The 111,283-nt window shown below is 41.0% G+C and carries 98 protein-coding genes, 3 tRNA genes and 6 pseudogenes; 53 read left to right on the plus strand and 54 right to left on the minus strand.

Annotated features, from left to right (window positions below):
• Positions 1-80 precede the first annotated feature (80 nt).
• Positions 81-533, plus strand: a complete 453-nt coding sequence (locus AACQ38_RS10065) for a hypothetical protein (protein ID WP_339367038.1) — start codon at positions 81-83, stop codon at positions 531-533.
• Positions 534-1,149: 616 nt separating this feature from the next.
• Complete coding sequence (locus AACQ38_RS10070; protein WP_165578032.1) at positions 1,150-2,967, plus strand: DUF4209 domain-containing protein; 1,818 nt, start codon at positions 1,150-1,152, stop codon at positions 2,965-2,967.
• Positions 2,968-3,513: 546 nt separating this feature from the next.
• Here AACQ38_RS10070 and crtB read toward each other — a convergent pair.
• The 12 genes from crtB to AACQ38_RS10130 form a co-directional block, all read right to left on the minus strand.
• Complete coding sequence (gene crtB, locus AACQ38_RS10075) at positions 3,514-4,440, minus strand: 15-cis-phytoene synthase CrtB (protein WP_165578033.1); 927 nt, start codon at positions 4,438-4,440, stop codon at positions 3,514-3,516.
• Complete coding sequence (locus AACQ38_RS10080) at positions 4,437-5,918, minus strand: phytoene desaturase (RefSeq protein WP_165578034.1); 1,482 nt, start codon at positions 5,916-5,918, stop codon at positions 4,437-4,439. The genes crtB and AACQ38_RS10080 overlap by 4 nt, the downstream gene beginning before the upstream one ends.
• Positions 5,911-7,086: a lycopene beta-cyclase CrtY gene (gene crtY / locus AACQ38_RS10085; protein WP_165578035.1), complete on the minus strand. Its 1,176-nt coding sequence runs from the start codon at positions 7,084-7,086 to the stop codon at positions 5,911-5,913. Before crtY ends, AACQ38_RS10080 begins: the two co-directional genes overlap by 8 nt.
• A gap of 113 nt (positions 7,087-7,199) precedes the next feature.
• The gene (gene fni / locus AACQ38_RS10090) at positions 7,200-8,231 is read right to left on the minus strand and encodes a type 2 isopentenyl-diphosphate Delta-isomerase (protein ID WP_112872308.1); all 1,032 of its coding nucleotides are present in this window, start codon (positions 8,229-8,231) and stop codon (positions 7,200-7,202) included.
• Positions 8,232-8,253: 22 nt separating this feature from the next.
• Entirely contained in the window at positions 8,254-9,156 is a 903-nt protein-coding gene (locus tag AACQ38_RS10095) for a polyprenyl synthetase family protein (protein ID WP_165578036.1), read from the minus strand.
• Between the two features lie 156 nt (positions 9,157-9,312).
• Complete coding sequence (locus AACQ38_RS10100) at positions 9,313-10,800, minus strand: carotenoid oxygenase family protein (protein ID WP_165578037.1); 1,488 nt, start codon at positions 10,798-10,800, stop codon at positions 9,313-9,315.
• Positions 10,801-11,159: 359 nt separating this feature from the next.
• Positions 11,160-11,489, minus strand: a complete 330-nt coding sequence (locus tag AACQ38_RS10105) for a hypothetical protein (RefSeq protein ID WP_011148427.1) — start codon at positions 11,487-11,489, stop codon at positions 11,160-11,162.
• 911 nt (positions 11,490-12,400) lie between these two features.
• A complete protein-coding gene (gene fghA, locus AACQ38_RS10110) occupies positions 12,401-13,249 on the minus strand; it encodes an S-formylglutathione hydrolase (protein ID WP_165578038.1) in 849 nt (282 codons plus the stop codon).
• 122 nt (positions 13,250-13,371) lie between these two features.
• The gene (locus AACQ38_RS10115) at positions 13,372-14,481 is read right to left on the minus strand and encodes an S-(hydroxymethyl)glutathione dehydrogenase/class III alcohol dehydrogenase (RefSeq protein ID WP_165578039.1); all 1,110 of its coding nucleotides are present in this window, start codon (positions 14,479-14,481) and stop codon (positions 13,372-13,374) included.
• 25 nt (positions 14,482-14,506) lie between these two features.
• On the minus strand, positions 14,507-14,665 hold the full coding sequence (locus AACQ38_RS10120; protein WP_165578040.1) for a hypothetical protein: 159 nt from the start codon (positions 14,663-14,665) through the stop codon (positions 14,507-14,509).
• 144 nt (positions 14,666-14,809) lie between these two features.
• Positions 14,810-14,953: a hypothetical protein gene (locus tag AACQ38_RS10125; protein WP_165578041.1), complete on the minus strand. Its 144-nt coding sequence runs from the start codon at positions 14,951-14,953 to the stop codon at positions 14,810-14,812.
• A gap of 35 nt (positions 14,954-14,988) precedes the next feature.
• Positions 14,989-15,243 (minus strand): hypothetical protein, encoded by a 255-nt coding sequence (locus AACQ38_RS10130; protein WP_242685556.1) that lies wholly within the window; start codon positions 15,241-15,243, stop codon positions 14,989-14,991.
• 842 nt (positions 15,244-16,085) lie between these two features.
• Here AACQ38_RS10130 and AACQ38_RS10135 point away from each other — a divergent pair.
• The 5 genes from AACQ38_RS10135 (at position 16,086) to AACQ38_RS10155 (ending at position 23,307) form a co-directional block, all read left to right on the plus strand.
• Complete coding sequence (locus AACQ38_RS10135) at positions 16,086-17,294, plus strand: ABC-three component system protein (RefSeq protein WP_011148421.1); 1,209 nt, start codon at positions 16,086-16,088, stop codon at positions 17,292-17,294.
• A 2-nt stretch (positions 17,295-17,296) separates the two neighbouring features.
• On the plus strand, positions 17,297-17,779 hold the full coding sequence (locus AACQ38_RS10140) for a three component ABC system middle component (protein ID WP_165578043.1): 483 nt from the start codon (positions 17,297-17,299) through the stop codon (positions 17,777-17,779).
• Between the two features lie 2 nt (positions 17,780-17,781).
• On the plus strand, positions 17,782-19,767 hold the full coding sequence (locus AACQ38_RS10145; RefSeq protein ID WP_165578044.1) for a DUF3732 domain-containing protein: 1,986 nt from the start codon (positions 17,782-17,784) through the stop codon (positions 19,765-19,767).
• A gap of 197 nt (positions 19,768-19,964) precedes the next feature.
• Complete coding sequence (locus AACQ38_RS10150) at positions 19,965-20,837, plus strand: phosphorothioated DNA-binding restriction endonuclease (RefSeq protein ID WP_165578045.1); 873 nt, start codon at positions 19,965-19,967, stop codon at positions 20,835-20,837.
• Between the two features lie 829 nt (positions 20,838-21,666).
• Positions 21,667-23,307 carry an SIR2 family NAD-dependent protein deacylase gene (locus tag AACQ38_RS10155; RefSeq protein ID WP_165578046.1) on the plus strand — a complete coding sequence of 547 codons (1,641 nt, stop codon included), beginning with the start codon at positions 21,667-21,669 and terminating at the stop codon, positions 23,305-23,307.
• A gap of 75 nt (positions 23,308-23,382) precedes the next feature.
• On the opposite strand, the gene AACQ38_RS10160 is transcribed toward AACQ38_RS10155, so the two are convergent.
• The 6 genes and pseudogenes from AACQ38_RS10160 to AACQ38_RS10185 all read right to left on the minus strand — a co-directional run.
• On the minus strand, positions 23,383-23,661 hold the full coding sequence (locus AACQ38_RS10160) for a helix-turn-helix domain-containing protein (protein ID WP_207631831.1): 279 nt from the start codon (positions 23,659-23,661) through the stop codon (positions 23,383-23,385).
• A 388-nt stretch (positions 23,662-24,049) separates the two neighbouring features.
• Positions 24,050-27,166, minus strand: a complete 3,117-nt coding sequence (locus AACQ38_RS10165) for a type I restriction endonuclease subunit R (protein WP_165578047.1) — start codon at positions 27,164-27,166, stop codon at positions 24,050-24,052.
• Between the two features lie 25 nt (positions 27,167-27,191).
• Positions 27,192-28,346, minus strand: coding sequence for an AAA family ATPase (locus AACQ38_RS10170; protein ID WP_165578048.1), 1,155 nt, complete (start codon positions 28,344-28,346; stop codon positions 27,192-27,194).
• Between the two features lies 1 nt (position 28,347).
• Positions 28,348-29,589, minus strand: coding sequence for a restriction endonuclease subunit S (locus AACQ38_RS10175; protein WP_207631832.1), 1,242 nt, complete (start codon positions 29,587-29,589; stop codon positions 28,348-28,350).
• Positions 29,586-31,142, minus strand: a complete 1,557-nt coding sequence (locus AACQ38_RS10180; RefSeq protein ID WP_165578049.1) for a type I restriction-modification system subunit M — start codon at positions 31,140-31,142, stop codon at positions 29,586-29,588. Before AACQ38_RS10180 ends, AACQ38_RS10175 begins: the two co-directional genes overlap by 4 nt.
• A 313-nt stretch (positions 31,143-31,455) precedes the next feature.
• Positions 31,456-31,704, minus strand: a pseudogene (locus tag AACQ38_RS10185) (tyrosine-type recombinase/integrase); the annotation flags it as partial.
• 1,230 nt (positions 31,705-32,934) lie between these two features.
• Between AACQ38_RS10185 and AACQ38_RS10190 the strand changes: the two are divergent.
• From AACQ38_RS10190 to AACQ38_RS10220, 7 genes and pseudogenes are all read left to right on the plus strand, one after another.
• Positions 32,935-33,129, plus strand: a complete 195-nt coding sequence (locus AACQ38_RS10190) for a hypothetical protein (RefSeq protein WP_165578050.1) — start codon at positions 32,935-32,937, stop codon at positions 33,127-33,129.
• A gap of 15 nt (positions 33,130-33,144) precedes the next feature.
• Entirely contained in the window at positions 33,145-34,023 is an 879-nt protein-coding gene (locus AACQ38_RS10195) for an integrase domain-containing protein (protein ID WP_165578051.1), read from the plus strand.
• A 3-nt stretch (positions 34,024-34,026) separates the two neighbouring features.
• Positions 34,027-34,227 (plus strand): helix-turn-helix transcriptional regulator, encoded by a 201-nt coding sequence (locus tag AACQ38_RS10200; RefSeq protein ID WP_036773792.1) that lies wholly within the window; start codon positions 34,027-34,029, stop codon positions 34,225-34,227.
• On the plus strand, positions 34,224-34,847 hold the full coding sequence (locus tag AACQ38_RS10205; protein WP_113024704.1) for an ash family protein: 624 nt from the start codon (positions 34,224-34,226) through the stop codon (positions 34,845-34,847). The genes AACQ38_RS10200 and AACQ38_RS10205 overlap by 4 nt, the downstream gene beginning before the upstream one ends.
• Positions 34,828-35,724 (plus strand): annotated as a pseudogene (locus AACQ38_RS10210) (primase-helicase zinc-binding domain-containing protein); the annotation flags it as partial. The gene AACQ38_RS10205 and the pseudogene AACQ38_RS10210, both read left to right, overlap by 20 nt.
• Before the next feature lie 51 nt (positions 35,725-35,775).
• Positions 35,776-36,858 carry a helicase RepA family protein gene (locus AACQ38_RS10215; RefSeq protein ID WP_339367039.1) on the plus strand — a complete coding sequence of 361 codons (1,083 nt, stop codon included), beginning with the start codon at positions 35,776-35,778 and terminating at the stop codon, positions 36,856-36,858.
• A gap of 462 nt (positions 36,859-37,320) precedes the next feature.
• Positions 37,321-37,554, plus strand: coding sequence for a helix-turn-helix domain-containing protein (locus tag AACQ38_RS10220; RefSeq protein WP_165578053.1), 234 nt, complete (start codon positions 37,321-37,323; stop codon positions 37,552-37,554).
• Between the two features lie 188 nt (positions 37,555-37,742).
• Here the strand turns inward: AACQ38_RS10220 and AACQ38_RS10225 are convergent, their stop codons facing one another.
• On the minus strand, positions 37,743-38,957 hold the full coding sequence (locus AACQ38_RS10225; protein WP_165578054.1) for a tyrosine-type recombinase/integrase: 1,215 nt from the start codon (positions 38,955-38,957) through the stop codon (positions 37,743-37,745).
• A gap of 165 nt (positions 38,958-39,122) precedes the next feature.
• Positions 39,123-39,199: transfer RNA gene (locus AACQ38_RS10230), tRNA-Arg, on the minus strand.
• Positions 39,200-39,395: 196 nt separating this feature from the next.
• Here AACQ38_RS10230 and folD point away from each other — a divergent pair.
• The 8 genes from folD (at position 39,396) to AACQ38_RS10270 (ending at position 46,053) form a co-directional block, all read left to right on the plus strand.
• On the plus strand, positions 39,396-40,271 hold the full coding sequence (gene folD, locus AACQ38_RS10235) for a bifunctional methylenetetrahydrofolate dehydrogenase/methenyltetrahydrofolate cyclohydrolase FolD (protein ID WP_011148411.1): 876 nt from the start codon (positions 39,396-39,398) through the stop codon (positions 40,269-40,271).
• Positions 40,271-40,483 (plus strand): ribosome-associated protein YbcJ, encoded by a 213-nt coding sequence (ybcJ, locus tag AACQ38_RS10240; RefSeq protein WP_011148410.1) that lies wholly within the window; start codon positions 40,271-40,273, stop codon positions 40,481-40,483. Before folD ends, ybcJ begins: the two co-directional genes overlap by 1 nt.
• A 1,097-nt stretch (positions 40,484-41,580) precedes the next feature.
• Positions 41,581-41,997: a DUF2170 family protein gene (locus AACQ38_RS10245; protein ID WP_207631833.1), complete on the plus strand. Its 417-nt coding sequence runs from the start codon at positions 41,581-41,583 to the stop codon at positions 41,995-41,997.
• 20 nt (positions 41,998-42,017) lie between these two features.
• A complete protein-coding gene (locus AACQ38_RS10250; RefSeq protein WP_112872168.1) occupies positions 42,018-42,701 on the plus strand; it encodes a PspA/IM30 family protein in 684 nt (227 codons plus the stop codon).
• A 65-nt stretch (positions 42,702-42,766) separates the two neighbouring features.
• Positions 42,767-43,429: a YjfK family protein gene (locus AACQ38_RS10255; protein ID WP_165578055.1), complete on the plus strand. Its 663-nt coding sequence runs from the start codon at positions 42,767-42,769 to the stop codon at positions 43,427-43,429.
• On the plus strand, positions 43,430-43,867 hold the full coding sequence (locus AACQ38_RS10260) for a DUF350 domain-containing protein (protein ID WP_011148406.1): 438 nt from the start codon (positions 43,430-43,432) through the stop codon (positions 43,865-43,867). It begins immediately after the preceding gene.
• Between the two features lie 12 nt (positions 43,868-43,879).
• Positions 43,880-44,767, plus strand: coding sequence for a DUF1190 domain-containing protein (locus AACQ38_RS10265; protein ID WP_109791865.1), 888 nt, complete (start codon positions 43,880-43,882; stop codon positions 44,765-44,767).
• A gap of 119 nt (positions 44,768-44,886) precedes the next feature.
• The gene (locus tag AACQ38_RS10270) at positions 44,887-46,053 is read left to right on the plus strand and encodes a glutathionylspermidine synthase family protein (protein ID WP_011148404.1); all 1,167 of its coding nucleotides are present in this window, start codon (positions 44,887-44,889) and stop codon (positions 46,051-46,053) included.
• Between the two features lie 224 nt (positions 46,054-46,277).
• On the opposite strand, the gene AACQ38_RS10275 is transcribed toward AACQ38_RS10270, so the two are convergent.
• The 8 genes from AACQ38_RS10275 to AACQ38_RS10310 form a co-directional block, all read right to left on the minus strand.
• Positions 46,278-47,108, minus strand: coding sequence for a nucleotidyltransferase domain-containing protein (locus tag AACQ38_RS10275; RefSeq protein WP_011148403.1), 831 nt, complete (start codon positions 47,106-47,108; stop codon positions 46,278-46,280).
• Positions 47,109-47,113: 5 nt separating this feature from the next.
• On the minus strand, positions 47,114-48,340 hold the full coding sequence (locus AACQ38_RS10280; RefSeq protein ID WP_011148402.1) for an RtcB family protein: 1,227 nt from the start codon (positions 48,338-48,340) through the stop codon (positions 47,114-47,116).
• A 1,543-nt stretch (positions 48,341-49,883) separates the two neighbouring features.
• Entirely contained in the window at positions 49,884-51,674 is a 1,791-nt protein-coding gene (locus tag AACQ38_RS10285) for an acetyl/propionyl/methylcrotonyl-CoA carboxylase subunit alpha (protein ID WP_240002216.1), read from the minus strand.
• Positions 51,671-53,284: a carboxyltransferase domain-containing protein gene (locus AACQ38_RS10290; RefSeq protein WP_165578056.1), complete on the minus strand. Its 1,614-nt coding sequence runs from the start codon at positions 53,282-53,284 to the stop codon at positions 51,671-51,673. The genes AACQ38_RS10285 and AACQ38_RS10290 overlap by 4 nt, the downstream gene beginning before the upstream one ends.
• Before the next feature lie 17 nt (positions 53,285-53,301).
• Positions 53,302-54,060: a LamB/YcsF family protein gene (locus AACQ38_RS10295; protein WP_165578057.1), complete on the minus strand. Its 759-nt coding sequence runs from the start codon at positions 54,058-54,060 to the stop codon at positions 53,302-53,304.
• Positions 54,061-54,164: 104 nt separating this feature from the next.
• Entirely contained in the window at positions 54,165-54,827 is a 663-nt protein-coding gene (pcp, locus tag AACQ38_RS10300) for a pyroglutamyl-peptidase I (RefSeq protein WP_011148398.1), read from the minus strand.
• A 9-nt stretch (positions 54,828-54,836) separates the two neighbouring features.
• The gene (locus AACQ38_RS10305) at positions 54,837-55,853 is read right to left on the minus strand and encodes a DUF979 domain-containing protein (protein WP_165578058.1); all 1,017 of its coding nucleotides are present in this window, start codon (positions 55,851-55,853) and stop codon (positions 54,837-54,839) included.
• Positions 55,853-56,581: a DUF969 domain-containing protein gene (locus AACQ38_RS10310; protein WP_011148396.1), complete on the minus strand. Its 729-nt coding sequence runs from the start codon at positions 56,579-56,581 to the stop codon at positions 55,853-55,855. The genes AACQ38_RS10305 and AACQ38_RS10310 overlap by 1 nt, the downstream gene beginning before the upstream one ends.
• 444 nt (positions 56,582-57,025) lie before the next feature.
• On the opposite strand from AACQ38_RS10310, the gene AACQ38_RS10315 reads away from it, so the two are divergent.
• A complete protein-coding gene (locus tag AACQ38_RS10315) occupies positions 57,026-57,688 on the plus strand; it encodes a GntR family transcriptional regulator (protein ID WP_445260621.1) in 663 nt (220 codons plus the stop codon).
• A gap of 351 nt (positions 57,689-58,039) precedes the next feature.
• Positions 58,040-58,276: a cell morphology transcriptional regulator XreR1 gene (gene xreR1 / locus AACQ38_RS10320; protein WP_011148394.1), complete on the plus strand. Its 237-nt coding sequence runs from the start codon at positions 58,040-58,042 to the stop codon at positions 58,274-58,276.
• A 272-nt stretch (positions 58,277-58,548) separates the two neighbouring features.
• On the opposite strand, the gene AACQ38_RS10325 is transcribed toward xreR1 (AACQ38_RS10320), so the two are convergent.
• Positions 58,549-59,190, minus strand: coding sequence for an HD domain-containing protein (locus AACQ38_RS10325; RefSeq protein ID WP_165578080.1), 642 nt, complete (start codon positions 59,188-59,190; stop codon positions 58,549-58,551).
• Positions 59,191-59,304: 114 nt separating this feature from the next.
• Here AACQ38_RS10325 and AACQ38_RS10330 point away from each other — a divergent pair, with 114 nt between their 5' ends.
• The gene (locus AACQ38_RS10330; RefSeq protein ID WP_011148392.1) at positions 59,305-60,294 is read left to right on the plus strand and encodes a GlxA family transcriptional regulator; all 990 of its coding nucleotides are present in this window, start codon (positions 59,305-59,307) and stop codon (positions 60,292-60,294) included.
• Positions 60,295-60,305: 11 nt separating this feature from the next.
• Here the strand turns inward: AACQ38_RS10330 and AACQ38_RS10335 are convergent.
• From AACQ38_RS10335 to xreR2, 3 genes and pseudogenes are all read right to left on the minus strand, one after another.
• Positions 60,306-60,464, minus strand: a pseudogene (locus tag AACQ38_RS10335) (CcdB family protein); the annotation flags it as partial.
• The gene (ccdA, locus tag AACQ38_RS10340) at positions 60,465-60,683 is read right to left on the minus strand and encodes a type II toxin-antitoxin system antitoxin CcdA (RefSeq protein ID WP_165578059.1); all 219 of its coding nucleotides are present in this window, start codon (positions 60,681-60,683) and stop codon (positions 60,465-60,467) included. It abuts the pseudogene before it with no gap.
• A 166-nt stretch (positions 60,684-60,849) separates the two neighbouring features.
• Positions 60,850-61,059 (minus strand): cell morphology transcriptional regulator XreR2, encoded by a 210-nt coding sequence (xreR2, locus tag AACQ38_RS10345; RefSeq protein WP_011148389.1) that lies wholly within the window; start codon positions 61,057-61,059, stop codon positions 60,850-60,852.
• 149 nt (positions 61,060-61,208) lie between these two features.
• On the opposite strand from xreR2, the gene xreR1 (AACQ38_RS10350) reads away from it, so the two are divergent.
• Positions 61,209-61,445, plus strand: a complete 237-nt coding sequence (xreR1, locus tag AACQ38_RS10350) for a cell morphology transcriptional regulator XreR1 (protein WP_011148388.1) — start codon at positions 61,209-61,211, stop codon at positions 61,443-61,445.
• A 285-nt stretch (positions 61,446-61,730) separates the two neighbouring features.
• Here the strand turns inward: xreR1 (AACQ38_RS10350) and AACQ38_RS10355 are convergent, their stop codons facing one another.
• A complete protein-coding gene (locus tag AACQ38_RS10355) occupies positions 61,731-62,927 on the minus strand; it encodes an aspartyl protease family protein (RefSeq protein WP_165578060.1) in 1,197 nt (398 codons plus the stop codon).
• 379 nt (positions 62,928-63,306) lie between these two features.
• On the opposite strand from AACQ38_RS10355, the gene AACQ38_RS10360 reads away from it, so the two are divergent.
• Entirely contained in the window at positions 63,307-64,296 is a 990-nt protein-coding gene (locus AACQ38_RS10360) for a glycosyltransferase (protein ID WP_113049684.1), read from the plus strand.
• Positions 64,297-64,349: 53 nt separating this feature from the next.
• Here the strand turns inward: AACQ38_RS10360 and uriH are convergent, their stop codons facing one another.
• Entirely contained in the window at positions 64,350-65,300 is a 951-nt protein-coding gene (uriH, locus tag AACQ38_RS10365) for a uridine-preferring nucleoside hydrolase UriH (protein WP_011148384.1), read from the minus strand.
• 265 nt (positions 65,301-65,565) lie between these two features.
• On the opposite strand from uriH, the gene AACQ38_RS10370 reads away from it, so the two are divergent.
• From AACQ38_RS10370 to AACQ38_RS10385, 4 genes are all read left to right on the plus strand, one after another.
• Positions 65,566-66,321, plus strand: a complete 756-nt coding sequence (locus AACQ38_RS10370; RefSeq protein ID WP_165578061.1) for a helix-turn-helix transcriptional regulator — start codon at positions 65,566-65,568, stop codon at positions 66,319-66,321.
• Positions 66,322-66,553: 232 nt separating this feature from the next.
• Positions 66,554-67,858, plus strand: a complete 1,305-nt coding sequence (locus AACQ38_RS10375; RefSeq protein WP_113026264.1) for an NAD(P)/FAD-dependent oxidoreductase — start codon at positions 66,554-66,556, stop codon at positions 67,856-67,858.
• A gap of 64 nt (positions 67,859-67,922) precedes the next feature.
• Positions 67,923-68,291, plus strand: coding sequence for a cupin domain-containing protein (locus AACQ38_RS10380; RefSeq protein ID WP_165578062.1), 369 nt, complete (start codon positions 67,923-67,925; stop codon positions 68,289-68,291).
• A 152-nt stretch (positions 68,292-68,443) separates the two neighbouring features.
• On the plus strand, positions 68,444-69,937 hold the full coding sequence (locus AACQ38_RS10385) for an aldehyde dehydrogenase family protein (protein ID WP_109791861.1): 1,494 nt from the start codon (positions 68,444-68,446) through the stop codon (positions 69,935-69,937).
• A gap of 81 nt (positions 69,938-70,018) precedes the next feature.
• Here AACQ38_RS10385 and AACQ38_RS10390 read toward each other — a convergent pair whose 3' ends face one another.
• Entirely contained in the window at positions 70,019-71,116 is a 1,098-nt protein-coding gene (locus AACQ38_RS10390; protein ID WP_011148379.1) for a Fic family protein, read from the minus strand.
• Positions 71,117-71,351: 235 nt separating this feature from the next.
• Between AACQ38_RS10390 and AACQ38_RS10395 the strand changes: the two genes are divergently transcribed.
• Complete coding sequence (locus AACQ38_RS10395) at positions 71,352-71,615, plus strand: type II toxin-antitoxin system ParD family antitoxin (protein ID WP_040148927.1); 264 nt, start codon at positions 71,352-71,354, stop codon at positions 71,613-71,615.
• Complete coding sequence (locus tag AACQ38_RS10400; protein ID WP_165578063.1) at positions 71,612-71,917, plus strand: type II toxin-antitoxin system RelE/ParE family toxin; 306 nt, start codon at positions 71,612-71,614, stop codon at positions 71,915-71,917. The genes AACQ38_RS10395 and AACQ38_RS10400 overlap by 4 nt, the downstream gene beginning before the upstream one ends.
• Positions 71,918-71,985: 68 nt before the next feature.
• On the opposite strand, the gene AACQ38_RS10405 is transcribed toward AACQ38_RS10400, so the two are convergent.
• Entirely contained in the window at positions 71,986-72,645 is a 660-nt protein-coding gene (locus tag AACQ38_RS10405; RefSeq protein ID WP_112872169.1) for a response regulator transcription factor, read from the minus strand.
• Positions 72,646-73,218: 573 nt separating this feature from the next.
• Here AACQ38_RS10405 and AACQ38_RS10410 point away from each other — a divergent pair.
• The 6 genes and pseudogenes from AACQ38_RS10410 (at position 73,219) to AACQ38_RS10435 (ending at position 77,221) form a co-directional block, all read left to right on the plus strand.
• Positions 73,219-74,712 carry an APC family permease gene (locus AACQ38_RS10410; RefSeq protein ID WP_113026258.1) on the plus strand — a complete coding sequence of 498 codons (1,494 nt, stop codon included), beginning with the start codon at positions 73,219-73,221 and terminating at the stop codon, positions 74,710-74,712.
• Positions 74,687-75,283: a DUF3156 family protein gene (locus AACQ38_RS10415; RefSeq protein ID WP_202926172.1), complete on the plus strand. Its 597-nt coding sequence runs from the start codon at positions 74,687-74,689 to the stop codon at positions 75,281-75,283. Before AACQ38_RS10410 ends, AACQ38_RS10415 begins: the two co-directional genes overlap by 26 nt.
• 87 nt (positions 75,284-75,370) lie before the next feature.
• Positions 75,371-75,766 carry a DUF6088 family protein gene (locus tag AACQ38_RS10420; protein ID WP_011148368.1) on the plus strand — a complete coding sequence of 132 codons (396 nt, stop codon included), beginning with the start codon at positions 75,371-75,373 and terminating at the stop codon, positions 75,764-75,766.
• Positions 75,759-75,884, plus strand: coding sequence for a hypothetical protein (locus AACQ38_RS10425; RefSeq protein WP_255562325.1), 126 nt, complete (start codon positions 75,759-75,761; stop codon positions 75,882-75,884). The genes AACQ38_RS10420 and AACQ38_RS10425 overlap by 8 nt, the downstream gene beginning before the upstream one ends.
• An 80-nt stretch (positions 75,885-75,964) precedes the next feature.
• Positions 75,965-76,846, plus strand: a pseudogene (locus AACQ38_RS10430) (nucleotidyl transferase AbiEii/AbiGii toxin family protein); the annotation flags it as partial.
• 12 nt (positions 76,847-76,858) lie between these two features.
• Complete coding sequence (locus tag AACQ38_RS10435) at positions 76,859-77,221, plus strand: hypothetical protein (protein WP_165578064.1); 363 nt, start codon at positions 76,859-76,861, stop codon at positions 77,219-77,221.
• Here AACQ38_RS10435 and AACQ38_RS10440 read toward each other — a convergent pair.
• The 10 genes from AACQ38_RS10440 to AACQ38_RS10485 all read right to left on the minus strand — a co-directional run bounded on the left by AACQ38_RS10440 (position 77,189) and on the right by AACQ38_RS10485 (position 88,026).
• Positions 77,189-78,637: a pyridoxal phosphate-dependent decarboxylase family protein gene (locus AACQ38_RS10440; RefSeq protein WP_011148366.1), complete on the minus strand. Its 1,449-nt coding sequence runs from the start codon at positions 78,635-78,637 to the stop codon at positions 77,189-77,191. The genes AACQ38_RS10435 and AACQ38_RS10440 overlap by 33 nt on opposite strands.
• Positions 78,638-78,661: 24 nt before the next feature.
• Positions 78,662-79,963: a SidA/IucD/PvdA family monooxygenase gene (locus tag AACQ38_RS10445; protein WP_165578065.1), complete on the minus strand. Its 1,302-nt coding sequence runs from the start codon at positions 79,961-79,963 to the stop codon at positions 78,662-78,664.
• Between the two features lie 2 nt (positions 79,964-79,965).
• The gene (locus tag AACQ38_RS10450) at positions 79,966-80,931 is read right to left on the minus strand and encodes an ABC transporter substrate-binding protein (protein ID WP_165578066.1); all 966 of its coding nucleotides are present in this window, start codon (positions 80,929-80,931) and stop codon (positions 79,966-79,968) included.
• Between the two features lie 10 nt (positions 80,932-80,941).
• Positions 80,942-82,069 (minus strand): NAD(P)/FAD-dependent oxidoreductase, encoded by a 1,128-nt coding sequence (locus tag AACQ38_RS10455; RefSeq protein WP_165578067.1) that lies wholly within the window; start codon positions 82,067-82,069, stop codon positions 80,942-80,944.
• A 2-nt stretch (positions 82,070-82,071) separates the two neighbouring features.
• Positions 82,072-83,565 (minus strand): methionine--tRNA ligase, encoded by a 1,494-nt coding sequence (locus tag AACQ38_RS10460; protein WP_011148362.1) that lies wholly within the window; start codon positions 83,563-83,565, stop codon positions 82,072-82,074.
• Positions 83,566-83,567: 2 nt separating this feature from the next.
• Complete coding sequence (locus tag AACQ38_RS10465; RefSeq protein WP_011148361.1) at positions 83,568-83,936, minus strand: cupin domain-containing protein; 369 nt, start codon at positions 83,934-83,936, stop codon at positions 83,568-83,570.
• Positions 83,933-85,300: an aspartate aminotransferase family protein gene (locus tag AACQ38_RS10470; RefSeq protein ID WP_165578068.1), complete on the minus strand. Its 1,368-nt coding sequence runs from the start codon at positions 85,298-85,300 to the stop codon at positions 83,933-83,935. The genes AACQ38_RS10465 and AACQ38_RS10470 overlap by 4 nt, the downstream gene beginning before the upstream one ends.
• A gap of 1 nt (position 85,301) precedes the next feature.
• The gene (locus AACQ38_RS10475; protein ID WP_165578069.1) at positions 85,302-86,627 is read right to left on the minus strand and encodes a lysine N(6)-hydroxylase/L-ornithine N(5)-oxygenase family protein; all 1,326 of its coding nucleotides are present in this window, start codon (positions 86,625-86,627) and stop codon (positions 85,302-85,304) included.
• Positions 86,628-86,679: 52 nt separating this feature from the next.
• Positions 86,680-87,639 carry an LLM class oxidoreductase gene (locus AACQ38_RS10480; RefSeq protein WP_165578070.1) on the minus strand — a complete coding sequence of 320 codons (960 nt, stop codon included), beginning with the start codon at positions 87,637-87,639 and terminating at the stop codon, positions 86,680-86,682.
• A gap of 237 nt (positions 87,640-87,876) precedes the next feature.
• Complete coding sequence (locus AACQ38_RS10485) at positions 87,877-88,026, minus strand: hypothetical protein (RefSeq protein WP_158538194.1); 150 nt, start codon at positions 88,024-88,026, stop codon at positions 87,877-87,879.
• A gap of 13 nt (positions 88,027-88,039) precedes the next feature.
• Between AACQ38_RS10485 and AACQ38_RS10490 the strand changes: the two genes are divergently transcribed.
• From AACQ38_RS10490 to AACQ38_RS10525, 8 genes are all read left to right on the plus strand, one after another.
• Positions 88,040-88,978, plus strand: a complete 939-nt coding sequence (locus AACQ38_RS10490; RefSeq protein ID WP_109791852.1) for a LysR substrate-binding domain-containing protein — start codon at positions 88,040-88,042, stop codon at positions 88,976-88,978.
• 500 nt (positions 88,979-89,478) lie between these two features.
• On the plus strand, positions 89,479-90,102 hold the full coding sequence (locus tag AACQ38_RS10495; protein WP_011148356.1) for a glutathione S-transferase family protein: 624 nt from the start codon (positions 89,479-89,481) through the stop codon (positions 90,100-90,102).
• Positions 90,103-90,316: 214 nt separating this feature from the next.
• Positions 90,317-91,762 carry a 4-hydroxyphenylacetate 3-hydroxylase family protein gene (locus AACQ38_RS10500; protein WP_011148355.1) on the plus strand — a complete coding sequence of 482 codons (1,446 nt, stop codon included), beginning with the start codon at positions 90,317-90,319 and terminating at the stop codon, positions 91,760-91,762.
• A 479-nt stretch (positions 91,763-92,241) separates the two neighbouring features.
• On the plus strand, positions 92,242-93,810 hold the full coding sequence (locus AACQ38_RS10505) for an alpha/beta hydrolase-fold protein (protein WP_207631834.1): 1,569 nt from the start codon (positions 92,242-92,244) through the stop codon (positions 93,808-93,810).
• A 104-nt stretch (positions 93,811-93,914) separates the two neighbouring features.
• A complete protein-coding gene (gene phoA / locus AACQ38_RS10510; RefSeq protein WP_165578072.1) occupies positions 93,915-95,357 on the plus strand; it encodes an alkaline phosphatase in 1,443 nt (480 codons plus the stop codon).
• A gap of 328 nt (positions 95,358-95,685) precedes the next feature.
• A complete protein-coding gene (locus tag AACQ38_RS10515; protein WP_165578073.1) occupies positions 95,686-96,906 on the plus strand; it encodes an MFS transporter in 1,221 nt (406 codons plus the stop codon).
• Positions 96,906-97,148, plus strand: a complete 243-nt coding sequence (locus AACQ38_RS10520; protein WP_255562340.1) for an aspartate/glutamate racemase family protein — start codon at positions 96,906-96,908, stop codon at positions 97,146-97,148. Before AACQ38_RS10515 ends, AACQ38_RS10520 begins: the two co-directional genes overlap by 1 nt.
• A 222-nt stretch (positions 97,149-97,370) precedes the next feature.
• On the plus strand, positions 97,371-97,637 hold the full coding sequence (locus AACQ38_RS10525; RefSeq protein WP_041380391.1) for a DUF1435 family protein: 267 nt from the start codon (positions 97,371-97,373) through the stop codon (positions 97,635-97,637).
• 52 nt (positions 97,638-97,689) lie between these two features.
• Here AACQ38_RS10525 and AACQ38_RS10530 read toward each other — a convergent pair.
• From AACQ38_RS10530 to rsmC, 3 genes are all read right to left on the minus strand, one after another.
• Positions 97,690-97,776: transfer RNA gene (locus AACQ38_RS10530), tRNA-Leu, on the minus strand.
• A gap of 68 nt (positions 97,777-97,844) precedes the next feature.
• Positions 97,845-97,931 (minus strand) — tRNA-Leu (locus AACQ38_RS10535).
• 164 nt (positions 97,932-98,095) lie between these two features.
• Positions 98,096-99,112, minus strand: coding sequence for a 16S rRNA (guanine(1207)-N(2))-methyltransferase RsmC (gene rsmC / locus AACQ38_RS10540; RefSeq protein WP_011148349.1), 1,017 nt, complete (start codon positions 99,110-99,112; stop codon positions 98,096-98,098).
• A gap of 130 nt (positions 99,113-99,242) precedes the next feature.
• On the opposite strand from rsmC, the gene AACQ38_RS10545 reads away from it, so the two are divergent.
• From AACQ38_RS10545 to AACQ38_RS10565, 5 genes and pseudogenes are all read left to right on the plus strand, one after another.
• The gene (locus AACQ38_RS10545; RefSeq protein WP_011148348.1) at positions 99,243-99,656 is read left to right on the plus strand and encodes a DNA polymerase III subunit psi; all 414 of its coding nucleotides are present in this window, start codon (positions 99,243-99,245) and stop codon (positions 99,654-99,656) included.
• Positions 99,625-100,071, plus strand: a complete 447-nt coding sequence (gene rimI, locus AACQ38_RS10550) for a ribosomal protein S18-alanine N-acetyltransferase (RefSeq protein WP_011148347.1) — start codon at positions 99,625-99,627, stop codon at positions 100,069-100,071. Before AACQ38_RS10545 ends, rimI begins: the two co-directional genes overlap by 32 nt.
• A gap of 156 nt (positions 100,072-100,227) precedes the next feature.
• Positions 100,228-101,817, plus strand: a complete 1,590-nt coding sequence (gene prfC / locus AACQ38_RS10555) for a peptide chain release factor 3 (RefSeq protein ID WP_011148346.1) — start codon at positions 100,228-100,230, stop codon at positions 101,815-101,817.
• 386 nt (positions 101,818-102,203) lie between these two features.
• Positions 102,204-102,581, plus strand: a complete 378-nt coding sequence (locus AACQ38_RS10560) for a BON domain-containing protein (protein WP_113049676.1) — start codon at positions 102,204-102,206, stop codon at positions 102,579-102,581.
• Positions 102,582-102,776: 195 nt separating this feature from the next.
• Positions 102,777-103,694, plus strand: a pseudogene (locus AACQ38_RS10565) (patatin-like phospholipase family protein); the annotation flags it as partial.
• A 141-nt stretch (positions 103,695-103,835) separates the two neighbouring features.
• Here the strand turns inward: AACQ38_RS10565 and AACQ38_RS10570 are convergent.
• From AACQ38_RS10570 to AACQ38_RS10585, 4 genes and pseudogenes are all read right to left on the minus strand, one after another.
• Positions 103,836-104,017: pseudogene (locus tag AACQ38_RS10570) on the minus strand (RNA-guided endonuclease TnpB family protein); the annotation flags it as partial.
• A gap of 144 nt (positions 104,018-104,161) precedes the next feature.
• Positions 104,162-104,779, minus strand: a complete 618-nt coding sequence (locus AACQ38_RS10575; protein ID WP_011148342.1) for a hypothetical protein — start codon at positions 104,777-104,779, stop codon at positions 104,162-104,164.
• A 485-nt stretch (positions 104,780-105,264) separates the two neighbouring features.
• On the minus strand, positions 105,265-106,287 hold the full coding sequence (gene ppxB / locus AACQ38_RS10580; RefSeq protein ID WP_011148341.1) for a photopexin PpxB: 1,023 nt from the start codon (positions 106,285-106,287) through the stop codon (positions 105,265-105,267).
• A gap of 93 nt (positions 106,288-106,380) precedes the next feature.
• The gene (locus tag AACQ38_RS10585) at positions 106,381-108,075 is read right to left on the minus strand and encodes a fucose-binding lectin II (protein ID WP_011148340.1); all 1,695 of its coding nucleotides are present in this window, start codon (positions 108,073-108,075) and stop codon (positions 106,381-106,383) included.
• A 324-nt stretch (positions 108,076-108,399) separates the two neighbouring features.
• On the opposite strand from AACQ38_RS10585, the gene AACQ38_RS10590 reads away from it, so the two are divergent.
• A complete protein-coding gene (locus AACQ38_RS10590) occupies positions 108,400-109,293 on the plus strand; it encodes a hypothetical protein (protein WP_165578075.1) in 894 nt (297 codons plus the stop codon).
• A gap of 215 nt (positions 109,294-109,508) precedes the next feature.
• Here the strand turns inward: AACQ38_RS10590 and AACQ38_RS10595 are convergent, their stop codons facing one another.
• Entirely contained in the window at positions 109,509-110,471 is a 963-nt protein-coding gene (locus tag AACQ38_RS10595) for a fucose-binding lectin II (protein ID WP_011148336.1), read from the minus strand.
• Positions 110,472-111,283 lie beyond the last annotated feature (812 nt).

Below are 111,283 nucleotides of genomic sequence, written 5' to 3' on the forward strand. Positions count from 1 at the left end.
GTAGCTTTGTAATGGAGTATCAATCGGTTTCAATCTGATCTGAAATCTGAGTATAAGTGACTGAGTATGAAATGGTCGCAATGGCAGAGCGTATTGATACATCAAAAACAATGTTTGGTCCTGTTGGAAAGGTCGAGAAACACCTGCCAGTAACAGCTCAAGAATTTAACACGCTGGAACAAGCTGCTGCTCACATAACCGAATATGGTTTCTGCGTCCACGATTACACAATGAGTGCCTGTGAAAAATATCGGGATTGTATTAATTGTACTGAGCAAATTTGTGTTAAAGGCGATTCTGACAAACTGGATCGTATGAAAGAACGGCTGGAGAGAACTCAAAAACTGCTATTCAATGCTGAAAAGGCGGTTGAAGAAGGAGATATGGGAACTGACAGATGGCTGACATATCATCAGAAAACGGCATCTAGGTTGCGCGAACTTGTAAGCATTTTGGAAAATCCAGAGATCAAAGATGGCGCGCAGGTAAAATTGCGAGGTAATAGACTTCAGTCAATTACGTCGTGTTGCTGAGAAAAAAACTTTAGAAATAATTAGTAAGAATAGTTCTGATAATAAAGAAGAAGCTTCGATACTAGAAGATTTGACGAAAATGCTTGGAGGTGGTTTTGGCTAAACATCTCAGCGATCGTAAATCTTATTCGCGGTTGGGAAGATTCTAAACTTACGTGGTCAGCGATCTGCTCTGAAGCACAACCACTAATTGGAAAGTTACCAACTAGGCAATCACTTAATGCTCATGATGCTATTACGACCGCGTATCAGACAAAAAAGGATGCATTAAAAGGGAAAGCACCGAAAAAGCCTCGTCCTGCTAGTTTAAATGCAGCGGCATCGCGCATCGCAAATTTAGAGGCTGAATTAGCAGAGTTGAAAGAGCAGAATCGTAAATACAAGCAACTGTTTGTTGTTTGGCAATATAATGCCTACAAGTATGGAATGAAGGAATCACAGCTTAATATGGCAATGCCTAAGATAGACCGTGAACGTAGCGATAGAGAAAAACGCTAGTAAAGATATGCAGTGTGGCTAGTCTAGTTATCTGTTAGTAATATTATTTCGATTCACGTGTTCAAATTTTGTGTGCTACTACAATGGATAGATCTGAGTTTTAAACAGTGAGGAAAATATGGAAGATTCATTGCAGTTAACTCGTAAGTTATTTATAGAATGCAACTGGAGTTATGACGTCTCTCCAGAAGACCATTATGGATACTTTTCTATCATGAGCAGTCTACAAAAGTCCGCAAAAGAAATGATGGAGGCAGAGAAGACAGGGCACTCTAAAGTTCTTGAGCTACTAGCACGTGCAGCATCAATGATGCTGACAGCGAGTAGCCTAAATGAGCCATTTACAGCCTACTTTCAATTGGTTAATGTGGGGCGGTCTGCTTTACCTGAGGACTTTTCGGAAGAAGAGCTGGTATTTTTCGAAGACATTTTGAACGATGTTAATGAGCCATACTTAAAGGCAAGGCTAGCTGATCTGTTATGGTTATTAAGAAAACCTAGAAATCCTGATTATGCAAGGGCCGCAATAGATTCGTATATTGCTAACATTATTGATGACGATTCTTGGTATCGAGGTGTAAACGAATGTTGGGAGCGTGCTGCTCGTTTATGCATACAAATCAAAGAATTTAACCGGTTGAATGAAATTAAGGAAAAACTATTCTCAGCTTTTCTTTTTGAATATCCAAGAAACAAGTTTATGTCGCTATCGATTGCAGATTTATTGGATAAGCTAAATATCGATAATGACTTCAAAGAAAATATAGCTTCATCACTCCATAAGAAGGCAAATGATTTAAAGGAAAATGGTGATTTCCATTCTGCTAGATCATATTTTGAGTTAGTGTCAAAAAAATACCGGCAATGCTCTAACGAGAAAGGTCGGCTGGAATCTCTCATTGCAATAGCTGAATGCTTCGAACTAGAGGCTGATTCACGAGCTAGCGACAGTAATGTAGTCGCCAATTCTTTCTATGAAAATGCTATACAAGCATATCGCAGAATCCCTACTAAACATCGAGATACTTATGGTATTGAGGGAAAGATAACAGAAATTCGTACAAAAATGACTATATCGGGTCAAGCTTCACTAGGAGAAATGGATATGGTTAAAATACCAGGTATAGACATCTCTGAAATAATCAAATCATCTATTGAGCATGTTGCAGGAAAACATAGCCCTGAAGAAGCGCTGAAGTATTTCACAGGCTTGTTTTACGGGGCTGAATATAAAAAGCTTGTCGTAAGTGCGAAAAAAACCATTCAAAATAGTTTTTTTAGTAATCGATTTGAATCAAGTTATATGAACAGTGATGGGCGCGTCATTGCAAGAACACCTGCGATGAATCTGCGTGCTGGTGAAGATGATCCAGCAAATAAAGCTGCATTGCATAGACAAATTCATCAGCAATTTTCCATTCAAGTTCAGCTTGTAGTCGAAGGCCAAATAATGCCAGCGTTAAGGCAATTATGTATGGAGCATAGGGTAACAAAGGAGTTAATGGTATCTATTTGTCATTTTTCACCTATCGTTCCAAACGACCGAGTGAACTTATTGGGGGACGCTCTCTGGCTGGGCTTCGAATACGAATTTGGCTCCGCAATTCATTTGCTTTGCCCACAGATCGAACACATTGTACGATCACAATTAAAAGAGGTTGGCGCTCACACAAGCAACATTGATAAAGACGGTATAGAAAATGAAAATGGATTAAGTACGCTGATGGAGTTGCCAGAAGCTGTGCAAGTTTTTGGGGAAAATTTAACCTTCGAAATTAAAAGTATTTTCACAGAATCGCTTGGATATAATCTGCGTAATCAAGTTGCTCACGGGTTATTGAACGATGATGCATCGTCATCAATAGCTACGGTTTACGCATGGTGGATGATTCTTAGGTTAGTCATACGCTCAATTATTCATGGCAACATAAAATGAGAATAGCATAGTTTATCCGTGGCGATTCAGTAAGACTAAAGGTGCGACTGGACTACTTATTCGTGGTTGTGGCTATAAGCGCAGCATGCCCTGGAAAATTTGGTATTTTACAAAGACAAAGTGAATATTAGGAACGGGTATTCAGCATAATCCCATCTCCTTAGCTGATGTGTAAATTTTATTCCATTGGATTGCTATAAACATTACTAGAATCTTTACGAATTAGAAAAATTATTCTTTAATGCATTGAATAACATGAGTTTATTTTTATTTTATTTGTTCTGTGGTAAACAGAACCGTTTTGGAGTTATCTTTTTTATTTATAAAACAAATGGTTATCATATTTCCTTGTGATAATCATAGGCCGTTGGAGTACCTATTGCGAGCCTGACTAATCCTTACCCAGTAATGGGTTTGAACCTCGAAAGAGGAAGGGAAGTGCAGCATGTCAGGAAAAGGCTGGTTGCGGGGAAATAATTTACTTTGCGCCAGCCACTTTTGTTTTACATAAATAGATGTTCTTTTACCACAAAGTGGAGTTAATTTTTAATGAGGTCGCTGCCACAATTTGGGATCGCGAGGCGTTGTTATCGCCACCCGAGATATAAGCGCCTTCATTGCGCCAGCCATTAATAAGCTAACCTTCTCTCCACGATTAGTTCTTTGTCTGCATTCCCAGGCCCGTACTCCTGCTTGTTGCACTTTAATGCCGATTTCACGATAGATACCATGAGCAGAAGCGATGACCCAGGCTGAACGCAAAGGTAAACCAACAAGCCCTGTCAGAGCGGAGGTATAATAAGACTCCGCTTCTACAATCAATCGGGATGCCACCCGAGCTAGCGCAGGACGGTTTTCGGTATAAATAAGTGTGTCTGGCATTAGCCCTTCTTGGTGAAGCCATTCTAGCGGAAGATAGCAACGCCCGGCCTTCGCATCCTCAATAATATCCCGAGCAATGTTAGTTAACTGAAAAGCAATTCCTAGATCGCAGGCCCGATCCAGCACACTCGCCTCGCGAACCCCCATAACCCTTGCCATCATCAGCCCAACCACTCCCGCGACATGGTAGCAATATCTCAGAGTATCATCCAATGTTCTGTAAGGTTCACAGAGTACATCCATTGCGAATCCTTCCAGATGTTCGAAGGCCTGTTGCTGAGGGATTTCATTACTCAGAGCTACTGTCTGAAAGGCTGCAAAAGCAGGTTCGGTCATCGGCAAACCGTCATAAGCCTGCTTTGTCAGGTATTGCAGCATTTGAAGTTTCTCGCGGGCGCTATACTTATCAACACTGCTTATTTGTCTCCCCAGCTCTTGCCCGTCTATTATATCATCACAATAACGGCACCAGGCGTACAGCATCATTGTGCTGTGTCGTGTTGCTGTATCGAAAAGTCGGGTGACACTGGCAAAACTTTTTGAGCCTTGCTCCATTATCTGAGTAACGTGTTTAAGTAGCGCAGGATTCATCTAGCGATATCCTCTAACATCAATGTGGCTGTGGCTTTTGCTGATCCAATCACGCCGGGAATACCTGCTCCAGGATGCGTGCCTGCGCCGACGAGATACAGATTATCAATGCGGTTGTCCCGATTGTGTGGTCGGAACCAAGCGCTTTGTGTCAGCAACGGTTCAAAGGAGAAGGCCGAACCGAGATGGGCATTGAGTTGGTCACGAAAATCAAATGGGGTAAAAATACGATGAACGACTAACTGCTTGAGCAGACCGGGCATATAGTACTTTTCCAGATACGCGAAAATACGGTCACGTAAGCGTGGCCCCTCTATATCCCAGTTTAAATTAGCTGTCCCCAAATGTGGTACAGGGGCCAGAACGTAGTAACTTGCGCATCCTCGGGGAGCAAGGGATGGGTCAGTAACAGAGGGGGCATGGAGATAGAGTGAAAAATCCTCCGCCAGTCGGTCATGATAAAAAATATCTTCGATGAGTTCCTTATAGCGTGGACCAAAGCAAACTGTATGGTGGGCTAATTGCGCATGGTGATGGTTCAGACCGAAATAAAGCACGAACAGTGAGTTGCTCATTCGTTTACGCACCAGTGTTCGAGCGCGGGCTATTCCGACCGGATGCTGACCCAACAGGTGCTTATAGGTATGAATAACATCGGCATTTGAGGCCACAACGTCACATGTCATATTTCGTCCATCAGTTAATTGGACACCTGTGACCCGATTGCCATGGGTGGTGAAACGTTTTACCTTTGCATTAAGCTCAATTTCTCCACCAATGTCAGTAAACAATTTCACCATTGCTTCAACCAGGGCGCTGGTTCCTCCACGCGGAAACCAGACTCCCCATTCTCGTTCCAGTGCGTGGATCAAAGTATAGATAGAAGATACAGCAAAGGGGTTACCTCCTATCAGTAGCGAGTGAAATGAAAATGCCTGGCGCAGGCTCTCATCCTTGATAAAGCGTGCCACCTGACTATAAACACTACGCCATGCGTGTAGACGTATCAACTGTGGAGCCGCACTCAACATGTCGCGAAAAGAGAGGAAGGGCACCGTTCCAAGTTTCAGGTAGCCTTCATTAAAGGCTTCCCGGGAATAGTCCAGAAAGCGTCGATACCCGTTAACATCTCTTGGATTGAACGTATGGATTTGTGCTTCCAGATGTTGCTGATCATTGTCGTAATCAAACATCTTACCCGACTCCCAACAGAGCCGATAAAAAGGGCGTACGGGAAGTAAATCGACGTAATCAGCCATACGTTTACCAGCCTGGGTAAACAATTCTTCAATGACATTGGGAGCGGTGATTACGGTGGGGCCGGCATCAAAGGTGAACCCCTGTTCCTTATAAACATAAGCGCGTCCACCTGGTTTATCCCGTTGCTCCAAAATACATGTCGGAATCCCCGCAGACTGGAGCCTTATTGCCAGTGCCAGCCCACCAAAACCAGCACCAATTACCAGCGCTTTAATCATAATAAAAACCCTGAAGCTTCTTGTGTTGTTTAAACATTGCCTTTAGAGCACCCTTTATCGGCACTGGTGGTTTACCTATGAGAATCCGGGCCTTGTCGACGGAATTAAGTTGCTCCGCATAAAAACGTGCAATCAGATTTGGGGAAAGTTGATAGAAACGTTGCATTACCTGCCAACGTTGTTGTGGATCCCCAGCGAGGAAGAGCATGCGATTTAGAAGACGGAAAAAGCGCTGGTGTTGCCACTGTTGTCGTGCGTAATCCCTGAGGGTAATGAATAAGGAGGTATCGGTAAGCTCCGGCAGAGCAACAATACGATCTGCCAACCGAATGGCGTGTGGCAGAGAGTAGCCTGTTGTGGGGTGAAACAAAGCTGCACGTAACCCACAGGTGGGCTGTCCTGCTAGCTGTGCCCAGAAAGAGGTAAAATCTCCCGTAAGTGTAATTGGAAGACAACCGCTCTCTTCTCGAATGAGTTTACCCAGTTTCCATCCATGTTTCTTCGCGTACTCTGCGATAGTAGCCTGCGACAAAGCCTTATCAGGTGGCCCCCGATCAACGTAATGAGTGTCCTCTATCAGCAGACGAGTTGAGGAGAACGGCAGGACATAGATAAATCGATAACCTGTATCCTGTCCCACACTAGTATCCATTAAAATCGGGTGGGTTAAAGAGTGCGACTCTTCCAGCTCCCATTCCTGACCAAAAAATGCCTGGGTGCCACTCCCTATAAATGGTCCTGGTTGCCAGCCTCTCCCATCAATGACTGCGCCGGCACTTAGAGACGAGCCGTCCTGTAAGTAAACTTTCTGTGGAGTCAGCTCCTGTACCAATAAACGAGTCTGTATACGTTCGCCCAAATATGCATGGAGTATGCTTGCAAAGTGTTGGGATGTGATACTGAAATATGAATGTGGCAATGTGCGTTGAAATGCTGGAAAAATGACGTCGTAACCTGACCAGCGATAGGTAATCAGCGGTGCTATCCACTCATGTTCCGCCTCAGTAAGATCATGTTGATGAAATGACCACGTGTGATTGCCTCCTATTGTTTCTGTGTTTTCAATAAGCAACACTCGCAGATGTGGTTTACACTGCTGGAAACGCATTGCGATCAGTCCGTTGGCCAATCCTCCTCCCACCAGAATCAGATCCCAGTCGTACATCATTTTGTTGATCCTCCGACAATCACACAGTTATTAACCTCATCAAGAGTCATATACATCACGGAAATTCGTGTTTGTTGAAAGAGATTAAAGATATTCAGTCATAGCGGAAAGACTCATGTTGGTAGCAAAACAGCTGTACGCAGCGCAGCAATATCGGCGCTCCCTGTGCAAAAGCAGGCGACTTTTATCTGCTCAATAATTAATTGGAAATGTTCTATAACTGCATCTGTGGAGAGGGCTGCACTATGTATGACGGCAGCGGCTTGGCCGACCAATTGTGCCCCCATGCAATAAGCTTTGGCGGCATCAACACCATTTCTGATACCGCCAGAGGCGATCAGTGGCATATTTGGAAGTGCCTCGCGTATTTCACGCAGTGCTGTCGCGGTCGGAATTCCCCAGTCAGCAAATGCCATGGCCAATGCGCGATGATACGGTGTGGATGCGCGTTCTGCTTCAATCGCTGCCCAACTGGTTCCCCCAGCCCCGGCTATATCCAGCATACTGACGCCCGCTTCTGCCAATTGGCGTGCGACAGGAAGCGATAAGCCTGAACCTACTTCTTTAACAATTATAGGAACCCCAAGTTTTGTTACGAGTTGTTCAATAGCATATAGAATATGGCACCAGTTACGATCTCCTCCCTGTTGCAGCGCCTCCTGTAGCGGATTCAGATGGATAATTAGAGCATCGGCTTCAATCATCTGTACTGCTCGCAGAGCATAATTAAACCCGCGCTCGCCACGAATTTGGGCTGCCCCGAGATTAGCGAAAAGGAGAATATCAGGAGCTATCTGGCGTAGTGAGCGACTAAGCCCATCGTTTGCTTCATTTTCAAGAGCAACACGTTGCGACCCGACTCCCATTGAAATGCCCAGTACTTGAGCTGCCTCTGCAAGATGATGATTAATCGCATGAGCACGATGAACCCCTCCAGTCATAGAGCTTATGAGCAGTGGTGCCTGCAAAATTTTTCCAAAGAGGGAACACTTAAGATCTATACTGTCTAGATCCAATTCTGGCAGAGCACAATGCTGAAATCGCCACTCAGCAAACCCCGTACTTACTTGGGACTCCGTTTGAGGAGGACGGAATATAATATCCAGATGCTCATTCTTACGCTGAGTGTGATCGATCTTTTTCATTTTTTTCGGGCCAAGGTTGAAATTAATTAAACATCGCAATATTTTTATCAAACCAGTGTCGTATAAAATATCGTGAAGCTAAATTTCTGCGATACACTATTGCCAAATATTTATCAATGTATCTGATGTGCCTGCGTAATTGTTTATGCACTTTAGATTTTCCGAGCAGCGTAACCATTGTTAACTTTTCCTTATCCTGATACATATCTTTCCCTGTATTATTCAGGTCATCGCTCAAGTCATCCAGTAATTGAAACGCTTGCCCCAGATGTTGTGATACATGACGCAATGCCTGGCGAATTATATCAGGTGCATTCACAGCAATTGCCGCTAACTGAAATGTTGTGTCGAACAGCAAACCCGTTTTTAAATCGTTGGTGGTAGCAATGGCATGATAATTACCAGCACATAATGTATTGTTCAGATCGCGAAACTGCCCTTGGACAAGACCGTTTAAACCCACTGCATGGGAAAGTATGGCGACAGCAGCAGATTTATCGTATTCAGAAAGGTTTGTTTCTACAATGAGGCCAAAAGCCCGGCTCAGCAAGGCTACAGCCGCTAGGATCGCTACACTTTCACCATACTGCCGATGAATAGCCGGGCGTCCGCGTCGATACTCCGCATTATCCATACAGGGAAGATCGTCTAAAATTAATGAGGCGGCATGCACTATTTCAATTGCAGATGCCAGCTGTAGAAAGTCAGTCTTCCAGGGATTTTCTCCAAGATCCAGGACTATGAGTAGCAATAAGAGGGGGCGGATACGTTTTCCAGACACCAATGTACTTTCTCGCATGGCTGCGCAGACTTTATCATCTGGGGCTCCTGAAGGAAGTACCAGTTCTAGGTGTTGTTGTAGTGCACTCTGTAGCTCCAGTAATGTCTCTTCGTAATTCATAGCTCGTGCAGTACTGACGTTCATAAATATTTCCCGAATCACGTAAATAATTTCACTAAGCCATTTGAAAAACAATGATAAGCTTATATTACAATAGGCTTCAGGCTTATATACCCGTTATACCCGTCATCTTTCAAGTTGCCTCTTTGTTGGCTGCACTCGCTCACCCCGGTCACATCGTTATCTATGCTCCCGGGGATTCACTCCCTTGCCGTCGCGATGCATCTTGAAATCCATAGGGTATAGCATAACTTCATTTATCCAGCAGTGATGCATTCCCATTGGAATATGGTGCGGCAAACGTAATCTGCACACCATTGAGAGATCATCAGCATTTAAAACTACGATATCTGTACAGTGCAATTTTTCGACATAAACCTTAAAAATAAGCCAACCATCATCTTCTTTAACAGCACCCGGTTTGGCTACAAAAACAGGTTCTTCCGGCAAATCATTATCAAAACTGTGGCTTAATACACGCTTATCAAAACAATCAAATTTAATTATTGATCTCCCTTCACTGTCAGAATTCCCCCAACAAACGAACCAGGCATATCTGTACTGTCTACCACAGACTGTAGGGTTTATGGCTGGGAAATCAGTATTCCCCCTGAATAAAATTTCTTTATCAACATTCCCGGATGCTGTGCATAAAGTAAAACGACAAAGTTCTGAACTATTATTTTTAAATATATTCTGTGTAAATACTGGGAATGACCGCCAAAATGAGGCGTCGAAAATCACATTCCCATCGGCATCTTCATAACCATTTGCAAAATGAAAAATAAATCCAGGAACTGCATCATAGAATTTCACATCATGGCATTTTCTTGAAACTAAAAGAACCCGGCCATCTTCACTTTCACGTGAATTCATGGATGCAATGATGCTTTCATTGCCAATTACATTGCTCAACTTAAGATTTATATGCGGCCCACCTAAAAAAAATAAAAAGTAATTTTTTGTCACTATGAAATCGTGAATTAAATACCTTTTCTTAAGCGAAATTTTGCGTATAACCATCATATCGCCGGCACTGTCTATTTTGTATAGCGTTAACTTAGATCCAATACCATATGTCACACCAAATCCATATAAATTATCATCATTTGGTATTTTTTTAGGATGTGCTGTAAATGGTACTTCACGAAGGTTAAGTTTGGGAAGGAAAGAAAATCGTGCTTTTAGCTTTCCAGAAAAGTCATATTTTGAAATTGTCTCAAGAGTTACCGGATTAATTAAATGTGGCATCCCTCCTTCCCACAACGCCAGAAGCTTATGAGAATGATATACAATATTTGTATTTGCCGGATTTTTAATAATAAAAAATCTCATCCTGAGTTTTAGTTTTTTGGGGACGGTTCCAACCGAGCGATACAGTAACCTTTGAGCTTCTTCCTCTTTTAAGTATTCCTTTGTTAACACATGTCTGTTTCTATAGAATATCCCATTATCACTGAACGTTACTTTAAATATCATTCCATCCCCATCAAATGGATGATTATAATATTCGTCTCCCCTATGCAGGCGACCGGGACCAATTCTAAAGAAAGTACCTTTTAACTCTGAAGGAGCCTCTCCCTCAATAGGAACTAATTTTGAATCAAGTTCCTCCAGCTGAGATTGAAAGGGATTAATATGGTTTTTCGATAATACAACGTCGCTCAAGCCTTCACCTCTATATTTCCAACCGAATAATAGGTAATGATTTAATACCGGAGCTCTATAAGAAGATATAACTATACTAAAATAACAGTACTTTATTGAAGATGAACAGAACTATTTTTTTCCAAAGGGATTTTTGTAACTGAAATCACGAAGAAGAATTTTTCTATAACTATAAACAGTAACACACCTTTGATGTGATGGCGTACATGTAGAAGGGTGACTGAAACATTAGGAGCAACGCCAGATAAATGTGTACTCAGGCTTGGAATGTGAGAGAGTGCAAGCATGAACTGTCCCCCAAATGTTAGACTTCAATCCGTACATAGGGGGACAATTTAAATATGGTGGGTTTGTATGTATTACGAGATATCAATCAAACCAAGATCATTGCTTAATGTCGTACCACTGATATTGTAGCTGGCAAGTACTTGACTTCCTTTTTTGTATAAAAAAGCTTTACGGGCTTCATTATCATTTCCCCATACTACAAATACATGCATAAAAACTGTTGAGCCATCAGGAACGCCAAGATCGCCAGGGTCAACAGTATCTGTTAATCCAAGAGTAATATTATTACCTTGCTGACTTAAATGCTTTTCACCGTCGCCATCCATATAACTAAATTGGATTCTAGCAACGAATCCACCTGAGTTTTTAAGACTCATCTTGCCAATTTCTTGCAATGTCATTACAGTCTCCTTTTGAGAAAAAACTAATAACATTTAGCTATTCAAATAAGTAAGTCGTCTAAGATGTGTTAAATAAAAAATAAATCTTAACGAGTGAAATAAATAACACATTAAAACCACTAGGACAAATAATTGTTATGTGTGTTTTATAAAAAACAAAAATTATTTTAACAAGTACCAGAATAAGTAATTTTCTTTCATTAGATATGTAATATGGTTCCTATTTTTTCTTTATAACACAATAAAATGAGATATTTATTTTTATACAAAATGACTTTATTGTTTTGATTAGTAATGATTTCAATTTATAATGTTTTTTTATAATAGTAATTGCAACATCATGACGCTGTGAATAAATGATTTCGTATTTATTTAATGAATTATTAGATATTTTTCCATCTTGATTTTTTCTCAGTCGATTATTTCATTAGTTTATGACAATAATTTATCTCTTAATGCTTAATTAAAATCTGTATATTTTTATAAATAAGTGAAAATGACTTTATCTAATACTATAAGATAATTTTTTTGATTTAAAAATAATTCATTAAGTGTTTAGTATCCCAATGTCTGACGTTGGCGATTATTCAGTTTATTCATAAAGAATCTTATTTTCCATTTTGTCGCCGATGAAAAGTCTGTTTCCTAATATCATCTGCCTTTTTAAGTTGTTCAAGTAACTCTTCATAAAGTTGTTGCAGGGGGTTGATGGGATGCCGCTGGAGAACTCACTTCAAATCAGCGGCCTACTTTACAGGATTGACCCAAAGTAAATAGAGTAAAAAATTTCTTTAATACCTTATTAACGTAGGTTTTTTTGTCTGAATTTGTATCAAATCGACTAAATGATCACCCGTGTATTGGTTTAGTCATCCTTTTATCGTAAAAATATTAATGGATTCGTATGTAATTTATTGATTATCAATACAAATCTCCTTCAATACATTGGCATGATATGCGATATGTTCACCGATAAAACTGGCGACGAAATAGTAGCTATGATCATAACCAGTGCGCAGGTTCAGTGTGTAGGGATGTCCTGTGTTTTCGCATACATCCTTCAGCAGTTCAGGACGCAGTTGCTCTTCAAGAAACGGATCATCGGTACCGATGTCAATTAACATATGCAATGGCTCGGCGTTATTAGCCAGCAGCTCGATTGTGTCATAGGCTTTCCATGTGTCACGATCTTCGCCCAGATAAGCGCGAAAAGCTTTTTCTCCCCAAGGAACTTGAGAAGGAGCAACAATCGGTGAAAAGGCCGATACGCTGTGGTAACGATCTGGATTGCGTAGTGCGATCATCAGTGCGCCGTGGCCTCCCATCGAATGACCACTAATGGCCCGAGCGGTTGTTACCGGAAAGTGTGCTTCAATCAGTATTGGTAGCTCTGACACCACATAATCATACATACGGTAGTGCGGCGCCCAAGGATTTTGTGTTGCGTTGAGGTAAAAACTGGCTCCCTGACCTAAATCATAGGCGTCATCATCTGCAACTTTCTCACCACGAGGGCTGGTATCTGGGGTAACGAGAATAATACCCTGTTCGGCAGCGTAGCGTTGAGCGCCTGATTTTGTGATGAAATTCTGCTCATTACATGTTAGACCTGAGAGCCAATACAGCACCGGTAATTTCTGATGTTCAGCCTGAGGAGGAAGGTAGACAGCAAAATTCATGGTGCAGTCAAGCACGGTCGATTCATGCTGATAAACATCCTGCCATCCCCCAAAACAAGTGTGGCGTTCAATCCTCTCCATTCTTTTTCCTCTGTAAAACCTACCTACAGGTTTACTCATTTGACGGTAAACCTAGGGTTATCGTTTCCTGTTTTATTAAAAACCGCCTGTCACAGCACGGTTTTTAACTCCCGTAAAACAGCTTAGTAATGGATGACTGTGCGAATGGATTTTCCCGCATGCATTAGATCGAATGCTTCATTAATGCGTTCGAGCGGCAAGGTGTGAGTAACAAAAGGTTTTAACTCAATTTCACCTTTCATTGCCTCTTCCACCATTTTAGGCAACTGACTGCGGCCTTTAACACCACCAAAGGCAGTGCCTCGCCACGAACGACCGGTAACCAGTTGGAATGGTCGGGTTGATATTTCCTGTCCTGCACCGGCCACACCAATAATCACTGATTGCCCCCAGCCACGGTGTGTGCTTTCGAGCGCAGCACGCATCACATTGACATTACCAATACATTCGAAGGTATGATCCACTCCCCATTCCGTCATCTCGATAATGACTTGCTGAATAGGTTTGTCATAATCATTTGGGTTCAGGCAGTCGGTTGCACCGAACTGCCTTGCCAGCTCAAATTTTGCCGGATTTGTATCGATGGCAATGATCTTGCCTGCTTTTGCCTGACGAGCGCCCTGGATAACGGCAAGGCCAATGCCGCCGAGCCCAAAGACGGCAACGGAATCACCGGACTGTACTTTAGCGGTATTATGCACTGCACCGATGCCGGTAGTGACACCGCAGCCTAGCAGGCACACTTCTTCATGATTTGCTTCCGGGTTGATTTTTGCCAGTGATACTTCGGCTACGACTGTATATTCGCTGAATGTGGAGCATCCCATATAATGATAAATAGGCTGCCCTTTGTAGGAAAAACGGGTTGTGCCGTCCGGCATTACACCTTTTCCTTGAGTTGCCCGTACGGCCACACACAGATTGGTTTTTCCTGATTTGCAGAACAAGCACTCTCCGCATTCTGCGGTATAAAGAGGGATAACGTGGTCACCGGGTTTGACGCTAGTGACGCCTTCACCAACCTCAACGACTACGCCAGCGCCTTCATGCCCGAGTATGACAGGAAAACCGCCCTCTGGATCATCCCCTGACAGGGTGAAGGCATCCGTATGACACACACCGGTATGACTGATTTTGACCAGCACTTCACCGGCTTGGGGCGGGGCTACATCGATTTCAACGACTTCAAGGGGACGGCCCGGTCCGAATGCAACAGCAGCTCTTGATTTCATAAGCTCTCCTTCTGAATAGACAGTGCTACGCGTTTGCGAATATATACCCGTCATCTTTCAAGCTGCCTCTTTGTTGGCTGCACTCACTCACCCCGGTCACATAGTTACCTATGCTCCCGGGGATTCGCTCCCTTGCCGTCGCGATGCAACTTGAAATCCATAGGGTATAGATTAATAAAGTCAATCGGGTTATCAGCGAAGATATTTTTGTAATAGTTTGTTAAGAATATGATTTCGCCTCTGTAGAAATGGTACAAAAATTTTAACATTAATACATGTTTTTAAAATAGCGTACTAGAGATAATTGGGAAACTATGATTTGTCATGGTCACAGATGTCCTTTCAGGAAAAGGCGGGTTGTGGAGAAATAACCTAACTTTGCACCAGCCATTGCGAGTTCCATAATATCCAACATATTCCTACGGGTTGGCAAAGTATCGGCTAAGCAATGAAGTTCTTGGAAGTTATTCACTGAACAAGCCCTCATAAATAGAGGGCCTATATGTATTACGCAACATCGATCAAGCCGAGATCATTATTTAATGTTGTACCACTGATAACATAACTCGCAGTCGATTGACTTCCTTTTTTGTATAAAAAAGTTTGACGAGCTTCATTATCATTTCCCCATACTACAGACACATGCATAAAAATCATCGCTCCATCAGGAACACCAAGATCGCCTGGGTCAGTAGTTTTTGTTGCGCCAAGATTAATATCATTACCTTTATTACTTAAATATTTTTCACCGTCGCTATCCATATAACTAAATTGGATTCTAGTACTACAGCCGTAGATACCAGAAAGTTGCATTTCCCTTGATACTCACAACTCTGAGAAACCGCATGAATTAAGCTTTTCTATGAGTGTCTTTTCTATTGAGAGAAGTAAGTACGGCTGTAGTATTAGGACCCATGCTTATTTTCGCTAACATATTGGCACATATTGTTGTGCCAGCTCATCACTGGTACTGGAAGCTGGCAGAGTCGGAGAACAATCACAGAATACTGAAATCATTTATGGCTATTGACACTAATGGTCATTACCACATAACTGAAGATATACCCGTCATCTTTCAAGTTGCCTCTTTGTTGGCTGTACTCACTTACTCCGGTCACATAGTTATCTATGCTCCCGAGGATTCACCCCCTTGCCGCCGCGATGCATTTTGAAATCCATTGGGTATATTATGAAATATAAAGGCAGAATTTACTTCGGTTATCTACGTTATTCCCACTCCTCCAAGTTTACGTGATGGGAGATGCCTCAGAAATTACTTCTGGTTCGAGTGCTGCCATTGACATTAAAGTTATAACATTACTACCTACGTTGATGAGTATGTCTGTAAGAAGATAATATCAGACCTGACAGAGCCAAAATCGGTGATAAGTTGGTTATATGTACCAGTAGTAGTGGATGCTAAAGTCTACTGCAGGAGATATCTATGACCAACCTAGGAAACATATTAACAATAATGTATTGCATGTTGTATTAATCTGAGTTTGAATATCTTTCTGATTGTGGTGAGGTTTAGTTTTTGTCCATCCACATAAGTTAAGTAAGTAGTTTTTCAATGGCTTTTGTACAGAATGTGAAATAAGCTAATGATTACCCAAGATGCTAGTTCAAAACTTATCGGTTTCCTGTATCAGTTCGAGCGTGCCTTATATCGCATATTCTCAAGTGAACATAATTCTGTTGTATTTGGGATAGAAACAGTAGATGATGTGGTAGAGGAGGCTATATTAGCTAGTGGATTACCAAGCATTACTTTCGAACAGGATAAACATAGTTTAGATACCAGAGCTCAGCCTTATCAGGACAGTAGCAAGAATTTGTGGCATACCTTGCATATCTGGCTGGATGCTATGAAAGTAACCCGTGAAAGATATGACGAAGTTACCTATTGTTTAGTCACGAACCGAATTATTGATAAAAAAAATCTTGTAGTATTTCTTTCTGAAGCGAAAAGTGAAGAGCAGATTAATACTGCTTTAGCAATGTTAAAAGAACAGGCGAAAAAAATTACGGGGAAAGTTAAATCTATTGCAGAGGAAGTGTTAACTTATTCTGATGAAGAGTTAATATTCCTGATTAAAAATATAGAACTTCTTGATAGTCATGGAACGGCTTCTGGTATTTCCCCAAAGGAAGCTACAATTCAGTTACTACATTTACCATCTGAAGTAAAGGAACATGGAGATAATATCTATCAGACGTTGTTTGGATTTATGATCGACAAATGTAATACTGCTTGGAAAGTTAAACAACCTGTCGAGCTGACTAAAGAACCTTTTGCTAATCTCTTGAATTCTGAAATAAGTCTAATTAAACGTAAAAACTTTACTGAGCAACCTTTTTTCCAAACCGCTTTCAAAAATTATCTTAAGCAAGATAATGCAGAGCATTTATTTATCAAACAACTTCAACATATTGATATAAGTACAACGATGTGTAATCGAGCATTAGAGCACTATTGGGCATTTTATGCTGAAAGGGTCAGATTACAACAGGCAGGTGAAATTCCTCTTTCAGCATGGCGAGCCCGTGATGATGTACTTTATAATCGTTGGTTACAAATTAAAGATTGCATTGAACTTGGACTGGAATCAGAAGGAAATAGCCAAAAATTGAATATGTTGAAGAAAATTTATACTGATACAACGGATCCCAATTATACGGCTTCACTGGCTGGTCAACGAACTGAGAACCTTTATTTTACGACAGGAAATTACCACGATTTAGCCAATTCCCCTTCAAAGGAAACATTTATACACTGGCATAATGATTTCCTGAAGATTAAGGAGAAATAATTATGATTTATAAAGATAGCAATATAATTAATAACAGTTCACTCGCCTGTTTTCTGCTTGTCTATTTTGTAGAACAATATGAGAGCTGTTCTGTGAATGATGATCATCCTGATTTAATGAAACTATTACTTGTACTTCCTATTGTATGGCATAAAGTCAGTCGGGAATCAATCAAAAAAAAGAAAAGAACAACACCTCTAATTGCCGTAGTACAGGAATCACTTTTGATTAAATCTAACTTAGCGCAACGTGTTTCAGAATATGCAGGAGCCTCCATTCAGGGGCTGAATTTAGCTGTTTCCTCTGGTTTGCTAATGCGATTGATTGAACACGGTGAAACGCGGTTTGCAACAAACTTCTCAAAATGGCCGGGAGGAATAAATAAGTTGCTTCCTAAAGAAATGGTTCAAATCATAACACGATTGGCAAACTGGTTTTCTTGTGTAGATACACCTTCCATTTATCGTCTTCTTCTGGGTAACTAATTATGAAATTCACTATTGATGCATTAATACTTTGGCCTGTTAATCCCAATAATAATCTTCGGGTAATCCCCTTTAAAAGCGATAAAATAAATATAGTTCATGGGATTAGCGGCACAGGAAAATCATCAATTATATCAATAATTGATTATTGTCTTGGAGCAAGCAAGTGTGCTATTCCTGTAGGTATTATTCGAGAGTCTGTTATGTGGTTTGCGATTAAAGCTAATATTCGAGGGTATAAATATCTTATAGCAAGGAAAACACCCAGTAAAAGATCGGTTAGCAATGAGTACCATCTTTCCCCTTATCCTGAAGAACTTCCTTTGACTCTTACTTCAACTCATTCAGATGCTGTTTTTAAAAATAAATTTAATCAACTTGTTAATCTGACTGATCTCCCTCTGTCTGAAAATAACGAAAAAACTGGATTTGATGGAAGAGCTTCCTACAGAGATATGGCTGCTTTTAATTACTTGCCACAACATATTGTGGCTAATCCATATACTCTATTTTTTAAAGCCGACTCTTACCAGAATAAAGAAAGACTAAAAAGGGTAATGCCGTTTGCATTAGGCATTATTGATCGTCAATATATGATTAGAGAGAAAGAGCGTATAGATATACAGAAGCAGCGAGATTCACTATATAAACAGCAAGAGGTAAACAAAAAAGCGTTGTCAAGTTGGGCTTTTGATGTTGATCGCCTATGGAAGGCATGTGTGGAATTGGGGTTATTATCAGAAACAGAAAATCAGGATACTGATGCTAAAGTAAAATCATTAAATTACATTAATGATATATATACTGAAGGGCGTATCGGTGATCTATTGGGTACTCCTAATTATGAGTATACCAATAGGCGTTTAAAAGCACTTGTTGCTCAAGGAGAGGAGATCCAACAGCATATTGATACATTACGGATCCAAATCAGAAACTATGAGCAACTATTTTCCAGAGGTCAAGATTTTACACAGGCAATACAGAAAGAAAAAGAGCATATTGTTGGATTTGACTGGCTTAAGAATAATTTGTCTCCAGGAGGTGAATGTATCGCATGTGGATCAAAAACAAATATATTATCAACAGTTGTTGATAATCTTGAAAAACAAATTTCCCGGATTAACTCTATCTCCGAGGTTCTTTTTGAAAACCCCATAGCAGATAAAGAAATTGATAAATTAAAAAAAGAATTACGAATTCAGCAAGATAAACTTCAAAAAATCCGCAAGGAAAAATTTAATCTAGAAAAAATAGATAAATCTACCAACAATTCCATGAATAAAGTATATGTTTTAATTGGGCGTATCCAAGAAACATTATCATCACTTAAAAAAGTAAATAACACTGATGATATAAGTGAGAAAATAAAAGAATTAGATGATCAATTCAATGAAATAGAGAAATTCTTTTTTCAGTCTAATAAAAGCAGAACAGAATATATTGTTTACCAAGAGATAAATTCACTTATAGAAAAGTATGCTGATAATTTTAGGCTTGAACGTCGAGGCAATATTAAACTTGACAAAAATGAGTTAACATTATGTTTTAATGTAGATAATGATAGAAGAAATGAATTTTTATGGGAAGTCGGCAGTGGAGCTAATTGGATGGGATATCATTTATCTGTCTTTTTAGCTTTGCATGAATTTCTATCTCATAAAGATCGTACTCGTCTTCCTCCGTTTAGCTTTTTAGTGATTGATCAGCCTAGTCAAGTTTATTTCCCTAGTGCTGCTTCCGGAGATAATATATTAGATGTAATGGCAGAAGATGAAAGTCTCCAGATAACCAGACAAAATGATGTTGTCGCTACACGGAGAATTTTTGAAATGTTGGCAGTCGCAATTGAAGAAAATAACTATTTTTTTCAAGTAATAGTGCTTGAGCATGCTGATGAATCAATATGGGGGCAAGTAAAAAATACATGTGAAGCCGCGTGCTGGAAGGATGAAGGAGATGGCTTGATACCTCGCTCTTGGAGTTTGTAATATAATCTACTCTAGGATTTTTCTGAGTAAGAGCAAAGGATATCTAACTTTAATGTTAGATATCCCAGACTGCTGACAAACCTAGTTTAATATAACCGGGTTTGTTGGCAGTATGAATACTCAGCATCAACTAAGTATTGAACTTATTCACTTTTGCGAGCATGATCGCAGTTCATTCACCAGTTTAGCTAATAGTTATGACTTCACTCGCAGCACTGCAAACAGCGATATCAAAACTCACCGTCTGGCGTAAAGGCGATCAACGCGCACCACATAAGCCATTACTGCTATTGTATGTGTTGTCTGAGTACAAAAAAGGTCATGGGCAATTGTTTAAATACGGTGATGAAATCCATCAACCACTATTACAATTACTCACTGATTTTGGCCCCAGCCGCAAAGAACACTATCCTTCAATGCCTTTCTGGCGTTTACGGAGAGATGGCTTTTGGGAACTGAAAAATGCAGAACATTGCACACCACGTCGGGGAAGCAAGGAACCGCCAAAACGAGAGCTGATTGAGTATCAGGTTGCCGGAGGTTTTGATTCAGACAGTTTCCAGTTACTGCGCCGTCAGCCTGCGCTTGTTGATGAACTGGCACAACAGATCCTCAATGAACATTTCCCTGAAAGCGTTCAGGTAAGTCTGGTTGAGCGACTAGGTTTTGATATTAACAAGAGGTTAAATAGCCGTGATCCACGTTTTCGTGATGTGGTTTTACGCGCTTATCACTACCGCTGCGCCGTTTGTGGCTATGATTTACGTCTGGATGGCTCTCTGGTCGGTCTGGAAGCCGCCCACATCAAATGGAAACAGTTTGGTGGCCCTTGCCTTGTGGAGAACGGTTTGGCACTTTGCACACTTCATCATTCCGCTTTTGATAGAGGTGCAATCGGCGTAGACGAGAATCTGAAGATTAAAATTTCTGATGGGGTCAATCGTAGTCCGGTTGTTGAGCAATTGTTCTGGGCCAGAGATGGCGAAAGCCTTTATCTTCCGCGTAATCGTCAGTACTATCCGGCAGATAGATTTATTGAATGGCATCAGACTCAGGTGTTTAAGACATAGATAAAGTCGATTTGTGTTGCAGGTATTAACCGTCTAGGTATTTTGATGTTTAGATGGTTATATCATGCGCTTTTCTCCAAATCTCTCACATTATCTCTCCCGCCCTTTTCCATCCCATCTGAATAACTCCATACCACTGTAATATCAATCCAAATCGTATGAGTTTGTCTCGATATATGAACAGGACTTTACTCCAAAGTTACCGACATGGTGGTCTTTTCGGAGCTAAAGAACGCATAAAATGGGAGATGATACATCACATTATTTTCGCCGTACCCAAAAGCAGAAAACGTCATATTGAAATCTACGAAAGCTTGTCAATCCCCAAGATAAAACTCATGTCAGTGAAAGAAATTAATCAGCAATATAAAGAATGGGGGCTTTCTTATTATTTAAATCGATGAGAAAGGTAAGCTACAGTAATATTGCATAAAAATAATCATTGAACTATATCTTGCATTTGATTCTTTCTTATTCAGAGTAGTTCATTACCCACTCTTTATTAGAGTTTTGGTTATCCTTGGATAAACTCATATATGTGTCTGCCATATAAAAGAGGTTGTCAAACTTTGTGCTGATAGTATCATTATGGTATTACTTTCTCTGAGTCAATATATTGCACCTTAAAATAACAAATTGTTACTATGTAACAGGAATTTATTTCATAAATTAATAATCATCATTATTATAACATTGGTTTATTTTTTAATCGCCAACATATCTCACAAATTAAGTAAGCTCTGATCAAAATATTAGAAAAAGTGATTTAATATGTTTTACTATATGCAGTATACCAGTGGTCGGCTGATCTTTATGAAAAGGGCTTAAAATGTCTGACTCTATTTTTAACTTTAAAAATTATCCAATAGTATTTATTGGATCTGGAATGTCTAAAAGATACTTGGAAAATTCTCCAACATGGCCTGAGTTGCTGGAAGAATACTGGAATAAAATTGATAACAATGGTCAAGGTTTTTATAATTACTTATCGGAAATAAAGGATAAATATAAAGAAGAACAAAATGACTCTGATTTAAATCATAAAGTATATTCGGACGCAGCAACTTACATTGAAAAAAAATTCAAGGAATTATTTAATTCAGGGAAAATATCATTAGAAGGATTAACATCAAAAAGAGTTTTTGACGAGGATATATCACCATTTAAATATTCTTTATGTCAAAGATTCAAGCAAGATAAATTAAGACAAAATATTAAAAAAGATGAACTTGAATCATTTAAGAAGTTTTTAAAAAATGCAAAAATGATTATTACAACAAATTATGATTCATTTATTGAAACACTTTTGTCAGAACAAAATGTTGAACCTAAAATGTATATTGGCAATGAAGGTTTTTTTGATGATACTATTGGATGGAGTGAGTTATATAAAATACACGGAGATATAGAATTACCTAATTCAATAGTAATTAATAGTTATGATTATGAAAGATATGATGATAAATCTATACTGATTAGCGCAAAAATATTGTCAAGCATGATAAAAAGCTCGATAATTTTTATTGGATATTCATTAACAGATAGAAATGTAAAAAAACTACTGACTGATTTTTCTTCACAACTTCCGAAAGAAGACAAAAGAAAATCTGCTGAAAGAATTATTTTTATTGAGTTTAAAAAAGATGAAATGGATATTATAAAAACACATAGAACAGATGATAAATCACAAATAACGTATACATCTATAGAAACAGATAATTATAAAAAGATATATGATGAAATAAGTAATATAGATGAAGGGTTGCCGCCATATGATATTCTTAGATATCAAAGGGTAATAAAGCAACTTATACTAGAAGAGGGGGAAAAAGGAAATCTAGGTAGTATATTAGTCACACCTTCTGATTTGGATGAATTAGAGAAACATGCCAATTCTGGTAAAAATTTAGTTGTTGCCTTAGGTGATAAACAACTTGTTTATATTAGAGTAAAAGAAATGGAATATTTAGAGGATTATATCTTTGATAAAAGTGAAATACCAAATAAATCAGCTATTGAATTTCTTATCGATTGTCCTCCTCATGCCAGAACTCCTTTCTCAAAGTTAATAAAATCTTGTGATTTCCATAATATAAAAATATCAAAAAAAGAAATGAAAAAAATAGAAACAAGAATAAATATGCATGGAAAAATAGATAACTTAGTTAAATCTGTTAATCTGGATAAAAAATACTCAAGTATTGGGTTTAGATCAATTGAAGATATCAAAGCCGAGAACTTATTAAAAAACAAAGAATTATTGGTTATAATAAAGAACATAAAATCAATAAGTAAAAATGAATTAAGGAAATATATCCAAGAAGAAGCCTTTCCATTATTTAAAAGAAGTGGAAAGGATGATCATTTAAAATCAAACTTAAGAAAGTTATTTTTAGCTTTTGATTTATTCATACATGGAGATGTAAGTCTAGATTTATTAAAACAAGGCGACTTAACTTCTCTTAACTAAAAGAAATATTCTAACTATCAATTGGTGGGGGCTTAGTACCCCCACAAGAAAATATCTTTTTAATTCAGGCTATTGTTAGTCAAATTCTTTTCTAGCCTTTCGCTCAATAAGCTGACCGTACATATCAAAATACCGACTCGGCCAGATTTCTGAGGGATGGATTCCGAGATAATTCGCAATTATCCATTCACCTTTAGGCCAAGGCCGACTGGGCGTATTGGCTAATGTAGATGAACTGACTCCCGCTTCACGAGAAACAGCCGCTAAGATTGTTCCACGCTTACGTAATACAGCAATTATATTCGCTTGATGCCAGCCATTTCTAACATTATTTATTCCTGTTATCCTTTCCATTAATTAATATTGATGGTGGCGATTCAGACAGTGTTCGTGGACAGGGTAATTATGACCGGCAAGGCTAAGCCTTTCCTGCCTGAACCACCATTGCAAGCGATGGGATCTTTGTAGTAACAGGTTAATACGTTATCGATTAGATTTGTCGGGGCCAGCTTTTGTTTGATGGTAAAAATAGCTTCATAAAAATTCACAATAATTACAGTCTGTTGTGGTGTCTAAAACTATTAAGACGCATCAATTTGTGAGCCGAGGAAAGGTGAGATAATGATACAAATGGAAGAGGGAAAAATAGCGTATTAACCATCTAAACGCCAAGGTGTTTAGATGGTTGGTAAGTGGCTTATAATAGCTAGTAGTAGATCGACTGTTGTATATTAGCTCACACCTATATTTGCCCACCTACACCTTTAAACTTCTCAACAAATGCAGCAATTTTCTGGAAAACAGCCTGTTTTTTCGTTCTGTATTCCGGGTTAAGTGGACTTAACTTAGGTAGAGTGGAATTGAGCTCTGTGCCGTTTTCACTTGCATATTCTCGTTTTAATGATGCTGTAATATAGCGCTTAGCCGCATCTTCATTTAATTTCTCCGAGCTAATTAACTCTTCTGCTTCACGTTTTTGTTCAGCTTGAGCAAATTTGAAAAATTCATCAATAATACTGGCCTTGTCGATAATTTCGTCCAAGTTAGTTTGATTAATGAAATCAACAATTAAACTTTCTTTTGCTCGATTGCCAAGGCTGGAACGAATTAAACGGCGAACTTCATCAATTAATTCTGCCTTATTTTTATTCTTTTTATTGTTTTCAAAAATCAACTCAAGAATGTAATCTAAATTAATTTCCTGCGATTTGAGCAAGTCCACTTCAAAGACGACATCATCCCAGTCAATAGTAGATTTATCTTTCTCGTTAGACGACTTTTCACGGCGTAACCAATCACGCGTATCATTATAGGTTGAGCGATAATCTTGAATAGTACGCTCAGTTGGCATCTCAATCGCTTGCATCGCGGCGATATCTTCATCACTCAGGTAGTATTTAGCCTTAAATGCCTCAACAGCCTCCGGATTACTAATATCTACATGTTGTAGAGCCTTTAATCCTGCAAATTCATCATAGTTTTGCAGTACATTCTCCGTACGTAAATATTCACCAAATAGTTTGGCAAAGTCCTTTTTATCTTGTTCTTTAACAATATCATCAGGGTTAGGAAAGCGTCTTTGTAGCTCTGTCACTACCTCTAAAAATCCGCGACGTGCTTCGCCGGTGATTAAATCGGTAAAGCCTTCCATGTATTCTTTATAGCTTTTTTCCAGCACTATGTTTTTGGTGTTTTTATCACCAAATAAAGTGATAGCCTCAACCGTAGTCTGTTCTAAATCACGGAAGGTGACGATATTGCCAAAGGTCTTCGTGGCGTCATAAATACGGTTAGTACGTGAAAAAGCTTGCATTAGGCCGTGGTAACGCAGATTTTTATCGACAAATAAAGTATTCAATGTCGGCGCATCAAATCCTGTTAAGAACATGCCAACAACAATCAGTAAATCTACTTCTTGATTTTTCACTCGCTTAGCGAGGTCTTTATAGTAGTTTTGGAAACCTTTACTATCTACACCAAAATTCATTTTGAACGCTGCATTATAATCATCAATGGCTGCGCTTAAAAATTCTTTGGCACTGCTGTCCATTGCGGTGAGCTCAAAACTTTCATCAATAAGCTCACCAATAGCATCTTGCTCTTCATTAGCGGCGAAAGAGAAGATAGTGGCAACATTAAGCGGTTTTTTATTTGCTTTATTTTCTTCAGTCTCTTTTTGTAAATGCTTGAACGCTTCATAATAAGCTTTGGCGGCATCCACGCTACTGACAGCAAACATGGCATTAAAGCCTTTGCCGCCTGCTTGGAGACGATGTGTTTTTTGCCTGAAGTTATTTAAAATATACTGGGAAATTGCACGAATACGAACGGGATGTAAAAAAGCTTGCTTGTTTTCTGCCGCTGTTAACTTTTTCTCGTCTTGTTCGGTTTCAATGGACTTAAACTGTGGTCTTACATCGTTATAATCAACTTTAAACTTCAATACTTTTTCATCACGAATGGCATCGGTAATCACATACGAATGTAATTCTCGGCCAAATACACTACTGGTGGTGTCTGCTCCTAAAGCATTTTGCGGGAAAATTGGCGTGCCCGTAAAACCAAATTGATAATACTTTTTAAATTTCTTCTTTAGGTTTTTTTGTGCTTCACCAAACTGGCTGCGGTGTGCCTCATCAAAAATAAACACTACTTGCTTATTGTATATTGGTAAATCGCTTTCACTTTTTATTAAGTTATTAAATTTTTGAATGGTAGTAACAATAATTTTATTGTCATCTTTTTCAATATTCCGTTTTAGCCCTGCGGTACTTTCCGAACCATTAACGCTGTCAGGCGAAAAACGTTGATATTCTTTCATGGTCTGGTAATCCAGATCTTTACGATCGACCACAAAAAACACCTTATCGATAAAATCCAACTCAGTAGCCAAACGCGCCGCTTTGAAACTAGTTAAGGTTTTGCCTGACCCCGTGGTATGCCAAATGTAGCCACCACTTTCAGTATTACTCCAATTTTTAGCCTGATATGCACTTTTAATTTTCCACAAAATACGTTCAGTAGCCGCTATTTGATAGGGGCGCATCACTAATAAAGTATTGCTAACATCAAATACAGAATAATGAATTAACACATTCAGCAAGGTATTTTTCTGAAAAAATGTGGCTGTAAAATCTTTTAAGTCTTTAATCAGCGTATTATCAGATTTGGCCCAATTCATGGTGAAGTCAAAACTGTTTTTATCACGCTTGGTAGTATTGGCAAAATAGCGCGTGTCTGTACCGTTTGAAATCACAAAAAGCTGTAAGTATTTAAACAGCGAGTTTTCTGTATTAAAGCTTTCTTTACTATAACGATGCACTTGGTTAAAGGCTTCACGAATAGCAACTCCGCGCTTTTTAAGCTCAACTTGTACCAATGGCAGGCCATTAACCAAAATGGTTACATCGTATCGATTCGCTTGCGCCCCTGTTTGCTTGAATTGCTTAATGATTTGTACTTTATTACGGGCAATGTTTTTCTTATCCACGAGATAGATGTTCTCGATATGTCCATCATCAAAAACAAAGTCGTGGATATAATCGTTATGAATTTTACGAGTTTTATCTATGTTGTTATCGCTGGGCTTATCTAAGTATTGCTCAACAAAGCGTTGCCACTCACTTTCTGAAAAATTAACATTATTCAGTATCTGCAGTTGCTCACGCACATTGGCCAGCATGTTTTGGGGCGTGTTTAAGCCAGAAACATATTCATAACCTTGGTTGACTAAATCGTCGATTAATTCCCGTTCTAAATCACCTTCGCTTTGGTAGGTTTCATTTAGCTGCAATTCCTTAGTGTATTTATCCAGTACGATAAAGTTATTTGATTCAGCAACAGTTTTGTATTCGTACATACTTCACCTATAAATTCGATTCACTCTAATTTTCTGCCTGTTGGAAGCGGTACATAGTGTTAATTTCATTAACCAGATAGCGCAAAACACGCTTGTCATCTTCCGTAAGCTCAGCGACTTCTTCACCTGCATGTTTTGAATGACTAGAGATATTAATAATCCTGGCTTCATAAGGGTTAGGTCTGCCATCATCGGTTTTTGGCAATAAATCACCCCACTTTTTATAGCCAAGAAAAGTAGAGGTTTTTTCTAATATATTTCTTAGAAAGTTGAAGTGATACTTGCTCAATTGACCGTTTTCAATGGCTTTTTCGAGTTCTGACTTCAGATAAAGATGATATGAAAATGGTGAATCATTCGGTTGGATTGCTAGCTGATATGTGCCATCTTCATGCTTTGTCAGCCTGTATTTCTCAAACCATTTCTTTTTATAGCTTTTATCATCACTGTTTAGCTCATTGTGTAGCACGTTATAGAAAAGAGGGTTATGCGTCGTGATGATGAATTTAACGTTAGACTCGTTAGATTTAATAAGTTGAGCAAGATGTACTGCCAACTCAATCAAATGGTTTTCATCTAACGAGCTCACAGGATCATCAATAAAAACGTATTGCAATTGATTAAACTGATCTGTTTCTCGCTCACCGGGTTCAGCAACATTCAGCACGCTTATTACTTGCTCAATCAGTGTGTAAAACATACTCCAGATAAAGTTGCTTTCTTCGCCTTTTGATATTTTGACATTTTCAGTTGGTGCTTCATTACCACGTTCGAAAGAAAATGTGACCTCCGAACTATTTTCGCTAAAATGTGGAGTTAATTTTTCATCCGTATAGCGTTGAAAGTTAGCAATGATATTCCGATCTTGCCCTTGGTCTTTCAGCACCCAGTCTGTAAATGAATTCGGCTGGATTTTGAGTTTAGGCTCGGTATTCTCAGATAAGTCGTTATCCCAGTAAAACAAGTCTTCGGTAAAGGCGTTGTAATACAAAAAATTAATACGCGTCAATGATAGTCCTTCATTGTTGCTACTTTCATCATTATCAATTTTTGGCGCAATTAGTTGTTTAAATTCCCGCGAAAGCCGGGTTTTACCCGTACCATTAAAGGCATAGATCAGTTGTACTTTCTTGTTGGCATCTTTTAGCTGCTGGGCTATTCCCGTTAGCGTTTTGTTCATATCATGCCTCTACCTCTGGCTTAGGGAAATTCAACAGCAGATCGCGATAATATTCATATTGCTTTTGACGTAATTCAATTTCACGAGGCAAACCTTCGCTAATGGAGTTAGTTAGAGCGTCGAATTTATCTAAGGTAGAGACGATACGAGCTTGCTCGGCTAGTGATGGAATAGGAACAAGAATTTTTTCTAGATCACTCTTTGAGACCCTACGAACCTTTGTTCCGGTAATATACTTTCTTTTCTGCGCCTGAAAAGCTTCCGTTTGAAAATAGTAGGCTAAATATTTAACGTTTTGTTCGTTCCTGAACAATATCATATCGCCAGAAATAGCAACTTGACCACCCAGCCATGCCAGCGGTTTCACAACATCCTCATCATTTTCGGAAGTTGTCGCAAGCAAAAGGTCATTCTCATTAGCTTTTCTCAGTTTTTTAGCTAAATTTTCAGATACATAAGTGAAAGTTATATCAGATGATAGACCATATCTGGTGTAGATTTGCCCATAATGTATAGCTGGAAATCCCTTTTCAATGAAATCTTTTTTTTGCATTCCATTGCCACGGATAAATTCACCAACTTCCCCCAAAGCCTTCCACTCCACCTCACCTTTTCCAAAACTTAACAATTGGTCGCGATAGTAGCTGTATTGTTTTTTACGTGCGGTAAGCTCAGCGGTAAGCTTAGCGGTAAGCTTAGCGGTAAGCTCGGTAAAGGCGTCTAAAATGCGGACGATTTCGGTTTGGATATCGAGTTTTTTAGGAATAGGAACAACAATTTTAGCTAGATCGTCCTTTGAGACCCTACGAACCTTTGCTCCGTTAATATACTTTCTTTTCTGCGTTTGAAATGCTTCTGTTTGAAAATAATAGGCTAGATACTTAACGTTTTGGTCATGCCTGAACAACATCATATCGCCAGAAATAACAGCTTCACCACCCAGCCATGCCAGCGGTTTCACAACATCTTCATCATTTTCTGAAGTTGTCGCAAGCAAAAGATCATTCTTGTTAGCTTTTCTCAACTTATTAGCTAAATCTTCAGAAATATAAGTAAAAGTTTTGTCAGCTGATAGGCCGTATCTGGTATAGATTTGTCCATAATGAATAGCAGGGAATCCCGTTTCAATGAAATCCTTTTTTTGCATTCCATTGCCACGTATAAACTCCCCAACTTCCCCCAAAGTCTTCCACTCCACCTCAACACCTTCAAGCAATTTCTCCATAAAACTCATATTGCTCATGCTTTATTCTCCGTGCCTTCAATTTCAGCAACAATGGCATCAATATCCATCCGAAGCTGGTCAATTTTTTTAACGGTGGTCTTTAATTCGGCATTGAGTTTTGTAATATCAATTACTTCGCGGTTGTCTCTAGCTTCGACATAGCTACTCACCGACAGGTTGTAATCGTTAGCGGCGATGGCTTCAAAACTGACTGATTTTGCTAAATGTTCAATGTCAGCTTTGCTATCAAACATCTGCATAATTTGTTCGATATGATCATCGGTAAGTATGTTGTTATTGGTTTCTTTTTTAAACAGAGTGCTTGCATCAATAAACTGAGTAGTGGTGTCGGTTTTGTGTTTAGACAGCACCAGAATGTTGACAGCAATGGTCGTGCCAAAAAATAGGTTAGGCGCTAATGAGATCACGGTTTCAACATAGTTGTTATCTACCAGATATTTGCGGATTTTCTGCTCAGCTCCACCACGGTAAAAAATACCCGGGAAGCAAACAATTGCCGCGCGACCTTTGCTGGATAAGTAACTCAATGCGTGCAGAACAAAGGCAAAGTCGGCTTTGGACTTCGGCGCTAATACGCCAGCGGGAGCAAAGCGGTCATCGTTGATTAGCGTTGGATCATCACTGCCAATCCATTTCACCGAATACGGTGGATTAGAGACGATGGCATCGAACGGTTTGTCATCACCAAAATGCGGTTCGGTTAAAGTATTGCCCAACATGATATTAAACTTGTCGTAGTTAATGTTGTGCAAAAACATATTCATACGCGCAAGATTATAGGTGGTATGGTTAATCTCCTGACCAAAGAAACCGTCTTCAATAATGTGGGCATCGAAGTGTTTTTTGGCTTGTAATAGCAGAGAGCCCGAACCTGCGGCGGGATCATAGATTTTATTCACGCTGGTTTGCCCGTGCATGGCGAGCTGAGCGATTAGCCTGGAAACGTGTTGTGGTGTAAAAAATTCACCGCCTGATTTACCTGCATTGGCGGCATAGTTAGAGATTAAAAACTCATAAGCATCACCAAACAAGTCTATTTTGTTACTTTCAAAGTGACCAAATTTAAGCCCTGCCACGCCTTTCAAGACTGCGGCTAAGCGGGTGTTTTTATCTTTAACGGTATTACCTAAACGGTTACTGGTGGTGTCAAAATCGGCAAAAAGACCCTTAATCTCGGCTTCAGATGGGTAGCCGTTGGCTGAGCTTTCAATAGCGACGAAAATGCTATTTAAGTCTTTGTTTAAGTTATCATTTTTATTAGCATTTTCGGCAATATTAACAAACAGTTGGCTTGGGTAAATGAAATAGCCTTTGGTTTTAATGGCATCATCTTTAATATCGTCAGTGATAACATTGTCTGAAAGCTCGGCATAGTTAATGCTCTCATCACCGCCTTCAATGTAGTTTGCAAAGTTTTCACTTATAAAGCGATAAAACAGCGTACCTAGTACGTACTGTTTGAAATCCCAGCCATCCACCGAACCTCTCACATCGTTAGCAATTTGCCAGATTTGACGCTGTAGTTCGGCGCGTTGTTGGGTACTTGTCATTGTGAAACTCCACTTTTAATACGTTTTTGAATGGCCATCGGCCCATAATCATCCCAGTATTATAACGAGTAAAGACGTTCTAATCATTTTGAATCGCGACAAGTTTAGTCGTCATCTCTGGGTCATTTTGGGCTGCTTCCAACCTGATGCGCTGCGCTTGTCTTCTCGATTTACCGGGCTAATAAATTAATCCGGTAAATCGGAGAGCTGAAAAATGCCTACATTAAGAAAAAATTACTTTTCTGGCAGGTTATCCCTTGTCAGTTTTGGCAGCCATTCGATAGCAGTACCAATATTCAGGTTACTACGAATCATCATAGCCAATACGCTTAATAACCTGATTAATAGCAGCTTCACTCATTGGCTTACCCGCATCGTTATGACCGGGGAAAACGTATTTCCTGCTCCCTGTAATCTTGTGCAGCTTGATAAGAATGGCTTTAACCTGATTTGATAGCGGGACGATGTGAGGGTGACGCATTTTCATTCGTTCAGCGGGTATTTGCCAGATATCTTTATCAAAATCGAATTCAGTCCATTCTGATTCTCTCAATTCGATGGTATTCCGGTAAGTATAAGCAAAGGAGAGCTTAACTTTGCGTATTTACTGGGGTTTTATGGGATTTGCGCCCTACAGGATTCGATATAAAAACATATCATGTTGATTATAAAAATATATGTTTTATTCAATAAATATACATACCCCCAAATGTACCCCCAATTAAAAAATCATTATTGTCTTTCATGTAAGAAATTGAGTTTTAAATAAAAATTAACACTTTTGGTTATCAAGTGTGATTTTTAGCCATAGTCCTTCTAAGTTACATGGCTTTATTACATTTGGGATACAAAATAGATCTATGGTTTTTTCTAATTCTCTTAGTTGACTTGTTAAATTTTTTAACAAGTCAACTAAGAGAGGACAAGCGTAGCGCGTCAGCTAGAAAATGCCCATGTTATAGTCATCAATAAGCTGATTTCGTCAGCGTATCTAATCAATAGTCTAACTAACTGATTAAATTATCTGTTCCCTATTGCTACGTGTTACATCCTGCGCTAACCTTGTTACACTTATATTGCTGTCATCGACAGCCGCCAATGTTTCCGAGGGATCTGTGAGGAAACGCTTTCGAGTGATCCACTATTGCTGCCATTGACAGCACTCAATGCTTCTAAAAGGTCTGTGAAGAAGCGCTTTCGAGCGACCATACCTAAAATTCTCCCTGATCTGAAAAGAGAAGGCCGTCAGATAGCATGAGGCTGATAACCCCGCTTATCCTTTGAGAGTGGGGATCGCGAAATGAAAGCGATGAAGGTGCATTTATACATTTAACTCACTCACGGGTCTTCTATCCCGGAGGAAGCGAGTTCTTCTTATATCCAAGCGTCAGACAGGACAGCTTTAGCTGCCTTTCGCTCTAATGAGATTAAGCCACGAGTTTAGCCTCATTTCATTTACGTAAGCTAAAGTACTCGGTTTGCTTGGCTCACACCTTAACTAACTGCTGCCTGAGTTATCAGGCGGTCAGGTAGGCTATTTCTCAATATCAGCATATTGCGACAGTTTTACACTACTACGGGCAACACTTTGCTATGCCATCAGGCATCAGCAAGCACCTGCCCTGCTTCTGTTTACTGACTCCGATGTTCAGGCGTCACTTTTCGCCGGTTTACCGCTGAAAGTGACGCCGCCGCATAAAGGTAATATCCACATTACAGGCGTATGCCTGCTCAACAAATCAGTGCTTCTGTCACTGCTAATTAAGATTAAAACACCATCAAAAAGGAGAGCTTGACGATACCGAGGCTGGCTTTTGCCAGAGGGGATAACCTGCCTATGCAGGCGGCAGTACAGCGTACTCAAACCGATACCCCACAATACCTCAACAGCGTTCACTCTGGCGCACAGGTATCGTTCAAGGGCAAAGCAGATAACCCCTGTTTTGTCAGAACTGTCGCGCGCCAGAGATTTAATGTTATCAGGTGAAAAATAAGGAGTGATATGAGTCGATTAGTCAGGGAAATGCAGACCTTTGCCCGGCAGGCTGGAGGCAGTCATAAAACCTGTCATGACCGCATTCGGATAGCGAGGCGGCTAGGTGAGTTTTTGTTGAAACTGAATATTCAGGTGAAAAGCCTCAACTATTTAAAGACCAAACACATTGAAAGTTATATCCATGCCCGACTGTCTCAGGGCATAGCTAAACGCACCCTGCAAAATGAAATGTCGGCGCTCCGTCATATCTTTCTTCTGGCAGACCGGACGAAGTTAAGTACCTCTCCCCGATTGAATAATCAGGCATTGGGACTGAGTGGTGCCAGTCGTGCAGGGACAAAACAAGCCATTCCTGATGTACTTTTTCAGGCAGTTTATCAGAAAGCAGCAAAATACGATGCCGGACTGGCAATCACCCTCCAGCTTACCCGTTTGATGGGGCTACGTTCTCAGGAAGCCGTTCAGTGTTGTGCTTCGTTGAAAAGCTGGCAAAAACAGCTTAATCAGCCAGAGCCTAAGCTCCATGTAGTTTTTGGTACTAAAGGCGGCCGCCCCAGACAAACTCGTGTACTGAATGTGGACGCAGTGAAAAAAGCGGTTGATAAAGCCATTGAAATTGCAGAACAGCGCGGCGGCAGGCTGATTGATAAACCCGATCTCAAACGAGCGATGAACTACTGGCGTGCCCATACCGCTCATCTGGGATTAACCGGCTGTTATGCCCCACATAGTTTGCGCTACGCATGGGCACAGGATGCGCTGAGGTTTTACCAAGAAAGCGCTTTTACTCGTCAGGAAGCCAGGGCTTTAGTCTCAATGGATTTAGGTCACGGTGATGGTCGCGGGCGTTATGTTGAACGAGTTTACAGTCAAAAGGAGGATTGAGAAATGGCAGAGACAACCTTAATACGTCTGGCGGATGTCATGAAAAAAGTCGGTTTAAAGAAATCATGGATTTACCATTTGATGCAGCAAGGGGAATTCCCTAAATCTGTCAGTCTGGGAGCACGCTCAGTAGCATGGGTAGAAAAAGAAATTGATGAATGGATTATCAATAAAATCAACAACCGCGAGGAAACACAGGGATGAGTCTGAATGAGGCTTTTAACCTTAATTATAAGTTGATAATCAGTAAATTACTGAGGTATAGTTCACGCGCTGCGGCAAAATCCGCAGCCGGAGTTAGCGTTCCGATTAACATGATGGCAGCATTACACGCCTGTTTTAGGCTATTCAATGCTGGTGCTTTTGTACACCTGTTGTCTATGGTGGCTCAGGCAGGGGCTTCGAAAGAAGCGCCGGTTTCCATTGTGTCCGGTAACGCTAACCCTGTCTGGGCTGCCACCCTTGAGGTTAGCGTCTCTGGTGGTAGCGATAGTTCGCACACAATGGAGGCTGCCTTATGGCTATACCCCCTCTTAACCTCTACCTATCACCCCAAGACTGGCTATTTTATCTACAACGTCAGCTATTCTCCTGTTCTAAGGCTTTTTCTCTGGCAGGGGTGTTTTATGCATGATTACCGCCCTGAAAACTCAGAAGAAGTACTCGACCATTGCCGGGCACTTATCAACAGTATTATTGAGCAAAATAATCTCGCATTTAAGGAAATCCTGACTTTCGTTTTATGGGAACGTATTGAACTGCTCAGTAAAATGCTGGTTGGAGAAACCACAGAGGAGGAAAGCCATGCCCTCCTTCATTTCTGATATTGTCCGGCAATCCTGCCACCGCTGGCCCGCGATCCTGTCTCAGGCAGGCATTGTTGTGCCCGCCAATAATCGTCATGGGCCTTGTCCCATGTGCGGTGGGAAAGACCGGTTCCGATTTGATGATAAAAACGGTAATGGTACATGGATTTGTAATCGGGCTAAATGCGGTCATGGAGATGGACTGGATTTATTGGCAAAATTTAAAGGTTGTCAATTAATTGAGGCGGCAAGGTGGATATCTGAGTTGTCAGAACTCCCGTCAACGGCGCCAGCCAGAAAAAAAGCCTCTGTTATTCAAGTGCCGATTGCTGAACGGGTCAATTCGTTATTAAATCAGTGTATTAAGGGCGCGAGCCCTTATTTAATTCGCAAGAGTTTAGCTGAACGCGTTTTTTTGTTCCCACCGGCTTACTGTCAAAAAACAGGCAATGTGATTTTTCCAGAAAATACACTGGTGTTACCACTAGTTAATATTGCAGGAGGATATTGCGGTGCCCAATTGATTCACCCTGACGGCAGCAAGCGATTATTACCCGGCAGTCAGTTAAAAGGGGCTTTTGCTGTTGTCCATGAACCCGATTCTTATGATGACATTATCATCACAGAAGGTTATGCCACTGGCTTATCACTGGCCGTTATTAGCCGAAACAGTACAATCTATGCCGCCATTTCCGCTAATAACCTGCTCAATGTAGCAAAAGCGCTTAAAGCGCAACATCCGCAAGGTGTTTTTATTATCGCAGGGGATAATGATGTTGATGCAGATGAAAAAAACACAGGAAAAATTAAGGCAGAACAGGCCGCGAATGCAATACAGGGAAAGGTTGCACTGCCACCAACAGACTATCAAGCTGACTGGGATGATTACCGTAAGCAATATGGTGATGAAGCAACCCGAGCAGCCTTTTATCACCAGACCGGTAAAATCACCGGTTCCCTTTCTGTGACTCGTCTCCCCACGACCTACAGCACATCATTACCTTTACGCAGAGGTTCTGAGGGCTTTGATACTCATCAGGATTATCTGATCAAAGGTCATTTGCCCAGTAACGCCTTAGCCAGTATTTACGGCCCCAGTGGTTCTTATAAATCTTTTTTGGCGGTGTCCTGGGCATGTCATATCGCCACGGGTAGAGCATGGGCAGGTAAACGCGTCAATCGGGGAGCGGTGGTTTATGTGGTCGGTGAAGGTGGTCTGGGAGTTCCGCGTCGTATCCGGGCATGGGAAAGCAGCCTGAACGATAACAGCCCGATAGATGCCCTTTACCGTATAGACTGCCCGGTGTTTCCTGCTAGTCAGGAAAGTGCTGAGCAAGTGATTTGTGCAGCGAAAGATGTCGAACAGGAAACCGGATTGCTTGTCCGTCTGATTGTACTGGACACCCTCGCCCGCTGTTTTGGCGGCTCGGACGAAAACACCGCTAAAGATATGGGCGCATTTATTCAGGGTTGCGACTATATCAAAGCCAAAACAAACGCCACCGTGCTTGTTGTGCACCATTCCGGCAAAGACCAAGATAAAGGCGCAAGAGGCTCCAGCGCCTTTCGGGCAGCACTGGATGCGGAGTTTAATATCCGCCGTGAAAATGATAAAGAAGCGCTGATATTAAGCTGTACCAAAATGAAAGATGCTGATGAACCGCCACAAGTCGCTTATGACCTGTATCCGGTCAGCATTTGTATTGATGAAGACGGTGAAGAGATTACCTCTCTGGTGTTGTCAGATCAGCCCAGACAACCGCAGGATGCCACAGCCGGTGATATGGCACTGGCCCATGTCCGGCGTCTGTCAGGCAATCATCTGGCACTATGGGAATCTATTCGTAACCGAACAGCCCAAAGCGATTCCTGCACAAAATCACAGGTGCGGGATGACTTACGAGCGAAAGGCATTGATGTATCAAAGAAATTCAGCCGCTGGCTGGACAAACTGGAAAATGATGGATTATTGACCGTGTTGGGTGAAGATATCCGCATTAATCAACGCCATTCTAATATGGGGGAATAAATGGTAAATGTGGGGGATATTGTCAAAAATCCAGCAATGCTCCCCACTTACCACTTATTAAGCTCACCTAAATGGGGGAAGCTCGTGAAACCCTTATTCTGTCTGGCTTTAAGCGATTTTAATAATATCAATGTGGGGGCAATAAAAATCCATATATCGTGGGGGACAAAATGGGGGAAGAGTAGGTATTTTCTTTCTGTCGGTATAGAGCTATTTAATTCATTCATAATGTATGTTTAACACCATCCTATTTATTAATATCCAATAGAGCATTCACATTATTCTGTAATTAGAAAATCATCTTCTCTTTATTTAAAGAAAAATAAAATGGGTAATCAATGGGGGAGTTTTATTTAAATGGGGGAAATAATAAAACAATGGTATTTTTTAACTTTAACTATTTACAGATAGAGTCCATGAAAGGATAATTATTTTATGTCACCACTCAGGGAAATATAAAATATGATTCAACAGGATTGGCATCCAGCCGATATTATTGCCGGACTGAAAAAGAAAGGAATAACATTAGCCGCTTTATCAAGGAGCGTTGGACTGGCTTCATCCACACTAGCAAATGCACTGACACGCCACTGGCCTAAAGGAGAAAGAATTATTTCTGATGCGTTAGGAGTTCCGCCTGAAATTATCTGGCCTTCCCGTTATGAAAATAACGGGACTAAAGCATTCATATCATAAAAATGTTATGACTCAGAAAATATGATTAAATAAATATACTTATTGCCCACTATTTAAGGTGGGCCTTTTATATAACTATTTGCTGTTTTTATCTGAAAAAGTGTAAGGAGCAATTAATTTCTTTTTATATTATTACAAATAATTAACCAATCATAGGAGTTTTCTATCTCTATCTGTGCAAATAATAATTAAGCTCTTTTACCAAATGTACTATAAATTACATTTTCACCATATTCTAAACTATCCATATAGTCGGCATACCATTGAAGCATTTCACGACGCCCATCCAAGTATTGAGCATGATTATACGTACCCCTGATACTATTTTTATCAACATGAGCTAACTGCGTTTCAATCCAAGCGCTGTTATAACCTTGTTCATGCAGAATCGTACTCATGGTATGTCGAAAGCCGTGGCCTGTTGCTTTGCCACCATAGCCGATACGTTTAATAACTTGATTAATAGCTGCTTCACTCATTGGTTTACTGGAATCATTACGCCCATGAAAAATAAACTCAAAACGCCCAGTGATAGTTTCCAATGTCTTAAACAGAGACAGAACCTGCTCAGACAGTGGAACGATATGCGGGCGGCGCATCTTCATACGTTCTAGTGGAATTTCCCATATCTTTCTATCTAAATCTAGTTCATCCCACTTTGCAGCTCTGAGTTCTATAGTTCGAACACCGGTTAACAATAATATTTTTGTTGCTATTTGAGTAATGATACTTCCCCTGTATTGAGATAATGTTTGCAGGAAAAAAGGTAATTCATCGGCTAAAAGATGTGGAAAGTGTTTAACTTTCGGTGATGCTAATGCTCCAGATAACTCAGCAGCAGGATTATATTCAACTCTACCAGTTACAATCGCATATTTAAATACCTGACTACAAGCTTGACGAATCTTCTTGAGCTTGTCCAGAACGCCACGCTGTTCCATTTTGCGAAGAGTTTCCAACATATCCAGTGGCTTAATATCCGTTATTATTCTTTTGCCAATATAGGGAAATATGTCTTTATTAAAGGATTCAAGCAAATCATCAGCATAGCCAACAGACCAATTCGGCAATTTATAGGAATGCCATTCTTTAGCTATAGCTTCAAAAGTATTAGTTGCTTTCCTGATTATCTCCTTCTGTTCTGTTTTCTTCACTTCAGCGGGATCAACGCCATTAGCCAAGTGTTGCTTAGCTTCATCTCTTTTGACTCTGGCATTAGCTAAAGACAAATTAGGGTATACCCCCAAAGCAAGTAGTTTCTCTTTACCTGCAATCCGATATTTTAGACGCCAATAACGCGCTCCGTTCTTCTTCACTAGTAAATACAAACCACCACCATCAGCTAATTTATAATCGGTAGCTTTAGCCTTTGCTGACTCTACTTGTCTGGCATTTAATTTCATATGGGGGTATCACTTTCCATTGAACCTGAACATACCCCCAAATGTACCCCCATTATAGGATGGATTTCAACAAACTATAGTGGACGTAGAAAGAATAGGAACTGTAGCAATGCCTTGTATTTACTGGGTTTAGTGGACTTCAATAGACGTTAACGGAAGTGATGATGGCGCGCCCTACAGGATTCGAACCTGTGACCTACGGCTTAGAAGGCCGTTGCTCTATCCAGCTGAGCTAAGGGCGCATCTTGAGAGATGAGCTGCATCAGTAATGCTCTGATGCGGGGAGAGATTATACGGTGACAACTCCTTGAGTCAATGGCTTTTCTGCTTATAAATCTTCATCTGGCTATTTTCTGATTATCAATAAAACTGACAGCACGTTCATGTTCTGACAAAATAGGCAGTATCCCAATGTTTGATTTATGGATTTATTCGTACATGCCAGCAAAAATTATTGATGGGAAAACGATTGCGCAGACAATCAGAAGTGAAGTCGCAGTGCGTGTTCAACAACGTGTTGCTGCGGGAAGACGTGCTCCCGGTCTTGCCGTTGTTTTAGTCGGCGAAAACCCGGCTTCTCAAATTTATGTCGCAAGCAAACGTCGTGCCTGTGAGGAAGTCGGGTTTGTTTCCCGTTCCTATGACCTGCCAGATACCACCAGCGAAGCAGAATTGTTGAATCTTATCGATCAGCTTAATAATGATTCAGATATTGATGGTATTTTGGTTCAGCTCCCTTTACCTGCCGGTATTGATAACGTCAAAGTTTTGGAACGTATCCAGCCTGATAAGGATGTTGATGGCTTCCATCCCTATAATATTGGTCGTTTGTGTCAACGCGCGCCAAAGCTGCGTCCCTGTACTCCACGCGGTATCGCAACGTTGCTTGAGCGTTGTGGAATTAATACTTATGGGCTGAATGCTGTCATTATCGGCGCTTCAAATATTGTTGGTCGTCCAATGAGCTTGGAGCTGTTATTGGCTGGCTGTACTACCACGGTGACTCATCGCTTTACTAAAGATTTACGTCACCATGTGGAGCAGGCAGATTTACTCATTGTGGCGGTCGGTAAACCAAACTTTATCCCCGGAGAGTGGATTAAACCCGGCGCTATTGTTATTGATGTCGGAATTAATCGCCTGGAAGATGGCAAAGTGATTGGTGATGTTGATTTTGAAACTGCATCAGAGCGGGCAAGCTGGATCTCGCCGGTGCCTGGAGGGGTTGGCCCAATGACAGTCGCTACACTTATCCAGAATACCTTGCAAGCCTGCGAGGAATATCACGATGTGGAAAGAATTGAAGGTTGTTAATGGAAATTTTTTATTTAGAAGGTCACCCTTATGTGGCGTTGTGTGATCTATTGAAGTTTCAGGGGTGGAGTGAAAGTGGCGCTAGCGCTAAAGCGGTTATTGCTGAAGGTTTGGTTAAAGTCAATAATCAGATAGAAACCCGTAAACGTTACAAAGCGATAGCCGGGCAGGTTGTTACTTTTAATGGTAAATCTGTCCACATTAAAGAATGATTAAAACGGGCTCCCTTAAAAATGAAGGGAGCCGTAGATTGCGGGTAAAGTCTTGGCCTTTTGATTGTTGGGACTGACTGAAAAAGTGCTTAATCGGTATGTCTGGGAAGTGAGTAAAGCGCGATTAAAAAAGAAAAGGTAAAATAATTCTCGGATGCTAAATAACATCGTGGTTATCATTGATAGATATTAAACTTTATTTAACCGAGGGTTTTATAAACTGAATGCTTCTGGATAAATCCGGTAAGTTTTTGTTGTCAGTTAACCTAACTGTCTGTCGTTAAAAGATATCTCAATGTAAAATAGTAAAAATATAAACGTTTTATCACCCTTTTAATCTTTATCATTATCACTTTTCTGTTTATTGTGTAAATCGGCTTTCTTAGTTTTCAAATGAAGTGAAAACAGATAGTTGAAATGGTGATGAAAAGATTATGGCGGTAAATAAAGGTTAAATCTGATAGTTAATGCATAAGGCTAATCTCTGTTGAATGTAAAAAATGCTCAGTAGAAAAGGTTTTTTATATCGGAGATAAACGGGAATTTGAAAAAGATTTTAGCTTCAATATTATACCCTATGGATTTCAAGATGGATCGCGGCGGCAAGGGAGCGAATCCCCGGGAGCATAGCTAACGATGTGACCGGGGTGAGTGAGTGCAGCCAACAAAGAAGCAACTTGAAAGATGACGGGTATAGAAGGTTAAATGGGTTGATAACCAAAATGGATACTTTTATCAATATCGGTTGATTTTACTGGAAGTTTTTATTTTACCCTGCAATGCTCTATTTACTGTGATATGCCAAGGCTATAAAGCAACCTTAGCTAAGAGTGGTTTTAATCATCCACCAGGATAAGTTTTTTCATGCGAGTATTCTAATGGTGTTTTGTGCAAGAGGTATTGAGATAGCACAAAGTCACTTAGCAAAGGGTATAAAGTTTTAATAATGTTAAGTAATGCTATATTTAAGGTTTTATGCGTTTTTAGTATTTACCATGCTTATGAATATCTTAGGTTTAATACTGGGCTATTTTAACGCAATACTTATTGAAAAATGTTTAATCTGATGATAATTTAAACTTAATATACTGATTTTAATGATAAAACAAACCAGTGGAGTAGATAGTTTGGAATTAAATCAAGTGATTAAAGCTCTTAATGAATCCGGTAATAACTGGAGTGTAGAGCAAATAGGTGAATGTCTTGCAATGACTAATGAAGACGGAATTAAAGCACATCTGGCTATTTGTGGCAGGCAAATTACAGTGGAAGCATTACTGTTTTCGGAAGAGAATGTTTTAGATCCCGCTTCTTTAAATCAGTTTATTTTAGAAACGCACAAGATGATTCCTCTGACTTCAGTTGGAATAACTAAAGTAGAGGGTCAATCTTACTATACTGCTTTTGGTTCATTGTCATCAGAATCAAAACAAGAAAGCGTTGTTATCGAAGTCTCTACGTTGTTTGCCAACATCACTGAACTTCTTGATGCGTATTCTGAGTTCCTAAAATAACAATATAGAGGCAAATATTAATGAACGTGTGGAAAAAGCTTTTTAAGGCAATCAAGGGAACGGTAAATAACGCGGCAGAAGCTGTTGCTGATGGCAATGCTCTGACGATTCTTGATCAGGAAATCCGGGAAGCAAAAGCAGAAATCCGCCGTGCGGATGAAAGCTTGGTTAGCATTATTGCTAAACGAAAAATGGCAGAGAAAAAGGTTGCGGATATCAAAAGCAGTATTACAGAGTACGAGGGTTATGCTCGTTCTGCTGCGGGTAAAGGTGACAATGGGCTTGCTCTGGAGTGTGCTCAGAAAGTTGCGACCTTGCGTGACGAACTGGAAAGAGAACAAGGGTTGTTTGAATCGTTCCAGAAGGCTGAAACGACGCACCGACACACTGTACAAGAGGCGAAGAAGAAGGTGTCTCAGCTTGAGAACCAGGTTGATTTGGTTAAGGCCACTGAGCAGGTGCAGAAAGCCCAAGCTGCGACTCACAGTTCTGTCGTTGGCGCTTCTTCAAAAACATCTACCGCCCTTGATTCCCTTGAGCGTATCAAGTCACGTCAGGCTGAGAAAGCGGCTCAGTTCGAGGCTCAGCAGGAGCTCCACGATAGTATGACTTCTAGCGATCTGGATAAAAAGCTTAAAGAGGCTGGCATAACGTCAAGTTCTATGTCCGCAGAAGATGAACTTGCTCGTATCCTTGGCAAGTAAATACCCAGTTGTTAAATCAAGATCCTGCTTTTTAAAGTGGGATCTTCCTATCAAGAGATATTTCTATGCTTTCCAAAATCGCAGATGCATTTAAGAGCGCATTCGGGGGTAAGACGGTTGCGCCTGCTGTTCCAAAGGTGCCGGAAGTATTAGGTTTGCGTATCGGTGGGGCACTTGAGATAGACCCGCTGATGCTAAAACTGATTGAATCTGACCTAACCATCGAAAATGCCGCTTCAACTCAGCTTATATGTTCCGTTGGTGTAGTCGATCTAGGTGATAACGTGCGTTTGGTTCGTTATTACACTGATGATGAAGGTTATCTTCAAGTGCTTCAAGAAGGTGAAGGGGATGACGGCGTGAAGGAAGTGAGCTTGTGGTACTTTTATGAAACTAAACCGATCGATTCACAAGCTCAATGGGATGCGCTGATTGAAAACGGTATCGTGACACCAAGCAGACGATATGATCTCGATGGTACCCAGTTCTCTCCGTTATGGGACAACATTAAGCCGGTGGCTGTTACCGAAAAAACTTACAGTAAAGAAGGTCACATAACCGAAACTGATCAGTTTGTGATGGTGTATACGCGTCAGGTTGCTCATAACAGAACAGAAGAACTTCAGGTTGTGGGAGAAGAAAAAGTGGTAGGGAATAACCTGGATAGATTGATGGTACTGAGCACCGGTATTCAACTTAACCAAACTGATTTTAAAGTGGTGGCATAAATGATCACATTGGAAAATGAAGAACAGGCTTTTACTCAATTTATGCATGGTGTAGGCAATTTTGGCTTGTGTTTTGGGCTGGCGCTGGTTTTTTTCATCGTTTTCAAATTCATCTACACAATAATTACTCCGCATGATGAGTGGAAGCTTATCAAACAAGAGAAGAATAGTGCCGCGGCGATATCGCTTGGTGGCGCTCTGGTTGGTTACAGCATTGCCATTGCAAGTGCAGCAAGCAACTCTGTGGGTGTTATTGATTTCGTGATGTGGAGTGTTGTTGCGCTGTTGGCTCAAATTGCTGGCTTCTTCATGGTTCGCATATTCATGATGCCAAAGATTGTATCCCGCATTGAGAATAATGAGGTCCCTGCTGCGATTGTGTTGGCGTCGGTGTCAATTTCTGTTGGTCTTTTAAATGCAGCCTGCATGACTTACTGATTTAGGGATTGTATGACGAACGGGAATAAAAAGCGCAGAATGCGCAGCACCGCCATTAACATTGAGAGTAAGCGTAAATATTGGCGTGGTTTCTCATTCACATCATTGGCGCTCAGTGTTGGTTCACTCGTGGGTTGTGGTCAATCGGCGGATGAGTTGTCAATTCATGTTTATAAGGATTTGGCGTCTTGTCAGAATAATCCGAAGAATATGATCGCTGCTCAATGTGAAACCACATACCAAGCGGCATTACGTGAAGCGGAGCGTACTTCGCAGAAATTTCGCCAGAAAGCTATGTGTGAGCTTGAGTACGGTGAGTGTGAAGCAATGCCGGGGGCCGTAGGTTATCGACCGAAGATGGCCGCCTTTATGATGGCGGCGGTGAAGCCAGAACAGTTTAACCAGTACGATATTGCTGAAAAGTATCGCAATGTGTTCTATCAGCCACTATTTACCTCAACATCAGGCTATGGCGACTTGTACCGTAAGCTTTTTTTCGCTGATGGTAAGGTTATTGGCGATTATTCCGATATTGGCAATATCCAGTACGAGATGAACCGACGTTATTTGCATCCGCTGGAAACGGTTCGCCTGCCAATGGAGAAACGAGAAGTTCCTCAAGTTGGAACAAATGCAAATGTCGTTGCAGGTATAAACCCTGTACTGAACTCCCGATCGACTGCTTATATCGCATCTGGGATCGTTGATGAAATCGGTGATTATTCAGCGCGTAAGCATAGAGAGAGAATGTATCGAGAGCGCTTGATACGTGAAAAGGAACAAAAGTTTAAAAGTAGCGATTCCCGTTATTCTGGTTATGATAGCAAGCCAATTGTCACTACCAAATCTTCTGGTGGTTTTGGTTCAACATCTTCCGCTAAATACAGTTGGGGTGGTTAACCAGCGCTGGCATTTTATTCTCAGGCCAGTCTCTTGCATGGAGTCATTATTGCCGCATTAAGCATTTGTGAGATGGTTTGTTCCAAGATTCAAATAAGCATTATCAAAGGGTTAATCTCATGCTTCAGATCCCAACAACACCTCGTCATGATTGGAAAGTGCGAGCAAAAGAATTTGGGTTTGGTTTCCATACAATCGATAATGAACCGTACTGGACGGAAGACCGTTATTACCAGTTTACTCTCAAGCAGATTGAAGAACATATTGAAGATCCGACAGCGGAAATCCACCGCTTGAGCCTTCAAGCAGTAGAGCACGTGGTTAACAGTGATGAGTTGATGGCTAGATTCCAAATTCCAGAAGCCATGTGGTCATTGGTTCGTGGATCTTGGAAGCGCAGAGATCCAAGCCTCTATAGTCGCCTTGATTTTGCCTATGATGGTAAAAACCCGGCTAAGTTATTGGAAATTAACTCAGATACGCCGACCTCTGTTTATGAGCATGGTTTTTTTAGCTGGCTGTGGTTGGAAGATAAGGTTAACCGTGGTGAATTGCCTCATGCTGCTGATCAGTTCAACTTACTACAGGAGTTGCTTGTTAATCGCTTCTGTGAACTGAAACCCTTTTTGCCATTCAACACGCTTCATTTTGCCTGCTGTAAGGGTACGGAAGAAGACAAAGGTTCGGTTGATTACATGGCTGACTGTGCCAAAGATGCCGGTATTCATATCGAGTTTGTCTACATTGAAGACATCGGGCTCAGCGAGTGTGGTCAATTTACGGATAGTAATAACAAGATCATAGACTCGATGTTCAAGTTGTATCCGTGGGAGTTCATGTTTCGTGAAGAATATGCTCAACACTTGGTCACTGCGGGTGTTAACTGGTTTGAGCCAATGTGGAAATGCCTTACTTCGAATAAGGCAATTTTGCCATTGCTTTGGGAGATGTTTCCAGGACATCCAAATCTGCTTGAGGCTTATTTTGCTGATGATCCGAAAGCCAAGCGTTTAACTCATTACGTCATGAAGCCGATATTCAGCCGTGAGGGCGCGAATATCAGTATTCACAAAGACGGGAAAGTGATTGAAAAGGTAGAGGGTCCTTACGGTGAGGAGGGTTACATTGTGCAGCAGTACACCCCATTGCCAAAGATCGGTAATAGCCATGTCCTTATCGGTAGTTGGCTCGTTAATGATACGCCTGCGGGTCTATCGGTTAGGGAAGATATTGGCAGGATCACGAAAGATACATCACGATTTGTGCCTCATATTATTTTAGGTTAATAACTCTATACCCTATGGATTTCGAGGTGCATCGCGACGGCAAGGGAGCGAATCCCCGGGAGCATAGATAGCTATGTGACCGGGGTGAGAGAGTGCAGCCAACAAAGGGCAACTTGAAAGATGACGGGTATATATTTATTTCTGGAGCAGGGTGGAAGACCCTGCTTTCTGGCTCTGAGTAAACATCCAACTTGATTGCTGAAATGTCATTTTTGTATGATTTTTCATCCATTTTTTAACAGGTATTCTCCTTCTTCTTTATTATTATGGTGAAGTACGGTGCGCATCAGAAGTAGATCCAATTCGGTATCTGGGAGGTGTTTTTTGTCTTTGAGTTCGCGGCGGGTAACTGAATCATCCAATTCGCGGCAGATAAAGTTATGAATGCGTTTAAAACGTGGACTATATTCCGTTTCGTCAGTGTTACGCTTGATGGCAAGCAGAGTCTGTATTTCTTGCATCAGCCCCGCGTCTGTAACCGTTCCGGCCAGTAGGCTGTCGAAGCGCATCGGGGGGACACCTTTACCAGCTTCGATCCAACGTACCGCCAGCAATGGGCGTAGTACATAAAGGTATTTTTTCAGCCGAATTTTCTCGCCTTTCAGGTAACTACGAAAGTTTTTCTTTGCCATTGACAGATAGTGATATCGCGCTCTGTTGTTGGAGAAATAGTCTGGTAATAGGGCACGTAGTGCCGCCATGAACTCCACGTCTTCGTAGTAGATTACCGGTGAGTCTGCCCACTCCATCAGTGTCGGGTTGGCTCGTTTCAGCAGCCCTAAAGTTTTACGCAGTTCCCAACCACAGATATCCAGCTCGTTACTGATCGGTAGTTCAATGACATCCCGAGAGGGATCGACGCGTAAGTACCATGATGGCGCATGTACATAAATAAAACGTACATCGTAATCACTGCTTGTCGAGGCAAATCCCCAACCGCGGCTACCTGATTCACAGGCGTAGAGTATTCGTATTTGCAGCTCTGTCTCAAGTTGCGCCAGTTTTTGGCATATGTGTTGCTTCATGATGTCACTGATACCAAATTTTTCTTTCATCTTGATTATCCTTTTACGCAAACCACTTGACGCAGGGTGTGAACGATTTCTACTAGTGAAGACTGAGCGGCCATTACGGCCTCAATGTCTTTGTAGGCCATCGGAATTTCATCGATAACGTCGCTGTCCTTGCGGCATTCCACGTGTGCCGTGGCACGCTTTTGATCCTCTATTGTGAAGCGTTTTTTCGCTGCCGTGCGGCTTAATACTCGTCCTGCACCGTGACTGCATGAGCAGAAACTCTCTTTGTTTCCCAGACCTCGTACGATAAAGCTTTTCGCACCCATTGAGCCGGGAATGATGCCCATGACGCCTCGGTGTGCAGCGACTGCCCCTTTGCGTGTGACTAACACGTTTTGGCCGAAGTGCTGCTCCTGTTGCACATAATTGTGGTGACAATTTACCGCTTCCATTGTGGCAGTGAATGGTTTTGTTATTACCGTCGCCAATGCTGCCAGTGTATGTTGCATCATGACTTCGCGATTGTGGCGGGCGAAGTTTTGTGCCCAACCGACCGCTTCCATATAATCAGCAAAGTGACGGCTGCCTTCCTCAAAATAGGCCAGATTACGATCAGGCAGGTGAGCGATATGTTGTTTCATGTCCTGTTGGGCAAGGGTGATAAATAGATTACCAATGGCATTTCCTACACCGCGTGAGCCGCTATGCAGCATTACCCATACCCGGTCGGATTCATCCAGACAGAGCTCAATGAAGTGATTACCGGTCCCTAGTGTCCCTAAGTGCAGATGGTTATTGGTTTTCAGCAATTGTGGATATTTATCGGTTAGCTGTTTAAACCCGGTTTGCAACACGCTCCAATGGTGATCGACGGTTTCTGGTGGTTGCTGCCAAGCGCCTTTATCCTGACCGCTACGGTTTGCTGTGCGTCCGTGTGGTACGGCAATTTCAATAGCATGGCGGATCGCATATAGGTTGTCCGGTAAATCTTTGGCATTCAATGAGGTACGTACTGCCATCATGCCACAACCGATATCTACGCCTACCGCGGCTGGAATAATTGCCCCACGAGTCGGGATGACACTGCCGATGGTTGAACCTTTACCAAGATGTACATCAGGCATAACGGCTAAATGTCTGAATATAAAAGGCATTTTTGCTGTATTCAACAGTTGTTCACGAGCTTCCGCTTCTACCGGTACGCCATGAGTCCACATTTTCACTGGTACACTGTTTGGCGCAGTCATTAACTCGTAATCGTTTGTTATCACATTGTTCTCCTGATTACTTAGCCGTCACTGTTATTATATACCCGTTATCTTTCAGGTTGCCTCTTTGGATGCATCTTGAAATCCATTGGGTATATACCCGTCATCTTTCAAGTTGCTTCTTTGTTGGCTGCACTCACTCACCCCGGTCACATAGTTATCTATGCTCCCGGGGATTCGCTCCCTTGCCGCCGCGATGCATCTTGAAATCCATTGGGTATAATTTCAAGTAACGAATATTTTTCCTTTTTAATCAATGCTTCTGAATTTGTTTTTTATCTTGGTCTTATTTTTTAACCATTAGGAAAATATTGTAAATAAAAATTTTATTACACTATTAATATAGTATTATGTTTAATGGTAATTGCAATTATTTGATTTATTATTTTGTTGAGTAATGTTGAAATTGTGATGCTAATCTATATAAAAATGTGTTTGTAAGAACATATATGAATTCATTATAGTTTTAAATTGTGTTGATAATTGTAAAGGAAATGTAAAACAATTAAATGATTTAATATTATGATATTGTTGTAATAGTACGTTTATATACTATTCAAATAGATGTGTATGATATGTGCATAATTATCATATCTATATGATGGATTATTAAATGAGAAACATTATCTTTTTATGAAATAATATTTCTATGGTCTGAATAAAATCAGAGGTTGTCTTTAATATATTTCTTGAAAATATAAGTATGTATAGTATATGGCTCATAATATTTTTATTGATTTATTTTTGTGAAATTTTATTTATATCTTGTTGATATAACGCAATATTTTTAACTGTATGTTTTATTTTGTTTTTTTGTTTGGTAAATGTATTTATATTGTCAGATGTAGAAAATAAATCCATGCACTATTTATAACCGATAATTTATAATGAGTTAATGATTTCTTAATTTCTTAAATATAGGTAAAAACAGTCACAAATTATCATGTTATTTATCGCTTAATAATCATTAGTAAATGATATTATCTTTGTTTTTTATTTTGTTGAAATATTTTCATGTTTATTGCTGGTTTTAATAGCTCCTCAATTTTCAATTGAAATATATGATATCAAAATATTTAATAAATATTTCTTTCGGATAAAAATGAAAGCGTTTTATTAATAGTTAATCTAACCAGTAAACAGGTTTTAAATCGTGTGATGACTTACTGCCTATCTCAATAGGGCTATTTTATTTGCCCTTCTTTGCCATAAAGAGCGAACCTGGGCAGTGCTCAAAATCCTCACGTACTACGTGTACGCTCCGGTTTTTCCGCGCTGTCCGTGTTCAAACTGTCTGCAACAATTACGCCTATTGAGATAGGCTCTTATTTATCTTATTGTCAATATTAACGAAATGATTAAAAACATTGCCATTAATAGTTATTTTTTCCTATCCATAAAGGGGTTAATTAACCTCTTTTTTACGATATTGCTTGCATTTTAATTTTAATCTTTTCATTAAAATTGTACGGAAATTATCCGTACAATTTGATGTTGTATTGGGTAATGTGAATTTATGTGTCAAATTAGCCAATTATCGTCATTATTAATCATCGTTAATACTTGCCAGTACATTTCCTGCCTGTTGATAACCGCCTTCTTCTACATAGATAACGATTTTTCCAGAACGATGTGCGGTGAGTTGCGTTTCCATTTTCATTGCTTCCATGACAGCAATGACATCACCTTGTTTAACTTCATCACCCTCCTGCACATACCAGGATTGTAAAACGCCGGATATTGGTGCTGAGACGGGATTCGGTGCTGTTATTGTCCTCTCCATTTCACTATTTTTGTTTTCAATGATGGAATTTCGCCCAGAATCAGGCAATGAAAGCCCTTTTAATAATTCGGCTGGTAGCCCTAGTTCATGCCGACGGCCATTAATTTCAATAAAAGTACGTGTTACCTTTTCTTGATAATGATTTTCCTGACGCGGAGATATTTTTATATCATTGATAAAGTCAGTTTCGATCCAACGAGTATGAACGTTAAATGTGTCATCGGAAATAAAATCAGGATGCTCCATCACTGCTCGATGAAAAGGCAATACTGAGGCAACGCCTTTAATGCTGAATTCCTGTAATGCCCGCTGCGCACGGGCAATAGCTTGTTGGCGGGTTGCTCCGGTGACAATCAACTTAGCCATCAGCGAATCAAAAGTGTCAGGGATGGTGGAACCTGCTGCAACACCAGAATCCAATCTTATGCCTGGGCCGGAAGGGGGAGAAAATACTGTCACGGTTCCGGGTGTCGGCAAAAATCCTTTACCCGCATCTTCTGCGTTAATACGGAACTCGAAAGAATGGCCTAAAGGAATAGGCGTTGAGGTCAATGATAAAGGTTTACCTTCGGCAATTCGAAATTGTTCTACCACAATGTCGATCCCTGTGGTTTCTTCGGTGACCGGATGTTCGACCTGCAAGCGAGTATTGACTTCCAGAAAGGAGATCGTGCCGTCTGCACTGAGGAGAAATTCCACTGTTCCGGCTCCAATATAACCAGCAGCGGTGCAAATATCTTGTGCTGCTTGATGAATACGCTGGCGCTGATGTTCAGCCAAAAATGGGGCCGGTGCTTCTTCTACCAATTTTTGGTTACGTCGTTGCAGTGAACAATCACGTGTACCAAGTACCACCACATTGCCATGTTTATCAGCCAGAATTTGCGCTTCGATATGACGAGGTTTATCCAGGAACTGTTCAATGAAACATTCTCCACGACCAAAGGCCGCTGTTGCTTCACGAACAGCCGAATTGTAGAGTTCGGTGACTTCATCAAGCCGCCATGCCACTTTCATGCCACGTCCACCACCGCCATATGCCGCTTTAATTGCGATTGGCAGGCCATATTGTTCGGCAAACGCCAGAGCTTCCTCTGCGTTTTTCACCGGTTCTTCTGTACCTGAAACCTGTGGGGCACCTACCTGTTGGGCAATTTTGCGTGCTTTAACTTTGTCACCCAAAGTATCAATTGTCTCTGGTTCAGGACCAACCCAGATCAACCCTGCATGAATAACTGCACGGGCAAATTCTGCTCGTTCAGCCAGAAATCCGTATCCGGGATGTACCATGTCGGCACCTGAACGTTTCGCAATATCCAATAATTGGGGAATATTAAGATAGGTATCAGCGGGGCGGTTTCCGCCTAAACTATAAGCCTCATCAGCCAATCGTACATGTTGTGCATTGATGTCCGAATCAGCGTAGACGGCGATAGATTGTAAACCATAATCCCGGCAGGCACGGATGATACGGACGGCGATTTCACCGCGGTTAGCAATCAAAACTTTTTTTATGGGATAGTTTTTAATATTCATGGTCATTGCGGTACTCATAAGCGGCAATCGCTCTCTTTTATTTCATGAAATTCAGTGATTGGGTTGAAGCGGATACGGGCATTGACAGGAATTTGTCCCGCAAGATCGAGATGATAGTTGGCAACGGAACCAATGACTGGATAGCCACCGGTCAAAGGGTGATCGGCTAAAAACAAAACCGGTTGACCACTGGCAGGAACCTGAATTGCGCCGGTGGTCGTTCCCTCACTCGGTAACTCTTTATGGTTAAGACGCGATAATGGTGTGTCTCCGTACAGACGAATACCAACTCGATTAGATTGTGGTGTAACTTGCCAAAGTTGGTTTTGTAGCAGGGATAGCGCTTCTGCGGTGAACCAGTCGGTGCGCGGCCCTAGAATAATGTCCAGTGTAACGATATCGTCAGTGGTGGGCATATTGAAAGCCGGGCTTTCATCCATTGATACCGCACAACCCTGCGTCACAGTAAGAATATCCAAAATATCGCCTATAGCGATTGGCTTGGGGCCAACGTGTGCCAGCGTGTCGTAAGAGAGGCTGGAGAGAATAGGTTGTTTGGCAAAGCTGCCACGCACCGCCAAATAAGAACGCATTCCCGCTTTGGGCGTTCCTAATGTCACTTTATCGCCTTCGCTCAGATCAATAGGCTGATAGCCATCAACCTGAAACTTTCGGCCAGATGTTGTTTGAACAGTGATTGGGCAGTCAGCACCTGTAACCGCGATAATGACATTGCCATGAGAAATAAAGCTTAATCCTCCTTGTACAATTTCCAGACAGGCATTATCCGAAGGATTACCGGCGATCCGGTTGGCACTTCTCAGCGCTGTTTTATCTAGCGCTCCGGCAGAGGAAATACCTAAACTAGCCTGTCCTGAACGGCCTAAATCCTGAAAAAGTGTTTGTATTCCAGTGGTTAGGATTTCCAGCGAGGCGTGTTTATCAACTTGCGAAGGTAGAACGTCCTCTATGGGGGCAACAGGGATTTCGGCTTTAGTGATAGAGATTGCTGCGCCTTTGCGTTGATCTCTGAAACGTACCCGGAAACCGGGTTGTAACAGGGAAGAGGGAGAACGTGAGAGATCCCACATGCGTTCTGGCGTGATACCGATGATTTGCCAACCTCCCGGAGTGGCTTGAGGGTATATTCCACTGAATTCTCCGGCTAGGCCGACTGATCCCGCAGGAATGCGGGCTCTTGGGGTTGTCCTGCGAGGAACATGTAAACGATCTGACTCTGCGACTAAATAGGCAAATCCGGGGGCGAACCCGGTAAAAGCAACGGTGTACTCGCTTTCGGTATGTCGCTGAATAACTTCCTGTGTGGTGATACCGAGGATTTCTGCCACTTCTTCCAGATCTTCACCAGTGTAATACACCGGGATTTCAACGAGTTTCCCGGTTGTCCTATCCAGTGTATTCAGGTTGCGGCCGTTGATATCTCCGGCAAGTTTGACGGTGGAAACTACATTGGGACGAAATCGAATCAACAGTGTTCTGGCCGCTGGAATAATTTCTTCTACGCCTGGAATGGGACGAGCGTTAAGTGAATCAAATAACGCCAGCGTTTCATTCAGATCATGAAGCTCGACAATAATGGCATCTAAATTAACAGGTAAAAAACGCACTAGGCACTCCTGGGTATTTAAATAAAGGAGCGTACGGTGATCCCAGCTTGTTGCAGGGTTAGTTTCACCTGACGTGCCATTTCCACCGCGTCTGGGCTGTCACCATGAACACAGATGGAATCTGCCTGAATACGGGTAAAGCTACCATCAATGGCTTCAACTCCTCCTTCGGTCACCAATTGCAACATGCGTCGGGCAACGAGATTAGCGTCATGAAGCACAGACCCTTTTTCCCGGCGGGAAACTAGCGTGCCTTGTGGAGTGTAAGCTCTGTCAGCAAAGGCTTCCGCAACGGTACGTAAACCGTTTTCCTGCGCTAAATCCAATAGTTTTGAGCCAGCTAATCCAACCAGCACTAAATTGTCATCCACTTCACGAATCGCGGTAATAACGGCAAGGGCTTGGTATTCATTGTGGGCAATGGTGTTATACAGTGCACCGTGCGGTTTAACATAACTTACGGTGGTTCCTGTCGCCGCGGCCAACCCTTTCAACGCGCCAATCTGGTAAATAACATCCGCGATCAGCTCATTACTGGAAACATCCATATTACGGCGACCAAATCCGACCAGATCTGGATAAGAGACATGTGCACCGATAACTACCTGATTTTTGTGGGCAGATTTTAAGGTTTGAAAGATCCCGGCGGGATCACCAGCATGAAATCCACACGCGACATTGGCGCTGGTGACAATGCTCAGCATGGTATTATCGTCACCCATTTTCCATTGACCAAAGCCTTCGCCAAGATCGCTGTTTAAATCAATCATGTTCATAGTCATAACCCCAATCAAAGTGATCTCTAAAAAAGTAGTAAAAAATTCAGGATGCTTATCAGCTCTACAGATAGGCAATTTCTGTTACGCCGGTAGACGTTGAACTAATGAGTCATTCCTCCGCTAATAGCAATGTCCCCACTGTTTTCTAATGCTTGATTAATAGCGATTTTCAGTGCCATTGTTATTGTTTCCAGCGCCATACTTGGCGTACCGGGGTGTTTTACCGCCTGTTCAGGCAGGTAGGGAATATGGATAAATCCACCACGTACTAATCCACCACGTACTTTGGGATAAGTCAGTGCCAGATGGTGCAGCAGGCCATACATGACATGGTTGCAGATATATGTGCCGGCACTCTGTGAAATCGAAGCAGGAACCCCTGCGGTTTGCAGGCCACTGACGATCGCTTTGATCGGTAGGGTGGAAAAGTAGGCCGCCGGGCCTGTTGCTACGATTGGGGTATCAATGGGTTGATTGCCCTGATTATCGGGAATACGTGCGTCGTTGATGTTAATCGCTATGCGTTCCACCGTGATATCTGGCCTGCCTCCTGCTTGTCCCACGGCAATGACGAGTTCAGGTTGTATCTCATCAATAGCTGCGTACAGGCAGGTGAGAGAAGTATTGAATACACATGGGAGCTGGCGTGTCTCAATATGTGCTCCAGATAGCTGTTGGTTTTGCAATTGCCTGACCGACTCCCACGATGGATTGATGGCTTCACCGTCAAAAGGTTCAAAAGCGGTAATCAGAACGGTTTTCATAGGATATCCTTACAAAAACATCAAAAAATAGAGCAGAAAAACATTGGCAATCAACAGCGCTATTCCCGTGGGGATTTGTGCTTTAATGACCGCATTGCGATTTGGTAATTCCAACAGAGCGGCTGGAACGATATTGAAGTTTGCGGCCATTGGGGTCATCAATGTACCGCAATAGCCCGAGAACATACCGATGGCGGCCATGACCGCTGGATTACCGCCATGTTGCAGTACTAGAATGGGAATGCCGATCCCGGCGGTAACAATCGGGAACGCAGCGAAAGCGTTGCCCATTATCATCGTTAATAACGCCATACCGAGTACGTATGTCGCTACCGCGATCAATCGATTATCCACCGCTAAATAATGTTCAGTCAGGTGAGAAATTGCGGTACCGACACCTGCTACGGTAAATAATAGTCCTAGCGTCGCTAATATCTGTGGCAGGATAAACGCCCAACCGATGGAATCCAGTAAGCGGCGCGCCTCTTGGGTTGATTGAGTTACATTTTCACGTGTCATTTTCAGTGCAACGCCATATCCGACTAAGCAGCCTACTGTCATGGAAAACAGCGTTACCAAGGTGGCATGGTTGCCGCTACCGAACAGCGCCTGTTGTAACTCAGGGATGTGGTTAAACAGTAATACGCCGATCACCGTGACGATAGGGATTGCCAGTGCGGGAAGAAAGAGGCGATTACCCAAACGGGAGGCACTTTCCTGCCGTTGCTGAGGTGTGCGTTGATGGTAGCTACCCAATCGCACACCGCCAAAACCAGCCGTCAGTGCCATCAATACGACGATTAGCCCGACACCGATATGTAGCATCTTTTGGGCCTCGGCTTCGCTGTCTGCCCATAGTGCTATTAAGCGGTAAGTCCAGTCGCCTACTAAAAATACGATGCCATATAACGCCCAGAACAAGCTGGTGGTCAGGCGGCGGGGGTTGGTGTGATCACGCCAGGACATTATGGCTACGGCTAACAGAATCACGCCTGCCAGCCAATAAAGATATTGTTGCTGAAACATTACTCCACCTTACTGCGATTTTTGTCCATGCCATTCAGTGCTGCCAGCTTGGTAGCGATCTGGTGGTCAAGACGAGACAAGCGGAAAGCGTGGATTAGGAAGGCACAGATGGCGGTAGGAATTCCCCACATAGCGATATGTAGCGGTTCCGTTTGGATACCGCCAGACTCTAGCATAAAGTTATGCATAAAGATGATTGCACCAAAGGCGACGAAAATATCCTCACCGAAGAAAAGGCCAACATTGTCGGTTGCTGCTGACATGGCCCGCAGGCGATAACGTATATCGTCAGGTAGGTCATGATGACGGTTTTCCGTAGCCCCTTCTACCATTGGTGCCAGCAATGGACGCACCATTTGCGGGTGCCCTCCTAAACTGGTCAGCCCTAGCGCAGCGGTTATTTCACGAATGAACAGATAGATGATCAGCAAACGTCCGGCGGTTGCTGTTTTAATATTGCTAATCCAGGTTTGAGCTCGTTCTTTTAAGCCGTGCCGTTCTAAAAGACCGATAGTTGCCAGCGGCAACAGCAAAATTAGTGGCAAATTTCGGGTATTAAGGAAGCCGGAACCTAGTTTTTCCAGAATCGCCGTGATCGGCATATGAGCGGCCAGCCCGGTAATGATCCCTGCGACAATCACTACCAATACCGGGTTAAACCTAAGTAAAAAACCCACGACAATAACCGCGATGCCAATCAACGGCCATAGATTCACAATCTGTTGCATGGTGTGTCACCTCGGTGGATAAAAATCGCGGTTGCTTGCTGTGTCGTCATAGGTTGAATTCCTGTGTGGTAGATAGTAGATAAATGTATATCTAAGCAATATGCGTACCATCGTTGGATAATTTGCATTTATTGTTAAATTATTGTTTTTTTATTGTTGAACAATAAATAGAGTGAGGCGAAAGAATAGGCAAATAAAATTATTTTTTAATGATAAAAATGAAATGCAGATCACTTTTTATAATAGTGATGTTCTATGGTGGTGCGTTTAATGCACCATTATGAGGCAATAATCATTCTGGCGTAGAAAACAGTCAGTGGGGAGGAATCTCTATGCTTGCTGGCAGTAGGTGAATGTGTGAAGATGCCTGCCATTCTTATCTTTAGCAGCCGGGAGCCTGTGGTCAGGTTTGCGACATTTGGTCCGCTCTTTCAATTAATTATGATGAAAAAAAATAATTCCTCTCCTAAGACGTTAAGTGAAAAAGTTACAGATATTATCCGGCAGAAATTGATTATTGGGGAGCTATCACCCGGTCAACGACTATCAGAAGCGGCTTTGAGCGAACAACTTGAAATATCGCGTAATACATTACGTGAGGTTTTTCGGGTACTGACTCAAGAAGGGTTACTGCGATATGAACCTAACCGTGGTGTTTTCGTCTCCACTCCGAGTATCGTTTCTATTATCGATATTTATCGAATCCGGCGGCTTATTGAGTGTCAGGCATTGGCGCAATCTTATCCTATGCATCCTGCGGTTGAACACATGCGCGGTGCAATCGAAATGGCTAAACGGTGTCGTGATACTCAGGACTGGATCGGTGTAGGAACTGCAAATATGGCATTTCATTCAGCTATTGTTGAACTGACTGACAGTGAACGGCTGATAACATTCTATGGGCATATTTCTGCGGAATTGCGGCTGGCTTTTGGTTATCTGAACGATCCTGAACTTTTTTATGTTCCTTATATTGATCAGAATGCCCATATTTTGGCGTTACTTGAGAAAGGTGAACCAGAAAGTGCGGCCTCCGAGTTAAAAAGCTATCTGGAGCAGTCAGAACGTACGGTATTAGCGGCTTATACGCGCAAAAATCGTACTTAATAAATAATACTTGCGACCAGATTGGCAAATTTCTTGATAAAATAAATTAATTTAATTAATGTGTTTGAAGATTTTTCATATTTTTGGTTTGTAACGTTATATTTGTTTGGCGTAATCCCAAACAAAGGCGGTAGCGTCTATGCCATTAAGGAAGCGAATGATAAGAGAAGCTATATATGCCTTTTGTGCCATGATAATTGAGCGTTTTAATCCTCCCAATGACAAGATCACTTTGTTATTAAAATATCATTCATCGTATTTTTGCGGTAAGTCATATTAGTAACACGAGTTACAGGAAAACGTGACTTATAGTCCGTGGTTTGATAAGTAACATCGTTCGATACTTATCGAATGAAAAAACCTAACACGATAAAATCCATTTTTGGACAAAGAGTTAGATATATCAGAATGGCATCTGGTATGTCTCAGGAAGCTTTTGCCGATAAATGTGGGCTTGATCGTACTTATATCAGTGGCATTGAACGTGGCGTCAGGAACCCCACGCTTGAAGTTATCAATGTCATAGCAAGTGGTTTACAGATTGAATTAAAAGATCTGTTTGACTTTGACGCGGAGAAAAAGAGTTAGTCGATTTTATTTGAGCATTGAGTTTTTACGCTTTCCTGTTGTTCTATCATTTCCCCTCTCGTCAGAAGATTTTATTCTGCCGCTACAGCTAGGAATCTGAATTGCTTTCTGGTCCACCGTCTCATAACCATTGATTGCTGAAAATGATCCCCGCAGGTGAAAACATCGTCTGCATTATCGCAGATCTGCCTGTTTTTCAGGCAGATCTTCTCTGTGCCTGCTCTTGTCGTCTTTGAATAGCAGATTATCCTTCATCTGCCACAATAGGACATTTAGCCTTTCCAGCGGGAATTGCGGATTACGTTACAGTAATTGAGGGGAACAAGTCCCGGCTGTTTATCCTGTATGACATCCACATTGAAGCCACCAAACATTGTCTGGGACTTGTCCTTGATGCCATCATAAAAAGCCTGAATGATATCTTCCTTGAAGCCGTCAGTACGTGGGTGTTGTTGTACAACCGCAGTGCGCTCACTGTCGCTGAACGCTTCGTAATTGATCCCCAACACATCCATTTCAACGCCAGCAGTAACGAGCGCAATTTCGGGTACCATAAACTCTGGAATGCCCGGCGTGGTATGTAAAGCAATCGCCGTCCAGACTTTATCAATATCGGCCTGAGCGATACCGTATCCTTGCAGGAAATGTTTCGCCGCATTCGCGCCGTCAACCTCGAATCGTTTGTCACAGCTACAGTGTTCATGTGTCAGGCCGATGTCATGAAACATACATCCGACATAGAGCAGTTCATGATCCACGTTAAGCCCAAGACGCTGACCGGCGAGCGCACCCCAGTAGTAAACACGACTTGAATGATGAAAAAGCAGGTCAGATTCCGTATCGCGGATGAACGTGGTTGCATCACGGGTTATTTGGGTATCAGGAATACTCACGCCGTTAATTGAAAAATTCATATGCTGTCTCCGGTTGATTAAGTGAAGGTCAGCATAAAACACATGACACCCGTCCTGAATTAACTTATAACGATGATTCAGGACACTAAGATTAAATAAGACTTCTGTAGAGCAATGATTCACAACATCACCATATTGGCTGTGCCTGACGTTCAGCTACTCGATGTTTCAGGCCCCCTAGATGTATTCGCTGAGGCGAACCGTATATTGCACCGGCAGGTCTATTCCCTGAGCGTGATGTCGACCGGTTCAGACATCATCACTTCTTCTTCTGGCGTTAGGCTGATGGCTGATGTGATTTTGAGCGATACAACCAGCCACTCGGCAGACACATTTCTTGTGGCTGGTGCGCCGGATGCGCATAGCCATACCCTTTCAGAACAGGAGTGTTCTGCAATCATCGAAATGTGTCATCGTAGTCAGCGTTACGGCTCCGTCTGTACTGGTGCCCTGTTGTTGGCGCAGACCGGACTGTTGAAGCAGCGTCGGGTGACAACCCATTGGGAGTGTGCCGAATTGCTCGCGATGCGTTTTCCCGAAATCATTGTCGAACCGGACATGCTCTATGTGGCTGATGGTTCCGTGAGAACGGCGGCAGGTGTGACATCCGGGCTGGATCTGGCGCTCAGGCTGGTTGAAGAGGATCTGGGTCGCGAAATCGCGATGGAGGTGGCAGCAAGTCTCGTCATGTTTTTCAGGCGACCGGTCTGTCAGGGGCACTTTATCCGCAGGAGCCAGTTATCCCTATCCGGGAGAGCCGCTTTTCAGGATTTACAACGCTGGGCGCAGGCAAACCTACAGGGCATAAGTGGCTTGCAGGACATGGCTACACATATGAACCTGAGTATCAGGCATCTGGGACGTCTGTTCCGTCAGGAGCTCAACATGAAGGCAGGAGTATGGCTGGAGCATGCACGTATTGAGAAAGCGCGGACGTTACTTGAGGAAGGCAGGCTCCCGCTCAAGGCAATCCCGGGAGCTTGCGGATACAGAAGCAGCGATGTAATGCGCAGGGCCTTTGTTAAAAATACGGGCATCACCCCCTCTGTTTACAGAAAAATATTCATACAGACGCAGCAGAGCGGCACAAATGAAGAAAACTGAGAGCCAGACGTGGGAAATAGATGACGACTCACCTTGCTTGAAAAATGATGCGCTTCAACTAAAGGAATAGCCATACGCCTTTCTGGTGTTTCAATGATGTCACGTTGTACATCAACAAACATACTGTATTTGCTTTCGCTCCGTTTGTATTGATAAACAACAAATTGCATTTACCAGTTCCTGTTTTCATCAGCAAATGAGCCATATTGTTCAATAAATTGAGCAATTTCTTCCAATCCTTTGCGATTATCTGCTTTCCAACTTTCAGCTTTGATTCGTTGAGCTTCTCTGGTCATGGCTTCATTAACAAAACCTGAAATATTTACACCGGCTGAATTCAGGATCAGATAATTTTCTTTATCAAAAGTTACGTTAACTCTATGTTTCATAGCACACCTCAGAAACACACTTAAAATGAACATGAGGAAATGGATTGCGAGCAGGAAAAGATAAATGCAAACAGCTATAAGTAATCATTACTCTTACCGAATGATATAAAGTAGATTGGAGCAGCTTATCTCATTGATAAACTACTCCACTTTAATTTACAGCCACCTACTTTGTGTACCTCGAAGGCCATATTTCAGCGGGATCGCGATCCAAAGCCGTGGCAATAAGCCGTTGACCTTTTGGCCAGCGGCGTTGCAGGGTATTGGCAAGGGTCGATGATGCTAATCCTGCTTTCCTTGAAACGGCGGCTAGCGATGTGCCACGTTTTTTCAGCTCAGCTATGATGTCTGCTGGGTGCCAGTCTTGATTTTTCATTAATTAATCCTCCGTGTTACGGATAACTTTGATATGAAAAGGTAAGTCGTTACATAGTAGACTATAAGTCACATATGATAACATAACTTACCATAAAAAGTGACTCATAGTCCGTGGTCTGATAAGTAACATCATTCGATACTTATCAGATGAAAAAGCCAAATGCTGTAAAATTCCTTTTTGGACAAAGAGTTAGGTATTTCAGGCAGTCGTCTGGCATGTCTCAGGAAGCTTTTGCCGATAAATGTGGAATTGATCGGACATATATCAGTGGTATTGAGCGTGGGGTTAGAAATCCTACGCTTGAAATCATCAATATTATTGCGAGTGGTTTGCAGATTGAGCTGACAGACTTGTTTGATTTCAGTGCAAAGCCAAAAGGCTAAAATAGTCGCTTTCCCCTTTATTTCTTAGAAATTTTCTTATCTTTTTGTTGGAATGAATTACTATGCTAACCTTAAATAAAGTCGAACGAATGGGTTGACGATAAATTGAAAAATAAGTTTATTGAGGAAGAACCTATACCCTATGGATTTCAAGATGCATCGCGGCGGCAAGGGAGCGAATCCCCGGGAGCATAGATAACTATGTGACCGGGGTGAGAGAGTGCAGCCAACAAAGAAGCAACTTGAAAGATGACGGGTATATATCTCCCTCAATAAATGGCTTTATTAAATAGTTATAATTTTCTGGGTGTTATCTCGTTCAATTTTTATTGTCAATTTACCCGATGGTGTTTCTGACAACTGATTACGAAGATAGGTGATATCCTTAGGAAGGGCTTGTTGACCATTAACTTCCAGTACAATATCACCGTTCTTTAATCCAAATTTTTCGATATCTTTGGGATCGTTGTAAAATATCTCTACTTTGTTATTAAAATAACGGATTGCAATTGTGCGAAGTAATGGACTGTCATAACGGGTGAAATTTTTAGCGTTAAAACAGAGCAGCATTTTATTTGGGATAAACAGATAATTATCAAAACGTGAGAAGAAACTCATACCGAGATTGTAGAGACCACTTTTATTTTCGCCAATTCTCAGACGACCTACCGGCAGTTGCTGTAAATAAAAGCCATCAATCAGATACTCTTTACTACTATCAAGCCCACTAGCGGACGCGTATTTGACACTGGTTCCTTCAGAAATTTTATCTTTGTGCTCTTTTTTCAGATATTCAATAAATTCCTGAGCAACATAGCTGTAATCGGCCCCGGTATCTATATTAAAAACGACATTAGAAACTTGGATTGCGGGAGATTTGCCGTAGCTATCACTGTAAGGTTCACATTGTTGATAATTTAGGATTGAAGGTGCATGTCGCCATACTGTCAATGTGTGGTTCAGGTTATTTATTTCCCAGTTTAGCTGACGAAAAGTATCAATGCCGAGAATACCATCCAGCTCCTGACCAATGGACTGATTAAAGAGACTCATGTCAATGCCAATCCAGGGATCGGAGCCCGGCACTGTATGATTACCGAGGGTAATCGCCAGAGGTTGCCATAATGTTAGGTCAGCTTTGTGTAAGCGTTTTTCACTGGTTGTAACCAGTCCATCGGACAACATACGGTGGAATGTAACCGGTATTTTTGATTCTGGTGTGGTTTGTGTCAGCGTTTTTGCCAGCTTATTATCGATGAAGGTATAACTGGCACCGGTATCCAGCAAGAATTGATATTTTTTACCGGAGATAGTGACAGGAACAATAATCGATGTTGGCTGATGGATGTTCAGCTTAGTAGAAAGGACAGGTTTATTTTTTTCTGGCATATGGATTTTTTCCATATGGCTACAGCCCGTTATCAGCGTCAGCATGCTGGCGGCGATAATTGCCCGGGAGGTTGTTTTTTCCTGTTTTTTCATAATATTAGATTCCTTTTCTAGGAGTGGAAGATAAAAATCCAGGGTCCGGTAAAACCCCACATTATTATCTGCTTTTTACTATATCCAATGGATTTCAAGAACAATAACATCATTACATTAGTTAATGTGAAATGTAGTGAGTAATTGTTTAACTGCGGTTGAACTATTATTGGTTTCAGGGGTAATATTGGTGAAAGTTTCGTCTGTCGGTAAGTTTGAGTGGTAAAAATTATTATTATTTTATTTTTAGGTATAATGTAAAGGTAATAAATATTTATTGGTTTTATATTTATATGTGGAAATTATTTTCCTGATAACTATTTAGATGATGTCAATATAAAAAAGTAACACTTTTGGGCTAAAGGAATATATTGATTTTATGTCTATATCACTAAAACTCAGTATTGTCGTATCTATTTATAATGGAACGCGGTTTTTACCGCAGTTTTTTGTTAATTTATCTCGGCAAAAGCTAGCTAATTTTGAATTAATTTTGGTTGATGATGGTTCAACGGATAATAGTCGCCAGATTATTGAGCAATATGCCAAAAAATTCCCAAAGATAGAAATTATCGCGCAGAAGAATCAAGGGGTTTCTGTTGCCCGTAATACGGGGTTAGTGAAAGCCAGAGGTGATTATGTGGCTTTTCCTGATATTGATGATGTCATTTATCCGGGTATGTATAACCGGCTGTTAGAGATTGCTCAAAATAATGATTTGGATATTGCTACTTGCAACGGTCATTATGTTTATGATGATGGTCGGCCTGCTCGAAAGATTTTTCCTTCCGATCGCCTCTCTTCTACCGCGGTTCTGAGCGGACCAGAATGGTTGCAACAAGCACTGAGTTCACGCAAATTCTTGCATGTAACTTGGCTGAATATCTATAAACGGGCTTTTCTGACAAAACATCATTATCAGTTTGAACCGGGGTTGCATCATCAGGATATTCCGTGGACAACAGAACTCTTGTTGACGGCAAATCGGGTGCAATATATTGATGAATCTTTTTATGATTATCTGATTCACGCCGCTTCGGTGTCCCATGTTCCTGCGGATGATCGTATTAAGGTAAGAACAGCACATCACTATATGAAAATCGTGGAGATGCTGAATAAGATTAATCAGCGCTATCCACAGCAAGTCAAGCAGGTGCCGGCATGTCATTGGCAAATTGCGAAAGAGGGGCTAGGGATTTTGCATACCATTAATGAGATAGAATCCTCTACGATAAAACAACAAATCGTTCATGAATTGTTTGAGCGCGGTATTTGGTCAATGATCTGGAAAAATGCCCGTGGATTTAGATTGCGTTGGCGTTTGGCTCGTCGTTATCCGCGACTTCGAGCGGTGTTAAAAGCCGTTTAAGAGTGAAAATAACGGCTTTAATAATCGTTCCCTACCTGTGGTTATTTTCCATCTTAATCGCAGGTATCGCCGATGTTTTTCAATGCATCAATAATCAATTGCCAGAATCGCTGTTGATCGAGTTTGACAGCAACTTGGGTATGGCAATCTTCTGTTGGCGGGTAACGGAAATCCGCCACTGTCATTCCTACGGTTAAGGTACCGTTCAGTTCAATATTGACGGGGACTTTTTGCGTTGTCATCACTGTAGGATCAATAACATAGGCGACGGCACAAGGATCATGTATTGGCGGGCAGTTGAAACCATGTCTCTCTTGATAACGTTGACCATAGTAATCCAGTAGTTCTACGACAAACCGAGACACTTTGGTATTGATACGTGAAATTGCTTTGGTGATTTCTGGTGTGGCGCGAGCTTGATGTGTCAGATCAAGACCGACCATGGTCAGCGGCCATTTTTCATTGAAAACAATATGTGCGGCTTCCGGATCGGTTTTGATATTGAATTCTGCCACTGCACTTCTGTTGCCGGTGTGATATCCACCCCCCATTAATACCACTTCTTTTACCCGCTCAACGATCTGCGGTGCTTTACGGACGGCGAGAGCAATATTAGTTAAGCTGCCAACGGGGACTAAAGTCACCGTTTTGGGCGGGTGAGACATGATGGTATCAATGATCAGATCCGTTGCGTGGCGGGGATCAAGTGTTCGAGAGTGTTTAGGCAACTTCACGCCACCCAGACCAGATTCGCCGTGAATATCCGATGCCGTTTCGATATCGCGAACGAGTGGCCGATGACAGCCTGAGGCAAAGGGCACGCCGGTAATACCGGCAATATGCGCTATCGCCAGCGCATTGCGAGTGACTTTATCCAGTGTCTGATTCCCGACAACCGTCGTGACGGCTAATAGCTCAATATTAGGGTTGCCATGCGCCAATAACATCGCAATGGCATCATCATGTCCCGGATCGCAATCAAGAATAATTTTTTTGGTGGTCATTTTTACTCCTTGCTAGAGAAAGTGATATAAAAAATGAGCATAATCCAGTTAAAACGTCTATTCCGTGACAAAATCTTAGATCTGGGTGAGTGCTCTCATAAATAATTAGTAAAATGTTTCATAATTGTGATTTGATTAACACATAAACGATAGTTGAGTTGTGGAGCTAGTTTTAGTGTGATTTTTATATAGGTTCGCTATGGAATTGGCGGGCTATATCTGCTTCGGATTTATTATTAATTTATGAATAATTGCGAGGGCTTGAATGGATATTCATGTAGATAGATTATCAACAGTGATTGAGTCGGTGGCAACCAGTGAATTTTATCCTAATTTACTGACTTGGCTGGAACAATTTATTACTTTTGATAATGCTATTGTCTATGCCTTCGAGCAAGGTTCTTCTCCGCGTTGTTTGAGTAAAACCGAGAAGAAAAACAGTGATGCAATAAATCAGATTTATCAACAGGGTGCTTATCTGCAAGATCCATTCTATCAAGCCTTGATAGATGGGGCTGACACTGATCTATTTACCTTACGGGAACTTGTCCCTTCAGGGTTTTATCATACTGATTATTATCTGAATTTTTATCGTAAGACCGGTTGGCAGGATGAGACGGGGGTGTTATTGAAGCTCTCTCCCCAGAGGCAGCTTGGCCTGTTTTTTGGTAAGGAAAATCAGCCATTTTTCATCCAGAAACCACATTGGGAAAACCTGAAAACTGCACTGGAAATTATCCGCAGTGTGGCGCGATTACATGATGATATGACTCAGCAACCACCCGCTGCTGAGATGGTTTGTCTGGATACTCAGACTCGTTATGCCTTGACTCCGAGAGAATGTGAGATTGTGGAGTTGATATTGCAAGGTAAAGGTTCACCACAGATTGCCGAGAAACTTTTTATCAGTACGGGAACGGTGAAAAACCATCGGAAAAATATTTATCAAAAGCTACAAATCAGATCACAAGCAGAACTTTTTAGCCTGTTTATGATGCCTCCTGTCCGTTATTTTGCCTAAGTCACAAATGCTAAAACTGTGTTGCAAATATCCCTAAGGGGACATGGCGATGTGACTCTGCGCTACAGATAATCCGGTGATTATGTTGGATGCTAATCGGGCTATACCCTATGGATTTCAAGATGTATCGAGACGGCAAGGGAGCGAATCTCCGGGAGCATAGCGAACGATGTGACCGGGGTGAGAGAGTGCAGCCAACAAAGAGGCAACTTGAAAGATAACGGGCTATCACATGAACAATCATCTTGATTCATTAACTTATTACGCTGCGACCAAGAAATATGATCTTCGTTTTCCCGCATTACAAGAAGATCTGGATGTAGACGTCGTGATTATCGGCGGTGGATTTTCCGGTATCAATACTGCCCTTGAACTGGCGGAAAAAGGTATCACCAATATTGCGATCTTGGAAAGCCGTCATCTTGGCTATGGCAGTACAGGTCGTAATGGTGGTCAGGTTATGGCGGGTATCGGTCATGATCTGGAGGTGATCAAACGGCATATTGGTGAGCGAGGGTTAGAAACGATCTTTCAGATCAGCAATCTGGGTGCTGGCATCATTCGTGATCGTATCGCTAAATATAATATTGATGCGGATCTCTGCCGTGGTTATGGCTATCTTGGCATGAATAAGAGGCAGGAAAAGACGTTACGTAGCTGGTTGCAAGATTTTAAGGCGGTTTCTCCTGATGAAGAGATTGAGCTTTACACTGGCGCTGATGTGAAAAAGGTGATTGGTTCTGATGCTTATACTTGCGTGTTGAAGCATATGGGGGGAGGGCATGTTCATTCCCTAAACCTGTTGTTAGGAGAGGCAAAGGCTGCGACAGATTTGGGCGTAAAGCTCTTTGAGAACAGCCAGGTACTGAATATTGAATATGGTCCCAGAGTAACGGTTCGTACCGCGATGGGATCGGTTCGTGCTAATAAAATGCTGTGGGCCTGTAACGCCTTTCTTAATAGTGGTCTTGAGCCATATATTTATAAAAAGGTGGTTAACACTTATGCCTTCCAATTAATGACAGAAGTGTTGCCGGATGATTTGATTGAGAGAATCAGCCCAATTCGCGGTGCATACAGTGATATTCGTCCGGTTATTGATTACTTCCGTGTGACGAAAGAAAACCGTCTCTTGTTCGGTAGTGCAACCCCTTTCATTGAGCATATCCCATCTGATTTGAAAGCCTGGAACCGCCACTTGATGCTGAAAGTTTTCCCTTATTTGAAAGATGTGAAAGTTGAACTGGCATGGGGAGGGCCGTTGTGTTGCAGTGCAAACTTGTTCCCACAGATTGGCTCTTTGCCGCAGCACAATAATGTGTTCTATGTGCAGGGATATTCCGGTTTTGGGGTCACTCCAAGCCATATCGTTTGTAAAGTGTTGGCTGAAGGAATGAGTGAAGGATCTGAACGTTATGACCTGATGAGTTCAATTCCTCATGCGAATATTATTGGCAAAGATAAGTTGCGACATCTGATGGTATCAGCGGGCAAAATTTGGCATCAAACGTCAGGGTATTGGAAAGGTCGCCGTTAATTTATTGATATCAATAGTATTCATTGGGCAATTCATAAATTATTTTATTTGGAGCGAGAACATTATGATTAAATCACTTTTACTGAACAAATCCCTGCCTGAATTATTGGACATTGGTAGCGTAAGCAATCTGGGAGCGACTGTGTTGGAAAGCGATCCGCAGGCCAGTATGGCACTGATATTTGGTGAACCAACGGATAACCTGACATGTGGTATTTTCGCTTGTACTCATGGCAAGTTCAGTATGGTGTATCCGTTTGATGAGCACGCAACCGTGACAGAAGGTTCGGTAAAATTGACCGACGTGAAGAGCGGTGAAACCGTTGAATATCATCCGGGAGATTCCTGGTTTGCGCGGAAAGGAACGGAAGTACTGTGGGAAATCACCGCTGACCGTTTTGTGAAGCATTATCTGGCTTGTAATAAAGGTTAAAAAACACTTATACCCAATGGATTTCAAGATGGATCGCGACGGCAAGGGAGCGAATCCCCGGGAGCATAGGTAACTATGTGACCGGGGTGAGTGAGTGCGGCCAACAAAGAAGCAACTTGAAAGATAACGGGTATATTTTATAGAGGTAAATAATGAGTGATATAAACTTATTACAGCCAGTGATGGCCTTTTTGCAACACAATCATGGGCATTATATTAATGGTCAGCCAGTCAGTGGTCAGGGGAGTGAAACATTTTCTGTCATAAATCCTGCGACTGATGAAATCATTGCAACTGTTAATCAAGGCGGTAAAGCGGAAGTTAATGCTGCTATGCAAGCGGCACAGGCGGCATTTCATGGGGTATGGGCCCAAACTTCACCGATGGAGCGCGGTCATTGCCTGAATCGTCTGGCAGATCTATTACTGGCACATCGGGAAGAGTTGGCGCAGTTAGAAACCCTTTGCTCCGGTAAAACCATCCAGTTATCCCGTATGCTGGAAATTGATTCTTCTGCTCAATTCCTGCGTTATTTTGCCGGATGGTCAAGTAAGATCAGTGGCGAAACCTTGAATGTCTCTTTGCCCTCTTTTAAGGGTGAACAATACACGGCGTTTACCCGTCGCGAGCCGATTGGTGTTGTGGTAGGGATTATTCCGTGGAATTTCTCCATCATGATTGCCATCTGGAAAATGGCGGCTGCACTGACTTGCGGCTGTACCATTGTGTTGAAACCCAGTGAATACACCCCGTTGACCATGCTCAGAGTGGCTGAATTAGCCAAACAAGCGGGTATTCCTGATGGTGTCATTAATGTGATTAATGGTTCCGGTTCGGTGCTTGGGCCTGCACTGATAGGTCATCCGTTATGCGCCAAGGTGACTTTCACCGGATCGGTGCCAACGGGTATTGCTGTTGGTAAATCAGCAATGGAACAGGGATTGACTCGCGCCACGTTGGAATTGGGTGGCAAGAACGGTGCGGCGTTTTTAGCGGACATGTCTGTTGAAAAAATTGTCGATGGTATTCTGGAAGCCGGTTATCTCAATCAAGGGCAGATTTGTGCGGCAGCGGAACGTTTCTATATTCCCGCAAGCCATATGGATGATGTGCTGAAATTGTTGTCTGAAAGACTCGCGGCAATGAAAATTGGCTCGCCTCTGGATGACTCAACAGAAATGGGTCCGTTGGCAAACAAAGCACACTATGACAAGATCTTGTCCCTGTTTGAGCAAGCGCGTCAAGAAGGCAGTGAGATTGTTTACGGTGGTCATGCTCTGGCCGGACCGGGTTTCTTTGTGGCACCAACCGTGATTCGTGCTAACAGCCCTGAAGATTCATTGATGAAGGAAGAGACATTTGGTCCTGTTGGGACTTTCCTCAGCTATAACGATGAGGAAGAGCTGGTTGGCTTGATGAATAGCACTCCGTTTGGTTTAGCGGCGAGTTTGTGGACCAATGATCTCAGCAAAGCCATGCGCATGATCCCACGTATCGAAGCAGGAACTGTTTGGGTTAATATGCATACATTCCTCGATCCGGCATTACCATTTGGTGGCACCAAATCCTCAGGTATAGGTCGTGAATTCGGTAGCGCCTTTATTGAGCATTATACTGAATTGAAATCCGTGATGGTTCGCTATTGATTTGATATTCGGATCAAAATAAGCAAGGCCCCTTGATTGAAAGGGGCCATTGTCAAACCTAAGGTCATCACTGGCATTGATTCAACCTTTGTGATTAATAACGTAACGAGTGCTACGACCACCGGCCCCGGTGCTTTCTAAACAATTTAGCTCAACCAAATGTGCCAAGTGTCTGGTTGCAGTGGCGCGACTTACCTTCGCCACCTTTTGATATTGGCTGCTGCTAATGCCTTGCTCAAAATGGCCGTCCAGCATACGGTTTAGCACCTTAGTTTGCTCTGCGGTAAGTTGAGTCTGGTCTATTCGCTGCCAAAACTTAGCTTTTTGCACAACCTGATTAATTTCTTGCAGTTTGTTTATTAAGGTCTCATTCAATATTTTCAGAAACCAAACCAACCAATCAGTAATATCCAAGCCGCCACGTTGAGTATTTTCAAGGAGTTCGTAATACGCCTTACGATGATGACAAATACTTACCGACATTGCATAGAAACGGATTGAGCGGTTTTCGGCTTGAGCAAGCGCAAGGTCTGTTAGAAATCGAGTAATGCGCCCGTTTCCGTCTTCTAAAGGGTGAATTGTTACAAACCATAAATGAACAATTGCTGCTCTGATGATGGGATCGAGACTGGCATCTGTTCGGGATTGGTTGAACCACTCTATAAATTGGGGCATTTCGTCGACCATTCTTTCTGGCGGTGGCGCTTCAAGGTGAACGGTTGGCTTATCTAAACGACCGGATATCACTTCTATCATCCCTTTGCGTAATTTACCTCCTTGTATCGGATTGAACATGGTATAACCTTCAGGGAATATCAACTGATGCCATCTGAGGATACGCTCAAGGGTTAAATCGGAGTGGCTATTTTCTATCACATCAAGGGCAACCTCTGTAATGCCGTCACTCTTCTCTATGATTGGATAAGGTTTTTCTTCCGTAATGCCTAGTCTGTTTGCCAATGATGAACGTATCGAAGCCGCATTCAATCTTTCGCCTTCAATTTCACTTGAATAGAGTATGCTAGATAGAAGGCTATCAAGCGTTGCTTGCTTGGTGTCTTCATAATCAGATTTGCCTAATAACAATCCTTGGTTGAAGTGCACATCTCGCAGTAATGGTGCAATAGTATCGGCATTCCAATGGAATTTCGGCCAGTTCGGTTGTTCCCATATCCACATTGGCTTTGCTTCACCTGTGAGTCAAATAAGGCTTTTATTCTACTCATCAAATGAGGCAAATAGCAATGTCATTTGACTCATTCTGAGCTTTTCGCCTGGTATTTTGTCAACATGAGGTGAAATCACCAATATCGGGAAATAATTAAGTCTCTTGCCTGTCAAAAATTGCCGAAATGATGCCTCTAAATTATACTAATAGTTATTAATAGATATTAAAAACAGTGGAGGCATGACTATGCCGACAAGTGTAGCACTAAGCCCTTATTTTGAAGCATTTATCCGCAATCAGATTGATAGCGGTCGTTATAACAATACAAGCGAAGTCATTCGCGCCGGTCTTCGTGCGTTAGAAGAGCGAGAGCAGCAAGTAAAAGTTGAATCACTCAAAAGCGCTATAATGGCTGGCATCCAAAGCGGTGAAAGTAGAGATGCGGGAGATGTTTTTGACCGCCTTACGCAAAAATACAAGAACATGGCCGAAGGTAGTCAGGGTAAATGAAACTGAGTATTTCGCCTCTGGCAGAACACGACCTTGAAGAAATCGGCGATTGGATTGCACAAGATAATCCTGTAAGAGCGCTCAGCTTTACCAAAGAGTTATACCAGCAATGCTTGTTATTAGCGGAAGCACCCGCAATTTATAGGGAAAGACCTGAGCTCGGGAAAGGGGTCAGAAGCAGCGCTTATGGTCGCTATGTCGTTTTCTTTCAGATTATTGATGATACAGAAGTCCGTATATACCCTATGGATTTCAAGATGCATCGCGACGGCAAGGGAGTGAATCCCCGGGAGCATAGATAACTATGTGGCCGGGGTGAGCGCGTACAGCCAATGAAAGATGACGGGTATAATTTATCAAATCCTACCAATCACAAATACCGAGTAATAAACCCACTGGAAACGAGTTCAGTACGGTTAGTCACTTTTGTTTTGGCAAAAATATTGCGCAGGTGGGTTTTGACGGTAGATAGGGAAATATTAAGTATCTGTGCAATACGTTTGTTACTTGATCCTTCTCTTATTAAATTAATAATTTCTTGCTCTTTAGCTGTCAGAATAGTTGGTGTTTCAGGAAGCAAATCTCTGACAGCTAATTCAATTAATGGCAGAATAGCACTGAGGCGGTTAAAGTCTTTTGGTGTAAATAGGGTATCTCGTAATAAAGAGACGCCGGCAATAATTTGGTTGTGTTGACGGATAAATATTTCGGCGATGTCCTGTATATTATTTGGCTGCATAAATTCATGGTAATATTTATTATGTTTCGTCAGTGTTTTCTGATCCATGCCAACCATATTAATATCACCTTGTTGATAATTAGCTGGTTTTAATGGATCTAAATGCTGAAAATGAGCCAGATAATTCTGGTGGGTTTCGTCTGAGATGCCGTACAGAATGTAATTTTCAGGGCGTAATTCATTATTCACCAGATAGAATGCTGCGGCTGAGATAGGAACCAGATGTGCAATGGTATTTAAGCAACTGTAGATTAAAGCATTTTCACGGCTATTCGGTAGTACAGTAGACAAGGAAGTTCTCCCTTTATACCCGTTATCTTTCAAGTTGCCTCTTTGTTGGCTGCGCTCTCTCACCCCGGCCACATCGTTATCTATGCTCCCAGGGATTCGCTCCCTAGCCGCCGCGATGCATCTTGAAATTCATAGGATATAGAATAATATCTAACTGGATAAATCAATAATGAAGATTAATCGAATGCTAGTTAAAATGCAAAATCAACACAAAATAAACATATTAATAACGTGATATAGATTGCAATAAATGAAATTTCTCACCGTGATGATCACCTGTTAAGAATAGAGGTTTTGGTATATATCTGAAATAATTTCTTAATGCACTTATTAAGTAATCTGTTTTTTATTGATTGATATTTAAGTGATTATTTTTGATTTTTGTTTTTTTCTGGTGTTTTTCGTCACAGCTTTTCGGCTATGAATCCCCCTTTAGGTATCGTTCTTCAGGACGATAGTCGGTATTCCGTTTCACTTTCTATAGTGTATTTATCCGCAATAAATTGTACAAAAAATTCACAAGTAAATCGCTGTGAGCGTTATTTCTACGACCGGAAGTAAAAGGGAAGATAAATGAATATGTCAACACGACTGACTTCGCATATTGAAAAGGGAGTGGTGGGATTTCCTACCGCACTGGCAAGTTCCATCGGGGTGATCATGGCGAGCCCGGTTATTTTGACCGTGACCAGTGGCTTTGGGATTGGCGGTGACACTTTCGTACTGGCAATGTTGATCAGTTTTATCATGATGCAGGCCCAAGTGACGACGTTTGCGGAGGCAGCCGCTATTTTGCCTACTTCCGGCTCTGTTTATGACTATATTTCTTGTGGCATGGGGCGGTTCTGGGCAATTACTGGCGCACTTTCGGCGTATTTGATTGTTCATATTTTTGCGGGTACGGCAGAAACGATCCTCTCAGGTATTATGGCATTAGTGAATTTTGACAGCCTTAATACGATGGTGGAAAGTCATAACGCTTCATGGATGGTCGGTGTTGGGCTCGTTATTACGTTCGGATTACTGAATGCGTTGGGTATTGAAGCGTTCGGTAAAGTCGAAATTGTGCTGACATTCTGCATGTGGAGTACTTTGGTTATTTTCAGTATTTGCGGATTATTAATGCCATTTGCTGTGCCGCTGGAGAGTTGGTTTGGTGAGGGGCTTAATGTAAGCGATCCCTTGGCAGTGCTGAGTCTGGTAGGTATGGCGATGTTTATGTTTGTCGGTTGTGAACTAGTGACGCCAATGGCACCGGAAATTAAAAATTCTGCCAAAGTTTTGCCGCGAGCAATGATGACGGGCCTGTGTGGGGTGGCTTTCTGTATGGGTCTATATGGGGCGTCAATCAGTCATCAGGTAGAAAATGTGTTGGTGGATGTAGAAAATAATGTTCGCTTGCTAGAAACGCCAATGGCCATTCCTGCTTTTGCTGGCCAGGTGATGGGGGATTTTGGTAAATATTGGATTGGTATCGGGTTATTATTGGCGGGAGCGGCAACGATTAATACCCTGATGGCGGCGGTCCCACGTATTCTCTATGGTATGGCATTGGATGGTGCGTTACCGCGTATTTTTGCTTATCTACATCCACGTTTTAAAACGCCAATATTTGGGATTTTGGTTGCGGTAATGATCCCCTGCTTACATGCCTTTATTATTCAAGGTGATTTGAGTCGGATTATGCCTTTGGTGCTGGCAGCGGTATGTGCCTGGTGTGTCGCTTATTTGCTGGTGACATGTTCTGTGATATTACTGCGTATTCGCAGACCTGATTTACATCGTGCTTATAAATCCCCTTTTTTCCCATTACCTCAAATTGTCTCTAGTGTAGGAATTATTTTGGCGATTATTCACATTACACCTCCGGGAATGAATCCCGGTGATGTGTACATTCCATTCGCCATCATGTTGGGTCTGACCGCTAGCTATGCCCTGTTTTGGACGCTCTGTGTACAACGGGTGAATCCGTTTAAACCCGTACCCGTTGAGCAGGTACTTTCACATACTTTCACTAAGGGTGAATTGCCGGAGGTACAACTTGAGCCACTTCGTTCCCTTAATTGAGGGTATTTGGCGGCGGTTAAATAAACCCCGCTATCCTACTGGCTATCAGGCAGGTATAACGCTAAACCGGTTGGAACAGAATTTATCGCCTTACTGTTGTGAGCGTTTATCAGCGGAAAGTTTGCAAGTGACGTTACCTGATGGATTGCAGATTGACGTTTGTGAAAAGCCGAAGACGCTGTTTCTGGCCTATATTGTCAGTTGTTGTTTTCGTTTGCAGGGAATGACTTCACTCAAGGAAAAAATCGTTATTAAAGCCAAGATAAAGGGGATATTTCGGCGAAAAACCGTGACTTATTACTGTTATCATGGTGCAGAATATGGGCAACAGATTATTGATTTACTCAATCAATATCCATTAATTGGAGAAACATTAGCAGAGCTGGATTTCCGGGATCTGGTATTGAATATTCATCAAGGGCAATGGCAACTTGAGGTGGAACATTTTGCTGCTTCTGAGATTGTCAGCCGATTGCCGGCCAGTCGTCGTTATTTGCGTTTGACTTCTGAGCAGCGTTATTTGTTGCTCAGTTCGTTGCTGATGTTTAGTCAACTCATGGAAAAGATCTAATATTTTACAGTGTTGGATGTCGTTTGTTTGCTAGTAAAAATGTCGTATGTTTGCTACGCTTGTCGATCATAATTTCTGGAGAGCCCCATGATTATTAAAGAGCGTATTCAGGCGCGTTTGAAGCGATCAAAACGTTATGTGTTCATTCGTGACGACTTTAAAGATATTGCTGGTTATGATCAGGTAGGAAGGATACTGCGCGGTTTGGTCAAAGAAGGTCAATTGCTGAAAGTGGGATACGGTGTTTACACCAAGGCTCGGAAAAATAGCGTTACTGGGAAAATAATGCCTGCTTCTCCGGGAGGCTCTGATGCGGTTATTCTTGAAGCGTTAGAGCGTTTAAAGGTGAAATACCATTTGGATGGAGCTTCTGCTGCCTATACTGACGGTAAATCAACACAGATTCCCGCTTATACCCAAATTAAAACCACATTCCGTTTTAAACGGGTGTTATCGGTGGGGAATAGCCGGTTAAATGGATGATTTATCAGGTTTATTTGCAGATGTTGCCGATGTACTAGGTATCGGTACTATTTCTATTGTGGAAAAAGATTACTATACCCTATGGATTTCAAGATGCATCGCGACGGCAAGGGAGTGAATCCCCGGGAGCATAGGTAACTATGTGACCGGGGTGAGCGAGTGCAGCCAACAAAGAGGCAACTTGAAGGATAACGGGTATATATTGTTGAACTGCTTCGTCTGCTACAGCCTTTAGCGTTTGATACCCATAAACTGGTATTTGCTGGTGGAACAGCGTTGGCAAAAGCCGGAATTTCACTTGATCGGATGTCGGAAGATGTGGATATCAAACTGGTTCCACAGCCTGAATTTTTGGTGGGTGTTCAGTACTCCCGATCTCAGCGCAAAAATATCAGAAAGGATATTGTTCAGACGATATCAGCGACTATTGCAGCATCTGGTTTTTTGGGGATTGACGATAGCAACCCTAAGATCACACGGGATGAATATCGCTACAATGATATTTCGGTCCGCTATCCCCAACGTGTTGTACAGGTTCCCTACCTCAGGCCGTTTATCAAACTGGAGTTGATGGAGTCTGATTTGCTGCAAGCGGCAGAACGGCGCGATATTCGTTCATTTGTCACGCAACTAACAGGAAAAGGTCGGGCGGTTGAAGCGTTCCCCTGCACGACGATTATCAGCACTCAAGCTGAAAAGCTGGTAGCTATGCTGAGACGGACTGCTGCGTTTATGCGTAATATTGATAGAAAGGATGACGAGTCACTGGTTCGTCATCTGCATGATAACTACTGCATTGTGAATGCAATAGGAGTGGATATCCGTCAACTTGCTGGTTTTGTACAACAAACTATTGAACAGGATATTCAGCGCTATGGCCGCCAGTATCCTCAGTTTCAGATTTCGTCGATTAATGAACTGAGAGCTGGATTGGAAGAGTTGGGAAGTAATCCCATCTATCAGCAATGTTATCAACAACTTGTGATCCCAATGGTCTTTGAACATAGTAGAATACCTTGGGCAGAAGCTTACGATTGTTTCCGGCAGACGGCTTTATCTGTTCTGAATGAGCTGAACTAAATTGTCTGGTTGGTGAACGCATTTACACAGATATTGGTTATTGTTAGTAAAATTCACTGTAAATCTTGGCCTAATGCGGGCGGAGATATCGGGCGAAAAGCAGTATATACCCAATGGATTTCAAGATGCATCGCGACGGCAAGGGAGCGAATCCCCGGGAGCATAGATAACTATGTGACCGGGGTGAGTGAGCGCAGCCAACAAAGAGGCAACTTGAAGGATAACGGGTATAACCTGTTTTCCTATTTCAGTGAACATAGTGTGGATCGCAAATTAGACTTAAAAAAAACCACCGCTCTTTATTCAAGAGTTGTCGGTGGTGATGTGAGCGAAAGTAGATATTTACATTGGCACAGAATTTCGCGCCATATTTAAAGTATCGACAAGCTGATCAATATCTGATTTGCTGGATCTAAAACTGGATATACAAAGGCGCAGGGCTTTTGTATTGGCAAAGGTGGTTATTGAGATCCAGCATTGATTAATCTCTAATACTTTCTCTAAAATTTTATTAACATCAAAATCTCCATTATCACGGATACAAATAACAGGCAAAGCAGAGGGATTCAATATCTGCCAATCATTTTTCGCCAGTTGTGATCTTAAATAATCAGCAAGATTGATCTGATAATCAATCATATTGCTAAATCCCGTTCGGCCAAGAATAGCCAGAGGCATAAATAGTTTTAATCCGTTAAAACGTCGGGACCACTGAATGGAGTGAATGTAGGGATCGGAATTAATATCATCACTAACTGGCATATAATTGGTGGAAACAGCAAAAGGTGTTGTCAGAATATGTTTATCTGCACATATAAACATGCCAGTACCCATTGGGGCAGAAAGCCATTTATGGGCGTCAATGGTAATGGAATCAGCCTGTTCAATACCCTTGAGATGATGAGAATATTGATCACTTAACAGGATTGCGCCTGCCCATGCTGCATCAATATGGAAGAATAGCTGATATTTATTTGCTACAGCGGCAAGCTCTGGCAGCGGATCGATAATACCTGCATTTGTCGTTCCAGCGGTCCCAACAATCATGAAAGGTTTATTGCCGTTCGCTATATCATTATCAATAGCTCGGGTTAAACCTGAAATATCCATTCTTCCTGTATGATCAACCGCTATTAATCTGACAGCACTGTGTCCCAAACCAGATTGTAATGCTATTTTTAACCAGGCAAGATGGCTATCTGAAGAGATATAAAAAATAGGTTGCCCATTTATTGACTGTAAACCCTGTTGGGCATAATCGGGAAAATGTTTTGTCAGGGCGCAAATAAGCGCAGTACAATTTGCTTCTGCACCACCGGTAGTAAATGTGCCTCCGCTATTATCAGCATTAAACCCTGCCAGGCCACCAAAATATTTAATTAATTTTTCCTCTATTTCAACGCAGGCCGGGGCGTGACTCCAGACCGCTAATTGTGGATTATATAGCGCAGTAATGAAGTCAGAAATAATACCCCAGAAAGTTGATGATGGATTAAATAGCCCAAAATAATGCGGGCTGGTGACATGAACAATTCCTTTTTCCATAAGGTGTAATACATCATTTAAAACATCTGTTGGCGAAAAATTGCCATCAAAGGTGTATTTTGATAAAGCGTGGGAAATATCAGTTTTGGAAAGTGAAGGATTAACTCCCATTGTCGGCAACTCAGCAATGTGATTGTTAACTGAATTCTTTATGAATTCAATAATATCATTACGTTGATGTATCTCAGGAAATAGTGAAGAGATGATTTCCTTGCTGATATCCCATCTGTCATTTGTGTCTATCATTTGATTGATCTCCTCCTGTAAAAATTAAATAGCGTAATCATCAGTCGTTCCGGTATTCGCTTTAATAGACTCATATATTCTTTCTGCTCTTATCGCGACTGCGGAAAAAGATTGAGCATCGCTAATACCATGAGTTCGTTCTGAAAGGCCATTGACATAAAGATGAGCGGTACCACAATTTTTTAATTTCACTTTATAGTCACTGTCGATGGTAAGCCCACCTTCAAAATCTTTTACCAAAAATTGATCGAATTTTTCCAGTAGATCAGGTAGCGGGTTTTGATAATATCCCGTGCCTAACACGATAGCGTCACAAATATGGTTAGTCTCTTCACCAGTAAATGTATCTTTAATAACAATTTGGTATTCTTCGTGAGAGTGGTCAATCGTAATTATTTCTGAATTGACCATCATGTGAAGACGTTCTTTGCCAATGACTTCATCTTCATACATCGTTGAAAATAGCGATTGGCTCTCATCAATATCAATGCCTGAATAGTTTGTACTTTTAACGTGTTCGAAAAATACTTTTTTGTTCTCCGGGCTTAAAGATTTAAAGTATTCGATATTTTCTGGTAAGAATACCAGATTGGGGAATTGGCCTAGTTGCGCGATCTTAAAGCCGATTGAACGATGCAGTGAAAGAATGTCAATATCATCTTTTTTATTGATTAAGTCAGCAATCACTTCGCCGGCACTTTGACCAGAACCAATAACCATCCATCTTCGGGGTATGTTATTTTGGAAATTATTTATTTTTTCTAAATATGCAGAGGTATGAAAAACATGATCACCTAACAAGTTATCAAACATTTTTGGCGTAAATGGCGTTGATCCGCTGGATAATATCAGCGTATTGGTAACATACTCAAAATCTTCCCCGGAGACACTAAAGCCATCCAGTAATCCACGGTTGATAACCGGATATATATGAGTCACATTTTTTTTGTATTGCACATAATTTTCCAGTTTTTGTCCAACCCAGATCATGTAATCTGACCATTCAAAGCGACTTGCTGGACGACCTAATAAGCCAAATTTAAACAGGCGATTTTTTTCTTTCAAATACATGGCAAAACTATAAGGACTTTGTGGGTTTCTGGGGGTCACTAAATCCCGATAAACATGATGATTAATATCGGTGCTTGGCAATAATAAATTAGGATGCCAGGCACAAGAATCTGCTTTTTCAAGTGCTAAGAAATTATTTTGCAATTGATACTGATGTTCGATTTTTTTCTCATCAAATATACAAGCTAATGCGATACCTGCGGGTCCAAAGCCAATGCTGAGTACATCTATAAATTTTTTATTATTTGTATTCATTGTTAAGCTCTCGAATTAATGGGTAAAATATAGCGTGGCTTCATAATGGAGTTCTCATTCATCCATAAACATAATTTAGCGGCTGAGCATTCCCCTTTAATGAACTTAATATGGCCGAGGATTGTCTGGAATGTCTCTCTATTCAAACGATTTAATAATTTATCGGGAATCGCTAATTGATGGGCAATCTCCAATGCGGCAAAGGTTTCAAGAAAGAAGATGTTAGGGAATTGGTGGTATTGTTGGATATAGTGTTGGATACAGGATTCCAGTGGGTTAATGAATTCGACTGGAGCAAATCCGATACCGGTAATTTGTCCATTTTCCACATTTTCTGGCAAATTAAGTTGCTTGCATGCAGCATCATCAGTAAGGATAATTTGTCCATTTTTCTTTTCAGAGAAATAATGATGAAGAAATTTTTCACTTTTACCGATAGTACCAATAAAAATAATTTGATCGGTATTGTCATTGGGTTTTACCGCAGCATCGTCTCTGCTCAACATTCTGCGAATATCTTCTGCCAGATTATCACTATATTTTGAGCCATCGGTTTTTATTTCATAATAGTGATCTCCATCTTCTTTTGTTAATACAGTAAGTGCATGGGCAATATTTTTATTATTGAAGCAAATTCTGAATATATTGCTATTTCTTATGGTCAAGGTAGTTTCAGTTGCAGTAGGTAACAGAACAGGAATGTTATGATGTGAGTAGACTTCCGCCGCACCTATTGCCGCGTTACTTGAAAAATGACCTATGACCATATCGACATTGTTCTCAATATTATAGTGTGCTGCTTTAGCACCTCCTTCAATTGAGCCATAATCTTCACTGAATATAAATTCCAGTGTGCTATTGTTATGTAGATCTTTAAATATCTCAATAGCACGCATGACAGTTAATGCATGTACCGATCTCTCAGGATCTAAAATGGCGGAAATGCCACAAATAAGCTTGCTATTCATTTTATTTATCTTAATAAGTAAATCGTGAATAGGAGAAAATCTGATTTTTCTGTTTGAGAAAATCAGTCGAAAGTTCAGTTGGCAATAGGTTTAATGTAATAATCTCAGACACCGCTAAAGCGATTTTATATCCTATACCACAGAATCCAGCCGCAACAAAACATCTCTTTTCTTCATCGATAAAGTCAAGAATAGGGCGTTCATCTGGTGTATATGAATCATATCCTTTAATGATAGAGAGAATATTGCTTGGCTCATGTTTAAATTTTGATTTTAGGAGCCTTTCGCTGATATCGTTTTCAATAATATTATCATTATATTCTATATCTTCTGGTGTCTCGGCAGCATTTCTAATCTTAGATCCGGCTTGATAGAAATATTCAGCAAGTGGCACGATATGCGTGCCGGTTTCGGTATCTATAATTGGCATATTTGTACTGTAGGAGGTACGGATATTTGCCAGAGGGATACTTTTAGCATTAACGGGCAGTTTATATGCCAGTGTTTTTGTCCATGCACCGATGGCTAAAACAATATAGTCCGCTTCAATGGTTGAGTGAGCAAGTTGAACGATGGCTTTACCATTTTCGGTTGTTATTGCATGTACTTTGGTATTCTCTAATACTAGATTCCCCGTATCTCTAACAACTTGTGCTAAGTTTGAGGCTGTATGTCTAATATAGCCAAATCCGCCATTGGGCTCAAAAAGGATAATTCGGTTGTTATGTTTGGAATAACATCCATTGGTTAATTCGAAAGCTTTTTCGGCGGATATGAGCTCTAAAGGATAGAGACTGTCGCTATAATCCCTGATACTTGTTTTGACTAATTCAATATTTTTCTGATTGAGTTCGGCGGCATAAATAATACCTGTCTGTTTGAGCGTTTTTTTAAATATTTTTCCTACCTGACTCTCTTGCATTAGCTCGACACTTCTTCGTGTGAGCCTGGCAATTTCCGGATCAGGATCATGTACGCGGAATAATGCACCGGAGAATTTAGTCGCGCCATTACCGCCAATAGTCTCTTGCTCAATGAGGGAGACATTGAGTCCTTTCAATGCCAAGTTTGCAGCAACTGTTGCGCCAACTATTCCCCCTCCTATAATGGTAATTCGTATGGTTTTATCTGTTTGCATAATCAAACACCTGGTCTTGATAAATTTAGCAATGAACAGAAAGCCTCTATATCATGGTGAGTAATATATTCTTTTAATTTTTGGGATGTTTTGGGTATTATTGGTTCAGACAAAATTGCAAATAAAATAGCAAGATTCTTATCTAAAATATTGTAATTTAATTTTGCGTTTAATAAATCTAACATCTCCATTAATTCAGCGGCAATTTCCTTAATCGAAAAATTATCGTATCTGGAATAGGTTTGCCATCTTTCGATAATTTTTGTTTCTGATTCTGATAATACGATAGGGCTAGTAATATTATCAGAATTCATTTTTTCCAAATTATCAGATATTTTGGGCAGCAGATAATTAAAGATATGATTCCGCCATGTCCAGAACTCTTCTACGACAAAATTTTCAGAAGCGTGTTCTGGCGATATTAGAGAGACATAGAACCTGACACTGTCAGAACAGGCATTTTTGACGATATCTTTCACCCAAATCGCATGATTGCGGCTGGTTGAAAAATCTTTTCCATCTAATTTTAAGAAAAAGTTAGTATAGAAAGCATGTTTAAAGTGTAATTCATCGTTCAATAATATTTGAGCCGGGTATGCAAGAATATGGCTGTAAGAACAATCCATACCTAAAAAATTGACCATGCAAGTATTATCATCATAAATAAGGTCATAAGGACTCTCTGTATCGGCGTTTTTTTCAGAAAGCTCTTTCAGTGTTGCTAAATATCCGGCTAATCCCATAAACCAGGTATGAATACGGTGATTTTCATCAGAATAGAGTTTCAGCCCTGATTCATTGGGGCGAGTCACGCCCCACTCTTTTATACCATGCGCAAAAACTTCCTCGACCCATGCTGTTAATTGTGGCCTCATAGGAGAACTAAGAATTTTCTCTTTTAATTTTTCGGCAATTACCGGCAGTAATAGAAAGTTGCGCTCAACATGTTTATAAACAACGTTTTCATTGCACAAAATACAGCGCAAATTTTTCATTTCAAATGCGTCCGGTGCCATTGCGCAGGATTCACATTGGCTTGGATCTGAGCTTTCACCACAATGATTACATTCACCTCTGGCAAAGGCTTCATAGCCCCATTTTTCACATTTTTCGCAATAAGGTTCTAAACTCACCTTTGGTGCAATAATGCCTTGGTCCAAACAAGAGTGATAGAGCATCTTGACGGCATCTTCAAAATAGCGGTTATCGTATGACTCTAGCCAATGATCCAGTTTTATATCAATTAAGATCAATGATTCCTGTATTTTTTTCGAATTCTCTTTTGCCAGTGCTGGTGCACTTATGCCTATTTCTTCTGCTTTGCGCTGTAAATAAGATTGATAATCATCTGAATAGGATATCAGATAACACTTTTTACCCTTTAAACGCTGAGTGCGAGTAAATATATCTGCACTTAAAAATGGTCCTGCTATATGACCAACGTGCAGATCGCCATTTGGTGTTGGCGGCGTAATGGTGACAATGTATTTATTCATTATTAATCCTGCTCTAATCGGGTAAGAAAGTTCAATGTACTTTCCTTGTCCCACCATATTGTGTAAAAGTGGAAATCTTCCTGATTGTTATTTATTACATGATGTTCAGAGTCTAATGGAATAATAATTAAATCCCCTTTGGTGACAGGAAAATCTTCGTCATTTATTCTTATAATGGCATTACCTTGGATAACAATAAATAATTCATATTCATTGTGGGAATGGCGGAAACTTTTGGTTTCTGGTCGTACAATACACCATGCACCGCCAAATGGCGTATTTAGCCCCTCCCACGGTAAAAGTCTTGAACCGTCCAGATCATATTCATGAACCATTGAATCCCAATCCATTTTACGAATAATATTCATCATACACCTTCCTCTAAAAGTTGAAATTCATTCATATAGGCTCGAAATGTATTTCGAAGAATCTCTATGGCTTCTTCAATGGTATCACTACTCACATTGAGTGGCGGAAGAATACGTAATACCGTATCGTTTCTGCCACCTAATTCTGTTATTAATCCTTTATTTAATGCTATTTTTTGAATATGTTTTGCTGTTATTTCACATGCTTTACCTGTGCTGGCGTTAAGAATTTCAACACCTAGCATCAAGCCTTTACCACGAATTTCACCAATGATGTTAAAATTATTTTTCAACGCGGCGAGATGCTTTTTAATTTGTATTGATTTCTGTTTGACATTCTCTAATAAATTATCACGCTTTATTATTTCAATGGCTTTTGTACCTGAGGCGAATGCCAACTGATTTCCTCTAAATGTGCCAATATGAATACCTGATGTCCAATTATTGAAATCTTTCTTATAGAACATAAGGGAAGAGGGTAACCCTATTCCGCTGGTGCCTTTTGAGGTAACAAATATATCAGGCTCAATTGCGTACTGTTCAAAAGCATACCAGGTTCCGGTCCTGCCACAACCGGTTTGGATCTCGTCAATAATAACCGGAATAGAATATGTCTTTGAAACACGGATAATACTGTCTACGAATGATTTTTGTGCAGAATAAACGCCACCTTCACCTTGAATAAGCTCCAGAATGATTGCGGCAATATTTCCTAACCCAGAGTTTGCATCATTTAAGGCGGATTCAAGATATAATCCGGCATCAAGATGATCTGAATTGAGTACCCAACTTTCCGAAGATTGAGATTCTGAGCCATAGGGGAAAAAATGGACGCCCGGCATTTTTCCCAGAATATTTTTCTTCATACTTCTATTGCCAGTAACGGCAATAGCAGCATGGGTACATCCATGATAGCCACCCCTGAAACTAATAATTTCGTCAGCTCCGGTAGCTATTTTTGCCAGCTTAATGGCTGCTTCAATGGCATCCGCACCTGTTGGCCCACAAAAATGTATTTTGTATTTGTTGCGCAGGCTTTCAGGTAGCATACTTAAATGCGCTTCGGTAAAAAGTTCTTTGGCAGGCGTGGGAAAATCCAAGCCCAAACAGAGTTTTGATACTTGTGCATTTACTTCGGCAATTAATTCAGGGTGAGAGTGTCCCAGAGGTAAAGAGCCGGCACCGGATAAAAAATCAATAAATACATTACCGTCGATATCCTGAACATAACAACCATTGCCTTTTTCTAGCGAAATCTGAATTCTTTTAGGGTATGACACAGCACTTGATTCTTGCTCTAGCTGTTTTGCTAATGCGATTTTTGAAAAGGGACCTGGTATTGTGGTGTGAATATTAACCTTATTCATTTTAAGCCTCGATTTTATTTTTATTATGAATAGATCTTTTAATTTTTATATTTTTTTCGATAGAATCAATAATGTGTTTGGATCTAATAGAAACTAAACTCAATGAGCCGGCATCACCTAAGCCGTGTGAAGATTCACATAATCCGTTTAGATAAATGCCTATATCGGTAGCATTAATCAGATCTATCTTATAATCCCTGTTGATGATGATCCCGTTATGGCTATTTTTACTCATTAATGGATAGAGTTCTGCCAGAAGAGGTGGACAGATTTCCTGATATTCCTCCCTGCCAATATCTTTAAAACCTGTGGCGGAGACAACCATATCGACATCTATTTGATATGTTTCTTCTAACCCATGATTTTTTACTATTTGTAATGAAACAATGGAATCTTTCACGCTAGATTCAACAATATCCGCAGAGTTATGAATTTTGATTTTATGCTGACCAAAATATTTATCTCTATAGATAGTCCGATAAAGTTCATCGAGAACATCACCATCGGAGGCAGAGTAGTTTGTCAGATTTAAATCTCTTTTTAATCTCGCTTTATGCTCCTCTTTACTGTTGAAAAATGTATCTACAAATTCAGGAAAATAAACTTCACCTGTAAATGGCGAGGTATCTTTCAGTCGGTAGCCAAATTTCCTTGATACACCGTGAATTTCAAGGTAAGGAAATTTGTCTGCTAAAAATATCATGATTTCGATAGCAGATTGACTGCCACCGACTACCGCGATACTTTTTACTTTCCCACTGGAAATATGACTAATAATGTTGTTAAATTCTGCACCGTGAATTAAATGGTTATGGTCAAGTTGTCGCAGAGATAAAGGAATATAGGGGGTTCTTCCTGTTCCGACTATCAGGTTTTTACATTGATAGGTTTCTCCTCCATCTGTTTTGACTTCAATGAGTGTATTTTCCCCATGATAATGATCAATAATTTTCACGGATGTTATCGATGTTGAATAGCGAACGACTTTATCGAAATGTTTGGCCGCCCATTTGATATAGTCGCGGTATTCATAACGATATGGAAAATATAATCCCAAGTTTAAATGTTCAAATAACCTGTTATTTTCAAACAGGTAATTGATGAATGAATAGTGGCTTTTGGGGTTTCTTGGTGTCGCAAGATCCCGTAAAGGGTGGTTTTGGATATCGGAATTTGTTAATAACAGCCCGGCCTGCCATTCGCATGATGGCTCTTTTTCAAAGAAAAGCACTTTTTTATGGGGTAATTCTTCCTCCAGTGTTATCGCTAATGAAATATTGGATGGCCCAAATCCTACGCCTATGATATCGTATTCCACCTGGTTCATGTAAAATTCCTTAAATATTTAAACTTTTATTAGTAATAATTTTTTTATTTTTTTAGATAAAAGCAGGTAATACTTCTTCACCGATTTCTTGAATAACCTCTTTAGGGGGCCTTTTGCCGTACTGAATACCAAGAGCGGCGTGATTAACTCCGACTTCTTGCCACTCTTCCAACAATTCAATCAGCCCCAGGCGGCCGGTTTTCAGGATAAATCCGCCATTCGTGGGGGTTCTGGGATAATATTTATCCTCAACTAAATCAATCCATTCATTAGTTAAGTGCGGTTTGAACATATTTCCTGGGATATTTTTTCTAAATTCGCTAATATTCTTACCGAGTTTGGCGACGCCCTCTTTATTATGGGTTTGAATAGGATAGGTAAACCATCCATCCGAATTTTCCGCGATCCATTTAATATCTTGTTGCCCACGCCCAGTGACTATCAGGGGGATAAAATCATTGACCGCCTTGGGTATTAGGCGTAAATTCCCATCAATATAACCTAATGGGCTATTAATGGTGCGATTGTTGTTATCCAACAGCGCTCTGAACATATTGATTGATTCGACAAACCGCATCCCTTTTTCATTATAAGGTATGTTATAGGCAGGGAATTCTGACATTCTGTCTCCTGCGGCGACACCCAGTATTAACCGGCCATTTGATAATTGATCAATAGACGTTGCTTTCTTGGCTAAATCGATGGGGTGTCGCAGCGTAAATATGGCACTGCCGAAACCGATGGCGATTTTGCTGGTTAATGCGGCTAGCCAGGCGGCATAGACAAATGGATCGAAGCCCTGACCTATATCGCCAAAATTGGGATCGAACAGCGGGATATCTCTTAGCCAAATGGCGGAAAAGTTTTGTTGTTCGATTTCACGAATGAGATCGATTTCAGGTTTAATATCAGCTTCTTGATTTAACGCTCTGAGAGGTAAAAACATGCCGATGCTGATTTTGTTCTCCTTGAATAAATTAGTATACGTCTTATGCTTTGAATAATTGAACATAATAAATCCTCAATGCTATTTTAACATTTAGCTGACTTGAATAATTATTTCAGTTATTAATAATTATCGAGAAACTAGCATTAAAAGTAAGTGAATTAAAGCTATATTATTTAAACGCCAACCGTAGTTTTTCTAAATTTGCATGTCTTATTCTGTTTACATTTACCATTTTCCCGTATGGGTGTTGAAGTTCAGTTTTATATATTGATATCTGTAATTGGCATGGTAGTATCTTTGTCATATATACTCGTCATTTTTCAAGTTGCCTCTTTGTTGGCTGCACTCACTCACCCCGGTCACATCGTTCTTTATGCTCCCGGGGATTTGCTCCCTTGCCGTCGCGATGCATCTTGAAATCCAAGGGTATAGAGGACATACAGTGCACACTGGAGAATAAAATATGAGTTCTATTTTGCCTCTGTTAGCTCTCAGAGCTTTTACTGAAGTTGGTCGACGGGGCAGTGTTAAAGCTGCGGCGGCTGCAATGGGTGTATCTCCTGGGGCGGTCAGTCAACAGATTCGTATTTTGGAGGATAGAATTGGTTTTGCGCTGTTTTTAAGAACGCCTAAAGGTATAAAGCTTACGGCTAAAGCGGATCGGGTTTATGAGACGTTATTACTTTCGTTTGATAATATTGACAAATCTATTAAGTCTCTTAAAGCAATGCAGTTCGAACATAAAGTCTCTATAAATACCACTTCGTCATTTGCCGCATCGTGGCTGATTCCCAGACTAAAAAATTTTAATGAGAAATATCCTAATATTGAAGTTAATATAGAAGCTTCCAATGAATTGGTAGACCTAAAAAGAAGTTCTACAGACATTGCTGTACGGCATGGGCTTGGTAATTACCCAAGTTTAATATCTACCAGGTTAATTGCACCGGTATTAATTCCCGTGGGTACGCCGGAACTTTTAGGATCAGGACCACCGATAAACCATGTTGAAGATTGTCTGAATTACCCTTTGTTACAGGATTCAGATAGATCTGATTGGCATTTATGGTTAAAAGCACACGGAATTAATGAAGGGGCGAAAGCAAGACAGGGCTCCAGTTTCGAAGATGATTTTTTACTGGCTCGCGCCGCTTTAACCGGTCAGGGTTTAGCATTGGTGCCTGAATTTTGCGTTGAAGAGGAATTGCGTTCCGGTCGGCTTAACGTTGCACTGGAAAAAAAATGGCCTTCCCGATTTGCTTATTATGCGGTGACATTGCCAGAAACCTTGTTCCGACCTGAAATTGTTAATATTATTGATTGGCTTGTTGAGCAATCTAATTTGTCTGACGATTGCGTGGGAGAATGTTCATTAGCTTGGAACCAATCTGAGTCATTGTGATATGTCATTGCGGTTTTTCACGATTAATTGATCCACAAGAAGATAAATAGTTTTCTTGTGTACTTTTATGTTCGCATTCTTTACTGACAACACAATAAATCAATAAATGTAATTTATGCGTGTAGAAAGGAACACCGTGATATTCATTTTCAATTTCTGAGAATTAATGTTATTTTCATTTAGTTAGCGGTATATACCCTATGGATTTCAAGATGCATCGCGGCGGCAAGGGAGCGAATCCCCGGGAGCATAGATAACTATGTGACTGGGGTGAGCGAGTGCAGCCAACAAAGAGGCAACTTGAAAGATGACGGGTATAGAGAGAAATTGAATGCTGGCTCTCTATTAGTAATATTTTAAATGCGAGTGATATTTTAGCAGTTAAATTATTAAGCGTTTGTCTTGAGGGGAGATATATACCCTATGGATTTCAAGAGGCATCGCGACGGCAAGAGAGTGCAGTCAACAAAGAGGCAACTTGAAAGATAACGGGTATAGAGATGATCTACTTATACACTGATAGTTCACCAAATGGCTATAAGATCACAATTGCTTTGGAAGAGTTGGGATTGCCATACACATTAAAGCATGTACGAATTGAAAAGGGTGAAAATAGGGAGCTTGAGTTTTTACAATTAAACCCTCACGGGCGTATACCCGTACTTGTTGATGAAAGTACTGAGACGACCCTTTTTGAATCGTCGGCGATTCTGCTTTATCTGGCATCGAAAACTCAGCAACTGTTGCCGGAGGATTTTAAAAGCCGTTGGGAAGCGATTACATGGCTAACATTTCATTCTTCCAGCGTCGGGCCAATATTGGGACAACGGGTTCATTTTGAATTATTTGTAACTGAAAAAAATCATATGGCTATACAACGATATCGTCGCTTAACGGAAGAGGCTTTCTCTACGTTGAATAAACGGCTTAGTGATCGCCCCTTTTTCGCCGGAGATGAGTACTCCATTGCTGATATTGCTAATTTTGGCTGGACCCATATTGCCAGAATTATTGACTTTGATTTTAGTCATCATGAATATTTAAGTGCTTGGCATGATCGTATTGCCTTAAGGCCCGCAGTACAGCGTGGGATTATGATACCGGAGCCGGCAACCGGCCCTTAAATGGCAATGCCCGACAATAGGGCAAGGAATTGTCATGCCTTTGAAGATCGATTTACCTAAAATCAATTCTATACCCAATGGATTTCAAGATGGATCGCGACGGCAAGGGAGCGAATCCCCGGGAGCATAGAGAACGATGTGACCGGGGTGAGAGAGTGCAGCCAACAAAGAGGCAATTTGAAAGATAACGGATATATTTCGGAGGAAATTGTTAATGTCTAGAACTGGTGAGGAATATATTGAAAGCTTGCGTGATGGAAGAACTATTTTTCTGAATGGAGAAAAGATCACTAATCACGTGGATCACCCTGCTTTTCGGAATGCAATTAGAACCGTAGCTTCACTTTATGATTATCAGGCAGCACACGCTGATCAGATGACGTTCGAAACATCTGGTGGTAAGCGCGTTGGTTTATATTGGGAACTTCCTACTACCCGAGAGAAATTAATTGCCAGAGGTGAGGCGGCGTATGCCTGGGCAATGCAGAGTTGTGGTTGGTTAGGTAGAAGCCCAGATCATGTTTCTGCTGCTCTGACCGGAATGATGACTTACCTGGAAGTCTTTGAGGAATATTCTAAGGATAGGGCTGAGGCATTAAAAAATTACTATTCATATGCCCGTGATAAAGATATTTATTTGGCTTTTACATTAGTCAATCCACAAGGTGATCGATCCAAAACACCCAGTGAACATATAAAAAACGTCTTTCATACTCTTGGTGTATTGGAGGAGAAACCGCAAGGAATAATTGTTCGCGGGGCAAAGATGTTAGGAACAGCGGCTGTCCTTGCAGAGGAAGTGGTTGTTGGCGTGTTTAATCCACTCAAAGAGGGCGTTGATGATAAATATGCTCTATCTTTTGCATTACCGTTGAATACTAAAGGAATAAAAATTCTTTCCAGAAAATCCTATGAAACAGGCAGTAATAAATTTGATTCCCCTTTAGCGCATCAGTTTGATGAGAATGATGCAGTCATTTATTTCGACGATGTTTTTGTTCCGTGGGAAAGAGTTTTTGTTTATAAAAATACGGATATGTGTCGCCGGCAATTTCTGGCAACTGGCGCTGACGTTTTAATGGATGTTCAGGGTATGGCTCGGTATGCCGTTAAGCTGCATTTCTTAACGGGTTTGGCTCATCAGCTTACTGAAACTACAGGCGTCAATGAGTTTCCTGCTGTTCGTGAATCATTAGCTGAGCTTGCTTGCTATGCCACTAATATTGAAGGGCTGTTTCGTGGTTTAATTAGCAATCCTGATCGACATAATGAGTACTATATTCCCAATCGATTACAACTATATGCTTGTCAGGTTGCATTACAGTCAACTTATCCAAAGGTGATAGAAAGCATCAGAAAACTTTCTGGTGGTGGTGTGATTATGTTACCGTCAAATTATATTGATTTAGCAAATCCAGAAATCCGTGACTTAATAGAAAAAACACAATATTCAACTCTACTGCCACCCATTGAACGTGTGAAATTACTGAAATTAGTGTGGGATGCTATCGGTTCTGAGTTTGCATCACGTCATACTCAATATGAAATGTTCTATTCAGGAGCGCATTATGTTGCTCTGTCTCGTCTATATGATCAATATGATTGGGATTTTGCTAAGAATATGAGCCGCGGGATTTTAGATTCTATTGATGTTAGTTGAGTTCTGTATTTAATTCAGATGCAACTAACTTGTTTTATTTTTATCAAATTTGAAGTGGCGGGATAGATTATATCCCGTTTTTCTATTTTGTTTTTTAATATGTGGGATGGTTTGACTAATATTATATACCCTATGGATTTCAAGATGGATTGCGACGGCAAGGGAACGAATCCCCGGGAGCATAGATAACTATGTGACCGGGGTGAGTGAGTGCAGCCAACAAAGAGGCAACTTGAAAGATGACGGGTATATCAACGTATCGAGCCATTTATATATCTGCTAATAAACTATCGCATCTTGTTAAAGAATCATTTCTCTGAAATGTTTTGACATATTTACGTGTAATTAGTGAAAGTTAGCATACAATTTATTCTATTAATAATAGTAATTGTTCTTATTATTAAATAAAAATTTAGTGCATGATTTGCCGTGTTAAAAAAATTGAATACCAACAATCAACAATTAAAGAAGAGAAAAAAATGAAAGTAAACATAATGATATGTGCTCTTATGGCTTCCTTTAATGCCTTTGCTTCTCAGTGTCACCAAATAAAATTTCAGCAAGATCAGCAAACAATAACTGGGAATTTTAATTCTCAGAGGGAAGCGTGTATTGAGTTTAATATTCTGCCTGAACATTATGTACGTGGATCGGCATTGGGTATGCAGAAATTGGTGGTACAGAAGGGTAATCAACAACATATTCGTACGCTATTTACTGATAACCCGGTGGATGCTCGTCAATCAATTGGCTTTACCGTTCCTCAGGTAGGAAAATATCGGTTGGCAGCCAAGGGCAAAACAGGGGAACCGTGGCAGCTTACATTGTCATTTCCATCTTATATTCCCAAGGATAATGATTATCGGCAGCAGCCAGAAAGTTTGCGTCTGAAACAACTTCAAACTGAAATCGCACAAGGAAAAGGCACCCATGCTTTCTGGCGGGAAATAACCCGCAAGGGTACGCCGTTAATTGAAGATTATGATGATAAAAATAAGCGAGTCACTTTCCTGTGGCGCGGCGCAAAAGCGAATGTCTTTATTCTGGGGGCACCGAGTGGTGATCATGATCCGATGTCACATTTAGCTGGTACTGATGTTTGGTTTCGCAGCTATATCATTCCGTCAGATACTTTGATGCAATATAGATTGGCACCGGATTTGCCGCGAGTCGAAGGCACGGCTGACGAACAGCGTCGGTCGATTTTGATTACGGCACAGGCCGATCCATTGAATAAAAAGGTCGTGCCGGCTGTATCAGAGGATGTGTTTAACCATGATTCATTGCTGGCACTAAGGCCAACTCTATGTGATATCGCACAATTTAAGCAATCGCCTTTTCAGGGAGCGACTAAACTTCATCAGCTTGAGAGTAAGATTTTGGGCAACAGTCGAGAAATTGCGATTTATCAACCGGTTACTCCGATGAAACAGCCTGCTATGTTGGTGCTGTTTGATGGGCAGATTTACCGTAAACAGTATTATATTGATAGATTTTTCGATTCCCTGATTGAACAGGGCAAGATCCCACCTATGTATGTGGTGTTTATTGATAGCCTGGATAGTGCACGTCGAGGTCAGGAATTACCACCTAATCCTAATTTTGCTGAATTTATGGCGAGTGAATTAATACCGTGGCTGGCTGCTCAGGGTATTAAAGCACCGGCAGAGCGTACCATTATTTCAGGTTCCAGTTATGGTGGATTGGCGTCTTCATGGGTGGCATTTAATCATCCTGAATTGTTTGGCAATGTTCTCAGTATGTCTGGTTCATATTGGTGGGCTCCTCAGGGAGAAGCGCCTGAATGGTTGATCCGTGAGTTTGCTAAAGCAGAGAAAAAACCACTGCGTTTCTATTTACAGGCAGGATTATTTGAAACCAATCGCGGGGAATTGGAAGGTATTTTATATAATAATCGCCGCATGAAACAGACGTTATTACAGAAAGGTTATCTGGTTGAATCCAGTGAAATTTCTAGTGGTCACAATTACATTTCGTGGTGTGAAACTTTGTACTATGGAACACGGTCGTTAGTAACGAAATGGTAAGTTAATTCTATTTTCTTCACATAATTGTCACATAGTTTCTTTAGTATCCCTTTATCAGATAAAGATAATTTTTACTCCGATTACGTTTTAATAAGGAAACCTTAATGTCAAACAAGTATAAGAAAAGTTTGGTTGCAGTCATGGTCTCAACCTTAATTTCAAGTGTCAGCTTACCGGTATCGGCGGCTGATGATCAAAATGCAAATCAAATTATGGCGGAAGGTCGGGCAGTAAAAGGTAATATTACGGAATTTGGTGGTGCTCGCCGTATGACTCAAAATCAGACTGAGGCATTAAAAGCGGCGATAAATAATCATAAAGCTAAAAATGTTATTTTATTTATTGGTGATGGTATGGGAGATTCTGAGATTACTATTGCCCGTAACTATGCAGAAGGTGCGGGTGGATTTTTCAAAGGAATTGATGGCTTGCCATTTACCGGCCAATACACTCACTATTCTCTGGATAAAAAGAGCCGTAAACCCAACTATGCGACGGATTCAGCCGCTTCTGCCACCGCTTGGGCTTCTGGTGTAAAAACCTATAATGGCGCATTGGGTGTTGATGTATTTGGTAAAGATCATCAAACTCTGCTTGAGCTGGCAAAAGCGAATGGTAAAGCAACAGGTAACGTAACGACGGCCAGGGTGCAGGATGCCACGCCAGCAGCACTGTATGCGCATGTCACTGACCGTGGCTGTTATGGTCCGCAAGAGACGATAAAAAAATGTCCAACGAATGCGCTAGAAAATGGCGGGCGTGGTTCGATCACCGAGCAATTATTAGTGGTTCGTGCTGATATCACATTAGGTGGAGGTGCCAAGATTTTCGCCCAGAAATCGGTTGTTGGTACTGGCAAGGATAAAACGTTGGAACAGCAGGCACAGGAACAGGGTTATCAGTTGGTCAGGGATGCTAAGTCACTGGCATCCGTGACTAGAGCGGATCAGAAAAAACCGTTGTTGGGCTTGTTCCATGAAGACAATATGGACATTGCTTGGGAAGGACCTAAAGCCGTTTATCACGGTAATATTGATAATCCCCCAGTGACTTGTAAAGTCAACTCGAAACGGAATCCTGATGCGCCGACATTGGCACAGATGACGGAGAAAGCCATTGATCTGTTGAAAGAAAATCAGAAAGGTTTCTTCTTACAAGTGGAGAGCGCTTCGATTGATAAGCAGGATCACAAAGCTAATCCTTGTGGGCAGATTGGTGAAACTGTCGCATTGGATGAGGCGGTACAAGTTGGTTTGAAATATGCGCGTAAACACGGTGATACATTAGTTATTGTCACCGCTGATCATGCTCACGCCAGTCAGATTATTGAAGCTGATATAAAATCTCCGGGGCTGACTCAGGCATTAATCACGAAAGATGGTTCGGTGATGGCAGTTAGCTACGGTACTTCTGAGGGTAAGGAACAGGAACATACGGGTACTCAGCTACGAGTGGCCGCTTATGGCCCTCAGGCAGCCAATGTTGTAGGTCTGACTGACCAGACAGATCTATTCTTCACGATACGTGATGCGATGAAGTTAAAGTAATTTTTGGGTGGTTGAGGAATAAAGAGTTAAGGAATAAAGAGTTAAGGCCGGATATTCTCTGGCCTTAATTTTTTTGTTGATAAAAAGGCAATATAAATTGCAGATAAAATTTTCAGCAAAACAGTAATCCAAGGGAAATATATACCCTATGGATTTCAAGATGCATCGCGACGGCAAGGGAGCGAATCCCCGGGAGTATATGACTGGGGTGAGTGAGTGCAGCCAACAAAGAGGCAACTTGAAAGATAACGGGTATAGGTGTTGTTTGATGGCAGCTTTTTGTGTTTATATTAGATAGGATTCATAATGTTCAGAGGTGAATTGATTTATGCCACCGTTAATATTAAGGTTATTACCAATAATACTTATCATTGGAATGGTTCCATCATTTATAGAAGTTGATATCACTTTGCCAGCATTTCCCCAAATGCTAAATTTTTTTTCTGCAACTGAATCGGCAGTGCAATTTACTCTAATAGTAAATTTCTTAGGGTTATGTATATTCACACCTATTTTCGGCCCACTTTCAGAATCATATGGGCGAAGAAAAATAATTTTAATCGGCGCTACTCTGTTCTTTATTGGGAGCATAGGTTGTTCAACCGTGGTTGATCTTAATCAATTGTATTTATTTAGATTTATCCAAGGGGCAGGATGCAGTGCTATTTGGATTGTCGGGTTTATAATTTGTTCGGATATTTATAAAGATGAGGAATCAGTACAGGTTTTTGGCATTCTCAACGCGGCAATATCAATGGCCCTCATTATAGCTCCCATTGCGGGTTCTCTTATTGTTGCACATTATAATTGGAGATTTACCTACCACTTAGTGGCTTTACTGAGCTTTCTTTCTCTTATGGCTGTGTTCATCGTTCCTGAAACAAATCGTAATACGGTAAAGTTGAGTGTAAATAAGGTCATCAAAAATTATTGCCAACTTATATTCAATACGCGTTTCTTAATATATTCTTTTACACCTGGGCTATTAGTATCTGCATGTATTGCATATGTATCTGTTGTTCCCTTTTTATATATAGATAAAATAGGATTGAGTTACTACATATTTGCAGTGCATCAAGCGATATTAGGAATATGTTTGTCGGTGGCTGGATTTTATTCAGGTGCTTTGAATAGAAAGATTGGATCAGCTAATTGTATCTATTTGAGTATTATAATTTGTTTGATAGGTTGTGGTTCATTAATGATATTTAGTCATATTTATCCCGAATCTGCAATACTTTTTACACTGTCGATGGCCGTTATCTGTATAGGTTCTGCTTTTCAATATAGTATGGTGTTTTCTCGTTCTTTGGCGTTGCACCCTGAATTAGTTGGTTCAGCATCATCCTTATTAACTTTTTTTCGACTTATTTTCTTCAGTTTCAGTGTCCTTATTTCAGGATGGGCATTTACTGGAAAACTGTTTAATTCAGCAATTGTAGTATCATCAATAATTGCTATGGGGTTGTTATTTTCATTGTTTGTCTTAATTGATTTGCGAAACAATGTAGTTAATAGGAGAATTAATGATGAATCACATGTTAGCTGATTAAAGAAGAGCAGGTAACAGCCATAGTATTAGGTTGTACCGGCATGATGGGGATGGCAAAGTACTTATCCAAAGAGATGAAGGCTGTAGGAATGCCGATTCAAGTAATTGATCCTACAGCAGTTGCATTGGGTTATTTACAGATGATGATAAGAGCTGGTCTTACCCACAGTCGTTTGGAATATCCAAAGTTGGATTTAAGAGAAAGGGAGATTAGTTGCATTAAGCGGCCTTCTTCTTAATTCTGTGTAATTGTCATCCCAATATTGAGTGCTTGAGTTAGTGCTTTGTGATATTTTCGAACCACGGTTTTTCAACTCTGTAGTATGTTGAATCGTAATAGTTTGAACGGGTGTCACAAGATATTGATTTGATCTGCCAGATTAGCTATTTCAACTGACTTGTACTTCACGCTTTTTTGTATATGATATTGGTAATCATTATCATTTGTCTGGGTGCAAGTTATGATCAGGGTTAAAGACAGAGAGAGATCGCTTTTCTGGCAGGGTATCACCAGCTTGTGGGGAATAGGTTTATCTAGCTTGGCTGGCATGCTATTCGTCATCATCAATCCCGGAATTGAGCAGTTTAAAATTGGGGTAGTATTAGCGATGTTGCTGACGCTATTTATGCTGCTAAACCAGAAGTCACGCCATTTTCTATTAATACCATCAGGGTTTGCTGTGTTATGTGCTTTATTGGCTGGAGCATATCGACTGGGTTGTTTTTGACGTTTTATAGCAGAATAAATGGAGAGAAGTTCGATAAGAAAAACAGACAGATTGGTGCGAAAGGAGGGACTTGAACCCTCACGTCCGTAAGGACACTAACACCTGAAGCTAGCGCGTCTACCAATTCCGCCACCCTCGCAGGTACTGTCATTTTACTTTTTATTGCTTAATCTAAACTGGCCGAATTCAATCAGCGGTTGTCTGATTTGGTGCGAAGGGGGGGACTTGAACCCCCACGTCCGTAAGGACACTAACACCTGAAGCTAGCGCGTCTACCAATTCCGCCACCCTCGCAAATTCAGACATTATCAATCTGTTGATTGATAATACGGAGGCGCATTTTAGAGGTTTTGTAGCCGACGTCAATCATTATTTATTTATACCCGTTATCTTTCAAGTTGCCTCTTTGTTTGTTATCAAAGATGGCCTGTCCTTGAATCAAGGACAGGCTGAGTCAATTAGAATTTTTTTGTTGCCTGATAAACCTTGAATTTCCCCGTCTGAGCAATGACTTCATGAGTACCAAAAGTTTTATCCAGTAAGTCGGGATAAGGTAGGAAAGCATTGGCAACAATCCGCAATTTTCCTCCGGGTTTGAGGTGGTTGGGAGCTTGGCGGATCAGATCATCGGTTGCCAGTAAACTGGTTTTTAATCCTTCATGAAAAGGAGGATTAGAGATAATCCAGTCGAATTTATCTTCGATATTGGAATAAACGTTACTGACAACAACATGGCCTTCCAGTTTATTGGCTTTTAAGGTTGCTTTACTGGAGGCAATCGCTGCTGCATTAACATCACTGAGCGTCAGTGCTAACTCAGGGTTTTTCTTACCCAATACCGCTGCCAGTACACCCGCACCACAGGCGATATCCAGTAAATTGCCGGAGAGAGGCTTGTCAAAGGTAGAAAGCAATAAACGGCTACCAACATCCAATTCATCCTGGCTAAATACACCCGGTAACGTATTCACTATGACGTTTTCCACCTGATAACTGTTCCACCAGTTATCCTGTTCGAACTGCACCTCATGTTCTAACTGGCCGTAGAACAGGCTGCAACGACGGGCACTATCGATTTTTCGAAACGTTGCCATGCCGTCCATCAGTTTGTCTACACTACGTACTCCGCTACGGTTTTCACCGACAATAAAAATATTGATACCTTTTGGCAAAACAGAGAACAGGCTGCGTAATTGAAAGCGAGCTTCCTGCTTACTTTTAGGCCAGTAGTAGATCAGGGTGTCACAACCTTGAGTAAATGCTTTTTCGGCTACCAGGCCAAACCAGGCACTCTCACCCAGCGTGCGGATCAGTGATTGCCAGTGATGATATTGGTTAGTGTGCACTCGCACACTGGCAGCATCAATTTGGGTTGCCAGTGTATCCTGAATATCACCGGCGAAGAGCAGGTGGTGAGAGCTAAATTGCTCACGGTGACGTAAAATAACTTCACTGGCGGGGGTTAACGCAGACATTTGTCTATAAGCTCCTTCAATGGTTCTGTGCTCAAGTATCAGATAGTGATAAATCTCAACCCAATATTGGCGCAGATCGTGGCCTCTGATAACATGTTACCGATTATTTTTTACAGCAGGTAATATAGATATGGTAACCCGGCGCGACAGGTTATTAGCTCAATTGGGGATTACCCAATGGACCTTACGTAACCCTACGGTTTTGCAAGGTGAATTAGCTGTTCACTTACCTGACACCACTCGTCTGCTGATTATTACCAATGACCACATTGATTTAACTAATTCATTATTAATAGATATTTTCACCGCTATGGGGTTGGATAAATCCTCTGTTTACTGCATTACAACAAATAATGTTGCGATGTTACCGGAACAGGTTAAGTGCCCATATTGGTTGTTAGGGGTGGATATTACACTATCATGGCCGGGAATTTCTTTGAGAAGCCCGGCATTAAATGATTTATATTGTGATGGACAGGCAAAACGTTCTCTTTGGCAACAGATTTCTCAACATGAACAACATTTCTCTATTAACTCCCGCTGATCTCCCGTCCGCTTTTCTGGTTGAGAAAGCCAGTCACGCGTTCCCGTGGAGTGAAAAAACATTTTTCGGTAATCAGGGGGAGCGGTATTTGAATTATAAAATAGCGATTAATGAACAACTTATTGGTTTTGCCATAACCCAAGTGATATTAGATGAAGCAACCCTATTTAATATTGCTATTGATCCTGACTACCAAGGTAAGGGTTATGGTAAAGCATTATTAGCGTATTTAATGTCAATTTTACCGGGCAAAGGGGTGAATACCTTATGGCTTGAAGTCAGACAATCGAATCATTCTGCTATTAGATTGTATGAACAAGCAGGGTTTAACCAAGTCTCTGTTCGTAAGCATTACTATCCTACTGCGACAGGTAAAGAAGATGCCATCATCATGGCGTTGCCGCTGTTTGCCTAATAAGCGCTATAAAATTGATTGATTGTTTATAGCACCAATTTCAGCGAAAATGAGCGCCAATTTTTCATTCACCCACGGGTTTGGCAACTGTTCTCCTTGCGGGGAAGCGTCTGATGTTGAATACAAGCCCGTATATAAAGCAGAAGATTGTTATTGATGTCAAATTCCCCTTTTCAGCAGGAAGTCGCTAAACGGCGAACTTTTGCTATCATTTCTCACCCTGATGCAGGGAAAACGACGATTACTGAAAAAGTATTGCTGTTTGGGCAGGCGATTCAGAAAGCCGGTACGGTGAAAGGCCGTGGTTCAAACCAGCACGCGAAATCTGACTGGATGGAAATGGAGAAACAGCGTGGTATTTCCATTACCACTTCTGTGATGCAGTTTCCTTATCAAGATTGCCTGGTTAACCTGTTGGATACGCCGGGGCATGAAGATTTCTCCGAAGATACTTATCGTACATTGACGGCGGTTGACTGTTGTTTGATGGTCATTGATGCCGCTAAAGGGGTTGAGGAGCGGACACGTAAATTGATGGAAGTGACCCGTCTGCGCGATACCCCGATTCTAACATTCATGAACAAGCTTGACCGCGATATCCGTGATCCGATGGAGCTGATGGATGAAGTGGAAAATGAGTTGAATATCGCTTGTTGCCCGATCACTTGGCCGATTGGGTGCGGTAAGTCTTTTAAAGGGGTTTATCACCTCTATCTTGATGAAACTTACCTGTATCAGACCGGAAAGGGGCACACGATTCAGGAAGTCCGCGCAATTAAGGGGCTGAATAATCCTGAACTGGATGCCGCGATTGGTGAAGATCTGGCTGAACAATTGCGTCAGGAGCTGGAACTGGTGCAGGGGGCTTCTCATGAGTTTGATCATCAGGCATTTTTGCAAGGTGAACTAACACCGGTCTTTTTCGGTACTGCACTGGGTAACTTCGGCGTAAATCACATGTTGGATGGTTTGGTTAAATGGGCACCTGCGCCGATGCCGCGTCAGACAGATGTTCGCGAAGTCTCCGCTCAGGAAGATAAATTTACCGGGTTTATCTTTAAGATTCAGGCCAATATGGATCCTAAACACCGTGACCGTGTGGCTTTCTTGCGTGTGGTGTCAGGTCAATATGAAAAAGGCATGAAGCTGCATCAGGTAAGAATTAAGAAAGATGTGGTGATTGCTGATGCGCTGACATTTATGGCGGGTGATCGTTCTCATGTGGATCATGCCTATCCGGGAGATATTATCGGTTTGCATAACCACGGGACAATTCAGATTGGTGATACCTTTACTCAAGGGGAAGATCTGAAATTTACCGGCATTCCTAACTTTGCGCCGGAATTATTCCGTCGTATTCGCTTGCGTGATCCTCTGAAACAGAAACAACTGCTGAAAGGATTGGTTCAATTATCTGAGGAAGGTGCTGTACAGGTATTTCGTCCACTGGCAAATAACGATTTGATTGTGGGAGCCGTTGGTATTCTCCAGTTTGATGTGGTTGTTGCCCGTTTAAAAAGCGAATACAACGTTGAAGCTTTATATGAACCAGTAAATGTCTCAACAGCGCGTTGGGTTGAGTGTCATGATGCTAAGAAGCTGGAAGAGTTTAAGCGTAAGAGTGAGCAAAATCTGGCGCTCGATGGTGGTGATAATCTGACCTATATTGCCCCAACGATGGTTAACCTAAATTTGACCCGTGAACGTTATCCTGACATCAATTTCCGTAAAACACGGGAACATTAATATTTTTAAGGCTAACAACAAGTTAGCCTTTTTCTTTACAAAAATATATGTAACACAAGAATAATTTATAATTTAGTCGGGTAAGATCCATCTTATTTTATAGCACTTTGCTTTATTTTCCTGTTACTATTTCCTCGGTCTTTGCTGTATTGATGTGCTTATTTCCCGATTTAGCCTCTCAGCTATTGGGAGTGATAACCTGTTTTTAATTCTAATGTAGATTGTGATTCTGCTTAGATTACGATTCTACTTAGATACATTGTGTAAAGATGCATTGTGTAAAAACACCTGTGTAAAAGCACACTGCGTAAAAGCATACTGTGTAAAAACGGTTTGAATGGCTTTATAGATTCAGAAATCTAACCGGCAATTAAGGAAGGTATAGGATGAAGAATGTTAAATTGGCCCACTTGTTGGTGGCTATTGCCTTGGGTACCGCTGTCGTTAGCAATAGTGTACTGGCGGAGGAGTCTTTTAAAAATAAAGCGACACAAGCACTCGACAGTGCTGGTCAGAAAATCGATGATTCAATGAAAAACATCGATGGTTATATGGGTGATAGTGCGACCACAGCGAAGATTAAAAGTGAGTTGTTGGCAGCAAAAGGGATCAACAGTAGTGATATCTCAGTAAAAACAGAGAGGAGAGTTGTCTATATTTCTGGTTTTGTGAAAAGCGAGAAACAATCCAGAGAAATTATAGAGATTATCTCTAAAGTGAAAGGGGTCAAGTCGATTCAAAACGGTCTGACCATAAAAAAATAATATATTTTGTTATGAGTGGTTGTTTTCCATTCAGATAATTTTACGTTGTACTAAACTGAATAGCACTAACCAGATATGCGCCCTCACCAGGGGTACTTTTATCAAAATATTGGCTACGTAGCACCATAATATAATGACGGATAATAACTTTCCAAGTTATGCTCTCTATCCGTCATTTATTTTCTTGGGGGCTGTGTGGGGAAACGTATACCGATAACGTTGGGGAATATTGATCTATTATCCTATAAATATAAGTCGTCTATTAAATCTGGAAAGGTTGCACTGGTTTGTGAAGGTGGAGGGCAACGCGGCATTTTTACTGCGGGTGTGCTGGATGAATTTATGCGTGTTGAATTCAACCCATTTGATCTGCTGCTTGGCACTTCGGCAGGCGCTCAGAACCTGTCAGCTTATATTTGTGGACAGCGTGGATATGCCCGGCGAGCGATCAGTCGCTATACAACTAATCCAGCCTTCTTTAACCCTTTGCGTTTTGTACGTGGTGGTCATTTAGTTGATTTAGATTGGTTTGTGCAGACCGCTTCACAGGAACTGCCATTGGATATCCCGACAGCTTTACGCAAATTTGAGGCTGGATGTGAGTTTTACATGTGCGCATGTCGTTCAGATAATTTTGAACCTACCTATTTCCAGCCTGATGAGAATAATTGGCTGGAAGTGATTAAGGCATCAAGTGCCATTCCTGGGTTTTATCGCAATGGTGTGACGATCAATGATGTTGTTTATTATGATGGTGGCATCAGTGATGCGATTCCAGTAGAAGAGGCGTATCGGCGTGGTGCAGATACCATCGTGGTGATCCGTACGGTCCCTTCACAGCTCTATTACACGCCTGATTGGATGCAACGAATGGAACGTTGGTTGGGAGATAGTGGTCTGCAAAAGATGGTACGGATGCTACAACAACATGCGAAAAGCTACCACCACACCCAGAAATTTATTGAAAATCCACCTGATGATGTGCAGATTTTTGAAATTTATCCGCCTGCACCATTAACTGCCAGTGCATTAGGCAGCCGTTTGCCAGCGCTGAGTCGGGATTATCACCTTGGGCGTCGTTGTGGTCGCTATTTCTTGGCGACAGTGGGTCACTTATTTGTTGGTAATAAGTTTAATCTTGGTGACTGCTCCTCATCCTATCGCGAGAAGCTTCCCACTTCAAAGGCCGCCGCTGGAGTATGACAAGCACGATCGGGCTCAATTTGGCATATCGGACACTGCCAGTTGCGTTTGTTTAATCGCATTATCCAGTACCTTCACGCCAACACAATGATGATTTGACTGTTTTCCATGTTGACGTTTAAACGTTGGAAACTTCGCCCGCAGCTTAGGATTAAATTTGGATTAAAGAAGTTATCGAACGCGGTATTCAGATTAATAATCGCCTGTTACAGCGCAATAGAATCATATTCTTCATTCCTCCGCCGGGCATTGAGCCCGGCGATAGAAAAGTTGAAAGCATACTGAATATCAATACCATTCCATTTTTGACGAAAATTATGGAGATACTTATGTCGCATTGGGCGAGTATCTGTCTTGAGCGATAAAGTGAGTCGTTATTACCGCATCTTACGCCACAATGGCATGATATTGGTCAACACATCAGGGGGAGGGCAAGGATCATTCACCTTTGCCATTTTCCACAAACCAGTGTGGCTTTTACGGGCCGCATTATTGGACATGAAAACTTGATATAACGAGCCTGTATCGCCGGCATGATTATGGGTATCAAGAAAACCTTTATTTCCCCATCGATTATAGAGGGAGATACTATCGCCTTCTCTGATGTTTGCATTTGGTGGTGTGGTTTCACAATAAATAACCCATTCTAATGCCGCTTTTTTGCGGATATCTGAGGTGTAGACTTGATGTATTTCGGTTAATTGTTCATTTTGCTCCACCACATCATAATATCGTAAATAACCGCCATCACAGTAATACAGGTTGTGCAGTAAAATAATATCATTATTGATTATTTCACTGCCGACAGATTTTCCTGTTGCTGACTCAATTCGCCAGGCGCCGCCATAAATAGCTAAAGAAGCGTCTACAGTTACCACGCCATATTTTGTTCCGGGTTTATTACCGTTGCCAAATACACTGAGATACCCCCCGCTCCAGTTCTTGTAGCTGTTTAATATTGTCACGGTATCGCCATATTTAAGTACATTATCCATATCCATCATTTCCTCGGAAAATATTTTATTGCCTTTCAAACAACTGATACTTACCCTGAAATGACTTTCCCTCCGATTATGCTATTAGTGCATAACTTCTGGTGTCATTTCAGGATTCGGTTATTGCCATCAACAGGTTATCTTGCCTTTTATCTGATCCCTTGTGGGCCTAAAATAGGGTTGAATTCCTGCACTGTTGAATATTCATAGCAATGGGAGATAGGAAAAGAAAAGATCAAAAAGTTAATTTTTATCAGATAGGGGATTATTTGGAGGATGAGTGAGTTTGGCTTATTATCATGTTACTTGAAAAGGTAAGCCATGTTTTTTCTGTTTTTAACCCTGTTCATATCAGCAAAAACGGTATCATTTTACCGATATATCTGCCGTGATATACAGAAAAAAGCGGCATAATACCGCTTTAATTTATTGATAAATGTCATCTCTACTGATGTTGCCAGCGTAGTGTATTTTGGCTTTTTTATTCAGGACTGTGACCAAATTAACACGACTATGCTGTCATTGTAATTATTATTGCCTCCATTGCTGGCACCGATAATGGCTGTTCCCGGTTTTTCGTCAAGGGTGTTATAGGCGTAACGGAGTTTGCAGGGCTTGCCGTCGCCTATCATTTCAATGCAGACTTTGCCGGTACTCGATGAGTAATTTTTAAAGCCCAACACACTATTGGCACCTTGGCTGATTAATGTATCGACTAACTGATCGTCAATATACACTTTTATCGTTTGCTGGTGGGCAGTATTACCATAGGCTGACAGGCTAAGCTTTATATTGTGAGGTAACTGGAAACAGTGTTTACCGGTATTTGTGCTGCCACATATTCCGCCACAGTTTCTATACTCACTACCTAACGAATCAATATCAACCGATACGGCGGCTTGAACTTTTTTGAAAGTAACTCCGTTCCAGTAAGCTTGAATAAAGGAGGGTTCACCATCGATAGCATGAGATTTTGTATTGTATTGGATGTAATAACTATCCTTGAAAAAGTAAATAGTAGCGCCGGCGGTATTTTTCCATAAAATAACGGCATTGAGGTCTTCACTAAATCCTGCATATTTCCCGATAGTGCCCCACCGGTCTGAAATGGTTTTCTTATTAATCGAATGTGAACTGACGGTGTAATCGATGCAATCTCTGCCTTTGAAGAAACAGACAACATCTTGTTTTGTATCCACCCATTCTGTGGCTGCGTCGATACCATTTTCAAATCCGGTACCTTTCAATCCCGGCCATCCCTCAATAATGGGTTTTGGCCCATCAATCACCAAGGCTTTGGCTATATCGAATTTAAGGTATTGAGAGCCTTTAAAAAAATATAATGAGCCGTTTAAATTAATCACATCGTCAATATCTTTTTGAAACTCGATAGGGAGACTAGGCCAATCATTGCTGATAGTTTGGGGATAACTCGTGTCTGCTTTATCTTCTGAGTCGTTATATCTAATGTTTTCTGAGTTAAGAAATAAATAGGTGTTTGAATTCATTTTTTACATCCTTAATAATGGTTAATTTGAATGTCATTTTGATGTGTTTACTCGATTTTCTATTTTCAGATATCACTGCGATATATTTTTGTCTCATGATAATGGCCAATTCAACACTACCACACTATCATCATAATTGTCATTGGAACCATTGTTAGCGCCGATAATGGCTGTGCCGGGTTTTGCTTCGAGAGTGTTATAGGCATAACGGAGTTTGCCGGGTTTACCCTCTCCTATCATCTCGATGCAGACTTTGCCGGTACCTGATGTGTAGGTCCTAACATCTGTTATGTGACTTATTCCTTTACCGGTTAAGGTATCGACCAATCGGTCATCGATATAGACATTGATTGATTGTTGATGAACATCACTATTTACGTAGGCAGTCAGGCCAAATCGAATACTTTGAGGTAATTGAAAGCAGTGTTTACCGGTATTATTAATCCCACATGTTCCACCGCATTTTATATTGATATTACTCCCCAATACATTGGGATCAACGGACACTGCTGCTTGAATTTTATTGAAAGTGACGCCTTTCCATTTAGTTTGAATAAGCTCGGGTTCACCATACATACTATTCAACATGAGATGTAAACGGAGATACTCATTACCTTTAAAAAGATAAATAAAATAACCGGAGTTCCGCCATAGAATAGCGGCATCTAAATTTGCACTAAATTTTGCGTATTCTCCGGTAATTCTCCATCTTTCTGCGATATTTTTCTTATCAATGGTGTGTGAACTCACAGTGTAATTAATACATTCCTTGCCTTTAAAGAAACAAACGATATCTTCTTTTACATCTATCCACTCTGTGGCGGCGTCTATCCCGTTTTCAAATTCCGTTCCGGCTAATCCCGGCCATCCCTCTATAATGGGTTTTGGTCCGTCAATCACTTGTGCTTTTGCAATATCAAATTTAAGATATTGCGAGCCTTTAAAGAAATACAAAGAACCATTTAAATTAATCACATCATCAATATGCCTTTGAAACTCAATAGGCAGATTAGGCCAATTATTACGGATAGGTTGAGGATAACCGGTATCGATGTTATTTAATGGATCATTATATTTAATATTTTCTGAATTAAGGAAGAAATAGGTATTGGTATTACTGTCATTGCCCATCTCGCTGCCTAATAAATCCATATCAATTGGCACCGCAGCTTGAACTCTTTTGAAGGTCACACCCCGCCAATTAGCACCAATGGGTGCTTGACCATCGATGGTATTCGATTTCAGATTAATCCTGATGTTCGAATTGTCTTTGAAAAGGAAAAGAAAAGGGCTACCAATATTTATCCATAAAATAGCTGTATCCAGATTTTCACTAAATTCTGAGTATTGTTCTGTTATCCCCCATCTGTCTGCGATAGTTTTCTTGCTAACAGTATGTGAACTCACCGTATAATCAATACAATCACTACCTTTAAAGAAACAGACGACATCGGTCATACCCATTTTTGCTACATAGGGCCATTCTATGGCTACATCTATCCCGTTTTCAAATTCCGTTCCGGCTAATCCCGGCCATCCTGCTATAATAGGTTTTGGTCCATCAATCACTTTTGCTTTTGCGATATCAAATTTAAGATATTGTGAGCCTTTAAAAAAATACAAAAAACCATTTAAATTAATCACATCATCAATATGCCTTTGAAATTCAATAGGAAGATCAGGCCAATCGTTATTTATAGGCTGGGGATAACCGATATCAGATTCATACGACTTCTGATTGTGTCTAATATTTTCTGAGCCAAGAAAAAGATAACTTGATGTATTCATTTATATATATCCTTTTTGGTGATTGGGATTTAATATTTCGTTTGAATTTTTTTACCACTGAAATAGGGTGAGAATAATATTAAGATACGCTAATTTAACTCTATCATATTGATCATCTGTCTGGTGAATAGGGAAATTTATATTATTTAAATTAATCCTGATGATAGGTTATAAGCAAGACTATATATTAACAACTCATTAATGGATTTAATATTGTTGGATTTTATGTGGATTACTTTATTTAAGAATTAAAGATGAACTTATTTGAGGTATAAAATACAAGATTAATGTGTAATTGTATTTTTTATAGGAGATATTTTAGTTATGAAATTAGAACAACATGAACGTCAAATCTCAATTGAAAGTCCGTCTAATTCCACAGCAGTTCCAATAACGGTATGGGAACCAAATTTATATCCTGAAGGTCGGTGGGTAGATGCGACAACACAGAGAGCTGGTGTGTTGTTTAAGGATTCAGCCAATGCGACTAGCGCTTGGGATATCGTCAGTGTTGGGGGAAGGAAAGCTTTCAAGGCACAAACTTTGTCTAAATTTGGTAATAGCGGTAGCCACTGTCTCGGGATTGCAACAGACACACCGGTTGATGCCAGACATTGTTATTGTGAACTTGACCTGTTTTGTAATCCATATCCTGACATTTCAGTAAGTGTGCTATCCAAGAAAACGAGCGCAAGCGGTACATATCAAAATATTGGTTACGGCTATATGGCGATTCATTTGACTGGGGGATATCAAGGTAAGCCTCAATGGATGCCATCAAATATTTCGTTAGGGACTTCGATTGACACGGCGACGCCTTATCTCATGGTTTGGAATCTTCAGGCTAATTTGATTCAGTCAGTCAATTTTGTTGGTAAACAAACAGATGGTATTTATAAAGGGCAACCGACGCTAGGCAGTGCTAATTCTGGTGTTGCACTGAGTTATGAATGGCCAAAAAATACTTGGTCACGTTGGCGTATTGGATTGCTTGCGGCAAATAACGGTACATTAATTATTGAGTGGTATAATAGTGTGGCAGATAAATGGAAGGTAGAGCTTTGCCAATATAATATGAACACGCTGATGACGGGAAATCTTGCGGCTGGTCAAATAGGGATTATTTCTGGTATGTCTTCTCAGGCTACTACAATAGATCAACAAAATTCTCTTTACCGAACACCGTTTGATCGAGCGATATTTTTTCAAGATTTTTAATATGGAATATTGAATCTGGTTATTTGACTATCTTGTAGGATATATACCAAGGGGCTTTCTTATTAGCCCCTAATTATTGTAATATCGAAAAATGATTTTGATGATAATTTTATTAGCGTTGCTAAATGTGGCATAAAAAAGCGGCATAATACCGCTTTAATTGATTGGTAAATATTATTTTCGTTTGTGGTGAAATTTTTCAAAGTATTTTTAATTCACACCAGCGGCCAATTTAATATTACTACGCAATCATTGTAATTATTATTGGTGCCATTTTCAGCGCCGATAATGGCTGTTCCCGGTTTTCCATCGAGGGTGTTATCGAAATAACGCAGTTTGCTAGGTTTGCCATCTCCTTCAATTTCAATACAAACTTTTCCTGTACCTGATGTGTAGGTTTTGGTCGCCATCGGATTATTTGTTCCTTTGCCGGTTAATGTGTCTACCAGAAGGTCGTCAATATAGACTTTTACCGTTTGCTGAATGTTCGTATTATTGTAAGCTGTCAGGCCAAATCGAATACTTTGAGGCAATTGGAAACAGTGTTTACCGGTGTCGCTAGTACCACATTCTCCACCACAATTTGAGGGTTTGGTAGGCGGACAAGGGTCATTGATTTTTTCCATCTTCCACTGGTCTACCTTATGTACTTTACGAGCGCTATTACCAGAAAGAGATACACCATATAACGTGTTTGGTTTGTTGGCATTACCATAACTATTAAGGAAACCTTTATTTCCCCATCGATTATGTAGGCTGATAATTGCTCCTTCTATGATATTTCCCTTTATAGAATAAGGTGTTTCGCAATAAATAATCCACTCTAATGTTTTTGGAGAATATGTATTTATATCAGATGTGACTATCGGATGTATTTCTCCACTTGGTACCGGTTGATTTGGGCCATCATAATATCCCAAATAACCACCATCGCAGAAAGCCAGATTATGAAGCAAAATAATATCATCATTAATTATTTCGCTGCCGATAGCTTTTCCCGTTCCTGATTGTATTCGCCATATTACCCCTAGATCAGAAAAGGAAGGAGCTACAGTTAATACGTTATGTTTTGCTCCTGGGATGTCGTTACTTCCATGTGTACTGAGATATCCTCCTTGCCAGTTATTGTAACCATTTAATATTCTTACTGTATCGCCATATTTAAGTATATCTGCCATAATTTATCCTTAATGTTTGTGGTTTATTTTTAACAATGAGTATGACACTGAAATTACCCTGGCTTAATTATTCTGTTTCATAATTTTATGGGTTATTTCAGAATAGGTTATTAAAATCAGCGAAATGCTCAACTTTTTTGTAATCCTAAAAAAATGATTAACGCTTGATTTGGATTAATTATGAATATTAATGGTTGTTGAAGAAAGGCAGAGGATTTGTTTCTTGCTTCTGACAATGAATATATCACTAATATTACTTTCATTTAATTTACTATATTTCTATCTTGAACTGTGGAGAAATCACATTATACCGCTTGATTTAATAACGATAGAAAAATAAAAACTTAATTTTTATTGACACGAAGGATACAACTCTAATAAATTGATACTTTGATATAAATAACATTTATACCTAATAGATTATCTGGATGGAACTCAGTCCAATTTTTGCGATCTGAACATCCAAGATTAACGGAAATATAAATAATCGATATTTTGATAACGGGATTATTATTATGCGAATACAAGTTAAAAACTCATTTAAATGAATGGCATTCATTGAATGGTTGTTGTAAATATAATATTTTCTCGTTTTTCCTTTTCTGGTATTTGATTCTTTAGGCTCTTCTATTAATGCATTCGGTAAAGACTTGCCTGAGAAAATATGGGAAGATGTTTTTTGTAGCTTGGTAGAAATACTATAAATGGTAATGACTAACTAATAAGACAGAGAAACAGATTGTGGCAAAGAAAGAAAAACGGCCTCACCATGACGGATTATTCAAATATTTTTTAACGCAGCCTGAAACGGC

Source organism: Photorhabdus sp. RW14-46 (assembly GCF_963887965.1).
GTDB lineage: Bacteria > Pseudomonadota > Gammaproteobacteria > Enterobacterales > Enterobacteriaceae > Photorhabdus > Photorhabdus laumondii.

Excerpts from the sequence above, each read along its gene's own strand:
- AACQ38_RS10065 (WP_339367038.1), top strand. The coding sequence starts at position 81 with ATGGCAGAGCGTATTGATACATCAAAAACAATGTTTGGTCCTGTTGGA.
- AACQ38_RS10070 (WP_165578032.1), top strand. The coding sequence starts at position 1,150 with ATGGAAGATTCATTGCAGTTAACTCGTAAGTTATTTATAGAATGCAAC.
- crtB (WP_165578033.1), bottom strand. The coding sequence starts at position 4,440 with ATGAATCCTGCGCTACTTAAACACGTTACTCAGATAATGGAGCAAGGC.
- AACQ38_RS10080 (WP_165578034.1), bottom strand. The coding sequence starts at position 5,918 with ATGATTAAAGCGCTGGTAATTGGTGCTGGTTTTGGTGGGCTGGCACTG.
- crtY (WP_165578035.1), bottom strand. The coding sequence starts at position 7,086 with ATGATGTACGACTGGGATCTGATTCTGGTGGGAGGAGGATTGGCCAAC.
- fni (WP_112872308.1), bottom strand. The coding sequence starts at position 8,231 with ATGAAAAAGATCGATCACACTCAGCGTAAGAATGAGCATCTGGATATT.
- AACQ38_RS10095 (WP_165578036.1), bottom strand. The coding sequence starts at position 9,156 with ATGAACGTCAGTACTGCACGAGCTATGAATTACGAAGAGACATTACTG.
- AACQ38_RS10105 (WP_011148427.1), bottom strand. The coding sequence starts at position 11,489 with ATGACATTGCAAGAAATTGGCAAGATGAGTCTTAAAAACTCAGGTGGA.
- fghA (WP_165578038.1), bottom strand. The coding sequence starts at position 13,249 with ATGGAGAGGATTGAACGCCACACTTGTTTTGGGGGATGGCAGGATGTT.
- AACQ38_RS10115 (WP_165578039.1), bottom strand. The coding sequence starts at position 14,481 with ATGAAATCAAGAGCTGCTGTTGCATTCGGACCGGGCCGTCCCCTTGAA.
- AACQ38_RS10130 (WP_242685556.1), bottom strand. The coding sequence starts at position 15,243 with ATGGATAGCGACGGTGAAAAATATTTAAGTAATAAAGGTAATGATATT.
- AACQ38_RS10135 (WP_011148421.1), top strand. The coding sequence starts at position 16,086 with ATGATTACCCAAGATGCTAGTTCAAAACTTATCGGTTTCCTGTATCAG.
- AACQ38_RS10140 (WP_165578043.1), top strand. The coding sequence starts at position 17,297 with ATGATTTATAAAGATAGCAATATAATTAATAACAGTTCACTCGCCTGT.
- AACQ38_RS10145 (WP_165578044.1), top strand. The coding sequence starts at position 17,782 with ATGAAATTCACTATTGATGCATTAATACTTTGGCCTGTTAATCCCAAT.
- AACQ38_RS10150 (WP_165578045.1), top strand. The coding sequence starts at position 19,965 with ATGACTTCACTCGCAGCACTGCAAACAGCGATATCAAAACTCACCGTC.
- AACQ38_RS10155 (WP_165578046.1), top strand. The coding sequence starts at position 21,667 with ATGTCTGACTCTATTTTTAACTTTAAAAATTATCCAATAGTATTTATT.
- AACQ38_RS10160 (WP_207631831.1), bottom strand. The coding sequence starts at position 23,661 with ATGGAAAGGATAACAGGAATAAATAATGTTAGAAATGGCTGGCATCAA.
- AACQ38_RS10165 (WP_165578047.1), bottom strand. The coding sequence starts at position 27,166 with ATGTACGAATACAAAACTGTTGCTGAATCAAATAACTTTATCGTACTG.
- AACQ38_RS10170 (WP_165578048.1), bottom strand. The coding sequence starts at position 28,346 with ATGAACAAAACGCTAACGGGAATAGCCCAGCAGCTAAAAGATGCCAAC.
- AACQ38_RS10175 (WP_207631832.1), bottom strand. The coding sequence starts at position 29,589 with ATGAGCAATATGAGTTTTATGGAGAAATTGCTTGAAGGTGTTGAGGTG.
- AACQ38_RS10180 (WP_165578049.1), bottom strand. The coding sequence starts at position 31,142 with ATGACAAGTACCCAACAACGCGCCGAACTACAGCGTCAAATCTGGCAA.
- AACQ38_RS10195 (WP_165578051.1), top strand. The coding sequence starts at position 33,145 with ATGAGTCGATTAGTCAGGGAAATGCAGACCTTTGCCCGGCAGGCTGGA.
- AACQ38_RS10200 (WP_036773792.1), top strand. The coding sequence starts at position 34,027 with ATGGCAGAGACAACCTTAATACGTCTGGCGGATGTCATGAAAAAAGTC.
- AACQ38_RS10205 (WP_113024704.1), top strand. The coding sequence starts at position 34,224 with ATGAGTCTGAATGAGGCTTTTAACCTTAATTATAAGTTGATAATCAGT.
- AACQ38_RS10220 (WP_165578053.1), top strand. The coding sequence starts at position 37,321 with ATGATTCAACAGGATTGGCATCCAGCCGATATTATTGCCGGACTGAAA.
- AACQ38_RS10225 (WP_165578054.1), bottom strand. The coding sequence starts at position 38,957 with ATGAAATTAAATGCCAGACAAGTAGAGTCAGCAAAGGCTAAAGCTACC.
- folD (WP_011148411.1), top strand. The coding sequence starts at position 39,396 with ATGCCAGCAAAAATTATTGATGGGAAAACGATTGCGCAGACAATCAGA.
- ybcJ (WP_011148410.1), top strand. The coding sequence starts at position 40,271 with ATGGAAATTTTTTATTTAGAAGGTCACCCTTATGTGGCGTTGTGTGAT.
- AACQ38_RS10245 (WP_207631833.1), top strand. The coding sequence starts at position 41,581 with ATGATAAAACAAACCAGTGGAGTAGATAGTTTGGAATTAAATCAAGTG.
- AACQ38_RS10250 (WP_112872168.1), top strand. The coding sequence starts at position 42,018 with ATGAACGTGTGGAAAAAGCTTTTTAAGGCAATCAAGGGAACGGTAAAT.
- AACQ38_RS10255 (WP_165578055.1), top strand. The coding sequence starts at position 42,767 with ATGCTTTCCAAAATCGCAGATGCATTTAAGAGCGCATTCGGGGGTAAG.
- AACQ38_RS10260 (WP_011148406.1), top strand. The coding sequence starts at position 43,430 with ATGATCACATTGGAAAATGAAGAACAGGCTTTTACTCAATTTATGCAT.
- AACQ38_RS10265 (WP_109791865.1), top strand. The coding sequence starts at position 43,880 with ATGACGAACGGGAATAAAAAGCGCAGAATGCGCAGCACCGCCATTAAC.
- AACQ38_RS10270 (WP_011148404.1), top strand. The coding sequence starts at position 44,887 with ATGCTTCAGATCCCAACAACACCTCGTCATGATTGGAAAGTGCGAGCA.
- AACQ38_RS10275 (WP_011148403.1), bottom strand. The coding sequence starts at position 47,108 with ATGAAAGAAAAATTTGGTATCAGTGACATCATGAAGCAACACATATGC.
- AACQ38_RS10285 (WP_240002216.1), bottom strand. The coding sequence starts at position 51,674 with ATGAGTACCGCAATGACCATGAATATTAAAAACTATCCCATAAAAAAA.
- AACQ38_RS10295 (WP_165578057.1), bottom strand. The coding sequence starts at position 54,060 with ATGAACATGATTGATTTAAACAGCGATCTTGGCGAAGGCTTTGGTCAA.
- pcp (WP_011148398.1), bottom strand. The coding sequence starts at position 54,827 with ATGAAAACCGTTCTGATTACCGCTTTTGAACCTTTTGACGGTGAAGCC.
- AACQ38_RS10305 (WP_165578058.1), bottom strand. The coding sequence starts at position 55,853 with ATGTTTCAGCAACAATATCTTTATTGGCTGGCAGGCGTGATTCTGTTA.
- AACQ38_RS10310 (WP_011148396.1), bottom strand. The coding sequence starts at position 56,581 with ATGCAACAGATTGTGAATCTATGGCCGTTGATTGGCATCGCGGTTATT.
- AACQ38_RS10315 (WP_445260621.1), top strand. The coding sequence starts at position 57,026 with ATGAAAAAAAATAATTCCTCTCCTAAGACGTTAAGTGAAAAAGTTACA.
- xreR1 (WP_011148394.1), top strand. The coding sequence starts at position 58,040 with ATGAAAAAACCTAACACGATAAAATCCATTTTTGGACAAAGAGTTAGA.
- AACQ38_RS10325 (WP_165578080.1), bottom strand. The coding sequence starts at position 59,190 with ATGAATTTTTCAATTAACGGCGTGAGTATTCCTGATACCCAAATAACC.
- AACQ38_RS10330 (WP_011148392.1), top strand. The coding sequence starts at position 59,305 with ATGATTCACAACATCACCATATTGGCTGTGCCTGACGTTCAGCTACTC.
- ccdA (WP_165578059.1), bottom strand. The coding sequence starts at position 60,683 with ATGAAACATAGAGTTAACGTAACTTTTGATAAAGAAAATTATCTGATC.
- xreR2 (WP_011148389.1), bottom strand. The coding sequence starts at position 61,059 with ATGAAAAATCAAGACTGGCACCCAGCAGACATCATAGCTGAGCTGAAA.
- xreR1 (WP_011148388.1), top strand. The coding sequence starts at position 61,209 with ATGAAAAAGCCAAATGCTGTAAAATTCCTTTTTGGACAAAGAGTTAGG.
- AACQ38_RS10355 (WP_165578060.1), bottom strand. The coding sequence starts at position 62,927 with ATGAAAAAACAGGAAAAAACAACCTCCCGGGCAATTATCGCCGCCAGC.
- AACQ38_RS10360 (WP_113049684.1), top strand. The coding sequence starts at position 63,307 with ATGTCTATATCACTAAAACTCAGTATTGTCGTATCTATTTATAATGGA.
- uriH (WP_011148384.1), bottom strand. The coding sequence starts at position 65,300 with ATGACCACCAAAAAAATTATTCTTGATTGCGATCCGGGACATGATGAT.
- AACQ38_RS10370 (WP_165578061.1), top strand. The coding sequence starts at position 65,566 with ATGGATATTCATGTAGATAGATTATCAACAGTGATTGAGTCGGTGGCA.
- AACQ38_RS10375 (WP_113026264.1), top strand. The coding sequence starts at position 66,554 with ATGAACAATCATCTTGATTCATTAACTTATTACGCTGCGACCAAGAAA.
- AACQ38_RS10380 (WP_165578062.1), top strand. The coding sequence starts at position 67,923 with ATGATTAAATCACTTTTACTGAACAAATCCCTGCCTGAATTATTGGAC.
- AACQ38_RS10385 (WP_109791861.1), top strand. The coding sequence starts at position 68,444 with ATGAGTGATATAAACTTATTACAGCCAGTGATGGCCTTTTTGCAACAC.
- AACQ38_RS10390 (WP_011148379.1), bottom strand. The coding sequence starts at position 71,116 with ATGTGGATATGGGAACAACCGAACTGGCCGAAATTCCATTGGAATGCC.
- AACQ38_RS10395 (WP_040148927.1), top strand. The coding sequence starts at position 71,352 with ATGCCGACAAGTGTAGCACTAAGCCCTTATTTTGAAGCATTTATCCGC.
- AACQ38_RS10400 (WP_165578063.1), top strand. The coding sequence starts at position 71,612 with ATGAAACTGAGTATTTCGCCTCTGGCAGAACACGACCTTGAAGAAATC.
- AACQ38_RS10410 (WP_113026258.1), top strand. The coding sequence starts at position 73,219 with ATGAATATGTCAACACGACTGACTTCGCATATTGAAAAGGGAGTGGTG.
- AACQ38_RS10420 (WP_011148368.1), top strand. The coding sequence starts at position 75,371 with ATGATTATTAAAGAGCGTATTCAGGCGCGTTTGAAGCGATCAAAACGT.
- AACQ38_RS10425 (WP_255562325.1), top strand. The coding sequence starts at position 75,759 with ATGGATGATTTATCAGGTTTATTTGCAGATGTTGCCGATGTACTAGGT.
- AACQ38_RS10440 (WP_011148366.1), bottom strand. The coding sequence starts at position 78,637 with ATGATAGACACAAATGACAGATGGGATATCAGCAAGGAAATCATCTCT.
- AACQ38_RS10445 (WP_165578065.1), bottom strand. The coding sequence starts at position 79,963 with ATGAATACAAATAATAAAAAATTTATAGATGTACTCAGCATTGGCTTT.
- AACQ38_RS10450 (WP_165578066.1), bottom strand. The coding sequence starts at position 80,931 with ATGAATAGCAAGCTTATTTGTGGCATTTCCGCCATTTTAGATCCTGAG.
- AACQ38_RS10455 (WP_165578067.1), bottom strand. The coding sequence starts at position 82,069 with ATGCAAACAGATAAAACCATACGAATTACCATTATAGGAGGGGGAATA.
- AACQ38_RS10460 (WP_011148362.1), bottom strand. The coding sequence starts at position 83,565 with ATGAATAAATACATTGTCACCATTACGCCGCCAACACCAAATGGCGAT.
- AACQ38_RS10465 (WP_011148361.1), bottom strand. The coding sequence starts at position 83,936 with ATGATGAATATTATTCGTAAAATGGATTGGGATTCAATGGTTCATGAA.
- AACQ38_RS10470 (WP_165578068.1), bottom strand. The coding sequence starts at position 85,300 with ATGAATAAGGTTAATATTCACACCACAATACCAGGTCCCTTTTCAAAA.
- AACQ38_RS10475 (WP_165578069.1), bottom strand. The coding sequence starts at position 86,627 with ATGAACCAGGTGGAATACGATATCATAGGCGTAGGATTTGGGCCATCC.
- AACQ38_RS10480 (WP_165578070.1), bottom strand. The coding sequence starts at position 87,639 with ATGTTCAATTATTCAAAGCATAAGACGTATACTAATTTATTCAAGGAG.
- AACQ38_RS10490 (WP_109791852.1), top strand. The coding sequence starts at position 88,040 with ATGAGTTCTATTTTGCCTCTGTTAGCTCTCAGAGCTTTTACTGAAGTT.
- AACQ38_RS10495 (WP_011148356.1), top strand. The coding sequence starts at position 89,479 with ATGATCTACTTATACACTGATAGTTCACCAAATGGCTATAAGATCACA.
- AACQ38_RS10500 (WP_011148355.1), top strand. The coding sequence starts at position 90,317 with ATGTCTAGAACTGGTGAGGAATATATTGAAAGCTTGCGTGATGGAAGA.
- AACQ38_RS10505 (WP_207631834.1), top strand. The coding sequence starts at position 92,242 with ATGAAAGTAAACATAATGATATGTGCTCTTATGGCTTCCTTTAATGCC.
- phoA (WP_165578072.1), top strand. The coding sequence starts at position 93,915 with ATGTCAAACAAGTATAAGAAAAGTTTGGTTGCAGTCATGGTCTCAACC.
- AACQ38_RS10515 (WP_165578073.1), top strand. The coding sequence starts at position 95,686 with ATGCCACCGTTAATATTAAGGTTATTACCAATAATACTTATCATTGGA.
- AACQ38_RS10525 (WP_041380391.1), top strand. The coding sequence starts at position 97,371 with ATGATCAGGGTTAAAGACAGAGAGAGATCGCTTTTCTGGCAGGGTATC.
- rsmC (WP_011148349.1), bottom strand. The coding sequence starts at position 99,112 with ATGTCTGCGTTAACCCCCGCCAGTGAAGTTATTTTACGTCACCGTGAG.
- AACQ38_RS10545 (WP_011148348.1), top strand. The coding sequence starts at position 99,243 with ATGGTAACCCGGCGCGACAGGTTATTAGCTCAATTGGGGATTACCCAA.
- rimI (WP_011148347.1), top strand. The coding sequence starts at position 99,625 with ATGAACAACATTTCTCTATTAACTCCCGCTGATCTCCCGTCCGCTTTT.
- prfC (WP_011148346.1), top strand. The coding sequence starts at position 100,228 with ATGTCAAATTCCCCTTTTCAGCAGGAAGTCGCTAAACGGCGAACTTTT.
- AACQ38_RS10560 (WP_113049676.1), top strand. The coding sequence starts at position 102,204 with ATGAAGAATGTTAAATTGGCCCACTTGTTGGTGGCTATTGCCTTGGGT.
- AACQ38_RS10575 (WP_011148342.1), bottom strand. The coding sequence starts at position 104,779 with ATGGATAATGTACTTAAATATGGCGATACCGTGACAATATTAAACAGC.
- ppxB (WP_011148341.1), bottom strand. The coding sequence starts at position 106,287 with ATGAATTCAAACACCTATTTATTTCTTAACTCAGAAAACATTAGATAT.
- AACQ38_RS10585 (WP_011148340.1), bottom strand. The coding sequence starts at position 108,075 with ATGAATACATCAAGTTATCTTTTTCTTGGCTCAGAAAATATTAGACAC.
- AACQ38_RS10590 (WP_165578075.1), top strand. The coding sequence starts at position 108,400 with ATGAAATTAGAACAACATGAACGTCAAATCTCAATTGAAAGTCCGTCT.
- AACQ38_RS10595 (WP_011148336.1), bottom strand. The coding sequence starts at position 110,471 with ATGGCAGATATACTTAAATATGGCGATACAGTAAGAATATTAAATGGT.